General features: G+C 45.9%; 89 protein-coding genes (1 of these 89 running past the window's edge). 40 read left to right on the forward strand and 49 right to left on the reverse strand.

Annotated elements, in window-relative coordinates; genetic code table 11:
• From kduI (NCI00_RS12620) to NCI00_RS12640, 5 genes are all read right to left on the reverse strand, one after another.
• On the reverse strand, positions 1-229 hold the start of the coding sequence (gene kduI, locus NCI00_RS12620; RefSeq protein ID WP_114068591.1) for a 5-dehydro-4-deoxy-D-glucuronate isomerase. 608 nt of this gene lie to the left of the window's left edge; the window shows 229 of its 837 coding nt (coding positions 1-229); its start codon is at positions 227-229; its stop codon lies off the left edge, out of view.
• Between the two features lie 80 nt (positions 230-309).
• Positions 310-1,371 carry an NAD-dependent epimerase/dehydratase family protein gene (locus tag NCI00_RS12625; RefSeq protein WP_253528032.1) on the reverse strand — a complete coding sequence of 354 codons (1,062 nt, stop codon included), beginning with the start codon at positions 1,369-1,371 and terminating at the stop codon, positions 310-312.
• Between the two features lie 7 nt (positions 1,372-1,378).
• Complete coding sequence (locus NCI00_RS12630; protein ID WP_253528033.1) at positions 1,379-3,334, reverse strand: KUP/HAK/KT family potassium transporter; 1,956 nt, start codon at positions 3,332-3,334, stop codon at positions 1,379-1,381.
• A gap of 17 nt (positions 3,335-3,351) precedes the next feature.
• Complete coding sequence (locus NCI00_RS12635) at positions 3,352-5,301, reverse strand: KUP/HAK/KT family potassium transporter (protein ID WP_253528035.1); 1,950 nt, start codon at positions 5,299-5,301, stop codon at positions 3,352-3,354.
• Between the two features lie 231 nt (positions 5,302-5,532).
• On the reverse strand, positions 5,533-6,993 hold the full coding sequence (locus tag NCI00_RS12640; RefSeq protein WP_253528038.1) for an NADH-quinone oxidoreductase subunit N: 1,461 nt from the start codon (positions 6,991-6,993) through the stop codon (positions 5,533-5,535).
• A gap of 39 nt (positions 6,994-7,032) precedes the next feature.
• Here NCI00_RS12640 and NCI00_RS12645 point away from each other — a divergent pair, with 39 nt between their 5' ends.
• Positions 7,033-7,674 carry a hypothetical protein gene (locus NCI00_RS12645; RefSeq protein ID WP_162793984.1) on the forward strand — a complete coding sequence of 214 codons (642 nt, stop codon included), beginning with the start codon at positions 7,033-7,035 and terminating at the stop codon, positions 7,672-7,674.
• Between the two features lie 89 nt (positions 7,675-7,763).
• Here the strand turns inward: NCI00_RS12645 and NCI00_RS12650 are convergent, their stop codons facing one another.
• From NCI00_RS12650 to NCI00_RS12690, 9 genes are all read right to left on the reverse strand, one after another.
• Entirely contained in the window at positions 7,764-8,951 is a 1,188-nt protein-coding gene (locus NCI00_RS12650) for a phosphoglycerate kinase (RefSeq protein ID WP_166558602.1), read from the reverse strand.
• Between the two features lie 196 nt (positions 8,952-9,147).
• Positions 9,148-9,579, reverse strand: coding sequence for a nuclear transport factor 2 family protein (locus NCI00_RS12655; protein ID WP_253528041.1), 432 nt, complete (start codon positions 9,577-9,579; stop codon positions 9,148-9,150).
• Between the two features lie 8 nt (positions 9,580-9,587).
• Positions 9,588-10,889, reverse strand: coding sequence for an MFS transporter (locus NCI00_RS12660; RefSeq protein WP_114068597.1), 1,302 nt, complete (start codon positions 10,887-10,889; stop codon positions 9,588-9,590).
• 69 nt (positions 10,890-10,958) lie between these two features.
• Positions 10,959-11,630: a bifunctional 4-hydroxy-2-oxoglutarate aldolase/2-dehydro-3-deoxy-phosphogluconate aldolase gene (locus tag NCI00_RS12665; protein WP_253528043.1), complete on the reverse strand. Its 672-nt coding sequence runs from the start codon at positions 11,628-11,630 to the stop codon at positions 10,959-10,961.
• Between the two features lie 20 nt (positions 11,631-11,650).
• Positions 11,651-12,688, reverse strand: coding sequence for a sugar kinase (locus NCI00_RS12670; protein ID WP_253528045.1), 1,038 nt, complete (start codon positions 12,686-12,688; stop codon positions 11,651-11,653).
• Between the two features lie 133 nt (positions 12,689-12,821).
• Positions 12,822-14,231, reverse strand: coding sequence for a glucuronate isomerase (gene uxaC, locus NCI00_RS12675; protein ID WP_253528047.1), 1,410 nt, complete (start codon positions 14,229-14,231; stop codon positions 12,822-12,824).
• Between the two features lie 18 nt (positions 14,232-14,249).
• Positions 14,250-15,797: a tagaturonate reductase gene (locus NCI00_RS12680; RefSeq protein WP_253528049.1), complete on the reverse strand. Its 1,548-nt coding sequence runs from the start codon at positions 15,795-15,797 to the stop codon at positions 14,250-14,252.
• Between the two features lie 34 nt (positions 15,798-15,831).
• The gene (locus NCI00_RS12685) at positions 15,832-17,742 is read right to left on the reverse strand and encodes a glycoside hydrolase family 88 protein (RefSeq protein WP_253528051.1); all 1,911 of its coding nucleotides are present in this window, start codon (positions 17,740-17,742) and stop codon (positions 15,832-15,834) included.
• Positions 17,743-17,774: 32 nt separating this feature from the next.
• Positions 17,775-18,116 (reverse strand): cupin domain-containing protein, encoded by a 342-nt coding sequence (locus NCI00_RS12690; RefSeq protein WP_253528053.1) that lies wholly within the window; start codon positions 18,114-18,116, stop codon positions 17,775-17,777.
• A 339-nt stretch (positions 18,117-18,455) separates the two neighbouring features.
• On the opposite strand from NCI00_RS12690, the gene NCI00_RS12695 reads away from it, so the two are divergent.
• Positions 18,456-19,376, forward strand: coding sequence for an AEC family transporter (locus NCI00_RS12695; protein ID WP_253528055.1), 921 nt, complete (start codon positions 18,456-18,458; stop codon positions 19,374-19,376).
• 27 nt (positions 19,377-19,403) lie between these two features.
• Here NCI00_RS12695 and NCI00_RS12700 read toward each other — a convergent pair whose 3' ends face one another.
• The 10 genes from NCI00_RS12700 to NCI00_RS12745 all read right to left on the reverse strand — a co-directional run bounded on the left by NCI00_RS12700 (position 19,404) and on the right by NCI00_RS12745 (position 34,754).
• The gene (locus NCI00_RS12700) at positions 19,404-21,620 is read right to left on the reverse strand and encodes a B12-binding domain-containing radical SAM protein (RefSeq protein ID WP_253528347.1); all 2,217 of its coding nucleotides are present in this window, start codon (positions 21,618-21,620) and stop codon (positions 19,404-19,406) included.
• A gap of 77 nt (positions 21,621-21,697) precedes the next feature.
• Entirely contained in the window at positions 21,698-23,377 is a 1,680-nt protein-coding gene (locus NCI00_RS12705) for a PNGase F N-terminal domain-containing protein (RefSeq protein ID WP_253528058.1), read from the reverse strand.
• 46 nt (positions 23,378-23,423) lie between these two features.
• Positions 23,424-24,320: a glycosyl hydrolase family 18 protein gene (locus NCI00_RS12710; protein ID WP_253528060.1), complete on the reverse strand. Its 897-nt coding sequence runs from the start codon at positions 24,318-24,320 to the stop codon at positions 23,424-23,426.
• A gap of 87 nt (positions 24,321-24,407) precedes the next feature.
• Complete coding sequence (locus tag NCI00_RS12715; RefSeq protein WP_253528062.1) at positions 24,408-26,177, reverse strand: SGNH/GDSL hydrolase family protein; 1,770 nt, start codon at positions 26,175-26,177, stop codon at positions 24,408-24,410.
• A gap of 57 nt (positions 26,178-26,234) precedes the next feature.
• Positions 26,235-28,358, reverse strand: coding sequence for a glycoside hydrolase family 36 N-terminal domain-containing protein (locus NCI00_RS12720; RefSeq protein WP_253528064.1), 2,124 nt, complete (start codon positions 28,356-28,358; stop codon positions 26,235-26,237).
• A gap of 313 nt (positions 28,359-28,671) precedes the next feature.
• Entirely contained in the window at positions 28,672-29,118 is a 447-nt protein-coding gene (gene tnpA / locus NCI00_RS12725) for an IS200/IS605 family transposase (RefSeq protein WP_253528066.1), read from the reverse strand.
• 2 nt (positions 29,119-29,120) lie between these two features.
• The gene (locus NCI00_RS12730; protein WP_253528069.1) at positions 29,121-30,167 is read right to left on the reverse strand and encodes an isoaspartyl peptidase/L-asparaginase family protein; all 1,047 of its coding nucleotides are present in this window, start codon (positions 30,165-30,167) and stop codon (positions 29,121-29,123) included.
• A gap of 47 nt (positions 30,168-30,214) precedes the next feature.
• Positions 30,215-31,651 carry an alpha-L-fucosidase gene (locus tag NCI00_RS12735; RefSeq protein WP_253528072.1) on the reverse strand — a complete coding sequence of 479 codons (1,437 nt, stop codon included), beginning with the start codon at positions 31,649-31,651 and terminating at the stop codon, positions 30,215-30,217.
• Between the two features lie 63 nt (positions 31,652-31,714).
• Positions 31,715-33,136 (reverse strand): glycoside hydrolase family 125 protein, encoded by a 1,422-nt coding sequence (locus NCI00_RS12740; RefSeq protein ID WP_253528075.1) that lies wholly within the window; start codon positions 33,134-33,136, stop codon positions 31,715-31,717.
• Positions 33,137-33,386: 250 nt separating this feature from the next.
• Positions 33,387-34,754, reverse strand: coding sequence for a glycoside hydrolase family 30 protein (locus NCI00_RS12745; protein WP_253528078.1), 1,368 nt, complete (start codon positions 34,752-34,754; stop codon positions 33,387-33,389).
• A gap of 285 nt (positions 34,755-35,039) precedes the next feature.
• Between NCI00_RS12745 and NCI00_RS12750 the strand changes: the two genes are divergently transcribed.
• The 6 genes from NCI00_RS12750 (at position 35,040) to NCI00_RS12775 (ending at position 39,861) form a co-directional block, all read left to right on the forward strand.
• Positions 35,040-35,552 carry a heme-binding domain-containing protein gene (locus tag NCI00_RS12750; protein WP_166558622.1) on the forward strand — a complete coding sequence of 171 codons (513 nt, stop codon included), beginning with the start codon at positions 35,040-35,042 and terminating at the stop codon, positions 35,550-35,552.
• A gap of 90 nt (positions 35,553-35,642) precedes the next feature.
• Positions 35,643-38,099, forward strand: coding sequence for a TonB-dependent receptor (locus NCI00_RS12755; protein ID WP_253528081.1), 2,457 nt, complete (start codon positions 35,643-35,645; stop codon positions 38,097-38,099).
• A gap of 36 nt (positions 38,100-38,135) precedes the next feature.
• On the forward strand, positions 38,136-38,573 hold the full coding sequence (locus NCI00_RS12760; RefSeq protein ID WP_253528085.1) for a DUF6934 family protein: 438 nt from the start codon (positions 38,136-38,138) through the stop codon (positions 38,571-38,573).
• 12 nt (positions 38,574-38,585) lie between these two features.
• A complete protein-coding gene (locus NCI00_RS12765) occupies positions 38,586-38,741 on the forward strand; it encodes a hypothetical protein (RefSeq protein ID WP_166558625.1) in 156 nt (51 codons plus the stop codon).
• A gap of 80 nt (positions 38,742-38,821) precedes the next feature.
• The gene (locus NCI00_RS12770) at positions 38,822-39,568 is read left to right on the forward strand and encodes an SGNH/GDSL hydrolase family protein (protein WP_253528087.1); all 747 of its coding nucleotides are present in this window, start codon (positions 38,822-38,824) and stop codon (positions 39,566-39,568) included.
• A 77-nt stretch (positions 39,569-39,645) separates the two neighbouring features.
• Positions 39,646-39,861 carry a hypothetical protein gene (locus tag NCI00_RS12775; protein ID WP_166558627.1) on the forward strand — a complete coding sequence of 72 codons (216 nt, stop codon included), beginning with the start codon at positions 39,646-39,648 and terminating at the stop codon, positions 39,859-39,861.
• A gap of 47 nt (positions 39,862-39,908) precedes the next feature.
• Here NCI00_RS12775 and NCI00_RS12780 read toward each other — a convergent pair whose 3' ends face one another.
• Positions 39,909-42,254 (reverse strand): glycosyl hydrolase family 28 protein, encoded by a 2,346-nt coding sequence (locus NCI00_RS12780; protein ID WP_253528091.1) that lies wholly within the window; start codon positions 42,252-42,254, stop codon positions 39,909-39,911.
• A gap of 194 nt (positions 42,255-42,448) precedes the next feature.
• Between NCI00_RS12780 and NCI00_RS12785 the strand changes: the two genes are divergently transcribed.
• Positions 42,449-43,003, forward strand: a complete 555-nt coding sequence (locus tag NCI00_RS12785) for a hypothetical protein (protein WP_253528094.1) — start codon at positions 42,449-42,451, stop codon at positions 43,001-43,003.
• Position 43,004: 1 nt separating this feature from the next.
• On the opposite strand, the gene NCI00_RS12790 is transcribed toward NCI00_RS12785, so the two are convergent.
• The 3 genes from NCI00_RS12790 to NCI00_RS12800 all read right to left on the reverse strand — a co-directional run bounded on the left by NCI00_RS12790 (position 43,005) and on the right by NCI00_RS12800 (position 45,962).
• Positions 43,005-43,637, reverse strand: coding sequence for a carbohydrate-binding family 9-like protein (locus tag NCI00_RS12790; RefSeq protein ID WP_253528097.1), 633 nt, complete (start codon positions 43,635-43,637; stop codon positions 43,005-43,007).
• 78 nt (positions 43,638-43,715) lie between these two features.
• Positions 43,716-44,915, reverse strand: a complete 1,200-nt coding sequence (locus NCI00_RS12795) for an N-acetylmuramoyl-L-alanine amidase family protein (RefSeq protein ID WP_253528101.1) — start codon at positions 44,913-44,915, stop codon at positions 43,716-43,718.
• Positions 44,916-44,930: 15 nt separating this feature from the next.
• Positions 44,931-45,962, reverse strand: a complete 1,032-nt coding sequence (locus NCI00_RS12800) for a LacI family DNA-binding transcriptional regulator (RefSeq protein ID WP_166558632.1) — start codon at positions 45,960-45,962, stop codon at positions 44,931-44,933.
• A gap of 295 nt (positions 45,963-46,257) precedes the next feature.
• Here NCI00_RS12800 and NCI00_RS12805 point away from each other — a divergent pair, with 295 nt between their 5' ends.
• Together NCI00_RS12805 and kduI (NCI00_RS12810) are read left to right on the forward strand one after the other, a co-directional pair.
• Complete coding sequence (locus NCI00_RS12805; RefSeq protein WP_253528104.1) at positions 46,258-47,019, forward strand: SDR family oxidoreductase; 762 nt, start codon at positions 46,258-46,260, stop codon at positions 47,017-47,019.
• A gap of 47 nt (positions 47,020-47,066) precedes the next feature.
• Positions 47,067-47,897, forward strand: coding sequence for a 5-dehydro-4-deoxy-D-glucuronate isomerase (gene kduI / locus NCI00_RS12810; RefSeq protein WP_253528106.1), 831 nt, complete (start codon positions 47,067-47,069; stop codon positions 47,895-47,897).
• A gap of 67 nt (positions 47,898-47,964) precedes the next feature.
• Here the strand turns inward: kduI (NCI00_RS12810) and NCI00_RS12815 are convergent, their stop codons facing one another.
• The gene (locus tag NCI00_RS12815; RefSeq protein WP_253528108.1) at positions 47,965-50,820 is read right to left on the reverse strand and encodes a PAS domain S-box protein; all 2,856 of its coding nucleotides are present in this window, start codon (positions 50,818-50,820) and stop codon (positions 47,965-47,967) included.
• Position 50,821: 1 nt separating this feature from the next.
• On the reverse strand, positions 50,822-51,358 hold the full coding sequence (locus NCI00_RS12820) for a heme NO-binding domain-containing protein (protein WP_253528110.1): 537 nt from the start codon (positions 51,356-51,358) through the stop codon (positions 50,822-50,824).
• A 192-nt stretch (positions 51,359-51,550) separates the two neighbouring features.
• Between NCI00_RS12820 and NCI00_RS12825 the strand changes: the two genes are divergently transcribed.
• From NCI00_RS12825 to NCI00_RS12835, 4 genes are all read left to right on the forward strand, one after another.
• The gene (locus NCI00_RS12825; RefSeq protein WP_253528112.1) at positions 51,551-52,666 is read left to right on the forward strand and encodes a lactonase family protein; all 1,116 of its coding nucleotides are present in this window, start codon (positions 51,551-51,553) and stop codon (positions 52,664-52,666) included.
• Positions 52,667-52,774: 108 nt separating this feature from the next.
• A complete protein-coding gene (locus NCI00_RS12830) occupies positions 52,775-53,014 on the forward strand; it encodes a hypothetical protein (protein ID WP_253528114.1) in 240 nt (79 codons plus the stop codon).
• Positions 52,999-53,286, forward strand: a complete 288-nt coding sequence (locus tag NCI00_RS29580) for a type II toxin-antitoxin system RelE/ParE family toxin (RefSeq protein ID WP_374758839.1) — start codon at positions 52,999-53,001, stop codon at positions 53,284-53,286. The genes NCI00_RS12830 and NCI00_RS29580 overlap by 16 nt, the downstream gene beginning before the upstream one ends.
• Positions 53,287-53,376: 90 nt before the next feature.
• Positions 53,377-54,642 (forward strand): DUF2264 domain-containing protein, encoded by a 1,266-nt coding sequence (locus NCI00_RS12835; protein WP_253528116.1) that lies wholly within the window; start codon positions 53,377-53,379, stop codon positions 54,640-54,642.
• A 6-nt stretch (positions 54,643-54,648) separates the two neighbouring features.
• On the opposite strand, the gene NCI00_RS12840 is transcribed toward NCI00_RS12835, so the two are convergent.
• From NCI00_RS12840 to plsY, 9 genes are all read right to left on the reverse strand, one after another.
• A complete protein-coding gene (locus tag NCI00_RS12840) occupies positions 54,649-55,965 on the reverse strand; it encodes a UDP-N-acetylmuramoyl-tripeptide--D-alanyl-D-alanine ligase (RefSeq protein ID WP_253528119.1) in 1,317 nt (438 codons plus the stop codon).
• A 7-nt stretch (positions 55,966-55,972) separates the two neighbouring features.
• Positions 55,973-56,671, reverse strand: a complete 699-nt coding sequence (locus tag NCI00_RS12845; protein WP_253528121.1) for a membrane or secreted protein — start codon at positions 56,669-56,671, stop codon at positions 55,973-55,975.
• A gap of 108 nt (positions 56,672-56,779) precedes the next feature.
• A complete protein-coding gene (locus NCI00_RS12850) occupies positions 56,780-57,706 on the reverse strand; it encodes an AraC family transcriptional regulator (RefSeq protein ID WP_114068635.1) in 927 nt (308 codons plus the stop codon).
• A 549-nt stretch (positions 57,707-58,255) separates the two neighbouring features.
• Positions 58,256-59,395, reverse strand: coding sequence for an acyl-CoA dehydrogenase (locus NCI00_RS12855; protein ID WP_253528349.1), 1,140 nt, complete (start codon positions 59,393-59,395; stop codon positions 58,256-58,258).
• Between the two features lie 104 nt (positions 59,396-59,499).
• On the reverse strand, positions 59,500-60,234 hold the full coding sequence (fabG, locus tag NCI00_RS12860) for a 3-oxoacyl-[acyl-carrier-protein] reductase (RefSeq protein WP_253528123.1): 735 nt from the start codon (positions 60,232-60,234) through the stop codon (positions 59,500-59,502).
• 115 nt (positions 60,235-60,349) lie between these two features.
• Positions 60,350-60,805 carry a MaoC family dehydratase gene (locus NCI00_RS12865; RefSeq protein ID WP_253528125.1) on the reverse strand — a complete coding sequence of 152 codons (456 nt, stop codon included), beginning with the start codon at positions 60,803-60,805 and terminating at the stop codon, positions 60,350-60,352.
• A 50-nt stretch (positions 60,806-60,855) separates the two neighbouring features.
• Positions 60,856-62,457, reverse strand: a complete 1,602-nt coding sequence (locus tag NCI00_RS12870) for a M28 family peptidase (protein WP_253528127.1) — start codon at positions 62,455-62,457, stop codon at positions 60,856-60,858.
• 31 nt (positions 62,458-62,488) lie between these two features.
• Positions 62,489-63,109 carry a rhomboid family intramembrane serine protease gene (locus NCI00_RS12875; RefSeq protein ID WP_166558659.1) on the reverse strand — a complete coding sequence of 207 codons (621 nt, stop codon included), beginning with the start codon at positions 63,107-63,109 and terminating at the stop codon, positions 62,489-62,491.
• Between the two features lie 113 nt (positions 63,110-63,222).
• A complete protein-coding gene (gene plsY, locus NCI00_RS12880) occupies positions 63,223-63,864 on the reverse strand; it encodes a glycerol-3-phosphate 1-O-acyltransferase PlsY (protein WP_114459645.1) in 642 nt (213 codons plus the stop codon).
• A gap of 132 nt (positions 63,865-63,996) precedes the next feature.
• On the opposite strand from plsY, the gene NCI00_RS12885 reads away from it, so the two are divergent.
• From NCI00_RS12885 to NCI00_RS12905, 5 genes are all read left to right on the forward strand, one after another.
• Complete coding sequence (locus tag NCI00_RS12885; protein ID WP_253528129.1) at positions 63,997-64,707, forward strand: SDR family oxidoreductase; 711 nt, start codon at positions 63,997-63,999, stop codon at positions 64,705-64,707.
• Positions 64,708-64,792: 85 nt separating this feature from the next.
• Positions 64,793-65,701: an ROK family protein gene (locus tag NCI00_RS12890; protein ID WP_114068644.1), complete on the forward strand. Its 909-nt coding sequence runs from the start codon at positions 64,793-64,795 to the stop codon at positions 65,699-65,701.
• Positions 65,702-65,790: 89 nt separating this feature from the next.
• On the forward strand, positions 65,791-66,906 hold the full coding sequence (locus NCI00_RS12895; protein ID WP_253528131.1) for a glycoside hydrolase family 130 protein: 1,116 nt from the start codon (positions 65,791-65,793) through the stop codon (positions 66,904-66,906).
• A gap of 56 nt (positions 66,907-66,962) precedes the next feature.
• The gene (locus tag NCI00_RS12900; RefSeq protein ID WP_253528133.1) at positions 66,963-67,652 is read left to right on the forward strand and encodes a 3-keto-disaccharide hydrolase; all 690 of its coding nucleotides are present in this window, start codon (positions 66,963-66,965) and stop codon (positions 67,650-67,652) included.
• A gap of 18 nt (positions 67,653-67,670) precedes the next feature.
• Positions 67,671-68,546: a tyrosine-type recombinase/integrase gene (locus NCI00_RS12905; RefSeq protein WP_253528136.1), complete on the forward strand. Its 876-nt coding sequence runs from the start codon at positions 67,671-67,673 to the stop codon at positions 68,544-68,546.
• 110 nt (positions 68,547-68,656) lie between these two features.
• On the opposite strand, the gene NCI00_RS12910 is transcribed toward NCI00_RS12905, so the two are convergent.
• Together NCI00_RS12910 and NCI00_RS12915 are read right to left on the reverse strand one after the other, a co-directional pair.
• Positions 68,657-69,307: an SdpI family protein gene (locus tag NCI00_RS12910; protein WP_253528139.1), complete on the reverse strand. Its 651-nt coding sequence runs from the start codon at positions 69,305-69,307 to the stop codon at positions 68,657-68,659.
• Positions 69,304-69,561 (reverse strand): autorepressor SdpR family transcription factor, encoded by a 258-nt coding sequence (locus NCI00_RS12915; RefSeq protein WP_253528141.1) that lies wholly within the window; start codon positions 69,559-69,561, stop codon positions 69,304-69,306. Before NCI00_RS12915 ends, NCI00_RS12910 begins: the two co-directional genes overlap by 4 nt.
• Before the next feature lie 183 nt (positions 69,562-69,744).
• Between NCI00_RS12915 and NCI00_RS12920 the strand changes: the two genes are divergently transcribed.
• The 9 genes from NCI00_RS12920 (at position 69,745) to NCI00_RS12960 (ending at position 81,552) form a co-directional block, all read left to right on the forward strand.
• The gene (locus NCI00_RS12920; RefSeq protein WP_253528143.1) at positions 69,745-70,974 is read left to right on the forward strand and encodes an OmpA family protein; all 1,230 of its coding nucleotides are present in this window, start codon (positions 69,745-69,747) and stop codon (positions 70,972-70,974) included.
• 154 nt (positions 70,975-71,128) lie between these two features.
• Positions 71,129-71,797 (forward strand): CBS domain-containing protein, encoded by a 669-nt coding sequence (locus NCI00_RS12925; RefSeq protein WP_114459653.1) that lies wholly within the window; start codon positions 71,129-71,131, stop codon positions 71,795-71,797.
• Positions 71,798-71,858: 61 nt separating this feature from the next.
• The gene (locus tag NCI00_RS12930; RefSeq protein ID WP_114459654.1) at positions 71,859-72,734 is read left to right on the forward strand and encodes an NAD kinase; all 876 of its coding nucleotides are present in this window, start codon (positions 71,859-71,861) and stop codon (positions 72,732-72,734) included.
• A gap of 85 nt (positions 72,735-72,819) precedes the next feature.
• Positions 72,820-73,800: a hypothetical protein gene (locus NCI00_RS12935; protein ID WP_253528145.1), complete on the forward strand. Its 981-nt coding sequence runs from the start codon at positions 72,820-72,822 to the stop codon at positions 73,798-73,800.
• 71 nt (positions 73,801-73,871) lie between these two features.
• Positions 73,872-74,525 carry a type IX secretion system protein PorG gene (gene porG, locus NCI00_RS12940; protein WP_253528147.1) on the forward strand — a complete coding sequence of 218 codons (654 nt, stop codon included), beginning with the start codon at positions 73,872-73,874 and terminating at the stop codon, positions 74,523-74,525.
• A 68-nt stretch (positions 74,526-74,593) separates the two neighbouring features.
• Complete coding sequence (locus NCI00_RS12945) at positions 74,594-75,604, forward strand: dipeptide epimerase (protein WP_253528149.1); 1,011 nt, start codon at positions 74,594-74,596, stop codon at positions 75,602-75,604.
• A gap of 201 nt (positions 75,605-75,805) precedes the next feature.
• The gene (locus NCI00_RS12950) at positions 75,806-77,080 is read left to right on the forward strand and encodes a Gfo/Idh/MocA family oxidoreductase (RefSeq protein ID WP_166558671.1); all 1,275 of its coding nucleotides are present in this window, start codon (positions 75,806-75,808) and stop codon (positions 77,078-77,080) included.
• Positions 77,081-77,128: 48 nt separating this feature from the next.
• Positions 77,129-80,551 (forward strand): DUF1080 domain-containing protein, encoded by a 3,423-nt coding sequence (locus tag NCI00_RS12955; protein ID WP_253528151.1) that lies wholly within the window; start codon positions 77,129-77,131, stop codon positions 80,549-80,551.
• A gap of 173 nt (positions 80,552-80,724) precedes the next feature.
• The gene (locus NCI00_RS12960; RefSeq protein ID WP_253528153.1) at positions 80,725-81,552 is read left to right on the forward strand and encodes an FkbM family methyltransferase; all 828 of its coding nucleotides are present in this window, start codon (positions 80,725-80,727) and stop codon (positions 81,550-81,552) included.
• A gap of 1 nt (position 81,553) precedes the next feature.
• Here the strand turns inward: NCI00_RS12960 and NCI00_RS12965 are convergent, their stop codons facing one another.
• Positions 81,554-82,264: a response regulator transcription factor gene (locus NCI00_RS12965; RefSeq protein WP_253528156.1), complete on the reverse strand. Its 711-nt coding sequence runs from the start codon at positions 82,262-82,264 to the stop codon at positions 81,554-81,556.
• Positions 82,265-82,277: 13 nt separating this feature from the next.
• Positions 82,278-84,059, reverse strand: coding sequence for a sensor histidine kinase (locus NCI00_RS12970; protein WP_253528158.1), 1,782 nt, complete (start codon positions 84,057-84,059; stop codon positions 82,278-82,280).
• 162 nt (positions 84,060-84,221) lie between these two features.
• Here NCI00_RS12970 and NCI00_RS12975 point away from each other — a divergent pair, with 162 nt between their 5' ends.
• From NCI00_RS12975 to NCI00_RS13005, 7 genes are all read left to right on the forward strand, one after another.
• On the forward strand, positions 84,222-85,091 hold the full coding sequence (locus tag NCI00_RS12975) for a T9SS type A sorting domain-containing protein (protein ID WP_253528160.1): 870 nt from the start codon (positions 84,222-84,224) through the stop codon (positions 85,089-85,091).
• Positions 85,092-85,358: 267 nt separating this feature from the next.
• Positions 85,359-85,928, forward strand: a complete 570-nt coding sequence (locus tag NCI00_RS12980) for an adenylate kinase (protein WP_253528162.1) — start codon at positions 85,359-85,361, stop codon at positions 85,926-85,928.
• Positions 85,929-86,140: 212 nt separating this feature from the next.
• A complete protein-coding gene (gene obgE / locus NCI00_RS12985; protein WP_253528164.1) occupies positions 86,141-87,133 on the forward strand; it encodes a GTPase ObgE in 993 nt (330 codons plus the stop codon).
• Positions 87,134-87,251: 118 nt separating this feature from the next.
• Complete coding sequence (locus NCI00_RS12990; protein WP_253528166.1) at positions 87,252-91,079, forward strand: T9SS type A sorting domain-containing protein; 3,828 nt, start codon at positions 87,252-87,254, stop codon at positions 91,077-91,079.
• Complete coding sequence (locus tag NCI00_RS12995) at positions 91,079-91,837, forward strand: shikimate dehydrogenase family protein (RefSeq protein ID WP_253528168.1); 759 nt, start codon at positions 91,079-91,081, stop codon at positions 91,835-91,837. The genes NCI00_RS12990 and NCI00_RS12995 overlap by 1 nt, the downstream gene beginning before the upstream one ends.
• A 16-nt stretch (positions 91,838-91,853) precedes the next feature.
• On the forward strand, positions 91,854-92,645 hold the full coding sequence (locus tag NCI00_RS13000; RefSeq protein WP_253528170.1) for a metallophosphoesterase family protein: 792 nt from the start codon (positions 91,854-91,856) through the stop codon (positions 92,643-92,645).
• Positions 92,646-92,751: 106 nt separating this feature from the next.
• A complete protein-coding gene (locus NCI00_RS13005; RefSeq protein WP_253528172.1) occupies positions 92,752-93,978 on the forward strand; it encodes a 4-hydroxy-3-methylbut-2-enyl diphosphate reductase in 1,227 nt (408 codons plus the stop codon).
• A gap of 80 nt (positions 93,979-94,058) precedes the next feature.
• Here the strand turns inward: NCI00_RS13005 and fcl are convergent, their stop codons facing one another.
• The 3 genes from fcl to NCI00_RS13020 all read right to left on the reverse strand — a co-directional run bounded on the left by fcl (position 94,059) and on the right by NCI00_RS13020 (position 96,961).
• Complete coding sequence (gene fcl, locus NCI00_RS13010; RefSeq protein ID WP_253528174.1) at positions 94,059-95,000, reverse strand: GDP-L-fucose synthase; 942 nt, start codon at positions 94,998-95,000, stop codon at positions 94,059-94,061.
• Between the two features lie 61 nt (positions 95,001-95,061).
• Positions 95,062-95,832, reverse strand: coding sequence for a LytR/AlgR family response regulator transcription factor (locus NCI00_RS13015; RefSeq protein ID WP_253528176.1), 771 nt, complete (start codon positions 95,830-95,832; stop codon positions 95,062-95,064).
• Positions 95,833-95,929: 97 nt separating this feature from the next.
• The gene (locus tag NCI00_RS13020) at positions 95,930-96,961 is read right to left on the reverse strand and encodes a sensor histidine kinase (protein ID WP_253528179.1); all 1,032 of its coding nucleotides are present in this window, start codon (positions 96,959-96,961) and stop codon (positions 95,930-95,932) included.
• Between the two features lie 204 nt (positions 96,962-97,165).
• Between NCI00_RS13020 and NCI00_RS13025 the strand changes: the two genes are divergently transcribed.
• Positions 97,166-97,690: a gamma carbonic anhydrase family protein gene (locus tag NCI00_RS13025; protein ID WP_253528182.1), complete on the forward strand. Its 525-nt coding sequence runs from the start codon at positions 97,166-97,168 to the stop codon at positions 97,688-97,690.
• Here NCI00_RS13025 and NCI00_RS13030 read toward each other — a convergent pair.
• The gene (locus NCI00_RS13030) at positions 97,683-98,264 is read right to left on the reverse strand and encodes a Uma2 family endonuclease (RefSeq protein WP_253528185.1); all 582 of its coding nucleotides are present in this window, start codon (positions 98,262-98,264) and stop codon (positions 97,683-97,685) included. The two genes, NCI00_RS13025 and NCI00_RS13030, sit on opposite strands and share 8 nt — an antisense overlap.
• Positions 98,265-98,346: 82 nt before the next feature.
• Here NCI00_RS13030 and NCI00_RS13035 point away from each other — a divergent pair, with 82 nt between their 5' ends.
• Complete coding sequence (locus NCI00_RS13035) at positions 98,347-100,422, forward strand: S9 family peptidase (RefSeq protein WP_253528187.1); 2,076 nt, start codon at positions 98,347-98,349, stop codon at positions 100,420-100,422.
• A gap of 57 nt (positions 100,423-100,479) precedes the next feature.
• On the opposite strand, the gene recQ is transcribed toward NCI00_RS13035, so the two are convergent.
• Positions 100,480-102,627 carry a DNA helicase RecQ gene (gene recQ, locus NCI00_RS13040; protein ID WP_253528189.1) on the reverse strand — a complete coding sequence of 716 codons (2,148 nt, stop codon included), beginning with the start codon at positions 102,625-102,627 and terminating at the stop codon, positions 100,480-100,482.
• Between the two features lie 168 nt (positions 102,628-102,795).
• Here recQ and NCI00_RS13045 point away from each other — a divergent pair, with 168 nt between their 5' ends.
• The gene (locus NCI00_RS13045) at positions 102,796-103,629 is read left to right on the forward strand and encodes a hypothetical protein (protein ID WP_253528190.1); all 834 of its coding nucleotides are present in this window, start codon (positions 102,796-102,798) and stop codon (positions 103,627-103,629) included.
• Positions 103,630-103,683: 54 nt separating this feature from the next.
• Positions 103,684-103,971, forward strand: coding sequence for a hypothetical protein (locus NCI00_RS13050; RefSeq protein WP_253528191.1), 288 nt, complete (start codon positions 103,684-103,686; stop codon positions 103,969-103,971).
• 160 nt (positions 103,972-104,131) lie between these two features.
• Here NCI00_RS13050 and NCI00_RS13055 read toward each other — a convergent pair.
• Positions 104,132-105,794: lectin-like domain-containing protein (locus tag NCI00_RS13055; RefSeq protein WP_253528192.1), on the reverse strand; the 1,663-nt coding region annotated here is incomplete at its 5' end.

The raw sequence follows: 105,794 nt of genomic DNA on the forward strand, positions 1-105,794 counted from the left end.
CGCGGCGTTCAAGAAAATAATCAGCGCGGAGTTCCTCATAAACGGGTAGTTTATGCAATTGCCCTACTGGCTTTATTCCCCCTACAATCATGCGGTCATAGTGGGAATAAACGAAATGGAACTGATCCGGAACGAACAGTTTCTCCATCAAAAATTCCTCACGGATTCGGTGCGTATCGTAGCGTTTGAAATCCGTCGGATTGGTAGCATGTCGAACTTGGATGTGCATGATAGTAATGAGTAATGAGTAATGAGTAGTGAGTAGTGAGGCTTAACGTTTTTCTTACTCAATACTCTGTACCAAATAATTTATTTTAAAATTGGTGCTAAAGCAACGTGATTTTGGTCCAACCATTCGGTAATATCTTCGACAATCTGGCGTACCCCAATCTGAGGGGCCCAACCAGTGAGCCGCGTTACTTTCGAATTGTCGGTAATATACAGGCGAATATCTGCCGTGCGGGTTTCGGCCACTTGTTTGATAGGGATGGTCTTGCCCGTTACTTCCTGACAGATTTTGGTGAGTTCTTGCAAGGAAGTGCTGCTTTCGTTTCCTCCGCCCGCATTGAGAATTTCACCATTTACTTTTTCCAAATTATGTAATTGCCAGTCAATCAAACGGTATAAATCCGCCACGTGTAGCATATCACGGGTTTGTTTGCCCGTGCCACCGTAGCCAAAATACCCCAGTTGTTGTTCCCAATAATGTTTTGCAATCCAAAGAACCATCACGCCTTGGTCTACTTTGCCCATTTGCCACGGGCCCGTAATCACGCCGCAGCGGTTGATAACGGTCTGTAAACCATAAAATTCATTGTATTCCTGAATGATTAATTCCGAAGCTAGTTTGGTGGTTCCGTACAAAGAACGGGCGCCGTCCAACGGAAAATCTTCGGCAATTCCTTTGGATGAAACCCCTTTAACGGGTTGTTCATCTGTCAATTCAAACCGGGTTTCGGATTCGATAAAATTCAGTTTTTCAATGGTCTTGATGGGATATACTCGGCTCGTAGACAAGAAAATGAATTTTGCGCGGTGTTTGAGGGCGTAATTAAGGCAATTGACGGTGCCAAAAAGATTGGTATTTATTAAGTAATCGGGCGTTCCGTCCAATCCTGCCAAAACAGAAGGCTCGGCAGATGCCTCAATGACAGCATCCACAGCTGGTAGCGAATCAAAATCTTCTTTGTTGCGAATGTCACCGTGAACGTACGTGATTCCGAGTTGGGAGATTCGGGCTACGTTGAGTTCTGAACCTTTTCGTTTTAGGTTATCTAAACAATAAATTTCGTAAGAAGGATAGTTGGTTTTTAATGCTATCGCTAACGAAGAGCCTACAAAGCCGGCGCCGCCGGTAATCAGAATTTTCATGGTCTATTTAATTATATCTTCTTTTAAGCAGGACATTTTCTACGGGCTGAATGACCAACGGCACTTTTTCGATCTTCACGGCGCTGGCATCTAGTCCAAACCATTTGTCTTCGCTGGGGGTGAATTGTTTGATGAAAAAATATGCTTGCATGATGATTCGTTCAAACAAAGGTAATTCGTTTTCGTAAGACAAAAACTTTTCCAGTACCACAAACCTAAAATCACCGACCACATTGTGTTTGTTGAGTGATTCATAGCGGCTGGTAATATCTACTTCCTTGTTCTTAACCATTTCTTCAATCACCTTTCTAAGGTATAGATTGATGCGTTGCTCTACCCGGAAACCCAGATAGAAATTGACTTTGACGACGTCGTCGGGTTCAATGATGCTGACTTTGTATTCCATTGTGTAAGGGTCGTCGGTGGTGTCAACGTGTACAAACCAATAGATGTCGGCCCGTTTAGGACGTTTTTGGAAGATAGAATAAATCACTTTTGACTCAATTTCGCTTATGCGCGAAGCACTCGACATAAACACCAAGTGAGTGGCGTATTTGGGAATGCTTACGTCGCGACTGAGCTCTTTCAATGATTCCAGAAATCTCTCCAGTTTAACGTACTCGGTCAATTGTTGTTTGATAAAAAACGAGTTATACCAAATGACCATCAAAGAGACAATGGCACCGCCGATAATCAGAGACACCCACCCGCCGTGTGTAAACTTGAGTAGATTGGCCACCAAAAAAGAGCCTTCGATTCCTAAATAGAGCACAAAAAACAGTACAATTCCCCATGCATTGTAGCGCCGGGCGTATAAGTAGTAAGACATCAAGAGCGTGGTCATCAGCATGGTTAGTGTAATGGCTAATCCGTAGGCCGCTTCCATGCGAGAAGATTCCTTAAAATATAAAACAACCCCGACGCACCCTGCCCAAAGGAGCCAATTGACGCTCGGAACGTACAGCTGTCCCTTTTGGAGACTTGGGTAACGAAGCCTTACTTTGGGCCAAAAATTGAGGCGTATTGCCTCGCTGACCAACGTAAAAGAACCCGTAATCAACGCCTGACTCGCAATAATCGCCGCCATGGTAGCGATACCGATGCCCGGAAGTAAAAACCAGTCGGGCATAAGGTCATAAAATGGATTACGAGTGCCCAAAGGCTGTCCTTTTATGCTTAGTAAATATGCGCCTTGACCGAGGTAATTCAGAAAAAGTGCGATTTTTACAAATACCCAACTCACCCGAATGTTGCCTCGCCCGCAGTGACCAAGGTCAGAGTAAAGCGCTTCGGCCCCAGTGGTACAGAGAAATACCGCCCCCAGAAGCCAAAAACCTTCTGGATATTCAAACAACAGCCAATAACCGTAGTACGGATTAAAACATTTGAGCACTTCGGGGGCGTCACTGATGTGAATGAAACCCAAAGTTGCCAGCATCAAAAACCAAATAAGCATGATTGGCCCAAAAGCCCGACCTACTACGCTTGTGCCAAAACCCTGAATTAAAAAAAGGGCCGATAGAATCGCAATGACAATCGGAATGGTCTGCAACTCAGGGTAGATGATTTTTAGCCCCTCAATAGCCGATGAAACTGAGATGGGAGGGGTAATGATGCCGTCGGCCAATAAAGCCGCCCCGCCAATCATGGCTGGAATGGTAATCCATTTGGCGTGCCGGCGCACCAGCGCGTAAAGCGCAAAGATACCTCCTTCACCCCGGTTGTCGGCCCGGAGAATCAGAATAACGTATTTAAATGTAGTTTGAAGGGTGAGTGTCCAAAATACCAAAGAAAGTGCACCTAAAATTTCGTTTTCTTCAATGGGCTTGGTAGTTCCGGTGACAGCCTTCATGACATAAAGGGGAGAGGTACCGATGTCTCCATAAATAATACCGAGTGCAATCAATAACCCGGCTGCCGTGACTTTGGAGTTGTCGTGCCGGTGGGATTCGTTAGATTCCATATATATTTGGTTAAAAATTAGCCATAAATCCGTTGCAGATTTACCTTGTCTATGGCCCTGATGATGAGTGGGACTTTTTCGATTTTTACAGCACTGCTATCTAATCCAAACCACTTATCTTCACTGTTGGTAAAGCTTTTGATAAAGAAGTACGCTTTCATGATAAGCTGCTCAAAGATGGGCAATTCATTCTCATACGAAAGGAATTTTTCCAATACAACAAAGCGGAAATCGCCGATAACGTTGTGTCGGTGAAGCGATTCATAACGGCTGGTGATGTCCACTTCTTTGTTTTTTACCATGTCTTCAATAATACGGCGCAGGTAGAGATTGATGCGCTGTTCGATTCGAAAGCCCAACCGGAAGGTGACTTTGATGACATCGTCGGGTTCAATGACGTCGACTTTGTATTGCATTGTGTACGGTTCATCGGTCGTGTCAACGTGGACAAACCAGTAAATATCGGCCCGTTTGGGGCGTTTTTCGAAAATTGAGTAAATAATTTTAGATTCAACTTCACTTGTACGCGAAGCGTTTGACATAAACACTAGGTGCGTGGCGTATTTGGGGATGCTTACGTCACGGCTGAGTTCTTTGAGCGCATCAATGTACGTAGCAAGTTTGGTATATTCGGTCAACTGTGCTTTGATTTGGCCAGCTTTGAGCCAGATAAACATGACGGTTGCCAGAATGGTACAAATCAATACCGACACCCAACCTCCGTGCGCAAATTTTTCTAAATTGGCGAGCATGAAAGCGCTTTCCACTGCGAAATACACCACCAAAAATACAATGACCAGCCACATATTGTAGCGGTGAGTATAGAGATAGTACGACATCAGAAGCGTGTCTACGAGCATGGTAAGCGTGATGGCCAAACCATAAGCAGCTTCCATGTTGGTGGAGCGCCTAAAATACAGCACCACGGCCACGCAACCGATAAAAAGAAGCAGGTTAATGCTCGGCACATACAACTGCCCCTTTTGGGCTGAAGGGTACTTAAGTTTGATTTTTGGCCAAAAATTGAGGCGAATCGCCTCGCTGACCAACGTAAACGAGCCCGTAATTAACGCTTGACTGGCAATGATAGCGGCCATGGTAGCAATGGCAATACCAGGCAATAAAAACCAGTCTGGCATGAGTTCATAAAAAGGCTTACGGCCGTTGAGGTACTGGCCATTGTGCGCCATCAACCATGCCGATTGGCCAAAGTAATTGAGCAATAAAGTGAACTTTACAAATACCCAACTTACGCGAATATTGCCCCGGCCGCAGTGACCCAAGTCCGAATACAGTGCCTCTGCTCCCGTGGTACATAGAAAAACAGCCCCTAAAAGTGCGAATCCCCCGGGGTGTTCAACCAACAATTGATAAGCATAATAAGGGTTGAGGGCTTTGATAACCAATGGGTTTTGGATAACGTGCGAAAATCCCAAAATACCCAAAGTCGAGAACCAAACCAACATAATAGGCCCGAAAGCTCCGCCCACTACCTTTGTCCCAAAAACCTGAATGAGAAACAAAACCGCCAAAATGACCAATACAATCGGGACGGTCTGAATATTCGGATATAAAATCTCCAATCCTTCGACCGCAGAAGAAACCGAAATCGGCGGACAAATAATACCATCGGCCAAGAGCGCGGCGCCTCCAATCATGGTAGGGATGGTGAGCCACTTGGCATGACGTCGTACCAGTGCAAAAAGGGCTAAAGTTCCGCCTTCACCACGGTTGTCGGCCCGTAAAATTAATATGACGTATTTGATGGTTGTTTGCAGCGTGAGCGTCCAGAATACGCACGAGAGCGCACCCAATACAACCTCTTCATTGATACGGCTTTTACCAATTATGGCCTGCATCACGTACAACGGAGAGGTTCCGATGTCTCCATACACAATCCCCAATGCAACCAATAATCCCGCGCCTGAGATTTTGTCTAAATTGTGGTGACCGTTACCTTGTTCCATGAAAATCGTTTGTTCTATAAAATGATAGGAAGCACTGGTTATGAAGCAGGGATGTATGTCTAATTTTAAATCGCTTTTAGAACGTGGGTTTCCGCAGATTTGGTGAAAAAGTCGGACAAATATAAATGCTTGGGCTATCCGTTGTTCTCGGAAGCCCAAAATTATTCACTAATCTGATAAGAATCAGTCAATACGGTATAGCATAAGGCGGTTGAACAGGCGAAAAACATCTTATAGCAGTCGAATCCATTCAATCAACCCATCGGTCTTGAAAAAGAGGGCTAAGATGGTGATTGTCAGGAGAGAAATAAGAATTGTTGCTGCGTATGAAATAGGTGAGGAAACCTGTGTCGATGGGCTTTTTCGAAAAAATAGATAAAAGGGAATTTTAAAATAATAAAATAGTGAAACAACGGCATTGAGCAACCCAACGACCAACAATGTCACTAACAATGGGTCGCCGTTGGCCTGATACGCTTCCCAGAGTGAAGAGAATACGAGTAATTTTGCCGTAAACCCTGCCGTAGGTGGCAATCCAACCAAACCCAGCATCAGCACCGTAAAACAAACACTCAGTAAGGGATAGGCCGCGCCTTTGCCCGTAATAGAAGCCAAAGTGGGGGAAGGAGTATCTTGCCCCATCAAATCAATAAGTAAGAAAACCGCAATGTTGATGATGACATAGACCGTGATGTAAAACGCCGCGCTTTCAAACCCAGTTTGATTAAACGCGGTCAATCCCACAATGAGAAATCCTGCTTGTGCAATACCAGAGTAGGCCATGAGCCGTTTTAGGTCGTTTTGCCAAAGGGCAGCGAGATTGCCGACCAAAATACTCACCAACGCAATGATGGCCATGAGTTTTTGAAAATCGGCAGGGAATACACTCAAAAGGCGCATCAAGAGCAACAACGCCGCTGCTTTGGGGGCGGTTGATAAAAAAGACACAATGGGCGTAGGGGCAGACTCGTACACATCTGGCGGCCAAACATGAAACGGAACCAGCGAAAGTTTGAATAGTACGCCGCTCAAGGTGAGAAACCCAACCACCAACAAAATAAGTGGCGGATTTTGGGCTAACTGACTGGCAAATACGTCGCTCGTAAAATCCAACGTACCCGTCATCCCGTACAGCAGCGAAAGCCCGTACAGCATGATAGCCGAACTGAGTGCGCCAAACAAAAGGTATTTAATTCCGCCTTCTGCGGGTTTTTTACCGCTGCCAAAGGTGACCATTAAATAAGACCCAATCGATACCAACTCTATGGATAGGTACACGCTCAGGCCATTGGTGGCCATCGCCATCAGAAAAAGCCCTAGCACTACGGCCAACAAAATACTATAAAATTCGGCGGGGAGTTTTGTTTGCACAAATTGTACGTGCAGCAGCACTAATAGCCCCGTAATGAGAATAATAAGTTTGAAGAAAACGGCTTTGTGGTCAAGATAAATCAGGTGATGAAATAAATAACCGCCCAAGTCGTTCCATTGAAGACAAACCAAGACCAAAGCGACCGCCAGTGCTCCGATAGTTAAACTACGCAGGATGCCAGTAGTCTGCAACTGCCAACGGCTGTATTTTAGCAGAATTTCACTGAAAATAATGAATAAAAATGCTCCTGCCAGCCACGTTTCAGGTAAAAAACCGGGCAGACTTTGGATAACGTGGTAAAGATGGTCTTGGAGTCGCAAGGTAGATTGTTTAATTTGCTCGCAAAAGTACAACGCAACATGAAAAAGTCATTACTCTGTGGGGGATTGATTTTACTAACCCTCGTAACTTATGCCCAAAGTATGTTTATTCAGGACATCAACGGGCGTCCTATCTTCGAAAATGGATACGTAGAAATCGAAGGTTCGCCTTATCTCAACGACGCATGGTCGAGGGGGAGTGTCAAAGCCAAAAATAATGGCAAAACTTATGAGTTGGCAAAAATGCGGTATGACCTCTACAAAGACGAACTTGAATACGAAGAAAATCAAAAGCCATACCGATTCAGCAGCGAAATCACGGAGTTTTCGACCAACGACGGCGTGTTTAGAAGCGGTTTTCCAGCGATAGAATCCCTTACCGCCCGAAATTTTTATCAGGTAATGTACGACGGAAATGTTAAATTATTAAAACACAGCACCGTTAGGATTCAGACCGAAAAACTGTACAGCTCGGCCACCCAGACCAAACGTTTTATGAAAGAAGATGCGTTGTATTTGTTTAAAAATGGTACCCTGACCCGCCTCAAAAAAGACAAAAAAGCGTTGTTGGAAGCGCTCGGCGACAAGCAGGCCGAGCTCGAAACGTTTATCAAAGACCAAAAGTTGAAATTATCGAAAGAAGAGGATATTCTGCGCGTAGTGGAGAAGTATGAAGGATAATAATTGTTGATTACCAAAGTTTTAGGGTGCTCTAAAAAAGAAGGACGCATTTTTGTGCGCCCTTCTTTTTTGAATGAATATTGAAAAAATTAAGCCAAAGCTGCTACGCCTGGCAATTCTTTTCCTTCCATGTATTCGAGCAATGCTCCGCCACCCGTTGAGACGTAGCTCACGCGGTCGCCGTAGCCGGCGTTGTTGATGGCCGAGGCCGAATCTCCCCCACCGATGAGCGAGAACGCACCGTTTTCTTCGGTTGCTTTGACCACTGCTTTGGCAATTGCGTCAGTGCCGATGGCAAAGTTAGGGAATTCAAATACACCCATCGGGCCGTTCCAAAGAATGGTTTTTGACGTACGTACTACTTCTTCAAACAAGGCAATACTTGCTGGACCAATATCTAAGCCTTCCCAGCCGTCGGGGATTTGTCCAGTAGCTACGATTTGACGATTGGCGTCGTTCGAAAAAGCATCGGCACATACATTATCTACGGGCATGATGATATTCACGCCTTTGGCTTTGGCTTTTTCCAGAATTTCGAGGGCCAATTCTTGTTTGTCAGCTTCTAAAAGTGACTTTCCAATTTGACCACCGAGGGCTTTGGTGAATGTATAAGTCATTCCGCCTCCGATAATGAGATTATCCACTTTGTCCAAAAGACGCTCAATGATGAGGATTTTGTCCGAGATTTTGGCGCCTCCCATGATGGCCGTGAAAGGGCGCTCGGCGTGTTCGAGAATGCGCTGGGCATTGTCGATTTCGGCTTGCATAACGTAACCGCAGATACGGTCTTCAAAAAACTGTCCGATAACGGCCGTAGAAGCGTGGGCGCGGTGGGCGGTTCCGAAGGCATCGTTTACCCACACATCGCCGAGTTTTGAAAGTTTTTCGGCAAATGCAACATCGCCTTTTTCTTCCTGCTTATAAAAACGAAGGTTTTCGAGCAGCAGGATTTCGCCGGGTTGAAGGGTAGTAGCTTGGTCGTAGGCAGATTCTCCGATGCAATCATCGGCAAATTTGACTGAAACCCCCAAGATTACCGATAATGGGTTGATTAAGTGTTTAAGTGAATATTTTTCGGTTGGACCGTCTTTCGGGCGTCCCAAGTGTGACATCAGAACGCAGGAACCGCCATCTGCCAAAATTTTGCGGATGGTAGGTAGCGTAGCCTGAATGCGGGTGTCGTCAGTAATTTCAAATTTTTCATTGAGGGGCACGTTGAAGTCCACGCGAATAAGCGCTCGTTTCCCTGCAAAATTGTACGAATCTACGGTTTTCATAGGATTCCAGTGGGTTGAACTAAAGATTGATTTACAGGACAAAAATAGTTTTTTCGGCCCACTACCCTCATATAATCCGTTTTTTCTTTTTACAAACCGCCTCAGAAAGAGCGGTTGAAGGATAATGGGTAAATAAATAAACCATAAAAAATCCCCTTGACCGAGGCCAAGGGGATTTTTGTAAAAAGTAAAGCCGTTAAATTTTAACTGCCTGTCGGGCCAGCAATTTCCAGCCTCCTTTTTGTTTTTGCCACACCATCAAAAGCGAGAGGTTTGCTGTACCGGGCTTACCGCTATTGTTGGTTGTCCCCGCCAATTTATGGCGTACGATGGCCGCGTTGCCAACTATTTTGATGGTTTGTTCGGTCAGATTGATGGTCACAAAATCAGATTCGCCGCTAACAATAGCGCGTACAAACTCCGCTTTGTCCTCAATTTTGCCGTTGGAGTGGCCATAGCTGAGGGCTTCATCGGTGAGGTTTTCGAGCGTTGCTTTGTCGGCGTCAATCATTGCTTTTTTGAGTGCTTCTACAGCGCTCGCAACCGCCGCTTCATCTTTTGATTGGGCAAAAGTTGTATTGAGAACCGAGAAACAAGTAATCAGTAAAAATGCGAAGGCCTTTTTCATAGTCATTTTTATAAATCTACCGGTTTCATTTTAGGGACCAAGAAGTGCATAATCGTCCACGCCAACACGTAAGCGGCACCGCACACGAAAAACATGATGTAATAGGCCGTCTCGATTTGGTTGATAGAACGGTAATAGACAAACATGTTTTTTTGAACCAAAGCAGAAAGTAAAATCCCGCCCAAAGCGCCAAACATCCCGCCGATTCCAGTAACGGAAGCAGTGGTGTATTTAGGAAACATGTCCGAAACCGTAGTGAAGATATTGGCGCTCCATGCTTGGTGAGCAGCGGCGGCAAATCCAATGACACAAACGGCATACCACATGTCAATACTGCCTAAAATTTGCGAGAAAATAATCGGGGATACACAAAGGGCATAAATGAGCATGGAAGTTTTGCGTGCCCTGAACACAGGCCAGCCGGTTTTGATAAGGTACATTGGTAAATAACCGCCCAAAACACTCCCAAAGGTTGAAAGGGTGTACACTACCGCCACTGGAATGGCAATCTGTGTACCCGTAAGTTTGTATTGGCTTTGCAAAAAGTCGGGCAACCAGAAAAGATAAAACCACCAGATAGGGTCGGTGAGGAGTTTACCAAGGGCAAATGCCCAAGTTTGGCGGAAACTTAAAAGTTTGAACCAAGAAACCTGCGGTTTGTTGACGTCGTTTTTGTCGGCCAGTACTTCAGCGGCGTCAGAATGGATGTAATCGTATTCGGCTTTTGAAAGTTTGGGGCTTTTGCTTGGTACTTCATAAAACATCAGCCAAAGCACGAGCCACACAAAACCCAACATCCCCGTAATGATAAATGCCCATTGCCAGCCCATTTCGGCGGCGATGAAAGGCACCGAAAGTGGAGCCACGATGGCGCCAAAGTTGGTGCCAGAGTTGAAAATTCCCGTGGCAAAAGCACGTTCTTTTTTAGGAAACCATTCGGCAACGGTCTTGATGGCGGCGGGAAAGTTTCCAGCCTCCGTGATACCGAGCGCAGAACGCACAACGGCAAACCCAAAAACAGTATTTACCAAAGCATGGGCTACGGCCGCCACGCTCCACAAAGTAGTAGCAACGGCGTAGCCGATTTTAGTGCCCAGTTTATCGACCAAACGCCCAGCGCCGAGCATCCCGAAGGCATAAAATAGTTTGAAGGCGATTTCAATGTTGGCGTAGTCACCATCGTTCCAGTTCAGTTCTTCCGAAAGAGTGGATTTTAATAAACTGATTACCTGCCTGTCGAGGTAGTTAATGGTGGTTGCGAAAAATACCAGACCGCAAATGGTCCAGCGATAATTACCGATTTTTTCCATTTAGAAGAAGGGTTTTGTAACAACATAGGCACAAAGGGCACATAGCTTCCGGCTATACAATCTGTGTGTCTATGCGGTTGGAGCGAGGGTTTGGTAATAGGTTAGTAATGTATTTATCTTTTGGGCTATTTCTTCAAAATTACCTGCTTCGACGACGGCCTTTGGAAAGAGTTGTGAGCCAATACCCACCGCACTTACCCCAGCGCTAAACCACTCTTTTAGGCTTTCGGGGGTGGGTTCTACGCCTCCCGTTACCATCACTTTAACCTTGGGCAAAGGGCCTTTCAAGGCTTTGACAAATCCTGAACCCACGACATTTCCGGGAAAGACTTTTACAATTTCTGCCCCTAGTGAAGTAGCATTGTAAACTTCCGAAACGGTCATGACACCAGGCATCCAAGCGATATTTTGCGCTTTGCATACCTCGGCTACATCCATTGTGGTACATGGTTGAACCACAAAATCAGCGCCCAGTGCAATGAATTCCTCCGCCTGAAGCGCATTGAAAACGGTTCCAATACCTAAAGCCATTTTTGGGTAGTTTGTACTGATAAAATCGCGTAATACTTTGAAAACTTCTTTGGCGTTTTCGCCGCGATTGGTAAACTCAAACGCCCGAATCCCTCCGTCGTAACAGGCTTTAATGATTTGGCAGGTTACTTCTGCGTCGGGATGATAAAACACCGGGACGATGGGTGCGCTTGCCAGGGTTTGATAAACGAGTTGTGGTTCAAAAGCCATTGATATCGTTGTTGTTTACATTAATTCTCACTCAAAACGTTGTTTAACGTTTCTTTTACTTTTTCTACGGTTTGCTGCGAGGCATCGCCGTATTCCTGCAATTTGCCAAACGCCGCCGCTGCCGCAAAATCAATGATGTCTTGCGGAGCGTGTTGGTGATGCAGTCCATAAATAAGGCCGCCCATAAAACAATCGCCGCTGCCTACTTTATCAATCACTTTTTGGGTGGTAAATTCGGGGGAAACGTACTGTATTCCGTCTTTGTACAAAGTAGTATAATACTGAATTCCTTCTTCAAACGCGTCGAAACGGAAGGTATGAGCCACGACTTTGCATTTCGGGAATGCTGCCTGAATATTTTCGGCAGTAGCAATGCTGTGGGCCAGATACTTCTCCTGCGTAGGGTTTTGCTCCACCGTTTTATCAACTGGAATGCCCAAAAGTGTATTAGCGGCCCAGATATTACCCATGATTACGTCGCAGTACTGCGCCAAGGCGGGCATGATTTCGACGGGTTTTTTACCAAACTGCCACAGTTTGGCGCGATAGTTTAAATCTACAGAAATGGTGATGCCCAAGCGCGAAGCCACCTGCAATGCTTCCAGACAGGCATCTGCTACGTCTTGGTTGAGGGCGGGGCTGATAGCGCTAAAATGAAACCACGAGCAACCTTCCAAAATCTGTTCCCAATCTACTTTGCCCACTTTTAATTCTGAAAATGAAGAAAAAGCCCGGTCGTAAATCACGCCAGCGTTTTTTAAATCTGCCCCCTGTGGCAAATAATACGCACCAATGCGTGACCCAAAATGCCGAATGCCAGATGTTTCAATTCCTTTTTCCTCAATATAGGCTTTGATTTCGGTTGAGAGTTGGTTTTCGGGTAAAACTGTGCTGTAGCGTACCGGCACTTTCCAATTGGCGAGGGCATTGGCTACGTTGAGTTCGGCACCGCCGACAAAAACGGGCATGTTCGCCTGTTTAATCCACTCACCATTGAGTTGCGGCGAAAAACGCAACAGTAATTCTCCAAAACAACAAATAGTATTTCCTGTACTCAAGGGTGTATTCTTTTGATTATCAATTATTTAATTAAACGACTCTTGCGGTTTAACGTTCATGGCTGGTTTAATGCGTGGCGGCGGTTTTGAGAAACCGCCGCCACACGCGCCCTAAAACCGCTCCAACAGACTATTAAAATCCGAAATATTGCTTGGCGTTATTGTAGCAAATATTCTGAACTACCTGTCCAATCCACTCGGTGTCATTGGGCAATTCGCCATTTTCGATGTCGTTGCCGAACATATTACACAAAATACGACGGAAATACTCGTGGCGAGGAAACGACAAAAATGAACGTGAATCGGTAAGCATTCCGACGAACCGGCTCAACAGCCCCATATTCGACAGTGCATTCATTTGTTTTTCCATGCCGTCTTTCTGGTCCATAAACCACCAACCTGACCCAAACTGGATTTTACCAGCTATTGAGCCGTCGTTGAAATTGCCAATCATGGTGGCAATCACTTCGTTGTCGGCAGGGTTGAGGTTATAAATGATGGTTTTTGCCAATTGGTTGTATTCATCCAAACGGCCTAAAAATTTAGACAAAGCCATTGCCTGTGACCAGTCGCCGATGGAATCCCAGCCCGTATCGGGACCAAGCATACGCAGGGCGCGGGTGTTATTGTTGCGCAATGCACCGATGTGGAATTGCTGCGTCCAGCCCAGTTCGTGGTACATGGTGCCAAGGTGGTGCAAAATCGCGGATTGGTACAATACCTGCTCCGCCGAAGTGATGGTTTGACCCGCCAATGCTTTTTTGAAAATCGCGTTGGCATCTTCGGGCGTAAAATCAGCGGCGTATAATTGCTCCAGACCGTGGTCAGACAACAAACAACCTAGCGAGGCGAAAAAGTCCGCCCGAGCGCGTAGGGCTTTGGTCAAATCGTCGTACGATGTGATTTCAAAACCTACGATAGCGGCCAGTTTTTGGATGAAATTGGCAAAGTTTGGATTACCGATTAAGATAAATTTGTCGGGACGAAAAGCGGGACGCATTTGGATTTCAAAAGTGCCTTCGTTTTTCAATTGCTGATGGTATTCCAGCGAATCCAGCGGGTCGTCGGTGGTACAGACGACTTCGACGTTCATTTTACGCAACAGATTTCGCACCGAATAATCGGGCGTGCGGAGTTTTTCGGAGCACTCATCGTAGATTTTTCGGGCCGTTTTGGGGCTTAAAATATCGTGAACGTCAAAATAACGCTGCAACTCCAAATGTGTCCAGTGGTAAAGCGGATTTCGAAGGGTATACGGAACGGTTTCGGCCCATTTTTCAAACTTTTGATAATCACTTTTGTCGCCCGTACAGTAGCTCTCGTCTACGCCGTTGGTGCGCATTCCTCGCCACTTGTAGTGGTCGCCGTAGAGCCAAATCTGCGTTAAATTCTCAAAGTTTTTATCGTTAACGATTTGGTCGGGCGGCAAGTGATTGTGGTAATCAATGATTGGCATCTGTTTCGCAAACTCATGATAAAGCGTGCGTGCCGTATCGGTTTGCAGCAAAAAGTCTTCGTCTAAAAAAGTTTTAGTGACCAACATTTTAGTATAGCTAGATGGTTAGAGAGTCGCGTTAATTTCTATGAATGGAGTGGTATTTTTATAAAAAAAGGCTTCAAGCGTGGTTTTTACCCCATTTTCAAGCATATTTTCTACGTTTTCTGTTACACTTTGGGCAAAACCGGGTAATAAAGTAAGGTCGGTGTCCCACAGCGTTTTATTTTGCAGCACCGATTCAACCAATTGAGCAGGGGTATTTTGTTGCCATTGTTGATAAAAATACTCTGCTTTTTCGTCCTGAATAGGATAGAGCTGCCCGTCTCGTTCGCCAAAATAGACAAAACGCTCCTTGGCAACCGATTTCATAAAACACAAATAGGCCGCAAAACCCAACGAAAAATATTCAGGTACGCAGTTGAAAATATCGTAATAGCGAAGAAGCGTTGGAACGTTACGCAGTTTCATTTTTGAGGTATAATTGAGCGTAATGCTGAGCCATTGGTGATTGAGGTGCGGATTACGAAAACGATCCAATACCTGCATTCCAAAACGTTGCGGGCTTTTTTCGTCCATAGGGTACGGAATTGCAAGACCCAATTCGGACATCATCAGATTGCTGATATACGCCGACATAGTTTCGTTTTGCATTGCACCAATAACGTTGTCAAACCCAGCTAAATAAGCTAAACCGCTGCTCAAAGTGTGGGTGCCGTTTAGCAGACGCAGTTTGAGTTCGCGAAAGAGGTTAATATCTGGCTCAATAAAAACACCATCGTCGGCTTTGTGAAAAGAAAGTACCTGTTTTACGTGTTCGTTGCCTTCGATGGCCCACAGCCTGAATACCTCGCTCATGGTGAGCAGTTTGTCTTCGTAGCCCAATTCCTGCGTAAGTCCTTGATAAGTATCAGCGTCAGGTTTACCGGGTACAATTCGGTCTACCAATGAGTTACAAAAATGGTTGGTGCTTTCGAGCCAATCCAGAAAACTGGACTCTAACCCGTTGCGGTGGGCCAATTCGATGACGATGGACTCTAGTTTAGTGCCGTTGTCGGAAATCAATTCAGTAGGCACAATCACCAACCCTGAGGCTTTGCTGCCGCCGAAAGCCTGAAACCGGGCGTATAAAAACGCCAACAATTTCCCGGGGAACGACGCGGGCGGAGTGACAGAAATATCATCCTGCGTGAGTTGAATGCCTACTTCGGTGGTGTTGGAAATGATGATTTGTAGTTCGGGGTTCTTGGCACAATCTAAAATACGCTGCCATTGTGATTTGGCCGACAACACGCGGCTGATGGCCGAGCAAATGATATTTTCTTCGACGTTTTGGCCCAGTTCAACCCCTCTAACACACAGCGTATAGAGGCTGTCTTGCTCATCAAAAGCGGTGGCATCGCCGCCATCGGTCGATTTGACCACTACGATTCGGCCGTTGAAAATGCCTTGCCGATTGGCCTTGTCAATCAAATAATCGGGTAATCCCCTCAACAAAACGCCAGTGCCGAATTGCAGTACTTTTTCGGGTAATTCAAAAACAGACTCGTCAGGAACGACTAAATTTGGTCGGTCATGAAGCTGTTTTAATTCATTTTTAGATAGATATGTCATGGTGCCGTATTGGTTGACTGGTTTTAGTGGACGGCTATTTTTTGGCAGAAAGTAGCCACGTAGCTAAATCTTTGGCAGCCGAAAAGTTTTCATAAATGACCGGAATTCGGCGGCCATCGGTGTATTCATTGTACAGCCATGGGTCGCCTACGGCGAATACCGTTCCTTTTCCCACTTTGGCTACGCCGATAATCACGTCTCCTTTATGGCTCAGAATTCCTTGGGCGGGGGCTTTCAAGTTGAGTGGCGCCAACTCTTTGATATATACAGCCTTGGTATTTTTGAAGATTAGATTTCTGGCTGGAATGTCGATGCGTCCCTGCTCCCACTGCGTGCCTTGTACCATATTCACGTTTTTGGGCAAAAACTGAATGCCGAATTCATTGGCCAAACGGTTGAAATTTTTATGCTCACAATTGGCGGTGTCGTTGGCCATCAGCACGAGCGTTCCGCCAGCCTTTACCCAATTGCTGATTTGCTGGATGTCGGTGTCTTGAATGAAATTAGGATGAGCCGTTTCTTTTTTCGTATCGGGGTCTACGATGATGTAAACGTCTACGTTTTTGAGATTTTCGGCCGTTGGGGCGGTTTTGATGGCCGTGGTTTTTGCGCCTAAATCACGGAAAATATTCCCCCACACCTTGAATCCTGAATGCATGGGGTCTTCCCAAGTGTAGTGAAACTGCTCTTCCTGCCCATTCCAGTCTTTGCGAAACTCTCGGTTGAAATAATAATCTGTGGCGACGGTTTTGCCTTTGCCCAAGTTGTTTTCGGCGGCAATTTCCATTTCGACGCTGGCAAAGATAAACGGGCCTACGCCTTTCAAATCATTTTTGCGAATGGGCTCGCTAAGGTAGTATTCATAGCTTCCGTCGCGGTAAGGTGTGCCGCCGAGACCACCCACACTCACCGTTTTGTTGAGGTTAATTGTGCCGTTGGCCCCTTCTTCCACAAATTCTTTGAGGATGCCTGCGTAGCCTTTTTGGGCGGCAGGCAAATAAGTTTGGGGCAAATACCCCATGCGTACGCCTTTGGCCAATGCATACACAAACATGCAGGAAGCGGAGGCTTCAAAATAATTGCCTTTGCGCGTCCCTTGGGTGGTCATCTGATACCATACGCCCGACTTGGCATCTTGATACTTGACAAGTGCGGGTGCTAAACGTTGCAGGTATTTGACCAGATTGGCGCGCTCAGGGTGGGTCTGGGGAAAATAATCCAACACATCGACCAATGCCATGGCATACCAGCCGATGGCCCGGCTCCAGAAATGCGGCGAGAGGCCCGTTTTTGGGTCGGCCCATTTTTCGGACTTACTTTCGTCGTATGCGTGGTAAACAAGTCCTGTTTTTGGGTCAACGGCGTATTTCTCAATCAATGCAAACTGTTTTGCAATGTCGTTAAAATGCGCTGGATGGTTGAAAATTAGGCTGTACTCGGCCGAAAAAGGCTCGGCCATAAACAGCCCGTCGAGCCACATTTGGTTGGGATAACGCTTTTTGTGCCAGTACCCGCCTTCTTTGGTTTTGGGCTGGTTTTCAATTTGTTTCCACAACAAATCGGCGGCTTTGCGGTATTTTTCTTTGTCGGGCTGGGTTTGTTGGTAGATTGTCAACAGCGCGCGTCCCGTCGGGATATTGTCGAGGTTGAAATCGTCGTATCTATAGGTACGAATGCTGCCGTCTTTTTGGACGTAGCGGTTTATATCCCGCACCACGTACTCAAAATACTTGCCGTCGCCAGTGCGGTTCCATACTTTTTCGATGGCTTTATAAATCAAACCTTGCTCGTAATCCCAGCCTGCTGGCTTCCCTTCCTTGACCGTAATGGAATCTTTGTGCCAACCCATCACCGATTCGGCCATCCGAACCGAGTAGGGCGTTTTTTGGGCAACGAGTGAAGGACTGATGGCCAGAATGAATGAACAAAATAGTAGGTGTTTCATATTTATAGTATGACTCAGTTTATAGCTGATAGTTAGACAAAATCTTCACGCATGGGATTGAAAACATCAATCAATAAACCTTCTTCTAAGCAAACGGCTCCGTGTAATACGTTGGAAGGCACAAAATAGACGTCTCCTTCTTTTAAGTTTCGGGTTTGGTCGCCGATGGTCACTTCAAACACGCCCCCTGCCACGTAGCTGATTTGCAAATGGGGGTGTTGGTGAATTGTCCCAATTCCTCCCTGTTTAAAAGCAACTTTTACCAACATCAACTCATTGGTGTATGACATGACTTTACGCTTTATTTTCTCATCGACGACTTCCCACGGAAGGTCGTCGTCGGCGACCAGTACTTTTTCGAATGAAGGATGCATAAAAGATTTAAAATTGTATTTTTCAGTTAGAACTAGTTGCAGGCTCTTTTTAGGGAGTTAGCAACCGACGGATTGAGTTTATCTTTATTTTAGTTGTTAGTCAATGATTTTGACCGATATTTTTATGCAAACGTTATCGGTAACGTTGCCGAATTGTACTTAACAAAAAATAGATTGTAAAGAATCAAGAATGAGCCCCGTGTTGAACGAGTTTATAGTGAGAAAAGTGATTCTGAAAAATTGATAAAAAATTATACTTTTCAAAGTTTTAGGAAAGACTAATTATCCCTTTATTACTTTTGTATTTTTAAAGTAAAAGAATCTTCCCATCCCGTTCAAATGAATCAAACCAACAGTGTATTCTTAATCACCCTCGGCATTGCGACGATGGGCTTTTTGATTAAAAAATTTGATTTTGTAACCGAGCAGGATGGCAAAGCTATTTCAAAATTTTTGATGCACACCACTTTTCCCGCGCTGATGATTGTCAGTATGCTTCGCATCAAATTTGAACCTACGCTTTTTCTTATTCCGTTGATTTGCATTGCCTTGGGGGTTGTCATGACGTTGGTGGGGTGGGTTTGGTTTAAGGATTATCCCAATCGGCTGCGTGGCGTGTTGACCATGTCGTGTGGTGGGCTGAACGTAGGGCTTTTTGCGTTTCCCATCATTGAGGGTATTTGGGGGCGCGAAGGGCTAGTGTACGTGGCCATGTTTGACATCGGCAATACCATCATCACCTTTGGCTTGGTTTATTCGGTAGGGAGTTATTTTGCGGTGAAGGGCGAAGGAGGGGTGAACTACGGAAGAGTTTTGAAAAAAGTAATTCAATTGCCTCCGTTGCAGGCTATGTTTATTGGGTTGACCATCAATGCCTTAAAGATAGAATTGCCCGTGGTTGCTTATGATTTTTTGGATGTATTGGCCAAAGCCAACAAGCCGCTTGTATTGCTACTCATGGGGATTTATATGAGTTTTTCGTTGGAACGAAGTCAGGTGTGGGCAGTGGTGAAGGTCCTGACGATTCGTTATGCCTGTGGTTTTATCGCGATTTTGCTTTTGTACGTATTGATTCCCGAGCCTACGCTTGCCCGCAATGTGCTGCTGGTCTGTGTTATCCTACCGATTGGTATGACGATTCTTCCCTTTGCCGATGAACTTAATTATGACTCACGTATTGCGGGCGTATTGGTTAATATCTCGCTGTTAATCAGCTTTTTGCTGATGTGGGGCTTGGTGGTTGGACTGAAATTGGCGTAAGGGACAGAAGTCAGGGGCGATCACAAATTACAGAATTAACAATCCATTCTCGCGCAATTGCTTCCAAGCGGTTGTTTTGCTAAAAGCGTCAAAACTTCCGAATGGCGCGTTTTCAAAATCGTTTTGTAATTGTTGATACAAAAAAGGCTTCTCGAAGTTAGTAATCGCAATTTTTGGGAATATCTCCATCCAAAAATCTCCCATTGCCGCAGGCACTTCAAGCACTAAATCGTGCTTTTTGTGGTAAAAATGAAGTTCGGCCATCTGCACCGTTTTTTTGCCTTGTTTTACCTCAAAATAGGCCAACGAAGGCAGGTTTCCCAACCAAACCACAAAGGCATTTTTACGAACCGAATCTTCGTACTGGGTAATTTGCTTTTGAATATAATTTGAAGGAATGGTGGTGGAAGGTACTTTGAACGGAAACCATTTATTGAGTGGAATCTCAAACCCTACGCCGTGCATATAATTGAACAGCGACTTGCGCAAACCCTCCCCAAACTGGTCGTGATTGGCTCCCGTTGGGTCGTCGTGATAGAGGTCGTTGTCGGCAAAACCGCCGAAATCGGGGCCAATTCGCTGTACATCAAAAGCTTCGGGGTGCAAGCCCACGGGGCTATGTGAGGTCATGGCAAAACGGTGCCAAAAGCCCGATTGCAACACGCCATTTTGGAACAATTGCCGCACCATTTCTAGTGAATCAACGGTTTCCTGCGTGGTTTGGGTCGGAAAACCGTACATCAAATAGGCATGAACCATGATGCCAGCCTGCGTAAAACCGTCGGTGACGCGAGCTACTTGCCCCACGGTTACGCCCTTTTTCATTTTTTCCAACAACCGGTCCGACGCTACCTCCAGCCCTCCCGACATGGCAATGCAGCCAGAAGCCTTCAAGAGAATGGACAAATCGTGCGTGAAATTCTTTTCAAAACGAATGTTGGTCCACCAGACTACGGTCAATTTTCGACGAATGATTTCGATGGCTACATCCCGCAACAGCGCCGGTGGTGCCGCTTCGTCTACAAAATGAAAACCGTTCTGTTTGGTTTTCTGAATGATTTCTTCGATGCGGTCGCAGATGAGTGAGGCCGTTAGGGGTTCGTAGTTTTTGATGTAATCAAGCGAAATATCGCAAAAAGAGCATTTCCCCCAATAACAACCGTGCGCCAAGGTGAGTTTATTCCATCGCCCGTCGCTCCAGAGCCGGTGCATCGGATTGACAATCTCAATGACCGACAAATAATCCATCAATTTCAAATCGGTGTAATCGGGCGTGCCCGTTTCGCGCTGGGCTACGTCTTTCTCGGAAGCTCCGTTGTGGAAAACCACTTGGTTATCCACCAATGAAAAAATACGCTTGAGTTTTTCCAGTGGCCGTTTTTGTTTCAGATACTCCAACAGCGAGCGCAAAGGTGCTTCGCCATCGTCTAAGCAGACATAATCGACGTACTCAAACACGCGCGGGTCCGAAAGCGAGCGGAGTTCGGTGTTACAAAAACCACCCCCCATCACGATTTTGATGTCGGGATAGTGTTTTTTTAGGTGTTGACCGCATTTAAAAGCCCCGAAAAGATTGCCCGGAAAGGGCACGGTCAGGCAAACGACCGTCGGCGAAAACATGTTGATTTTTTGGTCGAGCAATTCCGTCAGTAGCGTCGTAATCAGCGTATCGGGTGCTTGCAGCGACGCTTGCATTTCATCAAAATGCGTAGCCGTGCGGCCCAAACGCTCGGCGTAGCGGCTAAAACCAAAATGCGGGTCGACGCTTTCCTGAATAAAATCCCCCAAATCTTCCAAATACAGCGTGGCCAAGTGACGGGCTTTGTCTTGCGTGCCCATGGTGCCAAAGGCCCATTCGAGGTCTTCTACTTCTTTGAAGCGGGAGGCTTCGGGCAAGTACGTACGGTCACAAATGCTGTGAGCGAGCGTGGGATTTTTGTTCTGTAAAAAAAGAATTACGGGCTCAATGGTCGTGATGTACTCGTCCCGGAGACTATAAATGCGAAAGGCATTGTCCGACAGTTCGATGTCATGCTCGGCGCGGTCGAGGGCGTCAAACAATTGGGTAAGTCCGTGGGGAGAAAAAAGCGCTAAAATGACCTCAATGCCCAAATCTGCCTGCCACGACGGCACGCCCAACGTGTTCAAAAAACCCTTGATATAGGCGGTAGCCGGGTACGGGGTATTGAGTTGGGTAAACGGAGGCGTAAGTAGTAAAAGCTTGTTTGGGGAAATCATGCGCATGGGAAATGAGGCAAATAAATGCACGAAGGTAACGAAATGTACGCAGGAAAGTTACCTTCGTGCCGTTTTGCGCGGTCTTACCATTCGCCCATCAGCGCCCCAGACACGTTCCATGCGCTGAAGCTGCCGCCTTCGGGGAGGCCCTGTGGTATGTGGACTTGGAGGGTATGCTTGCCAGCAGGCAGGTTGCCCAATTCTATCCAAATCGGGTTGGTTACGGTGCCGGGGCACCAGTTGGAGCGACTCAGGTCAGACGACGAGAGTCCGTTGTTGAAATTGCCCGAAGCAGGATTGACCAGCCGGTAACTGCCGCAGTCGGCGCGCCACGGCGTGATGGTAAAAATCTGTCGGCCGTCTACGGAGATTGTATTGGCTTTGGGTACAAATTCGTCGCCGTTGCCCCAGCCACCGTGGCCCGTTGTGATGTAGCGGAGTTTTAGGTTTTTGGCTCCTTCGGGTACATCGAAGGTCACTTGTAAACCTTTTTCGTTGTTGAACATTGTTCCGTATTCTTGGCCTGCCATTTCCATGACGTTGGTGGTGTTGAAAAGCGGCACGATTTGGGCTTGCTGCTTGGCAGAGGGGCGTTCGTTGGGATGAACAGAAAAATTGAGACTTACTTTATGGCCGCCTTTGTCGTAATTACCGATAAAAACCGCTACCCATACTTCCTGACCGTTGTAGGCGGGTAGTAAGTCGCTGATGTCTTGCCGGTAATAAGTGGAATCGGCCCAAGTTTTGTTTTTGAGTTGTAAATAATTGTACTGACGCACGCCAAAAGGAGTAAAAAACCGCATCAACTCCAATACTGGCAGATAATCAGGCGTTTGCACAACACCTTGGTACTGTTTTCCATTGCCGTTTTCGTAAATGGGCAATTCTTTCACCGATTTTTGCAGGGCGTCCAAAAACGATAGTTTACGCTGGGTCGGAATCATAAATACCGAACCTGTGCGGTCGTAGGCGTCGCCGTTGGAATACTGCGAAAGTTCTAGAAAAACATTTGAGCTGGCACCAACCGAGGGGAATTTTACTTTTTTTGCAATCACGGTGCCGTGAGCAAACCGAACCACTTCATTTGCGGCATGAACCGAATCCGAAAAATTGATGATTTGGTGGCTGAAAACGGGCAGTTGAATAAATCGACTTTTCCAAAGTTCGTCCTTGTACGTAAGGGCATCTACTCGCTGTGGATTGGGTTGAGGAAGCTGGTTTTTGGCCGCCCAAGGGGTGTTTTTTTCAATCTTTACGGCTTCGGTTTCGCTGTTGCCGTTGCGTACCATTTTCAAAACTAACCCCAAGTTTTGTCCCAATGCCGAAGGCGCACCTTTTACTTTGAGCTCTTCGGTGTACCAAAGGTCGATGCGATTGGAGTTGACAACGGTAGTGGCTTTTTTGCAGGTGTAACCTAAAATCAGTTGTGTTTCTGGTAGCAATTCAATTTTTTGCTCTGCCAATGCTTTGCTGTCCTGCGTCATGAGGGTTTTACCGTTGGCGAAAAACGCAATTTGATACAGGCTGTTGTCGGTTCGGTCTACAAAGCTGATTTCAAAAGGTGTTTTGGCCTCGCCTTTGATGGTTTTTTCCGACGAAACGCTCGTCCCAGAGGCCGATGCTAATACAATAATCGGGTCTTGATTGGGTGGTACTTTTCCGTTGTTTTTTCTTAGATACGTAATCTGCCAAACGTCGTTGGTTTGCGAACGGCTTTCGTAGAAACACAACAGTAAGAGTATGAATAAAGGGAATGATTTCATAGTGAAGCGAGTTTTTTAAACCACAGGTGTAGAGAGACGAATTAAACTATTGAGCGCCGCGTTTAATGGCTTTCAAAAGGGAGTATTCGTCGTTGGTGTCGCAGGAAATTTCCCAAATCATGACGCCACCACAACCGCGCTCTTTGGCCATCCGGGTTTTTTGTTCGATGGTCAACGTGCCGTTGTAAAAAGCTCCTTTCCAATAATCGTCCAACGGGCTGGCACCGTCTTTGAGCAGGGATTTGTAGTCGGGGCCGTAGTTTCCCATTCCTTTTTTGGAGTAAAACGGCAATCCTAAAAGAGTTTTGTTGACGGGAATTTGTCTTTCTTTCGTCCAATAATCTAAACTTTTGATGGCCAAAGAATAAGGCGAATGTGCTTTGATGTAGCTCGGGCCGTAGTCGTCGTCGTAGGCCATGAGGTTGATCCAGTCCATTTTATCCAAGGCTTCTTTTTTCATGCCGTAGCCTTTTTTGCCGTACGAAATCACCGCTGCGGTTAATTTTTTGCCTTTGGCATGGAGCGAATCGCCCAATTCATTGACCAACGCCACATAATCATCGGCCGAGCGGCTGTCTTCGTCGGGGTATTCCCAGTCCAAATCCACGCCGTCGACGTTATAGGAACGGACGAATTTCATTACGTTTTTCACAAATGTATGCCGTCCTTCGGGGCGTTCGGCCATTTTATGAAAGCGCGTATCATCGCCGCCGCCATCACCAATGCCCCAGCCACCGATGGAAATGAACACTTGTTTTTTGTTTTTATGCACAAAACTGACCAATTTTTTCAGCGGCTCGGGGTCTCTCAACGGTTCTAGCGTATCGCCCGTTTTGGCAGGAATAGCAAAGGCAAAATTGATGTGCGTGAGTAAGTCAATCGGGATTTGTTCGGCGGGAATCGTAGGAACGTAATAGCCCACTACTTTAAATTCTTTGGACATGGTTTGTGCGAAAGAATTTAGAATTGCCAACAGAAAGAGTACAATGTAAATAGCGTTTTTTTTCATAATGGGTGGTTTGTTGAAGGGTTAATTTTCTTTTAAAATGGGTTGTAGTTCTTTGCCTAAAAGCTCGTAGCCAGCCGCGTTGGGATGCAGGCCGTCGGAAAACATCTTTTCGTCGATTTTGCCAGTTTTTAGGAGTAGAGGTTTGCCAATATCGGCGTAACCAACGCCAATAGATTGGGTCAACGCCTGAATGCCGTTGTTCAGCGTCACAATGCGGCTTTCCTGCTCACGGCGTGGATAGATGCCCAGTAGCGTGATTTTAGCTTTGGGTTGTTGGTTTTTAATGGCCTGCGCCAAGAGTTTTAGGCCTTGAATAATTTCATTATCGGTGTTGAGGTGGAGGTTATTTGTACCGATGTTAATGATTATTTTTTCGGGAGAAATTCCGTCCAGTTCGTCATGATACACGCGCCAAAGCACATTTTCAACCCTGTCCCAGCCAAAACCAAAATTGCGGGCCTGAAACGGTTCGAGGTACTTTTGCCAAGCATCGGCCCCTTTTATGCGGTTGTTGAGGGGTTTGCCGCCCCAATTGTGCGTGATTGAATTGCCAATCATTAGTACTTTGGTCGGCTCGGTTTGATTGAGTTTCAAGATTGCGTTGTGTCGTTCTTCCCAATTGTAACTGCCCGGCTCGCGGTTGTGCCGCACGGGGATTTGCGTCTTGAGCGTGCCAACGGGTTGTTGCAAGATTTCACGCAACTTTTTTTCGTAAGCATCGGCATAACGCATCATACCCAAATCATTGGGGTGCGTGCCATCTACCATTCCTTCGTGGTCAATCCCAATCTCCGAGATTGGCAATAGGTAAATATTAGACACTTTTTCGTTCCTCAATTGAGCAAAGGCTTCACGCAAATCTTGGTTGGCATCTTCAAACAGCGTCTGGCGGTGGGGCATCAGGTAGCTGTCGGTGTAGCCGTCGTGCTCAGTGAGTAAAATAGGCGTATTGGGGTGTTTGGCGCGCAGGGTTTTGACCGATTCGATGATTCGTTTTTGTAACTCTTTGCGTTCAACAATGGGGTAAATCAGATTCGGTAAACAATCCAACACAAACACCTTGGCGTCGATTTCGTTGATGAGGTCAATAACCTCCTTTTCCAAACGCCCGTTTCCTGAAAAACCCAGATTAATCACCGTACGGTCGAGTTTTCGGGCTAGAATATTGGTCCAAGCCATGCCGGGGCGCGAGGCACACGCACCCTGCGCAATGGAAGTGCCATAGACGACAATGGGTTTTTCCAGTCGTTGCGGAAGAACGGTAAAAATACTACCGATGGGCACGCCAATTTCCAAGTCTCTGACACTGTTGTACAACGGAAGAAACAAGTGGTATTCGCGACCCAGTTTATGATAATTGTCGTTGGGTTTCAGTTTATCAAAATTGTATTGAACCGTATCTCTAAAACTGTACTTCCCGTTTGCTAAATGCCAATTTCCGTCGCTGTCAAGGCCGTATAAATCCACCCCGCTGACGCCCGTAGCGGGCATGTGCGGCATGGCGGCGTTGCCAGTTACTTTGTAGCGAACAATGATTTGCGGGGCATCGCTCACAAACCGAATCGAAAGCCCAGCGCTGTTGCGGGAAAGGTTCCAAACGGCTTTCCTAACCATGCTCTCCGCTCGTGGTGGAAAACGCTGAATAGTATCGCGCATCTCACCCGACCACGCCTGCCCATCAATGACGGCAAACGGACTGTCGGAGGGTTTCCACCATTTAAGCTCAACGGGGGCTTGGGCCAAAGCAACGGCGGAAAAAAGACAAAGAAGAAAGGTAGGTAGTTGTTTCATTGAAATAACGTAAAGTGTCACCCTGAAAGGGTTTATTCGTTGCATTAGAGGCATACATTATTCCACCACCAGCCACGTATAGCCTTCGGCAGGAATAGTGACGGTAATTTCGGCGTTGTAATTTCTATCCAATACATACTTTGCCGCTTTGCCTTCTTGCGTGCGAATCATGGCTTCTTTGCTCAAACCAGTGTAGTAGAGCGGCAGTTTTATTTTTCTGGTAATGGCTTCTTTCAGAGGATTATACACCATCATCAGTCCCTTTTCTTTCAACGCTGGATTTACGTGCATGATGCCGTCCCAGTCACGGCCGTCGGGGCGGCGCAGGTGAAGAATGTCGGAATTGAGGATGTCGCGGTATTTTTTATACCAATCAATGGTTTCTTTTACAACCTGTTTGGTGGCATCAGTATCGTACAGGCGGGGGCCTCGGTAGCAGGCTTGCACGCCCGCTCCGTAGTACTGCATCATGAGTTGTTTGTAGTCGGTCAGGTGCTCGCTCAGTGGCTCCAATACTGCGTCGGCGGTGCCGCCTTGGTATTTGGTAAGTGGCACAAATCCCCAGCTCATTGAAGGGGTTTTCTCCCAGAGCCCGTCATAGATATTCTGTCGATTGAGGATTTTCTGCTGTGCCCGCGACAGCGAAAAATTGACTTCGCGGTAGCCCAATGCAATCTTGTGTGAACCGTCCAGAAAGTACCAATCGGGTGCATTGATGTACACGCCACGGCCGTTGAGCCACTGATACAATTCTTTTTGCATCGACATTTGTACCCACTGCGAATCGTCCAATCCTTTATGGCCTGGGTGTTTGGTCGAAGCGCACACGTCGCCGGGGTAGGGACCGTCGTGTTCGAGTAAATCAAAGCCTGTTTCGGTGATAAATTTCTTTATGCTTTTTAGGTAATTGATGCCCCATTTGCTCGCCAAACAAGGCGCATGACCAAAGAAAGCGGCTTTGTCGGGCAATCCCGTAACGGGGTCAATGACGTCGTTTTCGTCGTCAATTCGGCGACTGCTGAAGAGCGAATATCCGCCTAGTTTAATGCCTTTGCTGTGGGCGTAATCGGCTAATGACTTGAATTTTTGAATGTTGGCATCGGAGGCGTCTTCCATGTTGAGGCCGCTGCCAAAACTCAAAATAACCATTTCGTAACCCGTTTCGGCACACTGGTCAATCACGCTTTTGACCTTTTCTGGCTCCGTGCTGATGAGGTGCATAAAAATGGGATTTTGGGTGGTCCACGGAAACAGCGTGCGGTACATTTTGCGGCGCGCCAAGCCGTTGCGTTCGCGGTCGTAGGAGTCCAACAATAATTCGTACGAACGAATGGAGGTGTAAGATTCTTTAGCGGCCAAATCGATGCCAACGCCCAGCATCGGATACACTTCTACCACGCAGGGGGTTTCGAGATAATAGTTGACTTGCGAGGTATAGCTGCTGTCGATTTTCCAGTGCGTGGCTTGGTCAGATAGCTCGTAGCGCATGGCGTTGTTGTAGGCAAAATTGTTTTCGATGTAGAGCTTATGCGGCTTTTTCATCTTTTCGGGCTTGCCCACCACTGCCGATTCTTCCTCGGGCGTGGCCAAAATCTCGTTGACTACCTGATTGATTTTTAGCTCGTTGCCCGATTTGTTTTCAATCGTTACCCATTTTTCCAATACAGGTATTCCGTCAAATATTTCATAATGAACGGCTACCTCTACGCCTTTCAGCTCGGCGTTGTTTGAGGCAAAATACAGAACCACGCCTTTGCCCGTTGGAAGGTTTTTGTTGGCCGTCCAGGTGGTAGGCTTCCACTCAAAATGGGGTTTTATAGCGACGATTTCGTGACGAACAAACTGAAAATCAGTTGAATTTCCACTAAACGTGTCCGTCCATTCTTCCAACATATACGCATGTTCCTTCTGGCCATACAGCCCACCCACGTTGTAGGATTTACCGTTGAGCGTTACGCGGGCTTCGGGTCGCACCGACCGCACAAACTGCTCGTTGGTCGTCAGGTTTTTGTAGCTGACGGTAGCGGCATTGGGCGAAATCTGAATTTGGCGGGCAATGAGCCCGTTGCTGATTTCAATGATTCGGCCATTTTTTAGGAGCTTCACTTCGCTTTTTGGGGCAATAGGCGCAACGAGCCAGTCCTGGGCACGGGCAGTGAGGGCGAGGAGGATTAGCAGCATACTTATTATGCTATGCCTTGCCCTGCTACTCGGTGCTCTACGGGTGCTACCCGTAGTTACTGGTATTGAACCCCGTTGGGGTTCTGAAAGCCCGAATGGCTTGATAAGTGGTGTCGAGTAGCAATCACTGTTACCTGTAGTTACTGGTATTGAATCCCGTTGTTGTTCTAAAAGCCCGAATGGCTTGATAAGTGGTGTCGAGTAGCAATCACTCTTACCTGTAGTTACTGGTATTGAACCCTGTTGGGGTTCTAGAAGCCCGAAGGGCTTGAATGTGAGTGGCGGTGAGTAGCACTCACCGATGCCGACAAAGCTAAAGCAGGTATTTTTCATCAAATTCGATGTTATTCTCAATCAGAAGCCGTTTGTATTCATCATAAAACGTCTCTTTTTTGTGATGTTCTTTTTGCTTTTTGACGTAATTAATGATTTTATCCTTCTCACGGATGGAGTAAGTGAATGCGCCGTAGCCTTCTTGCCAAGCTTCAAAATCAGGAAAAAAACCGCTTTGCTTCATCCAAATACTACTCGCCACTTTGATGTCTTTCACAAAATCAACTAAGGCTACCGAAGGATGTAAATCGCAAAAAATGTGAATATGGTCTTCGACACCGTTAATGCGATATAATTTACATTTGTTGTTTTTGACAACACCCCAAATGTACTTGTACATTTCTTCACAATGTGCCTCGTTAATAGTAGGGCGACGATATTTTGTACCGAAAACAATTTGATAGTAAATCTGCCGATAGCTGCTCATAGCTACTTTTTCGGAAAAATACTCTTTGCCATAAACACCTTACCGCCGTCGTCGGAGTGCGTAACGGAGTAATTGAAGCCGTGGTGAATAGAGTACGCACCGTATTCGCCCTGCTTATTGATGGCGATGAATCCCACCTGAAAATCTTTGGCCTTGGTTGGGTTGATTTTTACAATGCGCTCCACGGCAATTTTGCAGGCCTCTTCGGGACTTTTACCCATGCGCATCATCTCCACAATGAGGTGCGTTCCGGCTACGCGAATGACTTCTTCGCCTTGGCCTGAACCGGTGGCGGCACCTACTTCATTGTCAACGTACAATCCTGAACCGATGATGGGAGAGTCGCCCACGCGGCCGTGCATTTTGAAGGCCATGCCGCTGGTAGTACACGCGCCGGATAGGTTGCCCGCAGCATCCATCGCAATGGTTCCCATGGTGTCGTGGTTGGGTGTGCCGTCGTCAAAAAAGTTGGGGGCAAATGGGCCGCCTTTGGTTTTTTGACCTTTGCTTTGTTGCTGTTCGATGTTGATAACAGGCTTGTATTCTGATTTTTTCAGCCATTCTTTGTACGTTTTCTCAGCATCGGCCGAAAGTTTATCGGGTTCTTTCTGAAAACCGCTTTCCAGGGCAAATTGCAGGGCACCATCGCCTACGAGCTGGACGTGCGGGGTGTTTTCCATCACTTTTCGCGCTACCGAAATCGGGTGTTTGATGTGTTGGAGCGCCATTACTGAGCCGCAGTTGAATTTGTCGTCCATGATGCAGGCATCCAAGGTGACTTTCCCTTCCCGGTCGGGGTTGCCGCCCAAACCTACGCAGCAATTGATGGTATCTTCAATGGAGCGCGCGCCAGCTTCCACGGCGTCTAGTGCGCGCCCGTTGGGTTGTTTCAATACTTTCCAGGCCACGGCGTTGACGGGCAAGCCACTGTCCCACGTAGAAACAACGATGGGCTTCGTTACGGCGATTTTCTTAGAAAATGCCTTGCTGAATGAAAGTAGTGGCAGGCTAAGCACCGACCAACGGATGAAGTGTCTTCTTGATTGCATGTGTGTTAGTTTGTAGGTTGGGTAGTGTTCGTAAGAAAGTCTATACTTTACTTTGTGATTTTTAAAACGTAAGCATAACTATTGGGCGTTTTCTTCGCCAATTTTTCGGAAACCTGCACGGCTACTTTACCTTCTTTCATGGTCCATTTTAAGTTTTCGGGATTCCCTATGAGTGAAATTTTGGCGGTTTTATCCAAATTTAACTTTCCAATTTCGATGTTCGACGGCAAAGCCTCGCCTTCATCGGCAAGATAAATCGCGTAGGTTGTGTTGGCGCCTTTGTGCGTAAAGACCCATTTACCCTGTTTGCCCACTTCATTGTCGCCTCGGGTTTCGTAAATAGCTTCACCATTTACTTTTATCCATTTTCCGATTTCTTCTAAGCGTTGATAGGCTTCGGCATGAAAATCTCCGTCTGGGCTAGGGGCAATGTTGAGCAACAAGTTACCATTTTTAGAAACAATGTCGGCCAAAATATGAATCAATTTACGCGCTGATTTAAAGTTTTCTTTGGGAATATAGCTCCACGAATCACCCATTGTCATGCAGGTTTCCCATGGAATAGGCATGTAATGGTCGGGAATTTGGTGCTCGGGCGTCACATAGTTCTCAAACTCGCCCGATACGGTTCGGTCTACCACCAATAAGCCCGGTTGAAGCTCACGGCCTCTTTTGGCAATGCGCGCCATGTCGATGTCTTGGTCAAACGGAATGGCTTTTTGCCACGAAACGGTCGTATCAATGCTGCTAAAAGGCCGCACCCAACCGCCATCGAGCCAGAGGATGTCCATTTTGCCGTAATCGCTCATCAATTCTTCAATTTGGTTGTAGGTAAACTTCTTGAAGCTTTCCCATTTTTGAGGATATTTGGCAGGATGGTACGACGGGTTGCGGTCTTTGGGCGGGAAATACGACCACCAATAATCGTTGGTGTGCCAGTCGGGTTTGGAGAAATACGCCCCTACCATAAAGCCTTCGTTGCGGAACGCCCCGAATACTTCTTTGGCGATATTGCTGCGTGGATTGCTGCCAAAAGGCGATTTTGTGATTTTATAATCGGTTTGTTTGGTGTCAAACATGCAAAAGCCGTCGTGGTGTTTGGTCGTAAAAACCACGTATTTCATCCCTGCATTTTTGGCGGCAGCGGCCCATTTTTCGGGGGCAAACTGCGTAGGGTTGAATGTGCTTTGCAGATTTTCGTAGGCTTTTTTGTATTCGAACCAGTTGTCTTTGTAAGGCCCTTTGCGTTCGCACCAGCCTTCATCTTCGGGGCAAAGGCTCCAACTTTCTACAATGCCCCATTGGCTGTAAAGGCCCCAGTGCATCAATAGGCCAAACTTGACATTTTGCCACTGGCTCAGTTTCTGTTTTACCTGTGGGTCAGAGGGAGCCATATATTTGCTGTGATTTTGCTCCGAATGCTGTTGGGCAACCAGTGTTTGTGTAATCAGTAGCGTTAGTAAGAAAGGAAAACTTTTTTTCATTGGTCTTGGCGGAAAATGATATTGGATAGAGTCATCTTGATTTATTTACTCTGCCTGCGTGAATTACATTTTGCTCAATAGATGCGGTCGCTCGCGTTCAATTTTGAGCAATAACTCTCCGAAAAGTGTGTTGGCCCACGCAAACCATTTGCGGGTAAATTTACTCGCATCGTCTTTGTCAAACGACTCGTGCATAAAGCCCGTTTTGGCGTGCGTATTTTTTAGAAAACGCAATTGGGCGAGAATTTCGGCGTCGTTGTTTGACGTCATGGCGCGCATGATGATGCTCATGGGCCAAATTTGGTTCACCAACGTATGCGGACTACCGATACCTTCGGCGGCTTTGCCTTTGAAAAAATACGGGTTAGACTCGCTCAATACAAACCGACGCGTATTTTGGTAGATTTTATCGTTGGCATTGACCGCGCCCAAATACGGCAACCCAAGCAAGTTGGGAACGTTGGCGTCGTCTTGAAAAAGGCAATTGCCGAATCCGTCGACTTCCATGGCGTACATCGGACCAAATTGGGGATGTTTGATAACGGCGTATTTCTTGATGGCCTGTTCCACTTCATTGGCAAAACTTTTGCACTCATTCGCAAATGCCTGATTCTTATAAACTTGCTCCACAATCTCCGCTATTTGACGGAAAGAAACGACGGCAAATAAGTTGGATGGAATCAAAAAAGGATATTGTGTGGCATCATCGGAAGGTCTAAAGATGCTGTGAATGAGTCCGTTGGGTTTGGTGTTGTTGCCATAGCCGTTGCCAGGTACCGTATCCGTTGACCATGATGTGGTGCGCCCAAAACGGTACGGCCCACGGCCTTTCAAGCGTTGCTGTACGCGGCAGGTGCTGATGATGAGCTGCGCTGCTTTTAGCCATTTTTCATCGAAAACGCTGACATCTTTCGCGGTTTTCCAGTAGTGATACGCCAAACGAACCGTATAGCAAAGAGAGTCAAGCTCCCACTTGCGCTCGTGGAGTTCGGGCTTCATGTCGGTGTGGTCTTTGAGCCATTCGCTGTGGCCTGGGCCGTCGTTGAACGCGTTGGCGTAAGGGTCAATCAAAATGCACTCCGTTTGGCGGTTGACCACGCCCGCAATGAGTTGTTTAAGTGATTCGTCCTTTGTCACCAATGGCAAATAGGGCCACACTTGTGCGGTGCTGTCGCGGAGCCACATGGCGTGGATGTCGCCAGTGATGACGAATGTATCGGAACGACCATCTTTTTGTTTAAAATGAACGGTCGTATCCAAAGTGTTGGGAAAACAATTTTCAAAAAGCCACGCCAATTCTGGATCTTTTATAACGCCTTTCATACGGCTTATCGTGGCCTCAATGACGGAGCTATTAAATTTACGTTGCCCAGCGGCGACCCGCACCACGGGAAATTCGTTGGCAAGTGCATTGGCGTGAATTAGCGTGCCAATGCCTGCCAATGAGGTTGTTTTTAAAAATTCTCTGCGGTCAAGTTGTTTCATTGGGTCAGGTTATCTAGACGACTAAAATAGTGCATATAGGCGGAAAGTCTCTGTAAAAATGCCTGAAAAATCTTTTTATTCAAAAAATATTTTAAAATAAGATGGCCACTAAAGAAAAAAATTAAGTAAATATCTACTTAGAAAATATTCTTCCTGCCGACATTCTTAAAGGAAAGTGAATGTAGTGTAAAATTCCAATGGGATAGCGCTTCGGAACAGCCCGCCGCGCGGAAGTGCCACCTTGTGGGTATTACCAGATAAAAGTGGCGACGGTTTTTCCGCTGAGCGTGGGTGTGATTTGACGGTTTTTTGTGCGGATATTAAACGTCATTGGTTTGTCGCTTTCGTTCAGGACAATCAGTACTGTTTTACCGTCGGGCGTTTTAAACGCTACGTTGGGCAGACTCATGGTCACGTTGGAGGCAATGCGTACGGAACCTGGTCGTACAAACTTTGACGCGTGGGCAATGATATAATAAGCGGGATTTCGGGTGACGGTTTCGCCAATCGTAACGGCACCCAAGCAGGCCGTGCAGCCCCCGTTAGTGTGTGGGCCTTGGTTGGGGTCGGCGGCTACATTCCATTCTAAAACGGTTTTGCTCCAATTGCGTGGTGCGCCAATGAGCAGATTTTTGATGTGCCATTGCAAATCTCCCCCGAAATTGGCGGGTGCGCCGAGCCACTGTTCGGTAAAATAAAGGTTTTTGTCAGGGTGAGCTTCATGCACATCGCGCAGTGCATCGATGCCGCCACCGTACAGGTGAAAAGCCGAACCGTCGATGTACTTGCGGGCATCAGGGTCATTCAGGATGCTAATGGGGTAGTCGGGGCGGTCGGCGTTGTGGTCGTATATGATGATTTTTGTGCTGAGTTTAGCGGTTTTGAAAGCAGGCCCGAGGCTCTTTTTGATGAAGTCTGCCTGCTCATCTTGCGGCATCAGTAAACTAGGGTTATTGTCGGGGTTCAATGGTTCATTCTGTACCGTCAGGGCGTCAATTTGGATGCCCTGTTTTTTCATTTCTTGCAGGTATTTCACCAAATAACGTGCATACGCCTCGTAAAACTCTGGTTTGAGGCTTCCTCCTTTAGAATCATTGTTGGTTTTCATCCACGACGGCGGCGTCCAAGGAGAACCCAGTATTTTGATTTGGGGATTGATGACCAGAATTTGCTTTAATACTGGAATAAGGTCTTTTTGTTCTTCCGCCAACGAAAATCGGCTCAGCTTGGGGTCGGTTTGGCCCGCAGAAAGGTCGTTATAGGTAAAGACATGGTCGCTCAAATCGGATGCCCCGACGCTAATGCGCAGATAACTGACGCCGATGTTGTTGGCATCGGTGGCAAATAATTCTTTCAGCAACGCCGCTTTTTCTGCCGGTTTCAGGCCATTGATAAGCGTGGCGCTCCCGCCCGTGAGTGTATACCCAAACCCGTCCATGGATTGAAACTGCTTGGTGTCATCAACGTAAATGCTTGGCGAAGTGCCCACCACTGGACCAAACGCAAACTTTTCGGTTTGTTTTTGGAACAAAACCGATTGGTCGGCTTTGGTGAGCCAGAGCTCGGCTTGTTGGGCGTAGGAGGTAAGACTGAAAAGGAAGAAGAATAGGCGCTTCATTTAGATTGTTTTTTGGTACAAAGTAACGCAAAGATTTGACAGTTTTTTGAAGGTTGGACAACGCTTTTGATGTTAAAACCTTTGGGCAATAAGGGTGGGTTAAAATGCTCGTCGGAATGGTGAATTTACAAAAAACAGGAATTGATTGATATGCCTTTTTCTGGTTATCTGTCGGTGAAAACGCGGCAAGTGCCGATTAGCAACGTAAGTCATTTTTCTGGAAGGTCGGGAAAGGTATCTTTGTGATTTGCTGAATGTTATTTCATTTTTAACCTCTTTAAACTTATGATAAAGAAAATCTTGATTGGCTTGGGTGTGGTATTGGTGGTAATCCAATTTTTTCACCCCGAAAAAAACCTCTCTGATGACCGTACGTATGATGTTTCCACCAAATACGCGGTGCCCGAAGAAGTAAAAAGCACGTTGAAAGTAGCCTGCGACGATTGCCATAGTAATAAAACTGAATACCCGTGGTATTCCAACATTCAGCCGGTGGCGTGGTTTCTAGATCATCACGTTGTGGATGGAAAGCGGCATTTGAACTTTTCTAATTTTACCTCACGACCCATTGCCTATCAAAACCATAAGTTTGAAGAAACGATTGAGATGATTAAAGAAGGCGAAATGCCTTTACCTTCGTATACTTATTTTGGCCTACACTCTGGTGCAAAGCTGACTGAAGCACAAAAACAGATACTTATCAGTTGGGCCGAAGCCAACATGGATTCGCTGAAGGCCAATTACCCCGCCGACAGCCTCGTAATGCGTCGCCCACAGGGACCTCCTCCCGCAAAATAAGAAGGGAAAAGAAATCAGGTGGATTTGGATAATTTAAAGAAAAACCGCCTGATTTGAGTACATCCCGCAACCCATTTTCTTTATAGAGTTATGAACACTACTACACCGCTCCATTCACTTTTTAAAGCTTTTGGAATTATAAGCTTTTTCATCTTTACGGCACTGAGCGTGCAAGCCCAAACTGGCAAGAAAGCAGCTGCTGTGAAAGGTAAAATTATTGATATTCAAACCAACGCACCTTTGGCCTACGCCACGATTCGGGTGCTGAAAAGCACCGATAGCACCTTGGCTGGCGGTGGGATTTCGGATGAAAAAGGACAATTTACGGTCGATGCAGCCTTTGGCGAATACTACGCTGTTGTTGAATTTATTGGGTATAAACCCTTAAAAACGGCGATTTTTAGCCTTTCAAAAGAACAATCCTCGCAGGACTTAGGCGTTTTGAAAATCGCGGCAGCTTCCCAAACACTGGATGAAGTAGTGGTTCAGGCCGAGAAGAGCTCGATGGAATTGTCGTTGGATAAAAAGATATTTAACGTCGGAAAAGACCTCGCCAACGCGGGCGGAACGGCCATTGATATTTTGAGCAATGTACCGTCGGTGTCGGTAGATACGGAAGGCAATGTCAAACTTCGCGGAAGCGATGGCGTGCGCATTTTGATTGACGGAAAACCGTCTGGATTGGTGAGTTTTAAGGGTGGAGCAGGCTTGCAGCAATTGCAAGGAAATCAAATAGAACGCGTCGAAATCATTACCAACCCTTCGGCCCGCTACGAAGCCGAGGGTATGTCGGGGATTATTAATATTGTATTGAAAAAAGAACGCAAACAGGGCTTCAACGGCTCGTTTGAGGTCGTAACGGGTTTTCGTCCCAATTACGGCATCGCTGCCAATATCAATTACCGCAAAAACAAACTGAATTTTTTCCTTAACTACGGGATTGCGTACCGTGTGCCCATCGGCGCGGGTAGATTGTACCAAGAGGTACGTGGAAAAGATACCACAACGCTGTTGCAGCAAACCACTAACAGTCAGGTCAAAACCGTAGCCAATACCATTCGTGGAGGCTTAGATTACTTTTTTGATGAGAAAAACATTCTGACGGCTTCCTACCAGTTTCGGCGTACGGATGTGCTGCGGATTACAGATAACCAGTACAAAGATTACATCAATACCCTCAATAATCTAAGTGCCATTACCGACCGCCAACAGCGAGAAACGGAAGCAGAACCTTATTCGGAATACGCCCTCACGTACAAGAAAACGTACAATAAAAAAGGACAAGAACTGACGGCCGACGTGCGCTATCTGACCTACTGGGAGCGCTCCGACCAGACCTTTACGCAAAGTAGCGTGTTTGCCAACGGATCACCCAATAAGGCAGGAAATCTGCTTCAAAAATCGCTAAACGATGAGTATGAAAACCAGTTTTTGGTGCAGTTGGATTATATTCACCCCGTTGGGAAAGAAGGAAAATTTGAGACGGGTGTTCGTACCAGTTTTAGGGATATGGTCAATGATTATATCGTGACCCAACGCAATGACCAAGGCGTATTTGAGACACTTCCGGGACTGGATAATTATTTTATCTACAAAGAAAACATCTACGGAGGGTACGGAATCATTGGCAATAAAACGGGGAAAATAAGCTACCAAGCGGGCTTGCGCGCCGAAATAACGGACATTACGACCATTCTGCGCGAGACCAACGAGACCAATCCGCGCAATTATGCCAATTTGTTTCCCAGCGCCCACGCTACGTATAGCCTAAACAAAGACAATGCCTTACAGGTAAGTTATAGCCGTCGCGTGCGTCGCCCCACCTACAATGATTTGAGTCCGTACGTTACTTTCTCCGACCAACGTAACTTTTTCTCTGGAAACCCTGATTTGAACCCTGAGTTTACCAATTCGTATGATTTTGGACACATCAATTATTTCGAAAAAGGCTCGTTTACCTCATCTATCTATTATCGTCATACTACGGGCAAGGTGTTACGTATCCGTCGCGTCGATGCGCAAGGTTTTTCCAATACACGTCCCGAAAACTTAGCCACGGAAGATGCCTTTGGGGCCGAATTTACCAGTACCTACACGCCCGTAAAATGGTGGAAACTGGATTTTAACTTCAACTTCTTCCGTGCCATTACCGACGGACAAAACCTAGATGCCTCCTTTAAAGCCGATACGTACAGTTGGTTTGCGCGCCAAACTTCCCGTTTTACTTTAGCCCCCAAAACCGACTTGCAACTCCGCGCCAACTACGAAGCACCACAGCAACTCCCGCAAGGAAGCCGTAAAGCGCGCGCGTTTGTGGATTTGGCTTTCAGCAAAGAAATCCTGAAAGGCAAAGGCACGCTCACCTTCAACGTCATCGACGTGTTCAACTCCCGATACATGCGTTCTACGTTTGAAGGGGCCAATTTCTACACCTATGGAACGGCGGGAATGCGTGCCCGTCAGATTAACCTCACGGTGATGTACCGCCTCAACCAAGCCGCCGGTGCCAAGAAGCAAAAGAGTTTGATTAGCGGGGATGAAGGGTAACATCCCCAATTTTGGTAGCTAAAAACCAAGTAATCAATGGATAAACCTTTTTACGATTTTGTAATTTTAGAAAACGCTTATAGGTATGAATTTACAAGTATTGGAGAAAAAGAGATTCTTAAAGTTATCGTATATCAGCAAACTGACTTGCCTGATTTTTTCAGTTTAACTTTAGCAGATGTTTTACCTGATGGTTCGCTGGATGTATTTGTGGAAAGTAAAAATGGTGACATGGAAAAGATTTTAGCGACGGTTATACAAACAATACTGGCATTTTTGTCTCATAATCCTGAGGCAAAGATTGCTTTTTCAGGAAGTACAGCCCATAGAACACGATTGTACAGTATCATTTTAACTAAAGAGATAGAAAAAGTGGCTCATACTTTGACTGTTTTAGGGCTATCAGATAAAGGGTTGGTACCTTTTGAAAGGAATGAAAAATATGACGGATTTGTTATTCTCAAAAAGAAATAATACTATTGAAATATGGAGACAAATTTGATGACCTCGAAACGGAACTCTCCCAAAAAGAAAATGGGAAAATTCAATACGCTTAAGGAAGCCGTAGCCCATAAGACTGGCTTGGTCAATCAATTGCTTGCAAAAATTGATAAACAGCAATTAGATGCCCTAGCAAAATAGTTTCTATTTTGTTAATCTCCTACGGCGAGTTTAAGGATTGGCAGCTTATGTAAGAACTACTATAATTGCATCAAATAGCAATGCAAAGACGAAAATTTCTAAAATCAGCCGCCTTAACAGGACTGGCAACAGAGCTTACTCTTTCCCCAAAAACTTCCTCGCCCAAACCCCAAAAAGCCTTCACGTTTTTATTTCAGGGGGATTCCATCACCGACGGCAACCGTGGTCGCAATCTCGATCCCAACCACATCATGGGGCATGGGTATGCGTATTCGGTGGCGAGTCGTATCGGGGCGGATTTTCCCGAAGCAGGTTTTACGTTTTACAACCGTGGCATCAGCGCCAACAAAATCACGGATTTGCAGAAACGTTGGGAAACCGACACGCTCAATCTCAAGCCCGATGTGTTGAGTATTTTGGTTGGTATCAATGATACGGGTGCTACGATCAACAAACCTGCCGAAGCCACCACCGCCGAAGAGTTTGAAACTATCTTCCGCAGCCTTCTAACTGATTGCCGACGCGCCAATCCTGAGATTTTGTTTGTGTTAGGAATTCCTTTCGTCTATCCCGTAGGCAAACGCATCGAACATTGGGAACAATGGCGGGACGATACCAGCAAGCGCCAAGCCGTAGTACGAAAATTGGCCCGCGAATTTGATGCCGTTTTGATAGATTATCCCGCCGTTTTTGAGAAAGCCATCCAAAAAGCCCCCATTGAATACTGGATTTGGGACGGTGTTCACCCCACGGTTTTTGCCCACGAACTCATGGCGCGAGAATGGATGAAGCAGGTCGGGAAGCGTTTGCGGTTTTTGAGATACTAAAAGCCTTATTTTTTTTACTGGCATACTTCTTTAGGCTTCCAAAGGGAGCAATACACTACTTTAAACTTCTACGTGATATGAAAAAAATAATGGGAATCGTTCTTATCGTCCTTGCCATTGTATTGGGGTATAATGGTGTTCAGAAATTTCAGAAAAGCTCGGCATCGGTGAAAGTACTGGGCTTAAAAATTGACGCTGATAATGAAAGCGGCCAAGCCTCTGCCTACATTCAATTGGGTTTGGCAGTGTTGGCGTTGGGGGCAGGTGTGTTTTTATTAAAATCTGAGCGGTAATCCTAATCAGAAGACGTTGGTGAAAAAACACCAACGTCAACACTTTCTTACTTCTTACTCACCACCTTTCCCTTCACTCCAACACCCAATTCAATATCTTTCTTTACTTTTCCCGCATCGGTATTCAGCAAACGAACGCCTTCGGAGCGAGTGCCCATCACCTTCAACAATACATCTTTTTCGGCTCCGTACCTGATGCCGTCGAGCACTACGTTTTTGCTGTTTTGTACTTGCATCACGGTTTTGTCCTTGGTCAGCAGCGTTACGTTTTTGAGGTTGATATTTTCACCTTCCACGCACACCAAACCTTTGTTGGCTTCAATGACGGCATTTTCGATGTTGATATTTTTGATGCTCATTTCGGGCAAGCCACGCACCAAAATGGCAGTTTCGGCTCCTTGGCAGATAATATTTTTGATGTAAAAATTCTTGAACTGTGGCGTGCCTTCGTTCAATGGCTCGGCTTTGATGGTCGGCAATTCGTTGGACTCGCCTTCTTGCGATACGGGGTCTTTGGCGGCGTAATACATATCAAAAAGAATAGCTTCGCCGGGGATTTCGGTCATGTTGATGTCGGTTACGTAGATGTCTTCCACCACGCCGCCACGCCCACGGGCGGTTTTGAAGCGCAGGCCCACGTCAGAACCCATGAAAATGCAGTTGGAGACAAATAAATTTCGGACACCGCCCGACATTTCTGAGCCAATCACAAAGCCGCCGTGGGCGTGGTACACTTTGCAATCTTTGATGATAAAGTTTTCGGTCGGTACGCCGCGTTTGCGGCCTTGCTCATCGCGCCCCGATTTGATGGTAATGCCGTCGTCGCCTGTATCAAAGGTACAACCTTCCACGATGCCGTTGCGACAAGATTCGAGGTCGAGCGCGTCACTGTTTTGGGCGTACCAGTGGTTTTTGACGGTCACGTTGCGGATGCTGACGTGGTCGCAGAGCAGCGGGTGCATGGTCCAAGCGGGAGAATTTTGGAACTTGACACCTTCTAGCAACACGTTTTTGCAGCGCGTGAGGCTAATCATGTTGGGGCGTAAAAAATCTTTGTAAGACTCCAATTCGGCGGGCGTTGGGTGAATGCCGTTCAGAATTCGCCCTGCATTGGGCAAATTATTCCCTTTTTTGGATTTTTCTGATGGGTACCATAAGTCGTTTTTATCGCTTACCACGCCACCTGATTTTACCAGCGCTGCCCATTGCGAATTGGTTTGTTTGTCGCGTTTGATGGCGCGCCACACCTCCCCGCCACCGTCGAGTACACCTTCTCCTGTAATGCCGATATTGGTCAAATCTACACCCCAAACAGGGGCTTGGCAGCGGTATGATTCCTGGCCTTCCCAAGTGGTGACGACGATTGGATAATCGTCGTGATTGCGGCTGAATTGCAATAAAGCATTTTTAGCAATGTGCAGATTGACGTTGTTTTTCAACACAATCGGGCCCGTAAGCCACAGACCTGCGGGCACTAAGACCGTGCCGCCGCCCGCGGCATGACATACATCGATGGCTTGGTTAATGGCTTTTGTATTCACCGTTAAGCCGTCGGCCTTAGCACCGTAGCGGGCAATATTGAAGGTGTCTTTGCGAAAAACGGGCGTATAATAATGGGGAAGCTCGTAAGAGTATTTGTTCGTGAATTCTGATTTTTTGACGAAGCTTTTCAAGTCAATCGGCAATTCCATGATGCCTTCCACGACCAAGCTCGCCATGACCGACGCACCGTAACGGGAAAAATGGGTGTTGTCTTCGATGCCTTTGGGAAATTTGGGATAAATACCACCGACGTAATGCATAAACAGCGCTTTTGAACCTTCCACGCCGTGTTTTTCAATCACTGCTTGACTTTTGGCGTGCAGGTCAATCATCGGCACTTTTAGTTCTTTGGCTACGTCTTTTACCACTTGCGGGTATTCGCCGTGCTGGTCGACAAATGCCCCTTTTTCGTCAAACTTGCGCCGCATAACGGGTGTAATCAGCAGCGGGTTGCCGCCTTTGGCGCGGGTTTCGTTCACAAACCGAATCAGGTTTTGGCGGTATAGCGTTTGCGCGGGAGCCGAACGGGTCGTATCGGCTACTTTTTGGTCGTTGTGGCCAAATTGTATAAAAACCCAATCTCCTTTTTTGACTTGAGACACCACTTTTTGCCAGCGCCCTTCAGTGATAAAACTCTTGGTGCTGCGACCATTGACGGCGTGGTTTTGAATCTGTACGGCGTCGGTATTGAAGTATTCGGGCAGCACCATGCCCCAGCCTGTTTCGGGCGCATCGGCGGGTAGTTTGGGGGCCAGCGTAGAATCACCGCACAGAAAAATGGTGAGTTTTTCATCCACTGGACGAAAGGCAGTCAAGGCCAGCAAAAAGAAAATCCGAAGAAATGATTTCATGAAGTTGGTTTGATAAAACGAGGAATCCTGTACGAGATTACTGGTTAAATTATAACAAAACAACTCATTTATTGCATTTTTTTATGCAATCGTTGTCGGCAACGTTGCCAGAAGAAGCTCCGAATAGGATTGAAACAAAATAGGAGAATGTGGCGACAAATTTTTAAATTCACCCTCCCAACCTTTCTGGTCTTATGAATGCAATTCCTAAAACTGAATTTTATGCCGACCGCGCCGTTGACCAAATTGATAACGTCATTAAAATCACTTATAAAATTATCTGGTGGATTTGGCCGACAGTCTTTTGGATTTGTTTTTTTAGTTTGTGGTTTTTGCCCAAAGATATGCTGAAGGTTTTACAAGATATGGGGAGTCGCTTATTGGCCATTCTTCCCATACCTGACACGGTACTTTATACATTTGCATTATTGCCTTTTTGGCTATGGCTTGTGGGGGGTGGGGTGTCTAGTGCGGTCAAAATCGTGCGAAAATTTATGCTGTATCCTAAGTCTGATTTTACCGAAATGGCTAAGGTCCCCGTTGAAAAAAAAGAGCTTATCGTGCATCGCTCAAGCAAAAGTGGGACCTCGCATTCTTATTTAATATGGCTAAAACACCCTGTTTCTCACAGTCTTATGAAAGTGGATGTAGAGCAAGCAGAGACATTTGAGAAAATAAAAGAAGGAAATCCAGTAACAGTAAAGCACCTGCTTACGCCCACCAATATTATTTATCTGACGGTGGAATAGGCTATTTTAAATGCAAGATTCCAAAAGCATCGGGGCGGTGAAAACGGGGCGTAGCGCCGCTCATTGACGGGCTCCAACATGTAAAATCACAGTCGGCAGGAGTGCATTTCCAATCGGTATTTGGGTGGGGTTGAAGTGACACAATCCGGTAAAAATTCAGGCGATAGGTATCTTTTTTGCCCCCCAATAAAACCCACGGAATCTGCATTTTGCCCGACCAAGTATCGCCATTTGCTTTCACTTCGTGTTTGATACCTGCTTTTTCGTAAGGCACAAACGTCAATTTTTGGGGTGTTTCTTTCGTCGGATTGTCAATCCAACCCACAAACAGCGCGTTGTTGGGGTTGATTTCTAATTCTAAATACTGCGTGGGGGTGGCGCTGCCTTCGGCAATAAACAGCTCAAAAACCTCCTGATTCCACATTTCGGTATTATGCTTTGTGTAGGTGTTTTGGCTCCAAAACGGATTTTGCAAGCACTGAAAATCAACGGATAGGTATTCGTCGTCAAAACTCAGTTTGACCAACGTAGACTGGGGCGCTTCTTTTCCGTCGGTGGCATGTCGAAAATGATTTTGTGACAGTGTGGTTGATTGGCCTTTCGCCAAGTGGATTTCTGGAACAGCAGAATGCATAAACAGGAGTATAAAATAAATAAAAGGCATAGGGTCGAGGCGTTTACCAAAGCGCCCCTAAAATTACATAATCTATTTTTACGAACGTTGCTTTCTGACTTGTTTTAGCCAATCTGCTACGCCCTTTCGAATCTGCTTCGCCATTTTTTTGCGGTAAGCGTCTTCTAAAATAAGCGCCTCGTCGTCGGGGTGGCTTAAAAATAATCCTTCTACCAGCACATTGGGGTATTCGGTAGGGCTGTTGAGCGCAAAATTAAAACGGCCGACATTGCCGTATTCGGTCAACCCCATTTCCAACAATCGTTCCAATATGGCTTGACTCAACGGCCTGTATCCAAGGTGTTTATAGTACGTACTTGTCCCTTTGGTTTTGGTGGTATCGCCCGCCGCATTGTTGTGAATACTAATGAGCAAGTCGGGTTTGAGTTTACGAAGGCTCAGTACGCGGTCGGTGTTATTGATCAGTGAATCATTGTTGCGGGTCATCAGGACGGTTGCCCCCTTGCGTTCAAGTTCTTTCTGTAAATGTCGGGCAATGCTGAGATTAAAGTCTTTTTCGTATTGCTTAGACCGCAGGCCACGAGCGCCTAAGTTGCTACCGCCGTGGCCAGCGTCTACCGCGATGGTCAGGTCACGAAGGCGTAATTTTTCGGGTTGATGCGTAACGCGTATCACTAGCCGACGACCTTCGTAGCCGATGGCATAACCCCAATGTTGCGCATGGCACAGGGAAATGATAATCCTGAATTGCTCATCGGCAACCTGTTCATAATCAATGTTTTTGATCTCTCTTGCCGTGCGAAGTTGCGTAATCCAGTTGGTGTTGGCCGTGACCCCGAAAATGTCCACCACAATCCGAGCTGGATTTATCTCCTGACGGCTGCGGTAGGGCAGTCGCTCGGGTAATGGGATGGACACATAATCTTGGCGATTATCGCCAGATACGCGCCAAGAAGCCGTTAAATATTGTACCGAGGGGAGCCGTACGTTGGTATCACGTTTGGTGAGGGTTTGCGGAATCCACGCCGACAGTTGGTCGGTCAAACGTACCCGATAAAGGTCTTTATATTTAGCGGTGACTTTGAGCAATACCAGCGAATCGACATACCCCATTTTTGCGCCTCCGAGGCGATCTTCACCCACCCCATAATTGAGGTAAGCCAGGGCCCCTTTGGTGCGTACAAAGAAGGTAGAATCGGGTCGGAAGGCTGCGAGGGTATCGCGGGTTTGGGCCTGTAAAAAAAAAGGAAAACAGGCAATGCACAAAAAACGAAGCATTGGTCTAGTTTAGGATTACGGAGTGGCTTTGAGGGAAGAATCACGAATGACCAAATGCGTGTCCAATTTTTTCGTTTCAAACCGAATCGTCGCTTTCGGGTGCTCAATCAGGTCGATTAAAAATTCGGTGGCCAATTGCCCCATCTCATACGCTGGCTGACGAACGGCACTCAAGGCGGGATTGAGCAAATCAGCCGTCATCAAATTGGTAAATCCAACGATAGCGATGTCTTCGGGAATACGCAGCCCTTCTCGCCGAATCAGCGACATGCACGTGGTGGTAAGGCGGTCGCCAGCCGTAAAAACGGCATCGGGTCGGTTGGGATGGTTAATCAACTCCATGACTGCCTGCTCAACTTCTTCGAAAATCATCCCCCCGTGACTGCAATACTTGATGTAAGAGTCTTCAATGGGGATGTCGTGATTTTGGAGGGCTTTTTTGTAGCCTTCCAACCGTTCATACGTAATGGAAAGCCACGAAGGGCTGGTCAAGTGGGCGATGCGGCGAAAACCTTGTTTAATCAGGTGCTCAGTGGCTTCGTACGTTCCCGCAAAGTTATCGGCGATTACTTTGTGCGTAATGTAGTCCTGTGGTACGCGGTCAAAAAACACAATTGGTAAGCCTTTGGTTTGCAGCTCTTTAAAGTGCTCTAGGTCGTTGCTTTCTCCCGAAAGAGAGACCAAAAGCCCGTCTACCCGGCGTTGGGCTAGGTATTGTGTACTGACCAGTTCACGCTCGTAGGATTCGTGGTTTTGCGAAATCACGACATGGTACCCGCGATTATAGGCGATGGACTCCATGCCGTTAATGGCCTGTGAGAAGAAGTTGTTGGCAATCTCAGGAATAATTACGCCAATCGAACGACTACGGTTTTCTTTCAAACTCAGGGCAATGGGATTGGGGCGGTAGTTCATCCGCTCGGCATATTCCATAACCAGTCGCTTGGTTTCAGGGTTAATTTCGTAGCTCCCCCGCAGCGCCCTCGATACTGTAGAAGTTGAAAGATTGAGCGCCTTAGCTATATCTTTTATGGTAATTATCTCCACAGTCTTAATTATTGGTTTTGTACAATTTTTTTGTTCTGGGTAAAGGATTCTCTTTTGAGAAGTGAAGATACGTCTTTTTGGTAAACAACTCAAAAAAAAACAAGATAAACTCTGTTCCTGGCATTTTGGGAACGTTACCGACAACGATTGCATAAAAAAAGTCAACAAAATATTTGTAATGTACTAAAATTGTGAACTAAACTTGAATACGGCAATGGATAAATAGAATGAGGTAAAGCAAATGGATAACAATGCCTTTTATCCAAATTTCTAAAAAAAATTAAAATCAGAAAAAATGAAAAACTTCGACTTGACGGGTAAAGTGGCATTGATAACGGGCTGTGATCGAGGAATTGGCTTGGCAATGGCCACGGGTCTCGCCGAAGCGGGAGCCGACATCATCGGGGTGTCGCGGTCAATGCCGTTGCAAGGAAGTGAAATTGAAAAAGCCGTGCGTCAATTGGGCCGGGAATTCAGCCCCTACGCAGCTGATTTAGGCGACCGCAGTTCATTATACGCATTTATTAATCAAGTAAAAGAAGAACATTCTCGCATTGATATTCTCTTCAATAACGCGGGCATTATCCTACGCGAACCAGCGGCTAGCCACCCCGATGAGTATTGGGATAAAGTACTGTCTATCAACCTAGATGCGCAGTTTATTTTGGCCAGAGAATTTGGCAAAGAAATGATGCAAAGAGGGTATGGAAAAATTGTCTTCACGGCTTCGCTGCTCACTTTTCAAGGGGGGATAAACGTCCCTGGCTATGCCGCGAGCAAAGGCGCGGTTGGGAGTCTCATAAAAGCTCTCGCCAATGAATGGGCGGGCAGAGGGGTCAACGTCAACGCGATTGCGCCTGGATACATTTCTACAGATAACACAACCGCATTGCGGGCCGATGCCGACCGCAGCAAGTCCATTTTGGACCGTATTCCGGCGGGTCGTTGGGGCGAGCCAGATGACTTCAAAGGCCCAGCCGTGTTTTTGGCATCTTCGGCTTCTGACTACGTAAATGGTACAGTTTTGACCGTAGATGGCGGTTGGATGGGGAGGTAAATAATTGTAATACAGTAGATTATTATATATTTAATTAAAGAACTCAAATGCAAATAAGGCACGAAAGCAGCCGTAAAGAAACGGCCCAGATGAATACTGAAGAGCTTCGCGAAAACTTCCTGATTGAAACATTGTTTACGCCCAATCAAATCGAATGGGTGTATTCGCATTATGACCGGGTGTTGACGGGCGGTGCAATGCCGCTTGAGCGTACCATTGCGCTTGAAACACATGATGCCCTCAAAGCTGCCTATTTTCTGGATCGCCGCGAACTGGGCATTATCAATGTGGGAGGGAAAGGCCGTATCATGGCCGACGGAGTCATGTTTGAACTGGACAAATTAGGTTGTTTGTACCTCGGAAAAGGTACTCAGAATGTGATTTTTAGCAGTCAAAATGTAGAGAACCCTGCGCGCTTTTTTCTGCTGTCGTCGCCAGCGCATCATACGTACCCCAATCGGGCTTTTACCAAAGAAGAAGCGTCGCCGGTTAATCTGGGTGCGGTCGAAACGGCCAACCAACGTACCATTTACAAATACATCCATGAAGGCGGTATTCAAAGCTGCCAATTGGTGATGGGATTGACGGTACTCCAAACGGGGAGCGTCTGGAATACGATGCCTGCCCACACGCACGACCGACGCATGGAGGCCTACTGCTACTTTGACGTGCCAGAAAACCACGGAGTGCTGCACCTCATGGGTGAGCCTACACAAACGCGTCATTTGTGGGTAGCCAATCACCAAGCGATCCTTTCGCCGCCGTGGTCGATTCACTCGGGCTGCGGTACGTCCAGCTATTCTTTCATCTGGGGAATGGCGGGAGAGAACAAGGATTTTACCGATATGGATTTGCTTCCGATTCCTGCTTTACGATAGTTACTTACACCAATAAATCTGGTTTGACTCAATGGTGGAGCATATTGTATCTTCTTTACGAAAGGTGTTATAGCTTCAGCTTCTCAATTTCGCTTTTAATTTCTTTTACGCCTATTTCGAGTTGGGCATTGACGTGGTTTAAAAGTAGCTGTAAACTTTCAGCTTCTGGTTGCTTACGGGCTTGGTTTTCAATTTCGGCCATTGTTTTTTCTAAATCCGTGAGTCCTACCATCCCAAGGCTAGGTTTTAGTCGGTGTGCCAACTTGCTCAAAGTCACCCAGTCGTTGGTATTTATTAATGCCTGAAAGCCCGAAAAATCGGGTAGTGCATCAGTCAGAAAAGTTTCCATCATATCCAGAATGTACTCATTGTCGTCGCCGTACAATTCTTTGAGGCGAGAAAAATTGAGAAGAGTAGATGTTGGCTCAGAGAGAGAAACTGGGGAGGGTGTAGGTAGGTTCTCTACTTTGAGGAATTTTTGAATAACACTTAACAGCTGCGACGGAGTAAATGGCTTGGTGATAAAATCATTCATTCCGACCGCCTTCGTCTTGTTTTTCTGATCCATCATTGCCGAGGCGGTAAGGGCAACAATGGGCGTATTTTGGTTGAGATTATTCGTGTTTCGAATGGTCAACGTTGCTTCATAGCCGTCCATATTTGGCATTTGAATATCCATAAGAATAATATCGAAATGCTGTTTATGGGCTTGTTCTACCGCTTTTCTGCCGTCAATGGCGATGGTAAACGGAATATTCCATTTATTGAGTAAGCCGCTGATGTAGCGTTGGTTCATGATGTTATCTTCCACAACGAGCAGGTTGCACAGCTCTAAATTGGCCGCACCTTCTTCAATTGTATAGTCGTTTTTAACAATCTCGGTGTCGGATTTTTGAAATGGCAGGGTAAACGTAAAAGTGGTTCCTTCTCCTTCATGGCTTTTTACCGTTAGGGTACCGCCTTGCAATTCAACGAGTTGTTTGGTTATAGATAGCCCCAGACCAGTGCCTTTGTGTTTGTGTCCTTGTGGGTTGACCTGCTTGAATTTCTGAAAAATTAAGTCCAGTTTTTCTTTCGGAATCCCGATGCCGGTATCGGCTATTTTAAACTCAATCCAGCAGGTTTCATTGTCTTCTTTCTTGAGTTTTACCGTTATTTCAATCGTTCCTTCTTCCGTAAACTTCTCAGCGTTGCCAATGATATTGAGCAGGATTTGATTTAACATCACATCGTCGCCCAGATAATTGCCCGAAATACGACCGTCAATCATTAAATCCAACTCAATGGGGCGATTTTCCAACTTGATTTGAAATACCCGTTGGGTAGTTCTTAAAAGACCCACTAAATCAAATGGATGGTTCTGAATTTCGATGCGTCCAGCTTCAATTTTTGCCATGTCAAGTAAATCTGAGATAAGACTGTGTAGAAAATCAGCCGATGATTTAAGAATATCAAGGTACTCGTATTGCTGTTTGCTGGGGCGGGTGTCAAACAATAAGTGGGTCATTCCAATGATGGCATTGAGCGGAGTACGAATTTCGTGACTCATATTTGCCAAAAACTGTTTTTCAGCCTGACGCGCCTCTTCCGCAATTTCTTTGGCGAGGGCTAGTTCTTGTTCCAGGTGTTTCCGTGCTGAAATATCGTAGTGGATTCCCATAGAACCTACGATGTTGCCGTGCTCGTCCATGATGGGTGCGCCACTAAGAATGACCCAGATGCGGCTTCCGTCTTTTTTCATCATTTGAACTTCGTACGACGTTGCCCTGCCCTCGCTTCTTATCGACTGATGCTGCTCAAATATTCCGCGAAATTCAGGCGGCAAGAATAAATCAGATGCCCCTTTGCCGATGAGTTCTGCTTCTGTGTAGCCCATCATCAGACAAAAGCGGTCGTAGGCCCGGACAATGCGGTCCTCCTGGTCTACTTCAATGAGGCCGAGCTCCATGTTGTTCATGATGCCACGGTATTTTTCTTCGCTTTTTCGAATTTGTTCTCTGGCCAGAAACTGTTCGGTTACATCCGCATATTTCCAAAGGTGCCCTCGGTATTGTCCTTCCAAAAAAATCGGAATATAGTCGCGTTCAAGAATGCGACCATTGACCATGTGTAATTCTTCATTGATGCAGATTTCTTGTTTGGCCAGCAAATCGTTGATTTGTTTGACGAATTCTTCTGGATTTTTGAAGAGGTGTTTTGATTGTTCAGCCGATTGTGAGCAATCGACCCCGATCAACGTTTCGGCGGGGGCGGTAATCTCAAAAAGGTCGCAGAATAATTGATTGACTAGGATAATTTTGCGGTTTTCGTCTTCTACCAAGACTCCTTTTTGTAGGTTGGTGATAAGGGTTGATAACCGGGTTTGGGTAGTGCGAAGGGCGTCGTCGGTGGCTACCTGTTCGGTAATGTCGCGCGCTACTGCGACCAGCTCCACTACATTTCCTTCATTTTCGATAAGCCGCACCGTTTGCCCAATCCAAGCAATTTCGCCATTTTTTTTGTAGACTGGGAAGTCATTATAGGTGCTTTCTTTTTGAAAGTGCACCATTTCCCAATAAAAATTGACGAGTTTCTCACGGTATTCGGGCACTACCAGTTCGGTAAAATGATGCCCGATGATTTCGTCAGGGCAGTACCCAAGACGTTGTTCCACCACGGGGTTCACAAACGTAAAATATCCCTTAGGTGAAATTTTATAAATAATATCCTGCACAGACTCAATGAGCTGTCGGTATCTTTTTTCACTTTTTTGAAGTTTGGCGCCACCTTCAATAACTTGTTGTTCGAGGTTTTCGTTGAGGAGCCGCAGTTTTTCGTTGGTTTGATAGAGTTGGAAAGCTTTTTCTTCCAGAATTGCCTCGGCTTGCAGGCGAGCTTTGCGTTCCCGTTCTACCCGTCTTTGTAGAATTTCGATGTCTTGCATACTACTTTTCAATCACAAATTTTATCTTACTACCGTCTTCTTGAAGAAGTTCCTGCGTTATCGTTGCCGTTTCGCCGTAGTGTTTCATTGCGCCATCAATAAGGCCATACGCCAAATCTCCCATGCTTCTGACAGACGAGTAGTACATTACTAAGGTACGGGTATTGGGTTGTTCTATGTCAAAATGGGGCAGTTCGGCATCTGGGTATAGCTTTCGTACTTCAACATGGATGTAATTGTGGATAGAACCCAGAAAGGTAAAAGCATCGGGGGCTTTATCAATCAGATGACTGTATATTTTAGTGAAACGTTGAAACAGGTAGCGACCAAAAGTTCTCAATAGCTGTGAAACGGGGATTTTAGTTTCCATATTCAGGGTAACAAGCAGGTTTACCATTTCTTGGTGATTGTAAGTGCCGATGCTTGTATAGATGCCTCCTGAAGGTAATTCCGACTCGTTGAGCAATGTGTCAACCATTTCATAACCGAAGTTTTGCTCAACCATGTCGAGAAACTCGGTAAAAACTATGCCTTTCATAACGTATATGAGTATGTAAATTAAGATACTATCCTGAACTGAAATAAAGACCAAAAGTTATGCATTTTTTTTAACATTCATGACAAACCCCAAAACTAGTGCCGGAATCGTGGGTAAAAGAATTTTTTTTATTACTTTAGAAAAAGAGCGAAAAAAACGATAGTTATCACTTCTTTTTAACCGATTTAAGACATGAAAAGAGCCAGCCTTCTCCTCTTTGGGCTTTTATATCTAATGAGTGTTGTATCAAATGGCCAAAATACAGGCCATCTTCTGTTTATAGGTACCTATACTTCCAAAGCCAGCGAAGGGATTTATGTCTATCAGTTTAATTCCAAAACGGGAGACCTTACTCCCGTAACGATTGGGAAGGGGGTTAAAAATCCATCGTTTCTGGCGTTTTCGCCCGACCAACGTTTTGTATATTCTGTGGCCGAAATGAGTGGAGGGGCGGTAAGTGCCTTTTCATTTGATAAGCAATCGCAAAGTTTGACTTTACTAAACACGCAGTCGGCGGGTGGCGTAGGGCCATGCCACATAACGGTTGATAAAACTGGGAAATGGGTTATTGTTGGTAATTATGGCGGCGGGAGTCTGAGCGTACTGCCCATTCAGGCCGACGGTTCGGTTGGGAAGCCCGTCCAGACCATCCAGCACGAAGGCAAAAGCATCAATACAGAACGCCAAGAAAAACCGCACGTTCACTCGATCAATATCGCCCCCAACAACCGTGATGTGTTTGTTCCTGATTTAGGCACTGACAAAATCATGACTTATTCGCTAAACGCAGAAACGGGCCAACTGACCCCCGGAAATCCTGCTTTTACGGCTACCACTCCTGGTGCTGGCCCCCGGCATTTTACGTTTCATCCCAATGGAAAGTTTGCGTACGTGATTCAGGAGTTGGATGCAACCGTGACGGGCTTCAACTACAAAGATGGCAAATTGATGCCTTTCCAGACAATTACGACCCTCCCCGACGACTACACAGGCCGCAAGTGGTGCGCAGATATTCACATTTCTCCCGATGGTAAATTTTTGTACGGCTCCAACCGCACGCACGAGAGTTTGGTGATTTACAGCATTAATCAAAAAACGGGACAATTGACCTACGTAGGCCATCAGAATGTACTGGGAAAAACCCCCCGTAATTTTATGATTGACCCCACTGGCAAATGGATTTTGGTAGCCAATCAGGACAGCGACAACGTGGTGGTGTTTAGCCGTGACACTAAAACGGGAAAACTGACCCCCACGGGAAAGGAAATCAAGGTTTCGATGCCCGTTTGTTTGAAATTAATGAAGTAAGCGCGGAGGTGGTCAGGCATCTCCAATAGCAAACTAGACCGTAAATGTCTCTTTTTTGCCTTCCCGACATTTTTTTCTAACTTTGGTTAAACTAAAAGCACTAGGGCCATGTCTGCCGTTGAACTAAAAGCAAAGATACATCAGCAAATAGACTTGCTTACCGATGAGCAGGACATTGAAGATTTATATGCCAATCTTAGTTTCTTTTTTCAGAGTAGAGAAATTCATTTTGATAGTAATTCGCCCGAATTTTTAAAAACACTCAACGATTCTCTTCAACAAAATCCAAAGGAAGGAATTAATAGCGACGAACTACGTAACAAGGTGAGAGAATGGCTTATCAAGTAGTGTATTCGTCCAATGTTCAAGAAGAGATTAGGGAAATTCTATTGTATCTACTTGAAGAATGGAATTTTGAAGTCTCCGAGAATTTTTCTGATTACCTCATTAGCACAATCGATATGCTGTCGCAGCAGCCCTATGCTGGTCGGAGGCATGACCTTATCAGCTCCGTTCGTGAGTTCAGAGTAAAGCCTCACTATTTGGTTTATTACAGTGTATTAGAAGAGCAACAACTTATTCATGTATTGAATATTGTTGATTCAAGGCGTAAACGATAATTTATTGATAATCTGTTGTTTTTCGAAAGGAAATCAAGGTTTCGATGCCCGTTTGTTTGAAATTAATGAAGTAAGAATGCTATCTCTTTTATGAATCGTCGCGATTTTATTCAAAAAAATACCTTGTTGGGCTTGGGCGCGGTCGGTGTACCTTTGGCTGGTGCTCAAGTAACTAAAGCCGATGATACGGCCCGGTTGTATTGGGCCAAATTGTTGTATAAAATTGCCGAGCCTGTGCTCAAAAATCTGGCAGAAGGTACGTTGGTAGAAAACTGGAAAGTAGAATACAGCCCCGCTTGGGACAACCGAAACGCAAAAGTAGCCTACTTAGAGGGCTTTGCCCGAACCATCGTAGGCGTAGCGCCGTGGCTTGCGCTACCCGACGACGCCACCGAAGAAGGGCAACTGCGCAAAAAAATGCGGGGCTATGCCCTTAAAAGCATCGAAAACAGCGTAAATCCGTCGCACCCTGATTATATGCTTTGGAGAAAAGAGGGGCAAACATTAGTTGATGCGGCATTTCTGGCACAAGCCCTGATTAAAGCCCCCGATGCACTCTGGAAACCGCTGGATAATGTTACCCAAAAACGGGTCATTGAAGAATTTAAGTTATTGCGTCGAGTGGTTCCGCCCAACAATAACTGGGTCTTGTTTGCGGCCATTGTAGAAGCGTTTTTGTTATCCATCGGTGAAGAAGCCGACCGTTATCGCATCGAATTTGGCGTTCGAAAAATCGAAGATTGGTACGTAGGTGATGGCTGGTTTAAGGACGGTGAAGTTTTTCACACTGATTATTACAACTCTTTCGTGATTCAGCCTATGATGGTCGATGTGCTGCAAACGTGGCTGGAAGCCAACAAACGACAATCGCCCACGGGCAACCATAAGGCGTTGCAGGAACGTTATGGCCTGGCGGTCAAGCGAATGCAACGGCACGCCGATTTTTTGGAAAGATTAATATCCCCAGAAGGTTCTTTTCCTGCCTTTGGCCGTAGCGTAACGTATCGTTTGGGGGCGTTTCAGGCGCTGACCCATGCGGCTTTGATTCATCAATTGCCCGAGGGGGTTAGCGCCGCTCAAGTGCGCTGTGCGCTCACGGCGGTTATGAAACGGATGTTTGCGCAAGAAGGAATTTTTGACAATGATGGCTGGCTTACGCTAGGTTTTGCGGGGCACCAACCGAATATCGCCGATTCGTATTCCAACGCGGGAAGCATGTATTTGACCACTTTAGGGTTTATTCCATTGGGTTTACCCGCCACCGACCCATTTTGGAGCGACCCCGACACCGAATGGACGCAGCAAAAGGCGTGGTCTGGAAAACCGTTCAAAAAAGACTACGCCGTAGGCTATTAATCTTTGTTATAAATAGGGCACAACCGTTTCAAGCCCCATTCCCCGCGAGCCTTTGATAAGCACGTGGATATTGGTTTGCGGATGGTCTACAATCCAATTGTGTAACGAAAATTTGTCGGGGAAATAGTAAGCTTTGGGTAATGCTGGCAGGGCGTCCTGCATGAGTTTTCCCGCCAGAATCACTACGTCGAAGTGTTGTTGTGCCACTAATTTTCCCAAAGCCAGGTGTTCTTGGGGAGATTCTTCGCCGAGTTCGAGCATATCGCCCAAAATCACCATTTTCCGTTCCGCTTTTAGTCGTCCAAAGTTTTCAACCGCTGCCGACATCGACGAGGGATTGGCGTTGTAGGCGTCCATAATGATGGTGTTAGTGCCTTTCTGGATGATTTGAGAGCGGTTGTTGGTGGGATTGTACTCCGCTACTGCTTGGTTGGCCAATGCATTGGAAACGCCAAAATGCGTACCGATGGCCAACGCCACGGCGATATTTTCAAAGTTGTATTTTCCCGTCAGGTGAGTTTGGATTTGATTCCCTTCGGCATCACGATACTTCACCAACGGCGAATCTTCGAGCAGAACAGGCGCCTGCTCGCCCGTTAAATAAGTGATTTTTTTCGCAAAAGAACGTTGGGCGGCCATTTCAACGAGCGTAGGATTAGCTCCGTTGATAAACACCGTACCTGCCGATTGAGACAACCAATCATACAGCTCTCCTTTCCCGATTTTGACGCCTTCTATTCCGCCAAAACCTTCTAAATGGGCTTTGCCTACGTTGGTAATCAGACCGTGAGTGGGTTGGGAAATGCTGCTCAAAAGCGCAATTTCTTTTTGGTGATTGGCGCCCATTTCCACCACTGCTATTTCGTAGCTATCGTCGATGGCCAAGAGGGTAAGCGGTACGCCGATATGATTGTTGAGATTACCTTTGGTGGCGTAGGTTCTGAATTTTTTGGACAATACCGCCGCAATCAACTCTTTGGTGGTGGTTTTTCCGTTGGAGCCAGTCAAGCCAATCACTGGAATGGATAATTGGCGTCGGTGAAAAGCGGCTAATTGTTGGAGCGCTTCCAGACTATTATCCACCAACAGATAACGGTTATCCACAGATATCTCGGGGTTATCCACAATTGCGTACTTTGCGCCCTTTTCGAGCGCGTCTTTGGCGTATAGATTGCCGTCAAACTTGTCGCCGCGCAGGGCGACAAACAAACATCCTTCGGTAATTTGGCGAGTATCGGTCGATACACCTGTACAGGTGCGAAAAAAATCGTGGAGTTGGGGAATGGTCATTCTAAGCGGTAGTGTGTATTGGGGATTGGGCATTTAGAGGCTATTGTTCTTTGCTCCATATTTCATAAATCTTGGCGCCAGCGCTGCTCAGGCCGCTATGGTGCCAGTCTTTGCCGTCTTTAAGCTCATAATCAAAACTCAGCGAAGCTCCAACGCGGTTGTTGTCGCGGCTAAAAAAGTCAATGGTTTCGGTGTATTTCCCATCTTTGATGGTGTAGGTTCCGCCCCCTGTTCCCGAAAACTGCTTGGTCTCAGGATTGATGGCTACCCACTGAAAGCGGGTGCCAGTAAGCATTTTGAGGGTTTTTCGTGCGCCGCGTTGCATAGGAGCAATGTTGCCGTCGTTGCCCATGCGGCCTGTGATGCGATAATTGGCTGCGGCGGGAGTATTGGCATTATCTACTTGTTGCCATTCACCCAAGCCCTCAACTGATAATTGAGTGCCCGTCAAATTAATTTTATAATTGAAGGTCTTACCCACCTTGGACGTATCCATCGAATTGAACTCACTTTTGTATGTTACAGTGCCGTTGGCTAAACTATAAACTCCTCCTTCTGTGTATAAAAATTCTTTTTCTTGGTAACGGGAAACCATCAGGTAATTGTCTGAGCAAATTAACATCGTCGTTTTTCCATCAGAAGAAGTTTGTTTCCATGCACCCTTGATCTGGCCCAATGCCTGTGCGGCAAATAAAAGACCTAAAACAACAATTTGCGATAGGTAAAATAGCTTTTTCATATTTGGACAAGGTTTCGTTTTTTAAGCAAATTTAAGCCAAAACCCCGCAAAAACAATAAAGCAGCTCATTGAGATGAGCTGCTTTATAAGTCAATCTATTTTTCACCTTTAAACGTTCATCAGCGATTCGCGGCGGCGCATCTTGCCGGCCGGAATACCAAACATCATTTTGAAGCGACGGCAGAAATAGGCGGTGTCTTTGTAGCCCACTTCGGCACCGATGGCCCGAATGCTTTTCTTTGACGTACGGAGCAGCGTTACGGCTTCTTCCATACGTTGGTATTCAATATAATCCTGAGGGTTGATACCCGTCAGCATTTTGAAGTATTGTCCTACGTAATCTTCGGAAACGTTGGCGACGTTGGCCAACACTTTGTTGGATAAATCTCCCCCCAAATTATCTTTGATGTAGGCAAAAATATCAATCAAGCGTGGGTCTTTGAAATAAGTACTGTTGGTCACCAATTGCTCCACAAACAGCTTATTCTTCAAAATATACCTAATCACCTCAATGGCTAGTTCTTCGGTCTTGATTTTGATGATACGGCCGCGCCCCGGAGTCTCGTTAAAATCTTCCTGAAGAATCTCGCCGATGAGGCGCCCCAAGTAGGAATTGTTTTTGATGATAAAAGGAGGAATGTCCAACGACGTAAAGAAGTTGACCGAATCAAACACCTTGGCATCAAACGCAACTAAACCAAACGAGTGAGGAATTTTTCCAACCTGAGTGGCATCGCGCAAACTGTCGAAATACAACTCACGACGCGTCAAGAATTCTTCGTTGCTGACCACTTTGGGTTGCACGTTGTCGCCGCTGCTGTAGGTAACGGTCGCGTGTTTTCCACCTGGGATGAACAGCATATCGCCGACTTCTATTTTTTCGTTGGCAAACAATACCTCTCCATCATAGAGGATCATCAACGAGTTTTCGACGTCGTAAAAGTTTTTAATTGTGATGGTTTGCAGCATACGGATGTGACGAGCCTTGATAAACTTCACTCCGAGCGATTCGATGATTTTATTATAATCTTCCATTGGGTAATGGTTAAGTGCGTTGCTTGTATTCTTACGAAAAACGGATATTCTTTAAAATTTGTACAAAACTAATAATTGTACAAAACTAATACAAGTGTGGAATTTTTTTCAATATAAAAAAAAGTACACGAATCCTGCAAGAAAACGCATACTTTTTTTTATAAAAACAGTAAAAATTGGATTATTTGGGCTTTTTGCCCCAATAGGGCTATTGAGAAATTTTGTATTTCAGGGGTACTTTTTTCGAAAAATATTTTTTTTAAAGAAAGAATCGGAGGAATAAACGATGCATTTTGCGTTTTGTCCTAATCTTTCCTTAATCCAAATAATCTGGTTTTGAGGGTTTGTGATACTTTGGTAAAAAAAGACATTGCTTGGGCATGAAAGGTACCAGCCAATTTTTTTAGAAAGCAGAAATGTGGTACAGCAAGGGGAGGGAATAAAATGCTGGTGTGTGTGATGACGATTTCCGTAGGGGAGAAGCGGAGCATTTTGCGAAATCAATAAAGCGGGTGTTGGCCCGCTTTATTGATTTGATAATTTTCGTTTTTACCGGATTAGCTCCCGGGCAATGACCAATTTTTGTATTTCAGAAGTGCCTTCATAAATCTGCGTAATCTTCGCGTCGCGCATCATGCGCTCTACGTGGTATTCTTTGACATAACCGTACCCACCATGAATCTGCACGGCTTCGGTGGTGGCCCACATGGCTACGTCAGACGCAAAAAGCTTGGCCATTGCGGCGGCTTCTACGTAGTCTTTGCCTTCATCTTTGAGTCGTGCCGCTTTATATACCAATAAGCGCGCCGCTTCTATTTTGGTGGCCATTTCGGCGAGCTTGAATTGGATGGCTTGGTGCTCAAAAATGGGCTTTCCAAAGGCTCTTCGCTCTTTGGAATACTTCAACGAAAGCTCAAAAGCCCCTGCTGCGATGCCCAACGCCTGGGCCGCAATACCGATACGACCGCCGTTGAGGGTACTCATCGCAAATTTAAACCCAAAACCATCGGCACCGATGCGGTTTTCTTTGGGGACTTTCACGTCGCTAAACATGAGCGAATGCGTATCTGAAGCGCGGATGCCCATCTTGTCTTCTTTTTTTCCGACCGCAAACCCATCCCAACCTTTTTCTACAATCAGGCAGTTGATGCCTTTGTGTTTGAGTTCAGGGTGGGTTTGGGCAATCACTAAACAAACCGACGAAATGCCGCCGTTGGTAATCCAGTTTTTGGTGCCGTTGACGAGGTAATGCTCTCCTTTGTCTTCGGCGGTGGTGTGTTGGGAGGTGGCATCTGAGCCAGCTTCGGGTTCGGAAAGACAAAAAGCTCCGACTATTTCGCCCGAGGCCAATCGGGTGAGGTATTTTTGTTTTTGTTCTTCGGTGCCGTAGGCTTCCAAGCCATAGCAAACCAACGAGTTATTGACCGAAACCATCACCGAGGCGGAGGCATCTACTTTAGAAAGCTCTTCCATCGCCAGTACGTACGATACCGTGTCCATGCCGCCGCCGCCGTATTCTGGCGAGACCATCATGCCCATAAACCCCAACTCGCCCATGCGTTTAAGGAGTTTAGGGTCAAATTTTTGCTCGTTATCACGCTCTAAAATGCCCGGTAGAAGTTCGTTTTGGGCAAAATCGCGGGCGGCTTCTTTTACCGCCAAATGTTCTTCGGAAAGGTTGAAGTTCAGACCTTCTAAAAGGGTGTCTTTGAATGCCATAATGAAGTGTATGAGTTTTCTTGACTTTTGCCCAAAGATACATTTTTCAAAAAAGGTATGCAAGCATACTTATTTTACGCTACGCCGCCATTTACGCTGAGTGTGTGTCCGTTGACATATCCAGCTTCTTCAGAAGCCAAGTAAAGATAAGCGTTGGCGATGTCTTCTGGCAGGCCCATGCGTTTTGCGGGGATTGCGGCCACGGTCTGATTGCGTACTTCTTCTGGAATCAGGTCTGTCATGTCGGTTTTGATGAAACCTGGGGCCACGGCGTTGGCGGTAATGTTGTATTTTCCAAGCTCTTTGGCCCATGTTTTGACCATGCCGATGATGGCGGCTTTGGTGGCTACGTAGTTGGTTTGACCAAAATTGCCCGTTTGCCCTACCACCGAAGAGGTACAGATGATGCGGCCGTATTTATTTTCAACCATGTAAGGAACCACCGTTTTGGTGCAGTTAAAAACACCGTTGAGGTTGATGTCTATTACCTGCGCCCATTCCTGATACGACATTTTGAGCAAGGATTTGTCGCGGGTGATGCCCGCATTGTTGACCAAAATATCAATTTGACCGTACCTCTCAAAGATGTCGCGGGCGGCGGCTTCAATGGCGGGTACGTCGGTTACGCTGATTTTAGTAAATTCTGCCGAATAACCTTTGTCTCTGAGTTCTTGCGCGGTTTGTTCACCAGCGTCAAGCATATCCCAGATGATGACTTTGGCCCCTTCGCGGGTAAATATTTCGGCAGTAGCTTTGCCGATGCCGCGTGCACCGCCCGTAATGATAGCAACTTTGTTTTCTAAACGCATTTTAATTCGTTTTTAGGTTGATTTTAAAGGGTTCGGAACACGGAGACTGGAAATACGGAAGACAAAGCATGTTCATAAATACGTTCTCCATACTCCGTTTTCTGGTCTCTGATTTTCATTCAAACATAAGCGTAATCAATTCGGCTACGCAGGCGGGTTTGGGGCTGCCTTCTAGTTCAAAGGTGGCTTCTATCACCGATTTGACGCCGTTTGGTTGTTGGTCTTCTACCTCTTTAAGGATGGCGTGCATTCGTATTCGGCTTCCCGTGGGGACGGGCGAGGTAAAACGCACTTTGTTGGTTCCGTAATTAAGCCCCATTTTGACCGACTGTACTTGATACATTTCGTACATGAACTTCGGGGCCAGCGATAGGGTCAAAAAACCGTGGGCAATGGTCGTTTTGAAAGGCGAAAGCTTCGCCAATTCTGTATTAACGTGAATCCACTGATTGTCGCCCGTAGCTTTGGCAAAATCATTGACCATTTCTTGGGTGATGGTCACCCATTCGCTGCTTCCGAGCGACTGCCCAATGTGGGCGCGGAAAGCGGCAAGCGTATCAAACGTAATCATAAGAAAGAGGTTTAGGATGGTAGGGGAAGGCTTTACGTCTGCACCTACGATTATGGTTTATTGCTGTCGACCTTGATGCGCTCTTCGCGGTTGGATAATTCCCAGGCCGTATGAAAAACCAATTGCACAATCTTGGACTGCTTGTCGAACATAATCTTTTCTACGTCGTCGCCCGGACGATGATAATCTTCGTGTACGCCCGTAAAATAGAATATAACAGGCACTTTGTTTTTGGCAAAATTATAGTGGTCAGAGCGGTAATAGAACCGGTTGGGGTCGGTCGGATTGTTGAAAGTATAATCTAAGTCAAAATTGACCGATTTCTTGTTGGCTTCCTCACTGATGGCGTGTAGCTCAGACGAAAGCTTATCAGAGCCGATGAGGTACACATAATTGGGGTTGGATTTATGCGCGTTGTCTACGCGGCCAATCATGTCAATGTTAAGGTCACAAACGGTATTTGCCAACGGAATGACAGGATTGGAGGTGTAATATTCCGAACCCCAAAGCCCTTTTTCTTCGCCCGTTACGGTCATAAAAACAATACTGCGGCGCGGGCCATGCCCTTCGGCTTTGGCCTTGGCAAAGGCTTCGGCCAATTCAAGAATGGACACCGTGCCTGAGCCGTCATCATCGGCACCGTTGTTGATTTGGCCGTCGGCCGAGATACCAATGTGGTCTAGGTGGGCGGTAATCATAATGACCTCGTCTTTTTTATCGGTTCCTTCCAAAAAACCCAGCACGTTCTCGGTCATGACGATATTTTCTTTTCGCTCGGCTTTGACCCGTACGCTGCGCTCGGGCAGGCTACCCGCCAAACTTTGGCCTTTGCTGCTGATGGTGTTTTCGATTTTTGCCAATTTTTTGGCTTTGATGTCCAACAAGTCAAGCGCCATGGCACGCGAAATGGTAAAGGCGGCGTTACCCGTGGTTTTTTCGGTGTAAGGCTTCATCGAAAGTCGGTTGAAACGCTGGTTCATGACACCGCGCTTGGTTACTTCTTTGGCAAAATCATCACCCGTTAAATTTGACACAATCAGCACATATTTTGCGCCTTTGCTCGTGGCGAGACTAACTTTACGTTGCCACGACATCGCGTCATTGCTCCATTTTGAGGGTTTTTCGTCGCCCGAAATCAGGTAATTGCCTTTTTTATTTTTGGGTTCTCCTTCAAGGATAAGTACGGCTTTGCCCGTTACATCGAGGCTTTTATAGTCATCATATTTGTCGGATTCGATGCCGTAGCCTGCAAAAACCACAGAGACTTTTTCTTCGGAAAGCACATTGAGTAGCCCGCTCAAATAAAAATCTTGCTGGAATTCGTATTGCTCTTTTTCGGTCGCTAGATAAACTTCACCCCAGCTTTTTTGATACAAACCATAGGGTTGGAAATAGGATTTTGAACCGTCTTTATCAGTAACAATAGGTTGTAAGCCAATGGATTTGAAGAAGTTGGCTACGTAGGCGGCGGCCTTTTTTTGGCCAGGTGAGCCAGTGTCTCGGCCTTCGAGGCTATCGTGAGCAATGACGCGCAGGTGACGTTCGAGGTCTTTGGGCGTAATGCTTTGGGCGTATTGGACAGATACGTCCTGCGAGTACGACGCCACCGAAACAAAAAGGGCAAGCAAAAAAGGAATTTGGATTTTGGTCATGATGAAAAGAGATAATAGCTAAGTAAAAAGCCTAAAACAGACGCCAAGTACTTATCTGTTCAAAAAAATTGGGTACAGCGGCGGGGAAGAGCAAGGCCATAAAAAGAATACCGAAGATGGCTCCGTATAAGTGGGCATCGTGGTTGACTCGGCCGCCCATTTTTCGTGATTCATAGAAGGAATACACCATGTAAAGAGCACCAAACAGAAAACCTGGGATACAAATGGCAAAGTATAAACAGACTTTTTGGAGCGGAGCTAATAAAATAAACGCAAACAGCAATGCAGATACGCCACCCGACGCACCGAGGGAGTTGTAGCGGCTGTTTTTGCGGTGTTTAATAAAGGTAGGAATATCGGAGACCACAATACCCAAAATATACAGCGCGAGGTAATAGAAAGTACCGTTTGGCCCAAAGATACCTCCCAAAAACATTTCCATGGCTTCTCCAAAGAAATACAAACTAAACATATTGAAAATCAGGTGGCCAAAGTCCGCATGGACAAAGCCAGAAGTAACAAAACGGTAGTATTCATTGTGGGCAGAAACCCGAACTGGGTTCAGTAAGCACTTGTCGAGGAAAGAAGGGTTTTGGAAGCCGTACCAACTAATACCGACGGTAATGATGATAAGAATGAGGGTAATAGACATCGTTTGGAGAATATGGTTGCTGATTTGAACGCAAATTAGTATTCAAACGCAAACATAACGCATAAACTTGCAAAGTACTATGAACAAAGGAGCAAGAAGAAGTCGAGAGTCTGCTATTTGCGACGTCCCCAAAGATTCACTCTGCTCTCGTTGCCGTTGAGTAGACGAACAATATTTTTTTGGTGGGTAATGACCACAACCGCAAACAATAAAAAGCCGAAAACAATTAATAAGGTGCTGGCTTTCCCAAAAATACCCAAGACCAACATCATCGGAAATGCAAACGCGGCTATGATAGAACTGAGTGATACATAATGAGATACCAACAATACCAATACAAAAATAACAATGCAGACCGAAGCAACCAGCGGGTCAATGGCCAATATCATCCCCAATGAAGTAGCGACTCCTTTGCCGCCCTTAAATCGTACAAAAATGGGGTAGAGATGCCCCAAAACGGCCGCGAAACCCAATATTAATTTGAAGGTGGGAACTTGATTGGGCTGGATAACTTCCAGAAAAAACAGAATACTGGCCAGCTTGGTGGCCGTCCAGCCTTTTAATACATCTATCAACAATACAATGGTACCCGCACGTTTGCCCAATACCCGGAAAGTATTCGTTGCCCCCGCATTGCCGCTCCCAAATTTCCGAACATCAATCCCAAAATACGCTTCACCGTACCAAATGGCAGAAGGGATAGACCCCAACAGGTAAGCAGTAATAATGGCAGAACAAATGTGCCAAATATTCATTGACGAAGTGTAAGTTTTTTAAGGTTATAAAAAGAACAATATTAAGTTAAAAATACCTTTTTCTTACAAAAAAGCCAACAAAAGTAAAACTTTATCTTAACCTTTGCTTAACGAAAATGATATTTTTTTAAGATGAACCCTCTTGTGATTGTGAGTAGTGGAACCAAAGGAATTGGCAAAGCTACCGTAGAACGATTTATGGCTGGTGGTTTTGACGTGGTCACCTGTGCCCGTACCGAGTCGGATTTGTTGGACCTTCAACGGTCCCTTCAGGCAAAATATCCATCGGCAAACCTGTATGTGAAAGCCGCGAATATGGCCGCCAAAGCAGAAGTAGAAGCGTTTGTGACATTTATTGCGGCGCTCAACCGACCCGTCGAGATCATTGTTAACAACGCGGGGCTTTTTGTGCCCGGCCAAATCCACGAAGCACCCGCAGGAACCTTAGAGCAAATGATGGAAATCAACCTGTACAGTGCTCATTATCTGACGGGAGGCTTGGTAGAAGGGATGAAAGAGCGCAAAAAAGGCCATATTTTTACGCTGTGCTCAACGGCGAGCATCACGGCTTACCCCAACGGAGGGGCGTATTGTGTTGCCAAATTTGCCCTTTACGGTTTCACCAAAGTACTCAGGGAGGAACTCAAAACCAAAGGAATTCGAGTGACGGCTATTTTGCCGGGGGCCACGTTTACTTCAAGTTGGGAAGGAGTAGAATTGCCGCCCGAACGGTTTATAAAGGCTGAAGATATTGCGGAAGCAATTTGGTCGGCGTACCATCTTTCGGCGGGAGCGGTGGTAGAAGAAATTTTGATACGTCCGCAATTGGGAGATATTGTTTAAGTTTAGGATTTTTGCGCGTTAAATCAGTACTTTGCACCTAGCCTTGTACTATTAACCACTAACTGATAACGATTTATATTTTCAAATGGAACAATATTTGGGTATTGACGTGGGCGGAACCAACGTCAAAATGGGTGTCGTGGACACAGAAAGCGGTCGAATTTCAAATTTTTATAGCCACGATACTACCAGTTGGCGCCAGTCAGGACACTTTGAGGAACGCCTCGGTGACGCAATCGCGATTCAGTTGCACGAATATCCAAACGTAAAGAAAGTAGGCATCGGATTGCCGGGAATGATTAACCGAAACCGGACCGTTCCGTTAGAAATTACGGCTATTCCCGAAATTGATAACGTTCCGTTGGTGGAGTATCTGTCAAAACGATTTGCAGGTGTACAGTTTTTTCTTGAAAATGACGCCAATGCAGCGGCTCTGGGAGAATTCTACTTTGCCGAAGAAAAAATCAACGAAAATTATATATTCATCACCCTTGGCACGGGCGTAGGTGGTGCCGCGATTATTAACCGTAAAGTGTTTGTGGGTGGTGATGGAAATGCCATGGAGCCAGGGCATATTCCCTCGCGTAACGGGAAAGTACTCGAACGCAACATCGGCAAGAAGGAATTATTGGATTTAGCCAACGAAATGCGTCGGACGTACACTGGTGCGACTCAACTGCCCGATGACGGGACCATTTCTACCACGGGCTTAGTGGCCGCTGCCGCCGAAGGCGACGAATTGGCGCTTCAAATTTGGACCGCCGTAGGAGAGATGCTAGGCGATGGGCTGGTGTCTATGATTCGGATTTTGGACATTAAGCTGATTCTTATCGGTGGTGGTTTGTCGGCTTCGTTTGATTATATTATTCCTGCCGTGACCAAACAACTCAACTATTGGTTGACGCCGTATTACCTGAAAGACCTCGAAATCAAACGCGCCACTTTGGGCAATGATGCTGGCTTGCTTGGGGCGGCTTCGTTGTGTTTTGACTAGATAAATAAATCAAAATAAAGAAAGGGTTAAGAGATTGTTTATCAATACTTTTAACCCTTTCTTGTTTGTGTTCCAATCTTCTTTAATTTATGAAAAAAATCCTGCTGCTTCTGCTTATTTCTCCCCTTGTTTTTGCCCAAAAAACACAATCTTGGATGTTGGGACCGTTTCAAAAAATGGACGCCGCCAATCCGATTTTAGAGGCTAAGTCCAACACAACCTTTGCGTGCCCGGTGCGAGGAGAAACCGTTCGTTGGGAAGAAAAAGATGTGTTTAATCCCGCCGTAGTGGTTCGTAATGGCAAAGTATACATGATTTATCGGGCCGAAGATAAAGTGGGCAAATATGCGGGTACTTCTCGTCTAGGATTGGCCGTTAGTAGCGATGGGGTTCATTTTAAAAGAATGCCTGAGCCGGTGTTTTATCCCGACAATGATTTTATGAAAAAATACGAGTGGGAAGGCGGCTGCGAAGACCCGCGCATTGTAGAGACCGAAGACGGGCGCTACGTAATGACGTATACCTCCTACGACGGCGACAAGGCGCGCCTGTGTGTGGCAAGCTCGCAAGATTTGGTCAAGTGGCAAAAACACGGTTTGGCGTTTAATAATTTTATCAAAGGAAACCGTGATTTTTGGTCAAAATCGGGCGCAATCGTGTGCAAGAAAGTGGGAGATAGATTTATTGCTACCAAAATCAACGGGAAATATTGGATGTACTGGGGCGACCAAGCCCAACTTTACGTGGCTACTTCGGATGATTTAATCAATTGGTATCCAAGTACTAAACCCAAAGATGCTGCGTATCAGCCCCAAAATGTGTCGGATGTAAACTGCGTGGCGGTGGCATCAACGCGCCCCGGAAAACATGATTCACGTTTGCTGGAGTCGGGGCCGCCTGCTTTTTTGACAAAAAAAGGAATTGTGTTGATTTACAACGGCATGAATTACGCCCAAACGGGCGACCCCACCCTGCCCGAAGGCGCCTATGCCGCGGGTCAGTTTTTATTTGATGCCGAAAATCCCGCGCAGTTGAACGACCGTTCTGAAAATTATTTTATCAAACCCGACCGCCCCTACGAAATTACGGGCCAAATCAATCAGGTGTGTTTTGTGGAAGGGCTGGCGTCGTATAAGGGCAAGTGGTTTTTGTACTACGGAACGGCAGATTCTAAGATTGGGGTAGCCGTTGCTCGTCAAAAATGAGTAAATTAGACGAATGTATTCCCTTTTTCAATAAAACTAAAATCAATCAAATGCACATGAAAAGTCTTCGCATTTTAATGAGTGCCTTTTTAGTTGGCGCGGTTACTTTTTCTTACGCTTCCAAACCTGGACCTTGGAAAAACCTGTTTGACGGTAAAACCACGGCTGGTTGGCATAGTTATGGCAAAACGGGCGTGAGTGGCTGGATGGTGATGGGTGGGGCATTGATGACCCACGGAAAATCAGGCGACCTCGTAACCGATGCTGAATTTGAAAACTTTGAAATGGAGTTTGAATTTAAAGTAAAACCGAAAGGCAACAGCGGTGTCATGTATAAAGTAATCGAAGACCCCGCGCACCCGCCGTACTATTCAGGGCCTGAGTATCAGGTGATTGACGATGAAGGCTACCCGCCGTTTAACGACAACGGTAAAATGGTAAAAATCAACGACAAACAAAAAACGGGTGCTAACTACGACATGCAGGCCCCGAGCAAGTTTGTGAGCAAGCCCGCTGGCGAGTGGAACAAAGGAAAAATTGTGGTCAATGGCAACCACGTGGAGCATTGGCTCAATGGCGTGAAAGTGGTGGAATACGAGTACGGTGGTGCCGAATGGAAAGCGCAATTGGCCAAAAGTAAATTCACAAAATGGACCTATGCTACGCCCCGTGCCAAAGGAAAAATCGCGCTTCAGGACCACGGCGATGAGTCTTGGTACAAAAATGTAAGAATCAGAACGTTATAGTAAACTAAAATCCAAACGATGCTTGATCAATTCCTCCAACATCTCACGGTCGAAAAACGACTCAGTGTACACACCCTCACGGCGTACAAAAAAGATTTGGAGCAGTTTGCGGAGTTTTTGGAAAAAACCTACAACCTCACAGAACTCAGTCAAGCCGACTTTCGTATGGTGCGGGGGTGGGCGGTGAGTTTGGTCGAGGCCGAATTACACCACCGCAGCGTGAACCGAAAATTGGCCACGCTGCGGTCTTTTTATGGGTATCTGCTGCGCTGCAAAGTGATTACGATGAACCCCATGCTGCGGGTTTCGGCGCTAAAGACCGACAAGCCCTTGCCCCAATTTGTCGAAGAAAAAAGCCTTTTGCTCTTGTTTGAAGAGATGGAGTTTGGAACTGATTTTGAAGGCCTGCGCGACCGCTTGATTCTTGAGCTTTTGTACGGAACAGGAATGCGTTTGGCTGAATTGCTGGAGCTGAAAGATGGCGATATTAATTTTTATGACCTCACATTAAAAGTGATGGGAAAACGAAGCAAACAGCGCGTTATTCCCATCTATAAAAACCTGGCCGACCTTGTAAAAAGCTATCAGGCGCTCAAAAATGAGCAGTTTCCTGGTACGAACGTCCTGATTCTGACCAATAAAGGCGCACCCGCCTACGCGGTGCTGATTCAGCGGATTGTCAAAAAATACCTTTCGGCAGTTACTTCTCTTCAAAAACGCAGCCCGCACGTACTGCGCCATACGTTTGCTACTCATTTGCTCAACAACGGGGCTGACCTAAACTCTATCAAAGATTTGCTCGGCCACAGTAGTTTGGCCGCCACGCAGGTCTACACCCACAATTCCATCGAAAAATTAAAGAAGATTTTCAAGCAATCGCATCCGAAAGCCTAACGCTTAGTGAATTAGTTTGTTATGTGGTTATGGTCAGACGATAGTCAGACCATTGTTGACAATCTAACAAACCCATACAGGTAAAAGGAAAATGGATGTGGGAAAATGGGTCACCGATTGGCTTGTTCTTGTTTATGTGCTCGATACGAATACACAAAAACCCAGATGACAGTGGCAAAAATCAAGGAAAGTGTCCAGACGATTTTCCACATTTCGGGCAGCCAAACTACGACCAATGCGCCTACAATTCCCATCGCAAAAAACAACTTTGCGCCCATTTGGTGGGTTTTGCGCCATACCGTTTCGCTTTCCAGCGTCCACGGGGTACGAATCCCTACGAAATAATTGGATTTGAGGGTGTTAAGGTAATTGCCAATGCCAGCCAACAATAAAAAGATGCCGACAAACACTAAGTTGATGAATACTTCTCCCGCCATTTGCTCCAGTGCCGAACGGATAATCAAGATATGAATAGCTCCCAAAAAGGTGAGTATCAATAGAATCAGTTTGGGATAATGCTCTGATACGCTTGCCTGATTGAGACGAGGGTCGAGGTGAGGAACATTGCGCATGAGAAAATAGAGCCCGATTGACACAACGGTCAGGATGCCCAGCGTCCATTTAGGCCCGAAAGCGTCGGGTTTTCCGCTGGGGCCAAAGTGCGTAGGAACAATGTCGGGCAATTGATTCCAGACAAAAGCTAAATAAATCAGCGGCGCGGTAATGGCTGCCAACATTAAGTAGTTAAGGGACTTTTTCATGGTTGTTTTAGGGTAAAAATCCACGTTAGAAGTTCATCTAAAATGGTGGTATTTAGTGAGTAATAGATAAATTGTCCTTGTTTGTCGGCAGTAACGAGTTTGGCCTGTTTCAGCAAATCTAAGTGATGCGAAATGCTGGGTTTGGTCATTTCAAACTTATCGGCAATTTCGCCCGCAGTAAAATCTTTTTCCCGCAATATTTCGAGAATTTTTCTTCGGGTAGGGTCATTGAGGGCACGAAATAGGTTGTTCATAGAATTAAATAATTAGACAAATGTCTAATTATCTTTTGACACTTTCAAGATTTTTTGTTTAATTGGTCTAAATGCAACGTTGAATGGCGAGGTATTAACTATTTTTAACAGTATTTCCGCACTAATCGCTCTTCAATGGCGTTATTTCGGGCAAGATTATCCACAAGATTATCTCATCTGACCATGAAACGATTATACTATCTTTTAGGCCTCTTGTTGCTGCTTTCGGGAGGGGCTTTTGCGCAAAAAATTACCACCCTGAGCCCTTATGTGGAGCAACAATCTCAACCCTATGTCAATATCACAAAAGTGGAATTGACCAAGGACTTCACAATCCTCTATTTTACCCTTGATTACAGTTCGAATCCGCGTTCGTTGGAGGATATGATTTTGGGGAGACGCAGTTCAAACGAAGAAATTGAAATTGACCCTAATTGTCGATTGTATGAGCCCGGAAATGCTGGGCGCAAGTTTAGATTTGTCAAAGCAGAGGGTATTCCCGTAGCCCCCCAAAAGCGCGAAATACGACCCGGTGATATGGTTAAATTTGTTGTTTATTTTGAGCGATTAGAACCAGGTATTGAGGTGTTTGACATGTTTGAAGGACGTGACCAAGGAACAAAAAGGTATTGGAACTATTTCAGTGTTCATGTTCGGAATCCGAAGCGGCCATTGCCCAAAAAGCAACCCGTCCCCGAAGCTCAAAAACAGGAGCCCCCTGTTATCGCCGAAAAGCCCAAGGATGTTCCGCCGCCTGTTGAACCTAAAAAAGAGGCTATACCCGCGCCGCAATTAGTAACCTTGCGTGGCACCGTGGTGGATGCAAAAACCCAAAAGCCTATTTCAGCACGAATCAGTTATGTAGTGCCAAGTGAGGGCAATGGGCTGGATTCCATGCAGTTGTCGGCCTCGTCAGGAAGGTTCCGACTTAACTTGGATGCGGGAAACAAATACGCTTACGTGGCAACGGCGAAGGGATATTTTCCGAGCAGTGGCGCGTTTGACCTGACGCAGGCCAAAGGAGGGCAAGAAATAGACAACCAAATTGTGTTAAATCCTGTAGCGATTGGGGAGGCGATTACCCTCAATAATATCTATTTTGACATTTCTAAATTCGATTTACTATCGTCTTCATTTGCCGAGATGGATCGCCTGACACAGCTCATGCGTGAAAACCCAACCATGGAAATTCGGGTGGAAGGACATACCGACAATCTGGGTGATTTTGACAAAAACATGGAGCTTTCTCAAAACCGAGCCAATGCCGTCAAGCAATACCTCGTCAGCAAAGGGATTGACGCGGGACGTATCGAAGCCAAAGGCTTTGGGCCGACGCGCCCCGTGACGAAGGGAACCTCAGAGAGCGAACGTCGTCGTAACCGACGGGTGGAGTTGGTGGTCGTAAAAATGTAAAATCATTGAAAACGAATCGCTTATTATGGGGTGAAAAAAAATGAAAACACCTTTTTTTTTGTTCATCTATTGATTCATTATCAATAAAATCTCAAAATACTTTTGGAAACTTTAAATAACTTTTCTAAGTTTTCAGAAAAATCACACATCAACCATGCTGGCCGAAGAACTTATCAACCCCGCTACCCCCGTTTTACGACCTTACGACTCGGTCGGGCAAGCGGTTGACTTAATGGACGAATATGGCATTCGGCAATTAGCGTTAGTGGAAAATGAAGTATACAAAGGGCTTTTGAGTGAGGATACACTCTTGAACTTTCCGGACGATGAGAAGCTACTTTCCGAACTTAATTTGCCACCTAATCCTGTCCACGCCAATCTATTTCAGCACATTTATGAAGTCATAGGCATTGCCAATCAGTACCAGTTAGATACTGTTCCAGTGTTGGATGAGGATAATCTCTACGCTGGCACAATCGTCGTAACCGACATGATGGCCAAGTTTGCCGGACTGCTGGGCGCGCAGGAAGCGGGAGCGGTAGTGGTGCTTAAGATGTCTAACCGCGATTATTCCATGACCGACATCAGCCGTCTGGTGGAGTCCAATAATGTAAAAATCATCAGCAGTTATTTTTCGGGTGCCGAATACGGCGATATTGATCAGGCAACGCTCACGCTCAAACTTAACCGCACCGAAGTGTCGGCGGTGGTAGCTACCTTTGAACGTTTCAGTTATGTAGTTGAGAATGTGTATGCCAATGAGCCGCTTGAGAACCCCGATCGGCACCGTCTGGATTTATTACTGAGGTATTTGGAAACCTAAGTGTCGACTTAAAAAGGATTCTTATACCTTTGCGTCCAAATCTATCCCCGAAGCGATACCCATGAAAATCGCCATTCACGGACGCAGTTTTACAACCGACACGCAGCCTTACGTACAGGCATTGTTTGATATTCTGAAGAGTAAGCAAATAGACTATTCTATTTCTTCTTCCTTTTATTCTTTTTTGTTGAGTGCTGGGGTCAATCCTTACACCGAAAAGAACTACCCGCACCCACACGGTGCACCTGATGCTGATTTTATTTTTAGTATCGGCGGCGACGGCACCCTGCTGGAGTCGGTCATGCAGTCGCGTTCGCGGCAAATCCCCATTTTAGGTATCAATACGGGCCGCCTTGGTTTTTTAGCCACGGTTTCACCGCCCATGATTAATGATTCGCTAGAGGCGCTCTTTCAGGGGAATTTTCAAACCGAAGACCGTACGTTGGTAAGTTTATTGTCTGATACAGACTTATTTGAAGATTATAATTTTGCGCTCAACGATTTTACCATTACCAAAACGGATACCTCTTCCATGATTACGGTACACGCCTATTTGGACGGAGAGTTCCTGAATTCTTATTGGGCGGATGGTCTGATTGTGTCAACCCCAACGGGTTCTACGGGTTACTCACTGAGTTGCGGTGGCCCAGTGGTATTGCCCACCAACGATGTTTTTGTGATTACGCCCATCAGCCCGCACAATCTCAATGTTCGTCCCATGATTATTCCAGACGTGAGTAAGCTAAGTTTCAGGGTCGAAAGTCGGAGCAGTAATTTTCTGGTCTCGTTAGATTCTCGTTTCAGGATTGTGGATTCAACCGTCACCTTGTTGGTTAAGAAAGAACTCTTTAAGGCGCGTTTGGTCAAATTGAGCCAAGATAACTTTGTGCAGACCTTACGGACCAAATTACATTGGGGTTTGGACGCTAGAAACTAATTCTCGGCGCGATTTTTGTAGTGCCATTCAATAAATACAATCATTTTTGCGTTGAATCAAAGTCACGCATAAATCAGTAAAGCGAATGAAATTCAAAATACTTGTCGGCACCCTGTTGTTTACGCTACTGGTGACGTATGCTTCGGAAGCTCAACGCCGTAAAACTCCTTTTGAACAGTATTCAACCGTGAGTTTTGGCTTGGGAACTTCTTCTTATTTGGGAGAACTAGCGCCCTATCGAACTCCAGTAAGGTCGGTATTCAGGATGATGCGTTGGAATGTGAATGCGGGGTACACGCGAAATTTTACCCCTCATTTGGCGGCTCGTCTGGGTTTTACGTGGGCTCGGCTCGCGGGAGATGATGAATATTACAACCGTGGTGCGGGCGGAAACCCTTTTCCTAATTTTTATGTGCGGAATCTTCATTTTCGTAATGATATTAAGGAATTCAGTTTAGTCGGCATCTATAAACTACGGGGTGATGGCCGAAGCCCTAACCGAAGAGTAGCATTTAGCCCGTATCTGTTTGCGGGTATTGCGGTTTTGGCCCATAACCCCAAAGCTAAAACCCCGCAAGCACCAGGATATGACAATAATTGGGTGGCACTTCAGCCGCTCGGCACCGAAGGGCAGGGCCAGCCAGGCTATGCTAAGCCGTACTCATTGGTTACGTATTCAATTCCTTTCGGAATGGGTTTTACTTGGCGTGTAAACAACCAATGGAACGTTGGAATTGAAGGGGGAGTGCGTATTTCGGGCTCGGACCACTTGGATGATGTGGGTGGACTTTTTCCTAATTCCGATGTTTTGAAAAATGATCTGGCCCGCGCCATGTCTAACCGTACAATTGAGCCCATCGCCGCTCGTACTGGAAGAGACCGTACCGATATTGTCCGACAAATTGTGTATCCAAATCAACCTAGCATTAATCCATTTGCAGCTCCTCTGGATGGTTGGGGAGAGGGAGATTTTCGAGGAGGTGGACGCGGTGATAACTACCTCTTGACCAATATTACGGTAAGTTATGTATTACCATCCAAAATTAAGTGTCCTCCCATCCGTTAATACTTGAGAGGTTTAACGTTAAGAAAGCGATTGTGAGCAACAAAAACTCTTATCTTTTAATTGGCTTCCTTGTGGGAGCCTTTTGTTTACAAGTCAATGCCCAACGCATCAATATCGGCGCTGGGCTAGGAGGATTAAATTATAAGGGTGACTTGTCGCCCGCCTTTAATCCTCGCAATTATCTCCCAGCAGGCCATGCCTTGTTTCGCTATAATATCAGTCCTTCGGTTTCGCTCCGGGCGGGCGGTACTTTTGGTTTGGTAGGGGCAAAAGACAGTCGCTCTGCCGACCCGCTCAACCAAGCCCGCAATGCGTCTTTTAGGTCTTCGATTTTGGAAGGAAGTTTAATCACCGAATACAATTTTTTGAATTATTCTCAAAAGCGAAAAGCGAAAAACTGGACGCCGTATCTTTTTGGAGGATTAGGGTTTTATAAGTTTAATCCACGCAACAAAACAGCGGATTACAAAACTACCCAAATAAATATCCCTTTTGGCGCGGGTGTAAAATGGGAATTTAAACGCCCTTGGAGCCTTGAATTTGAATTTGGCACGCGTAAGTTATTCACCGATTATCTGGATGATTTGGGCGATAATGTACCCATTACTCAAAAGATTCAACTGGGCAATCCTACCACCAAGGATATGTATTATTATACCTCAATTACGCTCAGTTATACCTTTTATTCAATTATTTGCCCGCCTGGTTTTTCTACGGATTATTAAACAAACTTGGGGGCTGCTATCCGTTTGACGTGTATATTTACCGAATATAAACGTTTGTCTTCGGGACTATGCAACTTTTTTTCCATCGCTTCGATTTACGCCTTCGTCATACATTTACCATTGCGCACGACTCGCGGGATGTTCAGCCAACGCTCGTGGTAGAACTACGCGACGGCACAATAAGTGGATTTGGAGAAGCGACTTCCAATAAATACTACGGCATTACCATTGAAGGCATGGTGGAAGCGCTGGAAAATATCCGCGAACGCATCGAAAGCTACGACCTCCAGTCTCCAGAAGCTTTTTGGGCATCTGTTCACCCTTTTCTTCTAAATAATCCCTTTGCCCAATGTGCATTGGATGAGGCCGCAAATGATTTTTGGGCCAAAAAAAAGCATCAAAAGTTGTACGAAGCATGGGGGCTTTCTGCCGAAAATATCCCGATGACCAACTACACTATCGGTATTGATACCGTGGAAAAAATGGTCGCCAAGATGAAAGAATTGCCTTGGCCGATTTATAAAATCAAGCTTGGCACTGCCGACGATTTAGCCATCATTAAAGAGCTTAGAAAACACACCGATGCCATTTTTCGGGTAGATGCCAACTGCGCATGGACGGCCGACCAAGCCATTCAGTACAGCTATGAATTGAAATCCTTAGGGGTTGAATTCATAGAACAACCCCTCAAGGCTGACGATTGGGAAGGCATGAAGCGCGTTTTTGACCAAAGCGCTTTGCCCTGCATTGCCGACGAAAGCTGCATAGTAGAGGCAGATGTGGCTAAATGTCAAGGGTATTTTCACGGTGTGAATGTCAAACTTACCAAATGCGGTGGTCTCACGCCGGCCCGTAGAATGATTGCCGAAGCAAAAGCTTTGGGCATGAAAACCATGGTGGGATGCATGAACGAAACGAGCGTGGGAATTTCTGCCATTGCCCATCTTCTACCGTTACTAGACTACGTTGACATGGACGGCACTTTGCTCATTTCCAACGACCCCGCCTCTGGCGTAACTTTTGATTATGGTAAGGTGATTTTTGCCCCTGAAAACGGGACTGGCGCGGCGCTCCTTTAAAATCCACGGTTTGTTATTGCTTTCTAAAAGAACTGCTTAGTACATTTTGTGATTAAATCAGTACTCTTCCTAAAGAAGTGTATATCTCCCCTCATTTGTAATTATTTTGGCAAAATCATCGCTTATTTTTAAAAAAAATGAGTAATGAAGGCTTTTAATTATCTTACTGTTATTAAGGAAAAATACGCATAACGCTGTCTTATGAAAGAAAATATCCCTGTTTCTGGCTCCCGAAGAAAATTTATCAAAGGCTCACTCGCTACGCTGGCGGCCTTTTCGATTGTACCGCGTCACGTATTGGGCAAAGGCTATTTAGCCCCCAGTGACCAATTGACCAAAGCCATTGTGGGCGTAGGCGGCATGGGCCGTGGGCACATCCCTTACGCTGGCACCAAAGTAGTGGCTATTTGTGACGTAGACAAACGCCACCTCAAACTAGCGCTTGACCAGTTGGAGCCGGGCGTAAAAACCTTTTCTGACTACCGTGAATTGATTCAACTGCCCGAAGTGGATATTGTACACGTAGCTACTCCGCCGCATTGGCACGGAATCATCGCCGCCGATGCCGCCCGTGCGGGCAAAGACGTGTGGTGTGAAAAACCCATGACACGCACCATCGGAGAAGGCAAACGCCTCGTAGAGGCTGTGCAGCAGCACGGTCGTATTTTTCGCTTAAATACTTGGTTCCGTTTTGAATCGAATTTTTATGGCATGAATACCACCGTAAAACCCATTAAAAAACTCGTGGAAAGTGGCTTGCTCGGCTGGCCGCTCAAAGTGACGGTAAGCCGTCATACGGGTTTTGATTGGAAATTTTATTGGGTCGGAAAAACAAATCTTCAACCTGAACCCATCCCCGCCGAACTGGACTATGACATGTGGCTCGGACCCGCGCAATACAAACCCTACAGCGAGCACCGCGTACACGGCACATTCCGTGGCTATTGGGACTACGACGGCGGTGGCTTGGGCGACATGGGGCAGCATTATTTAGACCCTATTCAGTACTTTTTGGGCAAAGACGATACCAGTCCCATCAGCGTAGAAATTGACGCGCCGCAGCAACACACCGATGCCGTGGGTACGTGGCGTCGCATTGAATATACCTACGCCGATGGCTGTAAAATTATTCTGGACGGAGAAGGCAAGGATGAAAGTGTTCCTTACATCGAAGGGCCTAAAGGGAAACTATACCCCAATTTCCGCTCTGATATTCCTGATTTAGAGAAAAAACTCGCGGCGTTTCCCGATTCGGAGCCCCAAGTAACGGATTTTGTGGAAGCCGTGAAAAAGCGTCAGAAATTTGCGCTGAACGAAGAAAATGGCCACCGTTCCTGTACCATTGTCAACATGGGATTGACAGCATTGCGTTTGGGGCGCTCGTTGAAATTTGACCCTGTAAAACAGTTGTTCGTGGACGATGAAGGGGCCAATCGCCTCATAGATCAGCCCATGCGTGGCCCTTGGACCATGTAACAAAGCGTAACTGTGCAAAATGATTGAATCAATTCTCTTCCTGAATTTATGAAAAAAATACAATATATACTGATTGCTCTTTTGGTGAGCGGGTCGATAGCCACGGCGCAGGTTGACAACCGAATCACCACGCTGTTGGGACAGTTTCCTGCCCAAAATGCCAAACAGTTGCAAAAAAACATGGACGATATGGCCGCTTTGGGTAAGTCGGGTATTGTTCAATTGGCCTCGGGGTTGGTGCCTTCGGCCAAAGGAAATAACGCCAAAGTTCAATACGCGCTTGGTGGATTTTCATCCTTTGTCATGCAGCCGGGCAAGGAAGAATGGCGGAAAATGGCCGCTGAGGCTTATGCCGAAGCCTTGGGTAAAGTGACCGATAAAGACAACCAAGCCTTTCTTATTTTTCAACTTCAACAGGTGGGCAAAGAGGAAAGTGTCGGCCCATTGTCTACTTATCTAAACGATGAAAGATTAAGTGGTCCTGCCGCTAGGGCTTTGGCAAGAATAGGCTCTTCAACGGCGAGTCAGGCCTTGTTGAAAGCACTTAAGGGTGCTTCTGGAGAGGCTCAGATTTCCATTGTAGAAGCCTTGGGCGACACCCGCTTTGCGGAAGCCGCGCCCGCCATTGAAAAACTAGCTTCAAGTAGCGACCTAAAAACCAAAAAAGTAGCGCTTTATGCGTTGGCAATGATGGGTGCTCCGTCGTCAGAAAGTATTTTGATGAGTGAGGCGGCCAAGGCCTCTTACGGGTATAATGAAGCCAACGCTACATCATCTTACCTTACTTATTTGGGGCGATTGACCGAGAATGGGAACAAAGCCCTGACGGTAAGAGCGGCCACGGCATTGTTGAAAAATGCCACCCAAACGCCCACGCGCTCGGCGGCATTGAAATTATTGGCCGATGCACAGGGTGCATTCAGTGTTCCTGTACTAATCAAAGCGTTGCAAAGCACTGATATCAATTACCGGGTAGCGGCCCTGAAATACGCGCAGAAATACATTACCCCTGCTACGACTGGTCTGTTTTTGGCAGCCATGCCCACTTTGAAGCCCGTTGCGCAAGCCGAGGTAATTGGGGTATTGGGAGAAACGGGAGCGAAATCGGCATTGCCAGTTATCCTTAAAAATCTGGCCAATAAAGAAAGTGGTGTAAAATTGGCGGCAATCAAGGCTGCTGGAAGAATTGGGCAGGAAGGTGTTTTGCCTAATTTATTGGGAGTCCTGAAAAAAGGCACACCAGATGAAGTAACTGCCGTCAAAAATGCGTTGCTCGTCATGAAAGGAGATAAAGTGGTAGACCAAATCGCGACCGTGCTTCCTTCCATGCCTGCAAGTGCACAGCCCGCATTGCTCGAAGTATTGGCGGCGCGTGCGGCCGACAGCAAAATAGAGGTGGTTTTGGCACAGTTAAAAAACAACGATGCCAACGTAAAAGCAGCGGCTTTTGCGGCACTTAAGAGCGTTTCGGTGTCAAAAGACCTGCCTACCTTGGTGGGGCTACTGAATAGTGTTTCGGCTCCGCAAGAGGTGCTTTCAGCGCAGGAAGCCATAACGGCCGTGGTAAAGAAAACAGGCGATGCGTTGCAACAAACCAACACAGTATTGGAGCAGATGAATGCAGCACCGACGGATAAGAAACCCAATTATTTGCGTATTTTGGCCAATATCGGTGGCAAAAAAGCATTATCAACCGTGGCGGCAGCCTTTCAAAATGGCGATGCCGCTACGCAAAACGCGGCCCTCAATGCCCTTTCCAATTGGAAAGATGCCAGTGCTGCTTCTGAACTGCATAAAATTGGGAAAAACACCACCGATGCGGGCTACCTTGACCAAGCGGTGAGTGGCTATATCAAAGCGGCTAATCGGCTGAATCAAACGCCCACGCAAAAAGTATTGATGCTGCGTAAGGCGATGGATATGTCTAAAACAGCCGCCCAAAAAGAAAGTATTCTGAAAGAACTCGTTCGCAATCGCACCTTCAATGCGTTGATTTTAGCGGGTAATTATTTGGATGATACGCAATTGCAGCAAACTGCCGCGCAAGTGGTCATCAATAGTGCATTAGCCAACAAAGATTTTCAGGGGAATACCGTACGTCAATTGTTAAATAAAGCCCTGAATTTTGCCGCCAATAACGAGCAAAAAGAGGCCGTTCGGAAGCATTTGGCCGAAATGCCAGCGGGCGAAGGGTTCGTTTCGTTGTTTAACGGAAAAGACCTGACAGGCTGGAAAGGTTTGGTCGCCAACCCCATTGCCCGGGCCAAAATGCACCCCGATACGCTCGCTGCCAAACAGGCAAAAGCCGACGAAGTGATGCGGAAAGGGTGGGTTGTCAAAGATGGCGAACTCATCTTCACGGGTCATGGTGATAATCTCTGTACGGTTAAAAAATACGGAGATTTTGAAATGTACGTTGATTGGCGCATTGAACCTAAAGGTGATGCTGGCATCTATTTGCGTGGTTCGCCGCAGGTTCAGGTGTGGGATACCTCACGCGTAGAAGTAGGTGCGCAGGTAGGCTCGGGAGGTTTGTACAATAACCAAAAGAACCCCAGCAAGCCGCTTAAATTGGCCGACAACGCCATTGGCGATTGGAACACGTTCTACATCCAAATGAAAGGCGACCGCGTAACGGTGCGGCTCAATGGTGAATTGGTAGTAGATAATGTTATTCTGGAAAACTATTGGGACCGAAAGCAACCCATATTTCCGATGGAGCAGTTAGAACTTCAGGCGCATGGTACACTCGTGGCCTACCGTGACATTTACGTTCGTGAATTGCCCCAAACAAAGCCGTTTGTATTGAGCGAGCAGGAAAAACAGGATAACTTTAAAATGTTGTTTGATGGCACAAATATGTTTGAATGGATGGGCAACACCACCGATTATGTCATGGAAGATGGTGCAATGGTGATTTATCCCAACCGTGGTGGCAAAGGCAACCTATATACCAAAGACGAATACAGCGATTTTGAATTCCGTTTTGAATTCCAATTGACGCCCGGCTCTAACAATGGCCTGGGTATTCGCGCGCCGTTGCAGGGCGATGCCGCCTACGTGGGTACGGAATTGCAGATTCTGGACAATGAGGCCGAAATCTATAAGAATCTGCAACCGTATCAGTATCACGGCTCGGCCTACGGCATCATTGCTGCCAAGCGGGGCTACCTCAAACCCGTCGGTGAGTGGAATGAGCAGGAAGTGGTTGTCAAAGGCTCTAAGGTCAAAGTAACCCTTAATGGTACCGTGATTTTAGATGGTGATTTGGCCGAAGCGTCCAAAAACGGCACTGCCGACCACCGCGACCATCCGGGGCTTAGCCGCACGTCGGGGTACATTGGATTTCTTGGTCACGGTGATGTGGTGAGGTTCCGGAATATCCGAGTCAAAGACTTGAGCATTCCGCCGCCACCACCGCCCGTAGAACCCGAAAAAGTAATTGAAAAGAAAAAGAAACGTAAAAAATAGAAGTAGTAAAAAGTTAAAAAAGGTGGAGGCTTATAAAGGGTTTCCACCTTTTTTTATCCTATTTGAGGGGTTTATTTGGCTCTTTTTTCGTTTTACCCAATTATTCATTCAGTTAGGCAAAATATGAAGAAATTATCGACAATATTGCCTTATAATCCAAACCTCAATCATAGATGTTCAAGTACTTCAGAGACTCTTTCCGTCGAAAAATAGCCAGAAGATATACCAAAGAGTATCCTTCGCTCATCAATCATTACCAATTGGAGAAAGACGGGCAAATCGATTTTGCAGAATGGGACAATCCTTTGGCTACGCGGTTGGACTTGAAGCAAGAAACCGTCGATTTTTTTCGAAAATTCATCAAAGAAGGAGATTTGGTCATTGATATTGGCGCCAACATCGGTGATACCACCGTACCGATGGGACTGGCAGCGGGAAAATCAGGCTTGGCGCTGGGCTTTGACCCCAATCCGTACGTGTTTAAAATACTGAAGGAAAACGCGACCCTTAACCAAGACAAACTGTCCATTCATGCCCTACCGTTTGCAATTTCGGTAGAGGAAGAAGAGTTCTTTTTTATCTCTTCAGAGGCCTCCTTTGTCAACGGCGGAATTTCTCCAACCAAAGAGAGCCGTCATGGGAAATTTGTTTATCCCGAGAAAATAAAGGGTATTCCATTGATGCGTTTTTTGGAGGCGAATTACGGAGATTGGCTCCCCAAACTATCGTTCATCAAAGTTGATACCGAGGGTTACGATAAGGAAATTCTCAAATCCATTTCGGACTTAATTGCCAAATATAAGCCCGTAATTGTGGCCGAAAGTTTTGAGCACAACAGCCCTGCCGATAAAATGGAGCTGTTTGAAACCATTGCCAAGCACGGTTACGATATTTTTTACTTTGAAGAGTTTGATACCACCGCCAAAGTTGTTTCTATTCCTACCAAAGAAGACATAACTAAATGGCATATAAACATCAATATCTATGCCGTGCCGCGCTAACTCATTCATCAACCAATAACTTAAAACCTTCACCGTGGAGGTTGATGATTTGGAGCGATGCATCGTCTTTGAGGTGCTTGCGGAGCTTCGTAATGTAGACATCCATGCTGCGGGCGTTGAAGTAGGAATCGTCGCCCCAAATGAGCTTCAACGCAAAACTTCGGTTAATAGGTTGGTTTTTGTTTTCGCAAAACAATTTGAGCAATGCCGCTTCTTTGCTCGTCAGTTTTTGTGGGATGCCGTTTTGGGTAAGGACTTGGTGCGCAAAATCGAAGGTGTATTTCCCGAGTTGAAATACACTCAGTTGCGGCTCATGCATTGGAGCGGTTTTTTGATAACGGCGCAATACCGCTTGTATTCTGAGCAACAGTTCTTCCATGCTGAACGGCTTTGTGATGTAGTCGTCGGCACCCGCTTTAAAACCCTGAATAGTGTCTTCCTTCATGCTTTTGGCCGTCAGAAAAATGATGGGAACTTCTTTGTCGGTGAGGCGAATTTCTTTGGCCAACGAAAAGCCATCTTTTTTTGGCATCATCACATCCAGCAGGCACAAATCAAACGAACCTTCCAGAAACCGCTTCAAACCCGCGTTGCCATCCACGGCCAAATCCGTTTTGTAGCCTTTGTTGGTGAGGTATTCCTGTAACAATTGCCCCAAATTAGGGTCATCTTCGGCCAAGAGGATTTTCGTAGGCGGTAGTTTGGTCGTCATGCTGTTTGGGTTATTAGTTCAAAGTCTCTTTTTGTAACGGCAACTGAATCGTAAAGGTACTGCCTTCACTGGGCTTGCTTTTGACGTCGATGCGGCCGCCGTGGGCTTCAATCATTTTTTTGACGTAACTCAACCCCAATCCAAACCCTTTTACGTCGTGAACATTGCCCGTCGGAACGCGGTAAAACGGCTCAAAAATCTTGGTTTGCTGTTCTTTAGTCATCCCCAAGCCATGGTCTGTGACGCTGATATATACGTTTTCGGTATCACTTTCGGTGCTGACCATAATCTGCGGCGGCGCGTCAAGGGAGTATTTGTTGGCATTATCAATCAAATTGGTGAGGATATTGGTCAAATGCAGCTCATCGGCCTGAATGATTTCTTGCTCGGCCTCAAAACTCAGTTCCACTTCTCCTTGCCGCTGTTCTAGTTGTACGCTCAGATTGTTCAAGACTTTTTCAATGACGTCGTGAATATTGAGCGTGGTGGGCCGAAGTTTTATTTCGCCACGGTCGAGCAAGGCCATTTGCAGTACTTTTTCTACGTGCCCACCCAAACGTTGAATCTCGTCCTGCACAATGCCCAAATAGCGTTTGATTTTGAGGGGTTCGCCCTGCGTTTCTACTTGTTCGCGCGCCATGCCTACGGCCAACGAAATGGTCGAAATGGGCGTTTTGAACTCGTGCGTCATGTTGTTGATAAAGTCATTTTTGACGTCCGAGAGTTTTTTCTGTTTCAGAATGGTTGCCACTGCTACGTAAAAACAACCCAAAATAACAAGCAACAACAAGGCCGAACTGATGAGGGTAAAGCCCATGTTTTCCAAAATAAACGCCTGCCGTTCGGGAAAATACACCAGCAGCTTACTTGGCATGGTATTGAGCTCATTGGGGAATAAACTTGCCTTAAATAGTTCTGAATCAGCGCTATCGGGGCGGTAAGATGCCGTTGAAAAGATGATGTTTTGATGTACGTTGTTCTGAATAGCAAACTCATACGCAATTCCGATGCCGCGCTCCTGCAACGACTTTCGCAGCAGTGAATCAAGCATAATGCGATTGACGCGCTGCTCCACCGGACGTTTGCTGAAAAGCAAATCTTTAAACACATCTTTCAATAAATCACTCTGCGATGCAGAAGCCACCTTAAGCAGTTTTTCTTTGGTCTTAGCGCGATTTGGCAGGTAGGTCGGCGGCTCATTTTCAGCGTTTTGACGCGCCTTTTGCACCGACGACCGCACCGTCATCAACACTGAGCCATTGGAGGTGCTATCGGTGGGCCAAAATGCGTGGTCCATTTGGTTAAACCACGCGTCAAATATTCGTTCTTGTTCGGCATGAATGCGCAAAAAACGCTCAATATGGGGCAATTCGCTGTTGCGTTGGCGTAAAAACTCGTTGATGAGGTTGGCCTGAAAATCCGTCATGGAGCGGTTGCGCGGGGTGAGTGCGTCGGTGGGATTAGAGCCAGTCAGTTTGTCGTCGCGATTAGAAGCATATTCGCTGGGCAAAGAGTGTTTGGGCGACTGGCTCGACTTGGCCAGTCGGTTTTTATTCAACGCTTCCAATTTGCGCTGTTGTTGTTCGATTTGTTCGCGTTGACGAATCAAATAAATGATTTCCTGCTTTTCTAATTTACGAACTACATCCTGCAACGCATCCGACACTTTCAGGTCAAATTGCTCATTGCGTAGCGTCAGCGCACTTGTAATCCAATGCCACTGAAATCCCATCAACCCCAACGCCGCGAGGCCCATGAGCGTAATCAACAACCGTATTTTTTGGGTGGTCATCATTTTTTTTCAACTCCATGCAACGTTCTTTCCCTAAAACGTGACTTTTGGTTTGTTACCATTCAAAATAACGTAATTCAACCAATCCTTTAACACAATTTAAGAAAATTTAACACCGCGACTTTTTAAATTTTAAACACTTTTGAGCCTTAAAACAACAAACGCATGAAAACAAAATTTGCATTAATCGCATTGGTCGCTGGGCTGGGAGTAGCCACAACGGCGCTGTCGCAGGAGGAAAAGAAAGAAGCGAGAGATTCTGCCAAAGACAAAGTAACCGTTCGCGTACGCATGAGCGAAGAAAAAGACGGTAAAACCGAAATCGTTGAGCGTTCGTATACCTATAATAATCTTTCGGAAGCTGAGCGGGAAGCCAAAGTGAAGGCCATTGTGGATTCATTGAAAGGTACTGGCAAAGACGCCACCAACCGCCGATTGAGCATAGAAATTGAAGAAGGCGACAGCCGACACCCAGACCATGACGGTCGGTATGACGACGACCGAATTGTGCGGAAGCAAAAAGAAGAAAAGGAGCGCGTAAAAATTTACAAGTCCAACCCAAAAGACCGTCAGGATAACTACAACTACAATCACAATTTTAGGTTTGACTTTGACGAAGAGGCATTTGCTGACCGTATGAAGCGCGTTGAAAAAAGAATTGAGCCTCAAATGCGAAAATTGGAGCGCAACATGGAAGACTGGAGCCGCGATTTTGAACCCAAATTCCGTGAGTTTTGGCACAGCGACATCAATCTTGGGGGTTCAGGCAAGCCCGCGTCGATTCGCGGTTTGGAGGCTTTCCCTAACAACCCCGACAAAAACGAACTCAACCTCCGCTTCTACGCCCCCAACAAAGGCGACGTGACCATCACCGTGACCGACACCAAAGGAAAGCAGGTAAGCCGCAAAGAAGTGAAAGATTTTTCGGGTGATTATGTGGGTCAACTTGAACTGGGCAAAAATGCCAAAGGAACGTATTTTGTCAACGTAGTTCAGAACGAAGACGGTGCCGTAAAACGCATTGTGATTGAGTAATCTTAAACTTAATTAAGTGTACCTAGAGGAGGCTGCCTTACGCAAGGCAGCCTCTTTTTGCTGATTGCGATATTGTGTTTAAAATTTGAAAAGCAATTGCTTTTTATTTGAATTATTCGGGGTCTTTCTCCTCAAACTACCTCATTTTAGCAAAATCCTTTTTTAATTTGTACCCGAAAACCGTTGAGTAGTGTGATGAAATTGTAAATTTGCGCAGTCAAACCTCAAAAACATAGCTCTACCTCCACCAAAAGCCCTTTCAGTCAGATGCTTAATATTGTACTTTTTGGCCCTCCGGGTGCGGGCAAAGGCACCCAAGCTGCAAAACTCATCGAAAAATATCAGTTGGTTCATATCTCAACCGGTGATTTGTTTCGGATGCACATCAAAGAACAAACCGAGTTAGGAAAACGCGTAAAAGACCTGCTTGACAACGGGATTTTGGTGCCAGATTCGGTCACGATTGATATGTTGGAAGAAGAAGTTCAAAAAAATCCCGACGCGAAGGGCATTATTTTTGATGGTTTTCCGCGTACGGTGCCCCAAGCTGCGGCCTTGGATGCTTTTTTGGCGTCAAAAAACAGTGATATCAAAGCGGTACTCCAGTTGGATGTGGATGAGGCAGAACTCAAACGTCGCATTGCCGAGCGCAAAAAAGTGAGTGGCCGTGCCGATGACGACGAAGATAAATTGGTCAAAAGAATTGACGAATATTTTAACAAGACCGTCCATGTATTGCCGTATTACCAAGCGCAAGGCAAGCTGACCGTGGTAAATGGAATCGGTCAAATCGAGGAAATTTTTAATAATTTGTGTTCGGCCATCGATACCGAATAATAATTTTAGGGGTCCATACACATAGACTCTGCCGTTTCTTTCCCAAATTTGTAACTCGTGTGGCTGTGCCTAGAGGCATTCCATACGAGTTTTTTTGTTGTAAAATAAGCAATCAAAGAATCATTGTTGTCTATTAGGAGTTAGGTAATAGTAAGTACTAAATTCACTAAAAGATAATTTTTCCGATACTTTCGGAAGATAAACACGTCAAAATGGCAAGTTCAAACTTTATAGATTACGTTAAAATCAGCTGCCGCTCTGGAGCAGGAGGAGCTGGCTCACGGCATTTCAGGAGAGAAAAATTCGTTGATAAAGGAGGGCCAGATGGTGGTGACGGAGGCCGGGGCGGCCACGTGATTCTGAAGGCCAATTCTCAGCACTGGACCCTGCTCCACTTGAAGTATAAAAGACATATCCGGGCCGAAAACGGAGAGGCTGGAAGCGGGGCCCGTTGCAACGGAAAGCAAGGAGATGACGTCATAGTAGAAGTGCCGCTTGGTACCATCGCCAAAAACCCCGAAACAGGGGAGATTTTGGCGGAAGTAACCGAGGATGGGCAGGAGGTGATTTTGCTTAAAGGCGGTCGAGGTGGGTTGGGAAACCACCATTTCAAAAGCGCCACCAACCAAACGCCCGAGCACTTCCAACCCGGGGAGCCGTCGCAAGAGGAGTGGATTGTGTTGGAATTGAAACTGTTGGCCGATGTGGGTTTGGTTGGGTTTCCGAACGCGGGTAAATCAACGTTGCTTTCAACGGTATCGGCGGCGCGGCCAGAGATTGCTGACTATCCATTTACTACTTTGGTCCCAAATTTGGGGGTGGTAGGATACCGGGATTATAAGTCGTTTGTAATGGCCGATATTCCGGGAATTATCGAAGGGGCGTCGCAAGGTAAAGGGTTGGGGTTGAGATTTTTAAGGCATATTGAGCGAAACTCTATTTTGCTATTTATGGTACCTGCTACCAGCGACAATATCGGTGACGAATACCGGACATTGTTGAATGAGTTGGAGTTGTATGATCCGTCGTTGGTAGAGAAAGAACGATTGTTGGCTATTACAAAAGGGGACCTGATTGACGAGGAAACAAAAAAAGAGATAATGAAAACGGTTCCTAGTGATATTCCACACGTATATATATCATCAGTGACCCAAGAAGGAATCAGTGAATTAAAAGATTTAATCTGGAAAACTTTAAATCCTTAGGTGTGCCGTTGAAAGGCGTGTGGTAAGTAGGCAGTATTAATTGAGGCTCCAAAGGATTGAAAAGTTAGTGGCGTTTAAGTAAGTTTAGAAAGTATATATTCCACCAAATACTGAACAAATGAAATTGAACTTTTACCTGAGGAATCTCTGGCAAAGCTTTGCGTGTATTCTATTTCCTTTGACCATTTTCGCACAGATAAACATCACATTTCCTACCAGTCGAATCGTATTTCAACGTGACAATTTTGGGAACGGCATCATTCACGTCACTGGTCAATACTCCCAGAGTATTGACCGAGTAGAGGTAAGGGTGGTACCCATGAGTCCCGGACAAGGGGAGCAAACGGATTGGCGCCTTCTTAAGGATAACCCGCAGGGAGGATTTTATTCGGGTACTATTCAGGTGCGGGGCGGATGGTACGAACTGCAGGTCAGAGGTATGGTAAACGGCAATGTCATCAGTACGGCCGAATTACAACGCGTGGGAGTGGGGGAGGTGTTTTTAGTGGCTGGCCAATCCAACGCACAGGGATTTTTTAACTATGGTGCGCCTGGCCCAGGAGATGACCGCGTCAACTGCGTTAATTATCGAAATAACGATAATCAGAATAACTCCTTTCCTAAGCCTGATTTTGTTCGAATGAGCGACAATGGGAATGTGGGCCCCCGAGGGCTTTCTTCCTGGTGTTGGGGGCGTTTGGGTGACATGATTGCCAATCGTCTCAATGTACCTGTGTTGTTTTATAATGCCGCATGGGAAGGAACTGCCTCCAAAAACTGGAGTGAAACCGTGGATGGTGGCATTACTAATAGTATTTATATCAATGATTCTTACCCTCCAGGGCAGCCCTACGGGAATTTGAGGATGTCCCTCAATTATTACGCGAGTGTTACGGGAATCAGAGCGGTACTTTGGCACCAAGGCGAAGCCGACAACTTGCTCAATAATTCTGCTGGAACGTACGAATCCAATTTGCGCAGAATCATTGAAAAATCCCGTCAACATTTTGGTAAAAACGTAGGCTGGGTGATTTCAAGGGTCTCCTATTATAACTCCAAAGGAAGCAATCAGGAGATTATTAACGGGCAAAATCAGGTCGTTTTGGGGGGCAATTCCGTATTTTTTGGGCCTTCTACTGACAATATTCAAACGCCACGTCCTGACGGTTTCCATTTTCAAAACGGTGGATTGTCAGATGCTGCGGGTGCTTGGAATTCAGCCTTGGACGACAACTTTTTTAATTCCTGTTTTCCTCAAACTGGAACATTTCCGAGTTTTTCGGTTAGCTGCGCGGGTGGAAACCAGTTGAATATAAATGTACAAGGTCCCTTTTCATCGGTTCAATGGAATAACGGTGCCAATGGCTCATCGGTTAACTTCGGGCCAGGAAATTATCAAGCCACCGTAAGAGACGGTGCTGGAAATGTCTATTATACCCCAAACATCACCGTTCCTAATGACCTGCAAAGCGCTCCAATTACGATTTCAGTAGACGGAAAATTGCCACTGTGCCAAGGGAGCACCGTGGGGCTTATTTCGAGCGGAGCGACTGGAAATCAGTGGAATACTGGTTCGACGAATCAACGTATAGAAGTATCGGCATCGGGCACTTATTCCGTTTCGACCCAAAACTTATACGGTTGCAAAGGCTCCGCTAGTATCAACGTTACGTCCTTCTCTTCTCCTTTGCCCCAAAAGCCAACCATTGCGGCTTCGGGGCCACTTACTTTTTGTCAGGGGGAGTCGGTTAATCTGACGGCTACCTCGGCCGCAGAATATCGTTGGTCGACAGGCGACAGAGGACAGGTCGTAACGGCTCGCAGCAGCGGCACGTACGAGGTGCGAGTGCTAGATGACAAAGGCTGTACGTCTGAGCCGACAAGCGTAAATGTACAGGTCAATGCGCCCCCAGCGGCCCCTACCATCAGTGCCTCTGGAAACACGTCGTTTTGCCAAGGAGGGCGCGTAACGCTATCTTCCAATTATGAATCTGGTAATATTTGGAGCTCAGGTCAACAAGCAAAAAACATTGAAGTAACCACCTCAGGGACCTATAATGTTCGCTTTCGGGATGCAAATGGCTGCGACGGAATATCAAATAATATTACAGTAACCGTCAATCCTTTGCCACCCGCGCCCACCATTACACCCGAAAGACCCGTGGTCTTTTGCGACGGCGATAGTACCATTTTAACTTCAAGCAGTTCTGCTCAGTACAATTGGAGCAACGGCGCACGCGGTCGTCGTATAAACATTCTAAAAGCGGGTAATTTTTCATTGACCGTTACCGATGCCAACGGCTGTACCTCGCCGGGTTCGGAAGTGGTGACCGTAAAAGTCAATCCTTTGCCAGCTCCACCGACCATCACTGCCGACCGCAGCACCACCATTTGTGAAAATGAGGTAGTTACCCTTACCTCGTCTGACCAAACAGGATACATTTGGAGCAACGGGCAAAGTACGAAAAGCGTAATTGTCAACCTTCCAGGGCGATACTCGGTCAGGACGGTTGACGCTAACAGGTGCCAGTCGCCTTCGTCCAACAATATTTCGATAACGGTCAATGCATTGCCGGCTAAACCAATTATTACCGCTCTTGGACCAACCACTTTTTGCCAGGGTGGGCAAGTGTCTTTAACCACTAATTACAGCACTGGCATTACTTGGAATAATTTCCAAAATAGCCAAACAATTACGGCAACTACTGGGGGGAATTATAATGTGAGTTACGTAGATAAAAATGGTTGCCGTTCGGTTTCGGATGCGTTTCCTGTCAAGGTCAACCCCCTGCCTGCCGCGCCAACGGTGGTCAATGAGCGACCTACCACTTTTTGCGCCACCGACAATACGGTGTTGACAATTACATCGGGCGGTAATATTTTTGAATGGAGCAATGGCGATAGAGGCAGAAGCATCAGAGTGTATAGTGCAGGAAGCATTTCGGCTACGGTTTTTGAGCCTTCTACGGGCTGTACCTCTCCCGCATCGGCCCCTATTCAGATTGTGGTTAATCCAAATCCAGGGCGGCCTACCATTTCGGTGGGAGGGCCTACAACCATTTGTGCGGACCAAAGTGTAACCTTGACCGCACCCGATGCAAGCGCCTATCAATGGTCAAACAACGCCAATACCAAAAGTGTAGCCGTCAATTTAGCGGGAAATTATACCTTGATAATTCGGAATCAATTTGGCTGTTCTTCTCCCGCTTCAGAACCCGTCAATGTGCGAGTAAATCAACTACCGCCCGTTCCATCCGTTATTTCTGAAGGACGTTTAACCTTTTGCGACGGTGACCAGGTCGGCCTTCGAGTAGAAACAAATTATGATGTATTCTGGAACACGGGAGAATCAGGTAAGCGGATTGTTGCGACTAAATCTGGCAATTATGCCGCACGCGTCCGGGACGGAATCGGTTGTTTATCTCCGTTTACTGGACCGACACGGGTTGATGTAAAAGCCCTGCCGCTGACTCCAGTCATTGAAAAAATAGGGGCTTATACCCTCCAAGTCTCCAATCCAACCGCTTCTGCGGTATATGCTTGGAAATCAGGTAGCCAAACCTTGGGGGAGACAAAATCAGTGATAAGGGTAAATCAATCAGGAATGTTTACCGTGACCGCATCTGTACAACACAGCTCAACGTTGACGTGCGTTTCAAAAACATCTTCTGTATTTGATTTTATTCTGGAGGCCGATAATAATGGTATAGCAGTGTATCCAAATCCTTCGTCGGATGGAAAAGTAATAGTCGAAACACAGGAGATTCTCAAAAATGCCACCTTAATAGTATACGACTTGATGGGAAGACCGATTCAAATCATTAATGTACCGTCTTTTGATAATCAAAAGCTATTTGATTTTAGCGCTTTGCCAGTAGGTGTTTACGTAATACACGTTGAAAGCCAAGGTTTTAGAAGAAATAAAAAACTGATAATTGTTCAATAATGAGAGTATTTGGTTTGATTGGTTACCCATTGACCCATTCTTTTTCTAAAAAATATTTTACCGAAAAATTCGAAAAAGAAGGGATTGAAAACAGCCGTTATGAGTTGCTTGAGCTCCCCGATTACCATAATTTTCCCGAATTGATTAAGGCAAACCCTGACCTGTCGGGGTTGAATGTAACCATCCCCCATAAGCAAAATATCATTTCTTTTTTGGATGAACTCGACGCGGCTTCGGCGGCGCGAATTGGCGCGGTCAATACGATAAAATTTCTTCCTGATGGTAAATTAAAAGGCTATAATACTGATTATTACGGATTCCGAATTTCGTTGGAACAATGGTTGGAGAATTTAAAAATCGTTCCCAATCAATTGAAATCCTTGGTGTTGGGCAATGGTGGGGCGGCAAAAGCCGTCTTGGCCGCGTTGAAAGACCTTCAGATTGAGTACACCATTGTTTCCCGACAACCAGAACATCAGTCTGCCGCTATTTCTTACCATGATCTAACAGCAGATGTCATTGCTCAACACCTGCTGATTATCAATACCTCTCCCGTTGGCACCTATCCCAAGACTGAGGAGTGTCCCGCTATCCCGTATGACCTGCTGGGGGAAAATCATTTACTGTACGACTTAGTATACAATCCAGCCGAAACGCTTTTCCTGAAAAAAGGCAAAGAGCAGGGGGGCCAAATACATAACGGTCTGCCAATGCTTCAATTACAGGCTGAAAAAGCCTGGGAAATCTGGAATAGCTAAAAAAACTAGAAACACTATGCTTCGTCGTCGAGAATTTCTCCAACTTTCGGTTGGATTACTGGCCTTTGGATGCCAAAAACCTGCGGCCAAATCCGCCAAAAATCTACGTTTCGCCGTTGCATCCGACGGGCATTATGGGCAGCCAAAAACAGATTTTAAGCTTTACCACGAAAATATCATTAAGAATCTGCAAAAAGAACATGCCGAAAGACGGCTCGATTTTGTGGTTTTTAACGGAGATTTATTTCATGACAACGTAGCGTTTTTGCCCGACGTAAAGAAAGTTTTTGACAGTCTTGGGCTTCCTTATTATGTGACGCGCGGCAACCACGACCACGTAACACCCGAGCAATGGCGCGCTACCTGGGGCTACGACCTCAATCATGCGGTTGAAATAGGGAAAAACGCCATCATTCTGGCCGACACGTCCAACATAAAAGGCGAATACCTTTGCCCCGATATTCCGTGGATAGACAAGCAGTTGGCGGGGTTTGCCAAGAAGGAAAATGTGTTTTTGTTTATGCATATTCCTGCTAAAATGTGGTCTGAACACGGTACCGAATGCCCCGAATTAGAAAAAATGCTTGGGAAGTACTCAAATTTGAAAGCCATGTTTCACGGGCACGACCATGCCATTGATATGGGGAAAACCACTTCAAAGCCCGCGTTTTTCGACGGTCATTACGGTGGAAATTGGGGCGTATCGTACCGTGGCTACCGAATTGTGGAGACCCAAGCCGACAACAAATGCTACACGTACCAGTTCAACCCCGAGGCTCAAATCAAAGTAAATGAGCAGGTATTTTGAGGAAAGGTTGAAACAAAGCAGAAATGTAGCGTGTTATATATACGTTCGTTGTAATTTTGCAACGAAACGATTATTTTCAACGAACGCGTAATTCTGCTCCAACAGCATGAAGACCTTCCACATACCTGATTTTTACCGTAGTCGCATCATTACGCCCATCAAAGAGCTGCGTCGAAAAAACGATAAGCTTAAACGCGATTTTTCGCCAACGGTGCTTGATTTTGGCCCCGTAAAGTTTCTGATTGCACGGCACTTTGGGTTTTGTTATGGTGTCGAAAATGCCATCGAAATTGCTTATAAAGCCATTGCTGACAATCCGGGCAAGCGCATTTTTTTGTTGAGCGAAATGATTCACAATCCCGACGTAAACCGGGACTTGTTGGAAAGAGGAGTTAGGTTTTTAATGGAAACCACTGGGCGGCAGATTATCCCGTGGGAAGAACTACGCCCCGATGATATTGTAATTGTGCCAGCGTTTGGAACTACCGTCGAAATCCAAAACCGGTTGAGACTGTTGGGAATTGATGCTTATCAATACGATACTACTTGCCCTTTTGTAGAAAAAGTGTGGAATCGTGCCACCCAAATTGGTCAGAAAAACTATACCATTGTTGTACACGGAAAACCACTGCACGAAGAAACTCGGGCCACGTTTTCGCACAGCAAAGAAAATGCACCGACAGTGGTGCTTAAAAACCTGAAACAGGCCGAGCGATTGGCGCGATACATTACTGGAGAGGGGTCAAAAGAAGATTTTTTCGAAGAATTTAGGGGGCAATATTCGGTGGGCTTTGATCCGGAGCAGGATTTGCAACGCATAGGTGTGGTTAATCAAACCACTATGTTGGCCTCTGATACACAGGGTATTGCGGATTATCTAAAAGGGGTAATGATACAGCACTACCAACTGGCACCGCAGCAAGTGGAAGACCATTTTGCCAACACCCGTGACACGCTCTGCTACGCAACCAATGATAACCAAGACGCAACCTACGCTTTACTGCAACACGAAGCTGATTTCGTGCTGGTAGCAGGTGGCTACAATAGCTCCAACACGTCACACATTGTAGAATTGTGTGAACAAAAACTGCCGACTTACTTTATTGAGTCAGATAATAAAATTCTCAGTAACACCCTCATCAAGCACTATAATCTCCATAAAAAAAAGGAGGAAGTGACCGAAAATTTTATCCCTCAAAAGGAGCAAGTTACGGTGATGCTTACCTGCGGTGCTTCGTGTCCAGATGCGATTATCGAAGGGGTTTTAACTAGAATATTGTCGTTCTTCCCTGAAGCGAAGCCCATCGAAGAGGTAGTGGGGGAGTTGGGATGATGATGGTAGGTGAAAAATACCTCCAGATTCGATAAAAGATATAAACAAAATTGCCCCGCTTTTCTGGCGGGGCAATTTTGTTATACAGCGTATTCTTCAACTTTGGATAAGAAATCCTGATACGTAATTCGGATTCCTTCTTCGAGGGTGTATTTATGTTTCCAACCCATATTGTGCAATCGGCCCACATCCATGAGTTTGCGGGGCGTGCCGTCGGGTTTGTCGGTATTCCAGTGCAATGCACCTTCGTAGCCTACGGTTTCTTTGATAAGCTCGGCGAGGTTTTTGATGGTAATATCTTCACCTACACCGATGTTTACAAACTGTTCACCATCGTAGGTTTTCATCAGGTAGACGCAGGCGTCGGCCAAATCATCGGCGTGTAAAAACTCCCGAAGCGGCGAGCCCGTTCCCCACAATTCAACGAAAGGCTTGCCTTCTACCTTGGCTTCGTGAAATTTCCGAATCATAGCAGGCAGCACGTGCGAGTTGTTGAGGTCGTAGTTGTCGTTGGGCCCGTAGAGGTTTGTTGGCATGGCCGAAATAAAATTACAGCCGTACTGTTTGCGATAACTCTCGCACATCTTGATGCCCGTAATCTTCGCGATGGCGTAGGGCTCATTGGTGTATTCAAGCGGCCCAGTCAACAAGTAATCCTCTTTGAGGGGTTGGGGAGCCATTTTAGGATAAATACACGACGAACCCAAAAACATCAATTTTTTCACCCCCGTAAGGTATGAATTGTGGATGATGTTATTTTGAATCTGTAAATTATCGTACAAAAACTCCGCACGATAGACGTTGTTGGCCATGATGCCACCTACCTTTGCCGCCGCCAAAAAGACGTAGTCGGGACGTTCGGTCTCAAAAAAATCACTTACAGCTTGTTGATTACGCAAATCCAGTTCACGTGAGGTGCGAACTACTATATTTTCATAACGTTCGGCTTGCAAGCGTCGTACAAGCGCCGAGCCTACCATTCCTCGGTGACCGGCAACATATATTTTAGCAGTGCTCTCCATTCCACAAAGTTAAACCATTTTGGTAAAAAACAGAGGTGATTGCCTAAAAAATGACATCCCTTTATAGCTCAAACCAAATCCGAAATTGCGCGGCTTTGTCTTTGCTGATGATAATTTCTTCTTTGACGGGCACAGTAAGCGACAATTCTATTTTGCCCGAATAATGCGTTCGATAGCTTTCTAGGGCTTCTTTTCTGACGATGTATTGCCGGTTGGCCCGTATAAATTGGGTAGGGTCGAGCAGGTCTTCGATTTCATCGAGCGATTGATAATCCGTAATCAGGCGCTGATTATCGGTGGTGACGAGCCAAATGACTTCTTCCCTTACAAAATAAGCTACCCGCGTTTCGGGGACGGCAACCACCGCTCGCTGATAATGAGCCGTAAAGCGATGTTTGTATTGTTTTGCGGCTCGATGTTCTAAATCATGAAGTAAATCCCGTAATTGATGAGAGAAAACTTCTTTATCAGGCGTGTTTTGCCAGCGGCTAAATTTTTCAAAAGCTGACTTAAGGTCTTCTTTATCAATGGGTTTTAGTAAATAATCAATGCTGTTGACCTTAAAAGCCCGAATGGCGTATTCGTCATAAGCGGTGGTAAATATAATGGGACACGATACCTTCAATTCATGAAAAATATCAAAGCTAACGCCGTCGGCCAATTGAATGTCGGCCAAAATAAGGTCAGGTTCGGCGTTTTGTTTAAACCAATTCAATGCAGCCTCTACACTGACTAGCGGTCCCAAGAGGGTTGCCTGTGGCAGGAGTTCTCGGACTAGTTTTTCCAGATTTTTGGCCACCAACGGCTCATCTTCAAGCATTAATATTTGCATACTTCGGGATTTAAGGGAGTTTTAAAAGAAGTAGGAAGTACGAATTATGAAGTATGAAATTCACCCCTACCTCTTACTTTTCATCTCTTGTGTTCACTCAGGCGATCAAAGGTATATAAGCTACAAATTTTCCGTTGTGGATGACGGTCTCAAGAGGCGTATCGGTCAGGAATTTATACAAATTTTTGAGGTTTTGTAGTCCCTGACCATTGGAGGTTTCCACCTGTTTTTTGGGTTGAATATTATTTTCAACTTTTAAATACTTTTCATCCGAACAAATCCGGATGGTGAGCGGGTGAGCTGCACTAACGATATTATGTTTGAGCGCATTTTCAATTAAAATTTGAAGCGTAACGGGCGTTATTTTCTTCTCAAGACTTTCGTTCGAAATCTGAAAATCAATCGTCAGAGAGGTTTCAAAACGTGTTTGAAGCAAAAAAACGTAGTTTTTTATAAAATCAATCTCGGTATAAAGCGGTACTAATCCTTTGTCTTTATGTTGTAAAACATACCTAAATACCTTCGAAAGCTGCTGTAAAAACTGCCGCGCCAAGTCGGGGTTTTCCTGAATCAGGCTGTCCAACGAGGTCAGGCTGTTGAACAGAAAATGAGGATTCAGCTGGTTTTTTAAATTATCAAATTGTACTTGTGATTTTTCTTTTTCGAGGTGAATGGCCCGCGTGGCATTTTCGCGCCATTTATGGAATAAATAATCGGAAAGGTGCAGTACGTTGATGAGCAAGACCACCAAAAACTGGGCGAAATACCCCGCAACTTTGGCCAAATCGGTGTATTGTTGGGCAATCAGTGAACTAAAAGGGAAAAGAGACATCACCCATGAGACAGTAACTCCCGATACTACCAAAACAAAAACGAAGGTGAGTAATACCTGCGGAATCATGCGCATGATGATGCCGTTTTCGTAGGGGAAAAAGGAGTCGAAAAAATGGTGGAGTTTACTGAAAAAAAACCACGAAATAACCATGACCGAGCCCGAGATAAGGGCGAGAAAGAGGTTGGCCTGCCACGGGATTTTAAAAACGTACCACCGCATCAAAAAGGCGCATACAATCAGAAATGTGATGACAACGATGAAGATTCGCGTTTTGGACGCCAGCGGATTTGACATACTTTGATTTTTTATCAAAGAAAGATAGTGGAACAGGATTGTCCAATTTTTAATGTTTGAAACCGTCAAAAACCAATAAGAAACGGAAATAAAACCGATTGACTGCTATCTTTGCGTTGAATGCTGGAGAAAGGAAAACGGAGAAAAAGGAACGAGAAGAAAAAGCAAATCGAAAATTAGTAATCACAAATCGACACTGGAAAAATGGCTCTTATAAAATCTGTGCGCGGTGCAACTCCCCAATACGGTCCAAATTGTTGGTTTGCCGACAACGCCACCGTTGTGGGTGAAGTTATCATGGGGGATTATTGCACAGTTTGGTTCAATGCCGTGGTGCGCGGCGATGTAAATACCATTCAAATGGGCGACTACGTCAACATTCAGGACGGCGCCGTGATTCATTGTACCTATCAAAAAACCAAAACCATCATCGGCAACCACATTTCTATTGCTCACAACGCCATTGTTCACGGTTGTACCATCGAAGATAAAGTGCTGATTGGGATGGGGGCCATCGTGATGGATGGTGTACACGTTGGAACAGGCTCAATCATTGCCGCTGGGGCGGTGGTAACCCAAGGGAAAACGATTCCGCCAGGTACGATTTGGGCGGGTAACCCCGCCAAATACCTCAAAGACGTAACGCCCGACTTAGGTGAGGTGTTTATGCGCACCGCCAATAATTATGTGATGTACGCGGGGTGGTTTAAGGAGGAAGATACTATCTGAAAACTTTCTCCAACGCCGCTTCAAATCCCTCGAAAATCACCGATTGAGCCGGAGATTTGTCGTAAATCCCACCCAATTGGTATTGACCGTTTTCGAGATAATAGACCTGTATCGCTTTTTCGCTCGGGATGGCAATCCAGTATTCACGTACCCCTGATTTTTCGTACCAGTTAAACTTTTCGTTGAAGTCTTTTTTATACGTTGATGTCGAAGTGATTTCAACGATTAAATCGGGAGCACCTAGACAACCGTCTTCATCTAATTTGGATTCATCACGAATCACACAAATATCAGGCTGCACTACGGTATAGATTTTCTCTGGGAAATGATCATTTCCAATGGGTAAACGTACATCGAACGGCGCTTCAAAGATGGTGCACAATTTTCCCTCAAAATGCTTATTCAGCAGGAAAGATAGCTTATTTGATACCCATTGATGAGCCATTTTTGGAGCTGGCGACATTCGGTAGAGTTTCCCTTTGATAATCTCTACCTGCTCATCAAATCGCCATTTCAGGTAATCAGCGTAGGTATACGTGCCGTTTGGGTCAAGCGAATGGATGTCAGTAATCATTGCGTTAGTTTTTAACAAAATTACCGTATTTCCAGGAAGATATTGTAATTTTCAGCGTTAAAAACACTCTTTCTTAATCGCTATGTCCCAAAGTCAGACTTCCTTTCAACCGCCTAAAGCCCCCAAGATTCCGCACCGATTTGAATTACACAATGATGTCAGAACCGACGATTATTATTGGCTTCGGGAGCGTGAAAGCGCGCAGGTAATCGACTACCTAAATGCTGAAAATGCTTACACGGAAGCCGTTTTGGCGCCCGTCAGTGAGCTGAGGGAGAAATTGTTTTTGGAAATGAAGGCCCGTATCAAAGAAGAAGATGAATCGGTGCCGTATAAAGTTGGGAATTACTATTATTATTATCGCTATGAACACGGTGGCGAATACCCCGTGTATTGCCGTAAGCGAGAATCGTTGGCCGCCGCAGAAGAGATTATGCTCAATATCAACGAATTGGCCCAAGGCTATTCGTACTATAACGCCACCTTTCCCGAGATAGCTGATAATGAAGAAATTGCGGCTTTTGGCGAAGATACCGTCAGCCGTAGGCTATACACGTTGAAATTTAAAAACCTGACTACGGGTGAGATGTATCCCGATGCGGTGCCCGATACTGAAGGAGGAAACTACGCGTGGGCGGCCGATAATCAAACAATTTTTTATATTAGAAAACACACCGCTACGCTTCTGGGATTTCAGGTTTGGCGGCACCGGCTCGGTACCGATGTGAGTGAAGATGTATTGGTGTATGAAGAGTCGGACGACCAGTTTTATCTAGGACTGTTCCGGATGAAATCTAAAAAGTACATTGCTATTGTATCGGATCAAAATGGGGTTTCGACTGAGTATAAACTCTTAAAAGCTGCCGAACCTACGGGTGAGTGCGTTTCATTTTTGCCGCGCCAACGCGGGCACGAATATTTTATTGAGCATTTAGACGATGCCTTTTATGTCCGTACCAACCTCGGTGGGGCCACCAATTTTAAGCTGATGTCGGTGTCAGAAACTCACCATGGAGATTTAACACAATGGCGTGAGCTCATCGCGCACCGGCCCGATGTGTATCTGGAAGGGCTAGAGGCTTTTCAGCATCATTTGGTATTGCAGGAAAGGGGCGAAGGGTTGTTGAAAATTCGCATCATCAACCAAAAAACACAGGTCGAGCATTATCTAAACTTTGGAGAGCCTGCTTATACGGCCTATTTGAGCAATAATCCCGATTTTAATACCACTGTGTTACGCTACGGATACACGTCGCTCACGACCCCCAACAGTACGTTTGACTACGACATGGATTCTCAAGCGCGTGTTTTGCTCAAACAGCAGGAAGTGTTGGGCGATTTTAACAAAGAAGACTACCAAACCGAACGGCTTTTTGCCACCGCTCGCGACGGAGCCTTGATTCCGATGTCAATTGTGTACAAAAAAGGCTTTCAAAAAGACGGAAAAGCGCCACTCTTGCAATATTCCTACGGCTCCTACGGCTATTCTATGGACCCAACGTTCAGCGCGGGGCGTTTGAGTTTGTTGAACCGAGGATTTGCGTTTGCCATTGCGCACATTCGCGGCGGGCATGAAATGGGCCGGGCGTGGTACGAAAGCGGTAAAATGCTCCAAAAGAAAAATACTTTTACCGATTTTATCGATTGCTCTGAGTACTTAATTCAAACAAAATGGACGTCGCCCGAAGGGCTTTTTGCCATGGGCGGCAGTGCAGGTGGACTACTGATGGGGGCGGTGGTCAACATGGCTCCGCAATTGTACAAAGGGGTGGTGGCGCAGGTACCTTTTGTGGACGTGGTCACGACCATGCTCGACGAAACCATCCCACTCACCACGGGTGAATACGAAGAATGGGGTAATCCCAATGAGAAGATTTATTACGATTACATGAAATCCTACAGCCCTTACGACAATGTAGTAGCGCAGGATTATCCCAATATGTTGGTAACAACGGGTTTACACGACTCTCAGGTGCAGTATTGGGAGCCAGCTAAGTGGATTGCCAAGCTGCGCGAACTCAAAACCGATGAGCATCAACTCCTGCTTCACTGCGACATGGAAGCAGGCCACGGCGGCGCATCGGGGCGGTTTAAGCGACTGAAAGACATTGCGTTGGAATACGCCTTTATGCTGAATTTGCTGGGGATAAGGGAGTGAAATCCTACAAATGTTGCGCCTCTCGGAGGCGCAACATTTGTCAAAATTTTATACACGTTATTTTCCTTTCCCCCAAATCGCCAGCGCTATGCGCAGTTTATAGTATTCATATTGGCCTTCCAGTTGCTCAAACAATGGTTTTAGCGCTGCGCCGGGCGTTACTTGGAGTAGGTCGGCGGCTTCGGTGATGGTGCGGTATTCATTTTTGGTGAGGTACTGCCATACGTCTATTTCGTAGCCATCTTCGTACAGCTTGGCCAAGTGCGAATAGACCGTCAGTTCGTTCAAGTTTCGGCGTTGGGCAATCTGACTTGGTGTCAATCCCTGTTTGTACAAATCGTGGGTTTCGATGTAAGTCATGCCATTAACGATGCGCGTACCCGGCTGGGTTTTGGAACGGGCGTATTCCAGAATCTCGTTGATAAACGCTTCGCCGTAATGCGAAAACTTGGTTTCTCCTACCCCCGAAACCTGCAACATCTGAAAACGATTAATGGGGCGTTTTTCGGCCATATCCGACAGCGTAGCATCCGAAAATACCACAAACGGCGGTACGTTTAGGTCATCGGCCAACTGCTTCCGTACTTTGCGTAATCGCTCAAACAGTTCATCACGAATGACCTCTTTCTTGGTCTTGACCGGCTCAGCGGTTTCTTCCTGACGCTTGCGTTTTTCTTCGTACGACTCAAACCGCACCAACTGCACCTTGCGCTCTCCGCGCAGTACTTGCCACGAGGTTTCGTTGAGCTTGAGTGAGTGAGCTTCGTCGTAGGCCACATCCATCACGCCCGAGTTGAGCATTTGGGTGAGGTAGTCGGCCCATTCTTCGGCGCGCAGCTCGCGGCCTGCGCCAAAAGTCTTGATGCGGTCGTAGCCGCGCTCGGTTACGTTGCGGTTGTGGGAGCCGCGCAGTACGTCAACCAACAGGCCCATCGCAATTCTCTGGTCCGTACGCGCAATGGCCGACAGGGCCTTTTGGGCGGCCAGTGTTGCGTCAAATTTGGAGCGGGGATTGCGGCATACATCACAGTTGCCGCAATCGCGGTCGACGGCTTCGTTGAAATAACTCAACAAAATGCGCCGCCGACAGTGGTCTGCCTCGGCATATTGCTTCATGCGGTCGAGTTTGGCAAACTGAATATCTTTGAGGTGTTGGGGCAACTCCGAACTTGCAATCATGTCGCGGCGCATCATCCAATCGGCAAAGCTATAAAACAGCATCGTGTCGGATTTAAGTCCGTCGCGGCCTGCGCGGCCAATTTCTTGGTAAAAACTTTCGACGTTGCTGGGCATGTTGTAGTGCATAATCCAGCGTACGTTCGATTTATCAATCCCCATTCCGAAAGCGATGGTGGCGACCATGATTTGTATATCGTCGCGCAGAAAATCATCCTGCACTTTGGAGCGTTCTTCGGGAGGGAGTTTGGCGTGATAATGCCGTGCATTGATGCCCTTTGCGCGTAGTTTTTGGGCAATGTCTTCGGTGGTTTTGCGGGCCAGACAGTAGATGATGCCCGACTGATTGGGGTGGTCGTTGATAAATTGCTCAATGACCTTGATTCGGTTGCGCCCCGACAGCACATTGAGCGAAAGGTTGGGGCGGTCAAACGAGGCCTCAAACACCCGCGCTTCGGGAATGCCCAATTGTTTCAGCACATCCCGCCGCGTTACGCGGTCGGCGGTGGCCGTTAGCGCCACCATGGGCACGTCGGGAAACGCCGCTTTTAGAATGTGCAGCTGCGTGTATTCCGGACGAAAATCGTGCCCCCACACCGATACGCAGTGAGATTCGTCAATGGCAAACAGATTGATTTTCAATGACCTGATGAAGTCCAGCGAACCCGAGGCAAAAATCTTCTCTGGCGCAATATAGAGCAGTTTTAGCTCGCCTGCGTGGCATTGTTTTTCGATGGCGTATTGCTCCGCTGTACTCTGCGTACTGTTTAGAAAAGCGGCCTCAATGCCGTTGGCGCGGAGGGCTTGGACTTGGTCTTTCATGAGCGCAATCAACGGCGATATCACGAGTGTGATGCCCTCTTTCATTAAGGCGGGGACTTGAAAACACACAGATTTGCCACCGCCCGTAGGCATCAGCACCATGCAGTCGTTTCCTGCCGCTATCCAATCAATGATTTCGGATTGTAACGGTCTGAAGGTATCGTATCCAAAGTATTGTTTTAAAATCTGTTCTTTACTGAGCAACATCAGACTATGTACTTTTTGTGGTTTATGCGGTTCTAGCCCTTTCTCGTATCTCTCGTTTCAGGCGTTCCTACAGCTTAGACGCTATTACTTATTTTATGGTACGGCAAGTAAGGTAAAAGTTGCCTAAAATTGGGTAATTATTCCAAAACCTTTATCTCTTTACTTAAGATGAAAACCTATTTGATGGCCCTTACAACGCTGTTGTGGGGGTGTACTGCACTTGCTCAAAAAGTGGCTCTTGTAAGCCTAGAAGACCGCCGTTCTCTTAGTAATTCTTACTTCGGAAACCGCTGTGAAATTGAAATTAAGACGACCGGCGACGAAGTACGTAAATACAAATACGTCAGAATCAAGAGTCTCGCTAAGGCGGTTGACAGTGAAGGCGTTGAGCTTCTAACCGATAAACAAGATCGGGCTGATTATGCCGAAATTGGGGACGAAAAACTTAAAATTGAACTTAAAAATCCGCTGCGTAAAGCGACCTCCATCAAAGAAGTTTCGGGGACGTTGGATTTGTATAATCCTACCGAAGCCAACGGCGCGATTGTGAAAGTGGCCAATTTTCAGGCAAAGCCCAATATCAATTTATTGCCTAAAAAAGCACCGCTGTCTGTTACGTTTTTTACCAAAGAGTCGGTCGAAAAAATGGCCAAAGAACAAAAAGCGGAGCGTGATGCCAAAATGAAACAGCTCGACCCCGCCACGCGCGAAATCGCCGCTGGACTTATGGCCTTGGTGGAGGGATTTGGGGCGGGCATGGCTGGCGAAAACGAACTTTCGTTTTACGTAAACGGGGATTTAAGCAAACTCGTAGACATCAAAATGGAAGATGAAACGGGCAAAGAAATACGCCGAAGTGGACGCTTTATCTCGGGCGACCACCTGCACACCTACAGCTATGATGAAAAACCAAACCCCAAATGGAGACTCAAAATTCTCATCGAAACCTCTGCTTCCGTTAAGTCCGTGCCGTTTAGCCTGAAAGATATTGAATTGCCCTGAGGCGCAGAACAGACACGATTTGTTTGAGGGAAAACTCATAAAGAGTATATCGCTATGCAGCTTACCATTGAAATACCAGACAATAAAGTTCCTTGTTTTGATGGATGGTTTTTTAGAAGTGCGTCCTTTACCCGAATTTTGAGCCGCAGCGTCGAACTGTCTCCTTTTCCGCTACAAGTTCTTTCAAAAGCTGATTCTCGCGTAAAAGACGAGGTAGTCTGCTCGATAAACGATGCTTTGTCTCTCGGTTTTAGGGGCATCCTTTATGGATTGCCCCTAAAAATCATCGAAGATGCAACGTTAAAATGGCGTATCGTTGCTGTGATACTGTGTTGCTGGTAGTTTTGAAGGTGTTGTCTCACTCCAACTTTTGCGATGTTTGCTCATATTGACTACAAGTTAGGTTTTCCCTTAAGTTGTGTCTAGTTTTTTATCGGGCTGGCAAGTTGGGATGAGTCATGTTAAATCAATACTCGGAAAATAGATATTGATACTTTAAACTTTATTTTTCGAGTATTAATTTCTTGGTAACGTTTTTATTATCAATAGTGATGTTTAACAAATACATACCTGATGATTGGTTGCTTAAATCAACTTCGATAGTATTATTATCAACTTTGTACATAGATGATTGAATAATATTACCTATGATGTTTGTTACAACGATTTGTGCATCGCCTTTTTGACCTTTTAAATTAATACTAAACTTACCAGATGATGGGTTAGGGAAGACTGTTGCTTTATCTAATTCAACTGTTTCAGTAGTATTAATTGCTTCGATATTAGCCGCTTGTCTGTTATTTGAGCCACAATTATTAATAATTACAGTTAGGCCAGGATCAGGGAAAGAGCTATAACAACTATTGATCGCATCGAAACACACTGGATAATATGTACCTGCACCTACAGCTGTTGGGTTAGCCACCTTATTTGCTGGACTCATACCGATTTCATAAGATTGTAGTGTATGCCACTCTAAAGAAGAACCTGTAGGGCAAGAACTGGCTACTAAACCGCTCAAGTTGACAGTAGTGCTTGGACAAACATTGGTTTTCATAAAAGTAGATAAAATAGGTGCTGAAGTACCCGAATTGCACACATCATATACTACTGATTCTACACAAACACTCTGCTGATTTCTAAGTCCATCTGTATTTGCTGTAAAACCAAAAACTGCATTGGCATTACCACCTAAATCTAACTTTACAATATCTCTTATAGCTTGATTAACCAATCTGCCATCAAACATTACACTTATCGTTTTAGTAGTAGCATTCCATTTTATTTCGCAGTTATGCCAAGCATTATCTTCGATGTTACCTAAATTCTTACTTTCTCCTACTCGGTTATATAAGTAATGATAGCCAGAGGTTTGGAATGCCGTACTATTAGGATATACATCTGTATCTATCTCAATAACACTCGTCTCATCAATTGGATCAATGTCCATATAGGTATTTCTTTGTGTATCAAATTCTACCGCAAAAGAAGGTCGAATTAATGCATATCCCATCAAACCATTGACGTTATTTTGACCCGAAGAAGCTGATCTAGGATTTCTGAAAAGAAATGCAATACCGTTGCCGCCATCTTTATTTCCAAAGAACGCTTTAAATTTTATAGTGAAATCTCTGCCTAAATTAGCTGCTTGCTTGCTCCATGCCTGACCTGCGGCAGAAGTAGCATCAGGTGTTAATTGTATGTAACTATCTTTTAATACCGCTAATCCTGATAAATTAAACAATGAATTGCTAGGACAACTTAAAGATCCTGCTTGTATTACACTTACACCTGTGGTTGGGGTAGGTCCATAACAAACATTGGTTGCATCAAAACATACCGGGTAATACGTACCTACGCCTACGGAAGTTGGACCAGCTACTTTGTTAGCAGCACTCAAACCTGTTCTAACGGTGTGCCATTCAAGGGCCGAACCTGAAGGGCAAGTACTGCTTACCAATCCACTCAAACTCGCAGTAGTAGATGAAGAAGGAATTGTAACACTTGTAGCTGATAAAGTTGGGGCTGTTGAGCCAGCATTACAAGTGGTACAACGATTAATGGTTACGCTTACACCTGTGTTTGGGGTAGGTCCATAACAAACATTTGTTGCATCAAAACATACCGGGTAATACGTACCTGCGCCTACGGAAGTTGGACTAACT

The organism is Runella salmonicolor (genome assembly GCF_024158025.1).
GTDB lineage: Bacteria > Bacteroidota > Bacteroidia > Cytophagales > Spirosomataceae > Runella > Runella salmonicolor.

What these genes read in the sequence shown, in the direction of transcription:
- NCI00_RS12930 (WP_114459654.1), top strand. Translation starts at nt 71,859, where the DNA reads ATGAAAATCGCCATTCACGGACGCAGTTTTACAACCGACACGCAGCCT.
- NCI00_RS12650 (WP_166558602.1), bottom strand. Translation starts at nt 8,951, where the DNA reads ATGAAAACCGTAGATTCGTACAATTTTGCAGGGAAACGAGCGCTTATT.
- NCI00_RS12935 (WP_253528145.1), top strand. Translation starts at nt 72,820, where the DNA reads ATGAAATTCAAAATACTTGTCGGCACCCTGTTGTTTACGCTACTGGTG.
- NCI00_RS12885 (WP_253528129.1), top strand. Translation starts at nt 63,997, where the DNA reads ATGAACCCTCTTGTGATTGTGAGTAGTGGAACCAAAGGAATTGGCAAA.
- NCI00_RS12660 (WP_114068597.1), bottom strand. Translation starts at nt 10,889, where the DNA reads ATGGAAAAAATCGGTAATTATCGCTGGACCATTTGCGGTCTGGTATTT.
- NCI00_RS12840 (WP_253528119.1), bottom strand. Translation starts at nt 55,965, where the DNA reads ATGCCCAATCCCCAATACACACTACCGCTTAGAATGACCATTCCCCAA.
- NCI00_RS12735 (WP_253528072.1), bottom strand. Translation starts at nt 31,651, where the DNA reads ATGAAAAAAAGTTTTCCTTTCTTACTAACGCTACTGATTACACAAACA.
- NCI00_RS12695 (WP_253528055.1), top strand. Translation starts at nt 18,456, where the DNA reads ATGAATCAAACCAACAGTGTATTCTTAATCACCCTCGGCATTGCGACG.
- NCI00_RS12785 (WP_253528094.1), top strand. Translation starts at nt 42,449, where the DNA reads ATGAATGCAATTCCTAAAACTGAATTTTATGCCGACCGCGCCGTTGAC.
- NCI00_RS12645 (WP_162793984.1), top strand. Translation starts at nt 7,033, where the DNA reads ATGAAAAAGTCATTACTCTGTGGGGGATTGATTTTACTAACCCTCGTA.
- NCI00_RS12770 (WP_253528087.1), top strand. Translation starts at nt 38,822, where the DNA reads ATGCAAAGACGAAAATTTCTAAAATCAGCCGCCTTAACAGGACTGGCA.
- NCI00_RS13045 (WP_253528190.1), top strand. Translation starts at nt 102,796, where the DNA reads ATGAAAACCTATTTGATGGCCCTTACAACGCTGTTGTGGGGGTGTACT.
- NCI00_RS12720 (WP_253528064.1), bottom strand. Translation starts at nt 28,358, where the DNA reads ATGCTGCTAATCCTCCTCGCCCTCACTGCCCGTGCCCAGGACTGGCTC.
- NCI00_RS29580 (WP_374758839.1), top strand. Translation starts at nt 52,999, where the DNA reads ATGGCTTATCAAGTAGTGTATTCGTCCAATGTTCAAGAAGAGATTAGG.
- NCI00_RS12865 (WP_253528125.1), bottom strand. Translation starts at nt 60,805, where the DNA reads ATGATTACGTTTGATACGCTTGCCGCTTTCCGCGCCCACATTGGGCAG.
- NCI00_RS13030 (WP_253528185.1), bottom strand. Translation starts at nt 98,264, where the DNA reads ATGATTACTGACATCCATTCGCTTGACCCAAACGGCACGTATACCTAC.
- NCI00_RS12815 (WP_253528108.1), bottom strand. Translation starts at nt 50,820, where the DNA reads ATGCAAGACATCGAAATTCTACAAAGACGGGTAGAACGGGAACGCAAA.
- NCI00_RS12945 (WP_253528149.1), top strand. Translation starts at nt 74,594, where the DNA reads ATGCAACTTTTTTTCCATCGCTTCGATTTACGCCTTCGTCATACATTT.
- NCI00_RS12955 (WP_253528151.1), top strand. Translation starts at nt 77,129, where the DNA reads ATGAAAAAAATACAATATATACTGATTGCTCTTTTGGTGAGCGGGTCG.
- NCI00_RS12960 (WP_253528153.1), top strand. Translation starts at nt 80,725, where the DNA reads ATGTTCAAGTACTTCAGAGACTCTTTCCGTCGAAAAATAGCCAGAAGA.
- NCI00_RS13000 (WP_253528170.1), top strand. Translation starts at nt 91,854, where the DNA reads ATGCTTCGTCGTCGAGAATTTCTCCAACTTTCGGTTGGATTACTGGCC.
- NCI00_RS12905 (WP_253528136.1), top strand. Translation starts at nt 67,671, where the DNA reads ATGCTTGATCAATTCCTCCAACATCTCACGGTCGAAAAACGACTCAGT.
- NCI00_RS12755 (WP_253528081.1), top strand. Translation starts at nt 35,643, where the DNA reads ATGAACACTACTACACCGCTCCATTCACTTTTTAAAGCTTTTGGAATT.
- NCI00_RS12665 (WP_253528043.1), bottom strand. Translation starts at nt 11,630, where the DNA reads ATGGCTTTTGAACCACAACTCGTTTATCAAACCCTGGCAAGCGCACCC.
- NCI00_RS12820 (WP_253528110.1), bottom strand. Translation starts at nt 51,358, where the DNA reads ATGAAAGGCATAGTTTTTACCGAGTTTCTCGACATGGTTGAGCAAAAC.
- NCI00_RS12680 (WP_253528049.1), bottom strand. Translation starts at nt 15,797, where the DNA reads ATGACATATCTATCTAAAAATGAATTAAAACAGCTTCATGACCGACCA.
- NCI00_RS12870 (WP_253528127.1), bottom strand. Translation starts at nt 62,457, where the DNA reads ATGACCAAAATCCAAATTCCTTTTTTGCTTGCCCTTTTTGTTTCGGTG.
- NCI00_RS12745 (WP_253528078.1), bottom strand. Translation starts at nt 34,754, where the DNA reads ATGAAGCGCCTATTCTTCTTCCTTTTCAGTCTTACCTCCTACGCCCAA.
- NCI00_RS12845 (WP_253528121.1), bottom strand. Translation starts at nt 56,671, where the DNA reads ATGAAAAAGCTATTTTACCTATCGCAAATTGTTGTTTTAGGTCTTTTA.
- NCI00_RS12970 (WP_253528158.1), bottom strand. Translation starts at nt 84,059, where the DNA reads ATGATGACCACCCAAAAAATACGGTTGTTGATTACGCTCATGGGCCTC.
- NCI00_RS12760 (WP_253528085.1), top strand. Translation starts at nt 38,136, where the DNA reads ATGGATAAACCTTTTTACGATTTTGTAATTTTAGAAAACGCTTATAGG.
- NCI00_RS12920 (WP_253528143.1), top strand. Translation starts at nt 69,745, where the DNA reads ATGAAACGATTATACTATCTTTTAGGCCTCTTGTTGCTGCTTTCGGGA.
- NCI00_RS13020 (WP_253528179.1), bottom strand. Translation starts at nt 96,961, where the DNA reads ATGTCAAATCCGCTGGCGTCCAAAACGCGAATCTTCATCGTTGTCATC.
- NCI00_RS12775 (WP_166558627.1), top strand. Translation starts at nt 39,646, where the DNA reads ATGAAAAAAATAATGGGAATCGTTCTTATCGTCCTTGCCATTGTATTG.
- fabG (WP_253528123.1), bottom strand. Translation starts at nt 60,234, where the DNA reads ATGCGTTTAGAAAACAAAGTTGCTATCATTACGGGCGGTGCACGCGGC.
- NCI00_RS12950 (WP_166558671.1), top strand. Translation starts at nt 75,806, where the DNA reads ATGAAAGAAAATATCCCTGTTTCTGGCTCCCGAAGAAAATTTATCAAA.
- obgE (WP_253528164.1), top strand. Translation starts at nt 86,141, where the DNA reads ATGGCAAGTTCAAACTTTATAGATTACGTTAAAATCAGCTGCCGCTCT.
- NCI00_RS12730 (WP_253528069.1), bottom strand. Translation starts at nt 30,167, where the DNA reads ATGCAATCAAGAAGACACTTCATCCGTTGGTCGGTGCTTAGCCTGCCA.
- NCI00_RS12925 (WP_114459653.1), top strand. Translation starts at nt 71,129, where the DNA reads ATGCTGGCCGAAGAACTTATCAACCCCGCTACCCCCGTTTTACGACCT.
- kduI (WP_253528106.1), top strand. Translation starts at nt 47,067, where the DNA reads ATGCAAATAAGGCACGAAAGCAGCCGTAAAGAAACGGCCCAGATGAAT.
- NCI00_RS12685 (WP_253528051.1), bottom strand. Translation starts at nt 17,742, where the DNA reads ATGAAACACCTACTATTTTGTTCATTCATTCTGGCCATCAGTCCTTCA.
- NCI00_RS12835 (WP_253528116.1), top strand. Translation starts at nt 53,377, where the DNA reads ATGAATCGTCGCGATTTTATTCAAAAAAATACCTTGTTGGGCTTGGGC.
- NCI00_RS12790 (WP_253528097.1), bottom strand. Translation starts at nt 43,637, where the DNA reads ATGCATTCTGCTGTTCCAGAAATCCACTTGGCGAAAGGCCAATCAACC.
- NCI00_RS12740 (WP_253528075.1), bottom strand. Translation starts at nt 33,136, where the DNA reads ATGAAACAACTTGACCGCAGAGAATTTTTAAAAACAACCTCATTGGCA.
- NCI00_RS12705 (WP_253528058.1), bottom strand. Translation starts at nt 23,377, where the DNA reads ATGAAATCATTCCCTTTATTCATACTCTTACTGTTGTGTTTCTACGAA.
- recQ (WP_253528189.1), bottom strand. Translation starts at nt 102,627, where the DNA reads ATGTTGCTCAGTAAAGAACAGATTTTAAAACAATACTTTGGATACGAT.
- NCI00_RS12850 (WP_114068635.1), bottom strand. Translation starts at nt 57,706, where the DNA reads ATGGAAGATTATAATAAAATCATCGAATCGCTCGGAGTGAAGTTTATC.
- NCI00_RS13050 (WP_253528191.1), top strand. Translation starts at nt 103,684, where the DNA reads ATGCAGCTTACCATTGAAATACCAGACAATAAAGTTCCTTGTTTTGAT.
- NCI00_RS12625 (WP_253528032.1), bottom strand. Translation starts at nt 1,371, where the DNA reads ATGAAAATTCTGATTACCGGCGGCGCCGGCTTTGTAGGCTCTTCGTTA.
- NCI00_RS12630 (WP_253528033.1), bottom strand. Translation starts at nt 3,334, where the DNA reads ATGGAATCTAACGAATCCCACCGGCACGACAACTCCAAAGTCACGGCA.
- NCI00_RS12795 (WP_253528101.1), bottom strand. Translation starts at nt 44,915, where the DNA reads ATGCTTCGTTTTTTGTGCATTGCCTGTTTTCCTTTTTTTTTACAGGCC.
- NCI00_RS12915 (WP_253528141.1), bottom strand. Translation starts at nt 69,561, where the DNA reads ATGAACAACCTATTTCGTGCCCTCAATGACCCTACCCGAAGAAAAATT.
- fcl (WP_253528174.1), bottom strand. Translation starts at nt 95,000, where the DNA reads ATGGAGAGCACTGCTAAAATATATGTTGCCGGTCACCGAGGAATGGTA.
- NCI00_RS12890 (WP_114068644.1), top strand. Translation starts at nt 64,793, where the DNA reads ATGGAACAATATTTGGGTATTGACGTGGGCGGAACCAACGTCAAAATG.
- NCI00_RS13035 (WP_253528187.1), top strand. Translation starts at nt 98,347, where the DNA reads ATGTCCCAAAGTCAGACTTCCTTTCAACCGCCTAAAGCCCCCAAGATT.
- NCI00_RS13025 (WP_253528182.1), top strand. Translation starts at nt 97,166, where the DNA reads ATGGCTCTTATAAAATCTGTGCGCGGTGCAACTCCCCAATACGGTCCA.
- tnpA (WP_253528066.1), bottom strand. Translation starts at nt 29,118, where the DNA reads ATGAGCAGCTATCGGCAGATTTACTATCAAATTGTTTTCGGTACAAAA.
- NCI00_RS12655 (WP_253528041.1), bottom strand. Translation starts at nt 9,579, where the DNA reads ATGAAAAAGGCCTTCGCATTTTTACTGATTACTTGTTTCTCGGTTCTC.
- NCI00_RS12635 (WP_253528035.1), bottom strand. Translation starts at nt 5,301, where the DNA reads ATGGAACAAGGTAACGGTCACCACAATTTAGACAAAATCTCAGGCGCG.
- NCI00_RS12895 (WP_253528131.1), top strand. Translation starts at nt 65,791, where the DNA reads ATGAAAAAAATCCTGCTGCTTCTGCTTATTTCTCCCCTTGTTTTTGCC.
- NCI00_RS13015 (WP_253528176.1), bottom strand. Translation starts at nt 95,832, where the DNA reads ATGCAAATATTAATGCTTGAAGATGAGCCGTTGGTGGCCAAAAATCTG.
- NCI00_RS12975 (WP_253528160.1), top strand. Translation starts at nt 84,222, where the DNA reads ATGAAAACAAAATTTGCATTAATCGCATTGGTCGCTGGGCTGGGAGTA.
- NCI00_RS12910 (WP_253528139.1), bottom strand. Translation starts at nt 69,307, where the DNA reads ATGAAAAAGTCCCTTAACTACTTAATGTTGGCAGCCATTACCGCGCCG.
- NCI00_RS12875 (WP_166558659.1), bottom strand. Translation starts at nt 63,109, where the DNA reads ATGTCTATTACCCTCATTCTTATCATCATTACCGTCGGTATTAGTTGG.
- NCI00_RS12780 (WP_253528091.1), bottom strand. Translation starts at nt 42,254, where the DNA reads ATGAAATCATTTCTTCGGATTTTCTTTTTGCTGGCCTTGACTGCCTTT.
- NCI00_RS12990 (WP_253528166.1), top strand. Translation starts at nt 87,252, where the DNA reads ATGAAATTGAACTTTTACCTGAGGAATCTCTGGCAAAGCTTTGCGTGT.
- NCI00_RS12965 (WP_253528156.1), bottom strand. Translation starts at nt 82,264, where the DNA reads ATGACGACCAAACTACCGCCTACGAAAATCCTCTTGGCCGAAGATGAC.
- NCI00_RS12690 (WP_253528053.1), bottom strand. Translation starts at nt 18,116, where the DNA reads ATGCATCCTTCATTCGAAAAAGTACTGGTCGCCGACGACGACCTTCCG.
- NCI00_RS12900 (WP_253528133.1), top strand. Translation starts at nt 66,963, where the DNA reads ATGAAAAGTCTTCGCATTTTAATGAGTGCCTTTTTAGTTGGCGCGGTT.
- NCI00_RS12980 (WP_253528162.1), top strand. Translation starts at nt 85,359, where the DNA reads ATGCTTAATATTGTACTTTTTGGCCCTCCGGGTGCGGGCAAAGGCACC.
- NCI00_RS12700 (WP_253528347.1), bottom strand. Translation starts at nt 21,620, where the DNA reads ATGCGCATGATTTCCCCAAACAAGCTTTTACTACTTACGCCTCCGTTT.
- NCI00_RS12715 (WP_253528062.1), bottom strand. Translation starts at nt 26,177, where the DNA reads ATGAAACAACTACCTACCTTTCTTCTTTGTCTTTTTTCCGCCGTTGCT.
- NCI00_RS12710 (WP_253528060.1), bottom strand. Translation starts at nt 24,320, where the DNA reads ATGTCCAAAGAATTTAAAGTAGTGGGCTATTACGTTCCTACGATTCCC.
- NCI00_RS12765 (WP_166558625.1), top strand. Translation starts at nt 38,586, where the DNA reads ATGGAGACAAATTTGATGACCTCGAAACGGAACTCTCCCAAAAAGAAA.
- plsY (WP_114459645.1), bottom strand. Translation starts at nt 63,864, where the DNA reads ATGAATATTTGGCACATTTGTTCTGCCATTATTACTGCTTACCTGTTG.
- NCI00_RS12825 (WP_253528112.1), top strand. Translation starts at nt 51,551, where the DNA reads ATGAAAAGAGCCAGCCTTCTCCTCTTTGGGCTTTTATATCTAATGAGT.
- NCI00_RS12805 (WP_253528104.1), top strand. Translation starts at nt 46,258, where the DNA reads ATGAAAAACTTCGACTTGACGGGTAAAGTGGCATTGATAACGGGCTGT.
- NCI00_RS12995 (WP_253528168.1), top strand. Translation starts at nt 91,079, where the DNA reads ATGAGAGTATTTGGTTTGATTGGTTACCCATTGACCCATTCTTTTTCT.
- NCI00_RS12830 (WP_253528114.1), top strand. Translation starts at nt 52,775, where the DNA reads ATGTCTGCCGTTGAACTAAAAGCAAAGATACATCAGCAAATAGACTTG.
- NCI00_RS13005 (WP_253528172.1), top strand. Translation starts at nt 92,752, where the DNA reads ATGAAGACCTTCCACATACCTGATTTTTACCGTAGTCGCATCATTACG.
- NCI00_RS12750 (WP_166558622.1), top strand. Translation starts at nt 35,040, where the DNA reads ATGATAAAGAAAATCTTGATTGGCTTGGGTGTGGTATTGGTGGTAATC.
- uxaC (WP_253528047.1), bottom strand. Translation starts at nt 14,231, where the DNA reads ATGTTGGTCACTAAAACTTTTTTAGACGAAGACTTTTTGCTGCAAACC.